The sequence below is a fragment of the Acinetobacter sp. 251-1 genome, assembly GCF_030329305.1.
Taxonomy (GTDB): Bacteria; Pseudomonadota; Gammaproteobacteria; order Pseudomonadales; family Moraxellaceae; genus Acinetobacter; species Acinetobacter piscicola_A.
This window is the reverse complement of sequence record NZ_JACANS010000005.1, coordinates 1-115,343: the sequence shown is the minus strand read 5'-3', so window position 1 is coordinate 115,343 and position 115,343 is coordinate 1. Positions and strand designations below refer to the sequence as shown.

Sequence of the window (115,343 nt, the reverse complement as noted above, 5' to 3'; positions counted from 1 at the left end):
ATGCTGAAAAGCAAAAGCAACTAAGCTATATAAAGTTAATTTAACAGATTGGCATAAGCTTGCTTCTAAACGTGTTCTAGACTCAAAACAGAAGTGCAAGACATGGTCTGTGTTAAAGATTTAATTGGCTTTTCATTTGGATGACTGCATCTTTCCATAAAGGTGTAAGTGGTTGAATTAAGTGTTGTAAATACAGGTAAATAACATAAGTTGTGGCCGCCGCAATGATGAGAATGAGCATCTTTAGTAGAGTGTTGTTTTGATGACGCTGTGTTAAATACCACAATAATGCCAAGATCGCGCCCATGATCATGCCGCCAATATGTGCCGCATTGTTGATGCCTGAGGTGAAAAAACCAAATGCAAGGTTAATTGCTAAAATCGTGAGTAAAGACTTTTTATCTAAAATATAGCGTTGTTGTGGTGTGGGTGGAAAGAGGGACAATAACGTCAGTGCGCCACCGAGTCCCATAACGGCACCTGATGCACCTGCAGATACACGGGGAATTAAGCTTTGATCGAAACTTTGTAACAGTTCATAGCTGTTATGAATATCAATATAACCACTGAGCAAGCTGCCCATTAAACCTGCCAATAGGTACAAGCCGAGATAATAAAATTTGCCAAAGCTTTCTTCTGCAACATTGCCAAATACATAGAGCGCCCACATATTAAAGCCCAAATGCATTAAGCCGAAGTGAAAAAACATACTGCTAAATAAACGAAAAGGTTCTTCTAAAAAGGTTAAAGGTGCATAATCTGCACCCCAAAGTAATGCATCTCGGATACTTGGGTCACTAATGTTGACACCTGAAACAATTTGCCAAGCAAATAAGCCCACATTGAGTACGATTAACATCAAGGTGATTTTACCAATGGCTTGTCGTGGTTGGACTTGGAAGGGTTGTTGCATTTCTGACATAACATTATATTCTGTGCTTTGTTATACACTTAAGCTTAGCATGGATTTTTGATCATTCAGGAGTAACAGACTGACGTGAAAGCCTTTATTGTTCGTACTTTGTTAATCATTGTCAGTATTCTTATTCTGATTCAATTGTGGATTTTTTCAAGTTTGGTGTACTGGCGTAGCCATCCTGTCGAAACCACAATGTTTATGCGTTGGACATACTTATCGGATTTTGAACCGATCAAGCACCAATGGCGTGATTATGATGACATTAGTGATAATTTCAAACATGCTATTGTGGCTGCAGAAGATGCGAAATTTGTTGATCATCATGGTTTTGACTGGGATGGCATTGAAAATGCGCTTGAACGCAATATGAAAAAAGAAAAAGTGGTGGCGGGTGGTTCAACCATTTCTCAGCAATTGGCAAAAAATTTATTTTTTTATAATCGTCGTTCTTATATTCGTAAGGGGCAAGAAACCATTGCGACCATTATGATGGAGCGTATGTGGTCGAAACAACGTATTTTAGAAGTCTATATGAACTCAGTTGAGTTTGGAGATCACATTTACGGTGTAGAAGCTGCAACACGACATTATTATGGTAAAAGTGCGCAAAGTTTAACCCGTGAACAAGCTGCATTTTTGGCTGCGATTTTGACCAATCCTAAGTATTATCAAGAACATCCTGATGATCGTAAAGTGCAGTACCGTAAAGGCTTAATTTTAAAATATATGCGTTCTACACGGATTCCAGCGGCTTGATAAAGTCTTGCAATTTAAATAAATTGCTCAAGAAAAAGTGCAGTCGATGCACTTTTTTTATGAAATTGTCACAAAATTGAAGCATACTAAGAGAAAGATTTTTAAATGCAGGCAATTTGCATGACTACCGCAGTAAATCATACAGCAACTGAATATACCTATAATGAACGCTATATTAATCGTGAATTGTCAATTTTAGACTTCCATCTACGTGTGTTAGAACAGGCGGTTGACCCTTTACATCCTATTTTAGATCGGATGAATTTCTTATTGATCTTTTCACGTAACATGGATGAGTTTTTTGAAATTCGTGTTGCTGGGGTGATGGAACAATTGGCTTTAGGTAATGAAAGTCGTAGTCCAGATGGTTTAACGCCAAAACAAGTTTTAGAATCGATTTCAAAAACTGCACATGCTGCAATTGAACGTCAATATCGTATTTTAAATGATGAAATTTTTCCAAAATTACGTGAAGAAGACATTTGTTTCCTACGTCGTGGTGAGTTAACACCTGCACAGTCTGCGTGGATTAAAAAATATTTCCAAGAACAAGTTGCTCCTGTTTTAACTCCAATTAGCCTTGATCCTGCACACCCATTTCCACGTTTAGTGAATAAAAGTTTAAACTTTATTGTGACTTTAGAAGGAAAAGACGCTTTTGGGCGTCAAATTGATCTTGCTGTTGTACCTGCGCCGCGCTCATTGCCACGTGTTGTACGCTTGCCTGATGAACTCACAGGGGGGAAAGAGCACTTTGTTATGCTGTCTGCGATTATTCATGAACATGTGTCTGATCTTTTCCCAGGTATGACAGCAACGGGATGTTATCAATTCCGTGTTACACGAAATGCTGACTTGGCATTGAACGAAGATGTTGAAGACCTCGCGAAAGCCTTAAAAGGTGAATTAAGTTCGCGCCGATTTGGTCGTGCTGTGCGCTTGGAAGTGACTGAAAATTGTCCACAGCATATTTATGAGTATTTACTCGATGAGTTCGATTTAGAAGAAGAGCAATTATATAAAGTAGATGGACCTGTGAATTTGGCACGTTTGGTGTCGAACTTTAAACGTCCGCACATGCGTTATGATGCACATATTCCTGCTATTCCGAAAGTGCTAAAAAAGACTGAAAATATTTTTGCAGCAATGCAAAAGCAAGATATTTTACTACATCATCCGTTTGAATCTTTTGCCCCGGTCATCAACCTATTGCGTGAAGCTGCACGTGATCCACAAGTCTTAGCGATCAAACAAACGTTATACCGTAGTGGTGCGGATTCTGAAATTGTGCAAGTACTTGCTGAAGCAGCACGTAATGGTAAGGAAGTCACTGCGGTGATTGAGTTACGTGCACGCTTTGATGAAGAATCAAATATTGCAGTCGCCAATGTTTTACAAGAAGCAGGCGCAGTGGTCGTATATGGGATTGTGGGCTATAAAACCCATGCCAAAATGATTTTGGTGGTACGCCGTGAAAACAATAAATTGGTGCGTTATGTGCATTTAGGAACGGGAAATTACCATGCGACTAATGCGCGTATTTATACAGACTATGGTTTAATGACCACAGACAAAGAGCTGTGTGAAGATGTGCATCGCATTTTTCAAGAACTGACAGGTATGGGGAAAATGGCGAAGTTGAAGAAGCTTCTTCATGCACCATTTACTTTGCATGCACAGTTGATCGCATTTATTGATGAAGAAATTGCCAATGCTAAAGCGGGTAAGCCTGCGCAGATTATTGTGAAAGTCAATGCACTCACTGAAGTACAATTGATTAATAAACTTTATGAAGCATCTCAAGCAGGTGTGCAAATTGATTTGATTATTCGTTCAATTTGCTGTTTGCGTCCGGGTTTACCAAATCTGTCGGAAAATATTCGTGTACGTTCAATTGTGGGACGTTTCTTAGAACATACGCGTGTTTATTATTTTAGCAACAATGGTGATGCGCGTATTTATTGTTCAAGTGCGGACTGGATGGATCGTAACTTATTTAATCGCGTTGAAGTTTGTTTTCCAATTGAAGATCCAGCATTGAAAAAACGTATTTATCAACAAGGTTTATTGAATTATTTACAGGATAATCAACAGGCTTGGTTGTTGCAAGGAAATGGTACTTGGGTGCGTGCAGAGCCTAAAGAAGGTGAAAAACTACATAATGCACAACGTGTTTTACTTGAAGCATTTAAATAGATAAAAAGTACGCAAAAAAAAATGGAGTCATTAGACTCCATTTTTTTAATCATATTTTCAAAATTGAAAACTTAAGCTTAGTGCAATTCTACAGCAATAATTTTTTGTAAAATTTGGATTAAGACATCAAACTCACTTTGTAGAGGGGTACTTTTACGTGTGACTAAAGCCAACGTGCGTGAGGGTGCATTTTCAATAGGTTTAACGACCAATTGCTCATTACTTTTCAGCATGTTTGTATGCACAGCAATTTCCGGCAGTAAGGTAAAACCTAAGTTAGAGTTAACCATTTCCACCAAAGTTGGCAAAGAGCTTGCTTTTAAACGATGATCATTTTTACGCTCACCGATTGGGCAGGCACTTAAAGTATGATCACGTAAGCAATGACCTTCTTCTAACAACATAAGATGTGATAAATCTAAGTCATCTAAAGAGCGTGCATTGACTGCATTTTGGTCGGCTTTATTACACACTAAAAATAAATTTTCTTTCGAAATTTCAGCAACTTTTAAACCACGTGTGTCAAAAGGTAGTGCTAACATGATCATGTCTAAATTGCCATGCTCAAGTTTTTCTACGATTTTTTCACTTTGTGCTTCATGCAAATGTAACTGAATTTTTGGAAGTTGTTTATGAACTTCACTCAACAGTTGCGACAAAATAAACGGAGCAATCGTTGGAATAATCCCAAGATGTAAATCGCCAGTCAAAGGCTCACTCATCTCACGACTCAAACGCATTAAGTCTTGAGCATCAGCGAGTAGAACACGGGCTCGGGCAACGACTTGCTCGCCAAGTGGGGTTAAACGTACATTTTGGCGGTCACGTTCAACGAGTACGCCACCCAATAAACGTTCTAACTCCATAATCCCGCCTGAAAGGGTGGACTGAGTGACAAACGAACGGCGCGCTGCTTCAGTAAAGTGCAACGTCTCGGACAGCGTTACGAGATATGACAGCTGTCTTAGGGATGGTAATGCAGCCATAGTGTCCTAATGTTTATAATTTAAAATGATGCGCAAATAAACCGCTCAGTTGGGGAATGAAGTGCGGTGGTATATCATGCCCCATTCCTTGAATTAATTCAAATTTAGCGCCTTGAATTGCTTTTGCTACTGCCTTGCCATGACTTGGCGGAAGTAAACGGTCACGAGAACCATGTACCACGAGCGTCGGCTTTTGGATTTGTTTATCCAGTTTCAATAATGAACCTGTACATAATATTGCTAAAAACTGTTGAAGTACACCCGCAGGATGGTAACTACGTTGATATAATTTACGTGCCATCTGCATGGCTTCGACTTGGTTGAGATAACCCGGTGAGCCAATGGTCTTAAAAACTTTCAAAGAATGGTTAATAATGCCATCTTCATCGTGAGATTCGGGTTTGCCGATAAGACTAAAGAGTTGCTTTGGAAATGGTGGCGGTAACAAGGGTTGATTATTACTGGTAAAGAGTAAACCCACTTTTTCTATTTTTTCAGGATATTTTGCTGCTAAGATTTGGGCAATCATTCCTCCCATCGACGCACCAATAATATTGATTTTGTCGAGACCCAAGCGTTCAATCAAGAGGGCAACATCATTTGCCATGTCAAAGAGATTATACGGAGCACCTTGATTTGGCATACCAAAGGCAAAACGTCCCATCATTTTCATCGTATTGAGGCGTGGTCCTTGATGGCGGACTTTAGAGGATAAGCCAATATCACGGTTATCAAAACGAATCACGTGATAGCCTTGATCAATTAAGGATTTACAAAAAAAATCAGGCCAAAATAACATTTGCGCACCCAAACCCATGACCAAAAGAATAGTGGGATGTTCAGGATTACCTCCAGACTCAACATGCAATTGGATGCCATTGCCTAAATCGACTTTGGTCTCTTGCATAAATGTTGTGTAGGGGGAAGCTTTAAATTGGAGTGCGCTATTCATTTTTATTTTCCTTATAGAATGTTCTATTGCTAGAACATTCTTGATTATATCACTTTAACTTATGTTGCAGGAATGAGGTCTGGCACCAGTTTAGTGAGTGCTAAACGTTGTTTACCTGCGGTTGCACCGAGCAGTACAAAGCCACGTAATGTACCGTCAGCATCGGTTGCTTTGGATAACATACCATCATCAAATTCTTCATTGTCCCAAGTGACATCGACACCGATTGGAGCGGGTAATACAGTCAATGGTGCAGCAGGGGTTTTGACGGCAACAGGCATCGCTGGATAATGTACATGGGTACTTTGACCACTGAGTGTTTTTGCCAAGGCACGTGCTTGTTGCATTAATGGCATAACATATGGAAGTAAGGTTCCATTCACTTCAGCACAGTCACCAATCGCATAAATATCGGGTTGGTTGGTTTCTAATAAAGTATTGGTAATGACACCACGACTGGTGGCAATTTCTGCGCTTTTTGCAAGGTTAATATTCGGTTGTAAACCAATTGCAGATAAAACCACATCAGCAGCAAGAGATTGACCATTTGCAAGCGAAATTACATAACCACGTTCAACTTTAGAGACTTTTTCAACCGTCGTGCCTAACGCAAATTTGATGCCTGATTCTTCCAGATTTTGTTGGAAAGCTTGTGCAACATGATTGGGTAATAGACGACCCAATGGTTGAGGTGCTAAATCGATGACAGTCACTTGATGGCCTGTATTCTGTAAATCATTGGCAAATTCACAACCAATTAAACCAGCACCTAAAATCACAACACGTTTGTCATCACATTCACCTGTTGCACAATTTTCAAGGGAATCACGGAATGCACGGTAGTCGATGAGCGAGTTCACCACATGAATGTCATCACTGCCATCACCTGCAATAGCAAGGCGAATTGGGTTTGCACCCACTGCTAAAACCAGTTTTGAATAGTCTTGTGTAGATACTTGCCCATCTTTTTCAATGGTTAACTGATGCTTTTCTGCATCAATTGATTTTACCCATGTTTCTTTTTCGATCCGCATGTTTAATTGTGCTGACATTTTTTCAGCATCACCTAAACCAATTTGATCAGGCACTTTTTTGCCCACAAGTGCATTGGAAAGCGTAGGTTTTGCATAATTCACCGCATCATCTGCGCAAATCATCACAAGCTCTTGTTCTGTGCTTAATTTACGAAATTCTCTTGCTAGGGTATAACCCGCCATGCCTGAACCTACGATGACGACTGGTTGCATATGATTCTCCATACTATTGCAATATTATATACGTGATAAAAAAGACCATGTGAACATGGTCTTTTCTGATGTACTGATTATACTTCTACCATCTCAAAATCAGCTTTAGATACACCACAATCTGGGCAAGTCCAATCATCAGGAATATCTTCCCATTTTGTTCCAGCTGCGATGCCATCTTGTGGCCAGCCTTCTGCTTCGTCATAAATCCAACCACAAACGATGCATTGATATTTTTTCATCTAATTCTCCAAAATCTGACAGATGGCTTATGTTTGCTGTCAGTCAAAAATCTTGCTACTACATTGACTCTAGTGATATGCATTGCAATGGGTACATATTCAAATAAATTTTTACGCAGTTCAACAACGAATGTAAAGTAAATATTGGAGTTTACCCAACTAATTGTAAAGCTGAATGGCAGAGTAGGACAAAAGCGTGGTTGTTTGGGCGAATTTCACAGTTTTTTTTGAGTTAATCTGGGTGGATGATATGTGATTTTTCATTTATTTTACGATGTATATAAAATAAATTTTTATGTAGAATTAGAATATTTACACTAAAATCAAACTATTTATCAAAATGTTTGAAATTTGAGTTCTATCTTGATTGCAATACATTAGATGAAAATTACGCTATTTAGACGATGGTCTAAAAGCTTTTTTCTTTAATTTTTAATATAATGGATTATATAAATCTATACCTAATATTTTTTAAATAAATGGTTATTGTTAAATCAATAACTTATAAAAATGAATTGTACTTTCATTGTCTTAGCGACTTTTAAAAATACATCAATCAAGTTAAAATTGCAGCATCCTTTCATTCATACAGTCTCCCCATTATGAACACGTCTACAGCTTTGTGGTCTCACATTCGTACGGTCCAAGATTTTCCTAAACCAGGTATTTGTTTTTATGATTTAACGCCACTTTTTATGAAAAATCTTGAGCCATTGACAGACGCATTGGTGGCAAGTATTCCTGTTGAGCAATTGGCAGAAGTGGAAAGTTTTGTGGCTGTAGAAGCACGTGGTTTTGTTTTGGCAAGTTTATTGGCACAACGTACAGGCAAAGGTTTATTGTTAGTGCGTAAAGCAGGTAAGCTTCCACCTCCTGTGATTGGTGTGGGTTATAGCCTTGAATATGGTCTAGATCGTTTGGAAATGTCTGCTGATATTCAACCGCAAAAAGTCATGATTGTGGATGATGTGTTGGCAACAGGTGGTACTTTAAAAGCCGTTAAACAGTTGATGAATAAATGTAATCATACTGTATTGGGTGCAAGTATCTTCCTTGATTTGCAAGACTTACATGGCGATTTAGGTTTAACTATTTGGTCAGTTTTGGATGAGCAATCTAAACCTGAAGCAGCAGTTGCTTAAATCTTACATAAAGAGATTTTAAAAAGCCTTGTAAACATGATTTACAAGGCTTTTTTTATAGCGCAAAGGTCTTTTGCATATATTCCAGCATGCGATTTAAATTATCTGGTGAGGCTAAGCGATGATGTCCACCTTGCATCATTTCAACATGCATATAAGACTCTAAAATATTTGAAGTTTCATACATATCAAGAATTTCATCACCTAATTCAATATACGCTGTTTGTGGAATATCATGTTCTAAATCATGCACGGTGATGGGAGCATAGTCTGTACGGAAATCAGGCTGCAAACTTGGATTGGCAATAATGGCAGGAATACGAAAAAGTTGTGACATTTTTAATGCCCAATATCCCCCTAGACTATGTCCAACGATGAGTTTGGGTTGAATTTTATGGATAATATTCTGATAAAGCTCTGCGACAGTGTCATAGTTTAAATTGCGATAATCAATATCTATACAATATTTTTGTGCAGCATCTAATGCATGAAATTTGGTTGAATCTTTTGATGAGTCGAGCCCGTGCATAAATAATATTTTTGACATATACATATTCATTTTTTTCACTTTTAAAACTGTCTTTATTCACAAAGATAGAGAAATTGATATGGTTTACTTTTCAACTATTTCTAAAATTATTGTACTCAGTCACTTTAAAAAGCCTAGTTAGATTTTGGTCTAAGATAAAGATTTTCAGTGATAGCGATTGATTGTTTGTAAAAAAATCTTTTTAAATTAAATAATATTTTTTTAAGTAAATTTATGTTTTTAAATATTATTTAATAGTTATTTGGTTGGAATATCTATGTGTTTTATAACGTAAAGGAATGTAGTCCTGTTGCATATTGAGTATTTTGCTCAGTTGAAGCCGACTAAAGTCCTATATGAAGATAGTCATTTTTAGATTTTTTAAGAATGTGGACAAACCAATTGTATCGGTTGTTCGGCTTCAAACTCTATAGGAATACCATTTTCATTGTAGGGTTGAAATTGGGAAGACTTAAGCTCTTCATATACTAAATTATTTAAGCTTACATTAGAGGAAGGATTGAGTAGCTTGACAGAATTCACGACACCGTCGTGGTTGATATGGAGTTTGGCTTTAAAAGTATAGTCACGATCTTTACGGATGATTGCTTGCTCATAAAAAGGATCATCGGCACGCAATTTACAAAATTTTGCTGAAATTTCAGCTAAGCGTTGAAAGCGAGGTTGCTTTTTCCAAGCAACACCTAAAGGGAATTTAACATGTAAAATATAACTTTTTGTGGGTTGTGCTGTGCGGTGTATTGTATTTTGTGTTTGCTCTTCAATAGCAGGGATATTGCTTAATTTTTCCAGCTCTTCAGCACTATAATTTTGTGCGAGTTCTAAAGCACGTCGATCTAACATTGGAAATTTTGCATTTGGGTTGAGTAATTTGTGGGAAATGCTTTTATTCTGTGTATCTATCATTAATTCAATTTGCCAAACATAATTTTCAGTCTTTAAATTGGTGTGTTCGACTTGATTTAAGCTGTAGATGTAGGGGGCGGAAGTGATTGTTTGAGTAGAATTATTTTGCTCAATTGCCCATGCAGCTGTGGTAAAAAGTAACTGACTTAGAAAAATAATAGAAAATTTAGACATAGCTTGAATATTTAATTGGGCTTTATTAGAAATTGCTGCAATTGTGTGCTGCTTATTATGATGTAAATCTGCTATGCTATGCAACTTCCGTTTTTTATTACAATCGAGGCAGAGATGACGCAACATAACGCTCAATCGACTTCTGAACAACACATTTCCGAAAACGATTTAATCGCACAGCGTCATGCCAAGCTCAAGCAAATCCAAGATCACGCCAAGGAAACAGGTGTTAGCCCGTGGCCAAATACATTTAAGCGTGAACATTATGCGCAAGATTTACAAGACCAATTCGCTGATAAATCTAAAGAAGAAATCGAAGCTGGCGAACATGTGCATGTAAAAGTTGCAGGTCGTGTGATGTTGAACCGTGGTTCATTCATCGTGATCCAAGACATGACAGGTCGTATTCAACTGTATGTTGCACGTAAAGAACTTGCTGCTGAAGTATTAGACACGATTAAAAGTTTAGACCTGGGTGATATTATCGCCGTAGAAGGTTATATCGGTCGTTCAGGCAAAGGTGATCTTTATGTTCATATTGAACATTTTGAATTACTCACGAAGTCATTACGCCCACTTCCGGACAAATTCCATGGTTTATCTGACACTGAAGCGAAGTATCGTAAACGTTATTTAGACTTAATTGTGAATGAAGAAACACGTAAAACTTTTGAAATTCGTGCAAAAGTGGTGTCAGGCATTCGCAACTACTTAACCAATGAACGTTTCATGGAAGTTGAAACACCAATGATGCATGTGATTCCAGGTGGTGCATCTGCACGTCCATTTGAAACACATCATAATGCATTAGATATGCCATTGTTCTTACGTATTGCACCTGAGCTTTACTTAAAACGTTTGGTTGTCGGTGGTTTCGAGCGTGTATTCGAAATTAACCGTAATTTCCGTAATGAAGGTGTGTCTACACGTCATAATCCAGAATTCACCATGATCGAATTCTATCAAGCTTATGCAGACTACAAAGACTTGATGGAATTAACTGAAAAGATGCTTGAAAAATTAGCCATCGACATCTTGGGTTCAACCGATGTGCCTTATGGCGAAGAAGTGTATAGCTTCAAAGGACCATTCAAGAAAATCTCAATGTTTGATGCAATTCTTGAACACAACCCACAGTTCACTCCTGAAAATGTAGCCGACCGTGAATTCCTAGCAGACTTCGTGAAAAATGAACTGAAAGAGCAAGTGAAACCAGGTTTTGGTTTAGGTAAATTACAAACCATCGTTTTTGAAGAAACGGTTGAGACTCAACTGCGTCAACCGACATTCATTACGGAATATCCTGCAGAAACTTCTCCATTGGCTCGTCGTAATGATGATAATCCACATATCACAGACCGTTTTGAATTCTTCATTGGTGGTCGTGAGTTGGCAAATGGTTTCTCAGAGTTAAATGATCCGATTGACCAAGCAGAGCGTTTCCAAGCACAGGTTGCTGAGAAAGATGCGGGCGATGATGAAGCAATGCATTATGATGCGGACTTCATTGAAGCGTTAGAATATGGTTTACCTCCTACAGCAGGTGAGGGTATTGGTATTGACCGTTTGGTGATGTTATTTGCCAATGCTGCAAGTATCCGTGATGTGATTTTATTCCCACATATGCGTATTAAATCAAATTAATTTTTAAGTTAAATAGAGAAAAGCCACTGAAATCAGTGGCTTTTTTTGTGTATTGCTTAGTGCGGTGTGGTTAAGTTTTTGAGTTTTTCAATGAACTGTGGCATAAATTTATCAATTTTGCCTTGTACAATGGCATTGCTTTTTTCAGTAGCGAGCGGCATTTTTTTTAGAATACTTTGTCCCATCGGTGTTTGATAGTATTGAATCATGCTATTGATTTCTTCTTGGGTATAAATGTCTTGCCAAATTTGAATGGTTTCAGGTTCAACCTGTGTCCATTGTGATTCTTGCATCATTAAATCAAGCATTTCTGCGCTAAATGTTTGAAACTTCTTTTGTTTGTCCTCATCTAAGTGTTTTGCTTGGCTATCAAGTACTTGTTGCATCATCTCTTGATAACTTTGTTTACTATATTCGAGTTCTTGTTCGTACTGGGTTTGAGCATCAAGCAGTTGCATCAGTTGCTGAATAGACGCTTTTGATGGTGTTTCAGCAAAAGCGCTTGCCGAGAACATAGAGCACAACATGATTGGATAAATATATTTTTTGAGCATAGTAAAAATTCTTTGTTATGAATAGAAGTTAAGCGTTTTGTATAGTCATTTATAGGGTGTTGAGATGAGATGAAGTATATCGATGTGATGAATTTAATCGTCATTGATAGATTATCGGTAGAATCATAATGATAATACAGTTTCACCATTGAAAAATAGTGTCAAAAAAACTATGGTGGTGCTCAGCAATGTTTAGAGAATAAATGCGCATGTTTTTAAAGAAATCATTATATGCTGCTGTATTGGCAAGCTTATCTTTGCCTATTTTTGCACAAGGGTTGGTGCTCAATAATGAAGATATTCGTACAGATTTAAACTGGTTAAATCAACAAGGCGTGATTCAAATCAGTACATCAACTTGGCCAATGAGCGGTGATGAGATTCAACGTGCGCTCTCCGCAGCTAAAGTGACCAATAACACCCAACAAAAAGTGATTGCTTCAATTCAAAATGCTTTGAAAGCAGACAATCAAATGGCGAAGTTGGGCTTATTTGCTGAAACAGATCAAAAAAATGTGCCGCAGGCATTTGGTGATAGTCAAAAAGCACAATATGTCGGTTCTTTAGAGTTTAATGCGGGCGGTGAAAATTGGGATGCAAAAATTCGGGTCAATGGTGAGAAAGACCCACAAATTGACAATGGTCAAGATGTCAATGTTGAAGGTTCTTATCTTGCAGGTAAACTTTTTAATCAATGGTTAATTGCGGGTCAAATTCCAACCTATTGGGGGCCTGGACATGATGGTAGTTTGATTCGTGGTGATGCAAGTCGTCCTGTTTATGGTTTCACTGCGCAGCGTGCACAGCAAAATGCCTTTGAGTCTAAATGGTTGTCTTGGATTGGTCCTTGGCAATATCAAGCATTTGCAGGTCGTTTGGATGATTACAAAGCAGTACTAGATGCGAATTTAGTGGGTTTACGTTTAACTGCGCAACCTTTGCCGTATTTAGAGCTAGGTGCCTCACGTACATTCCAAATTGATGGTGAAGGACAACCTGGTAGTGCAAAAGCGTATTGGAATGCATTTATTGGTAAAGATAATGAATGTAATGCACAAGGTTGTTCAGGAGAAGGAAATGCATCAAACCAATTGGCAGGTTTTGATGCTCGTTTAAATTTGCAACAATTAGCCAATGTTCCGATGAGCCTATATGGGCAATTTATTGGTGAAGATGAAGCGGGTTTATTACCTTCTAAAAAAATGTATCTAGCGGGTGCAGATTATTCTTCAGCATATAAAGATATGCCATTCCAAGTGTATGCCGAATGGGCGAATACTGAAACCAATGGTGATGCAAAAGGTATTTCTTATAACCATCACATTTATAAAGATGGGTATTATCAGCATGGTTTCTCATTGGGTCATGCGATGGGGGGCGATGGTGAAATGGTCTCAGTTGGTGGTGATATTCGTTTAGATCTTATGAATCGTTTAAGCGGTCGCGCGATTTTTGCGAAAGTTAATCAATCAAATCGTTTAACCAATGCTGCTTTCCCTGAAGATGATAAAATTAAAGCATTGGATTTAACATGGACGCATTATCTAAAACCGACTGTTCCGTTAAAAATTAATGGTTGGGTAAGTGACTCTGATCGCGAAGGTAATGATGCTGGAGCTTCTATTGGTGTGGAAATTCCATTAGATAAAGCTATATTTGGTTACTAAGTAGACAATTGTCTTTTAGAAATACCTGATTTCAGGGATAGATTGAAAGCAGGTACTGAAATAAAATGATTTTACTTCTTTAATGACCATAAAGAAGTAATTCCTACCATTAAAAATATGATGTTAACGTTATATTTTTAATCGTTTTATAGCTTATCCTATGGATAAGCTTTTTTTTGCTTCTTTATAAGATGGCTAATTGGATACGCACTTTCATTTCCAGTGCTTGTCTTAACATGAAATCTTTGATCCACGGGATATTGTGCCCATGTGTATCTGTTTTTAAAGCAGTATCTAAAAATTTTAATTCTGTTCGATGAAAGAGTTGCATCTCAAAAACAGCATTAAATTCAGTAGTGTCCGCTGTAAAAGGGATTTTAAGCAGATAAAACTTTTTTGGAAAATTATAAAATGCATAAATTAAGTTAAAAGCACGTTGTTCGCCTTTTAAATTACCTGGCGCAATTTCATAAAGTCGGTCTTGGTTGCTCAAGGTGATCCCAATTAAATAATCGATATGTTGTTCATTGATTTGAATTGCGAACTGTAAACCAATTTGCTCCCCCGAATGTTCATGTTGAGCGAAAACATTGAGTGCTGAACCATCATCTTGATAAGGGGCTTGTAGTACGAGAATGTTGTCTTGTCGATAAATATGACCTGCAAGTTGAGCACGTTCTAGTTGTTGTTGAATTTGAAGTAGATCGAACATAAGTACTTTTAGTTAAATGTTTTAGCGTAAAAAATATGGTACACAAAATTTGCAACTGTATTAAGATTTGATTTTAATAGAAATTAATTTTTTAAGTCTAAATCAACACTATTTGTTGGTGTAGATTAGGTGTAATTTTTATCATAAAGTTATGATTTTCATAAGTAAAAATAAATTTATTTTAAATTTTTTAATCTCTCTTTTGCCTCACGGAGTCCAAGATTTGCGGCATTTTGATACCATTGTCGAGCGAGTTGCAGATCTAAAGGGAAGTCATTTCGACCATAGTGATAGCTTTCTGCCATAAACATAAAGGCTTGAACAGATTTGGAGTCTATTTTTTCTTGGTACATGTCTTGCGCTAAAGCTTTATTTTCAGGTGTAGGTGTACCATAACCGAGCTGATAAAGATTGACGAGATGGAGTTGAGCGGGAGAGTAACCTAAATTGGCTGAATATTTGTACCAATAGATGGCTCGATCAAGGTCTTTTTGAATAATTTTACCCTCATGATAAATGACTCCTAAATCATAAGATGCTACTCGATTGTCATTGTGAGCAGATTTTGTGATCCACAAGATAGCTTTTTGAGGATCTTTTTGTTAAAAATGATCATTCAGATAGAGCTTGCCTAACAAAAATTGTGCTAAAGCATCGTTTTGTTCAGCGGCTTTTGAAAGCCATTTGAAGCTTTGATTTAAATCCCTTTTAACTATTTCACCTTCAGCATAGATCGTTGCGAGTTCTGTTTGTGCCTGAGTATGACCATTTTCAGCCGCTTGCTGATAGTATTTAAACGCCAGTCGATGATTAGTTATACCTTCGAGTCCAAGTCTGAATTGTTCTGCTTTTTCAAAAATTTGATCATTGTCATTTACGACTAGCTCAGGTGTTTGTGCTAAAAAATCTTCGATACATTGGTTAAATTCGTGCATTTTATTTTGATCATCATATGCTTGGCATATGTCTTTAAATTGCAGTTCTCCATTATTTCCAGCATGACTTAATAAGGGCAAAATCAAGCTAAACAGCAAAACTAACAAACGTGTATGAGGATGATGCTGAGGCATGACTGCTCCTTTTATTTTAAATTTTTTAATATGGAATAAAGTGGGTTTTGCTGCCTAAGTGCTTGTGAATCAATTTAAATGTGCAAATCCAACAATAGCGATTCTTACATCGCATAACAAAGCTTGAAAATATGTGTATTTAAGCATTCAAATCTTGTATTTATAAGCTTTTTTTGTATTGTATAAAGCCTGTTTTACTGGCAATACGATCATATAAATACTGTGCAGTTTGATTGGTTTCATGGGTGAGCCAATACACACGGTCAAAATCTTCTTTGCAATAGGTGTAGACATATTCAATGAGCTGACGTGCTAAACCTTGCTGACGATAGTTTTCATCGACATAAAGGTCTTGTAGGTAGCAATAAGGCAATGATGTCCATGTGCTTGGATGCGAGACTAAGTGTACAAAACCCACAAGTTGATCCTCTTTAAAAATACCAAAACCAAACAGATCTTGTTGTGCAGGATTTGTGATTTTGTTCCAAGAAGTTATGCTTTGTATTCTTGACATTTCTGTTTTATAAAATTTGAGGTAACTCTGCCACAGGGCGAGCCATTGATTAAAGTGAAGATGCTGTAAGGGCTGAATGCTGATCATGCTAAAAACCTTTTTTGTTTATGATGATTTTATATATGTATATAAAAAAACAAGCAAATCAAATCATCTGCAAATCACTATAATGAATATAAATTTTAATATGTGTAATAAGTACACCTTTTTGTGAGCTGGTGCTGTCAATGTCTATATCTGAGGAAAGACTTACTCATCTCAAACAGCTTGAGGCTGAGAGTATTCATATTATCCGTGAAGTTGCTGCTGAGTTTGAGAACCCAGTGATGCTTTACTCAATCGGGAAAGACTCAGCGGTTATGCTGCATCTTGCTTTAAAAGCATTCTATCCTGCAAAACTTCCATTTCCACTGTTGCATGTCGATACAGGTTGGAAGTTTAAAGACATGATTAAGTTCCGCGACAACATGGCGAAAGAACATGGTTTCGATCTGATCGTGCATCAAAATAAAGAAGGTAAAGATGCAGGTGTAAATCCATTTGATTACGGTAGCTCGAAATATACAGACATTATGAAAACTCAGGGCCTAAAACAAGCTCTAGATAAATATCAGTTTGATGCTGCTTTCGGTGGTGCACGCCGTGACGAAGAAAAGTCTCGTGCTAAAGAGCGTGTATATTCATTCCGTGACTCAAAACATCGTTGGGATCCAAAAAACCAACGTCCTGAACTTTGGAATCTTTACAATGGTAAAGTGAACAAAGGTGAAAGTATTCGCGTATTTCCATTGTCAAACTGGACTGAGTTAGACATTTGGCAATATATCTACCAAGAGAATATTCCTTTGGTGCCATTGTATTTGGCTGCTGAGCGTCCCGTGGTTGAACGTAGTGGTACGCTCATTATGGTGGATGATGAACGTATGCGCTTAAAAGAAGGCGAAGTTCCACAAATGAAATCGGTACGTTTCCGTACTTTAGGTTGTTATCCATTAACAGGTGCTGTTGAGTCAACTGCAAATACCTTACCTGAAATTATCCAAGAAATGCTTTTGGCTACAAGTTCAGAGCGTCAAGGTCGTATGATTGACCATGATGAAGCTGGCTCGATGGAAAAGAAAAAGCAGGAAGGTTATTTCTAAATTAATCTCTCCCCTTGCGCAGCAGTGCTGCTCATCTTTAAAAAAGAGAAGAGATTGTCCTTCCTTTATAAGAGGGGGAAACAGGGGGATTAAAAGAAACCGATTTCTAAAGAATATTGTGGAGCTTTGAGCAATGTCTCATCAATCAGAATTGATTAGCCAAGATATCTTGGCATATTTAAAACAGCATGAAAATAAAGACCTTTTGCGTTTTTTAACTTGCGGTAATGTCGATGATGGTAAATCGACTTTAATTGGCCGTTTACTTTACGATTCAAAATTGATTTATGAAGATCAATTACAAGCCGTGACGCGTGACTCTAAAAAAGTCGGTACAACGGGTGATGCACCTGACTTAGCGTTACTTGTCGATGGTCTACAAGCTGAACGTGAGCAAGGGATTACTATTGATGTGGCTTACCGTTATTTCTCAACTGAAAAACGTAAGTTCATCATTGCAGACACCCCAGGGCATGAGCAATATACTCGTAACATGGCGACTGGTGCGTCTACTGCGGATCTTGCGATTATCTTGATCGATGCACGTTATGGTGTACAAACTCAAACACGTCGTCATACTTTTATTGCGAGCCTTTTAGGGATTCGTAATATCGTGGTTGCGATCAATAAAATGGACTTGGTTGAATTCTCTGAAGCGCGCTTCAATGAAATTCAAGCAGAATACAATGCATTCGTGAACCAATTGGGTGACCGTAAACCTGCAAATATCATATTCTCGCCAATTTCTGCGTTGAATGGTGATAACGTTGTCAACAAATCACCAAATACGCCGTGGTATCAAGGTAAAACCTTGATGGAAACGTTGGAAACTGTTGAAATTACACGTGATACTAGTGCGCACGAATTCCGTTTCCCGGTGCAGTATGTCAACCGTCCAAATCTTGACTTCCGTGGTTTCTGCGGTACGATTGCTTTGGGTGAAGTGAAAGTTGGCGATGAAATCGTGGCTTTACCATCGGGTAAGAAATCAACTGTTAAAGAGATCGTGACTTTTGATGGTAATTTAGATCATGCGATTGCAGGTCAAGCGGTAACGTTGACGCTGAAGGATGAAATTGATGTTTCCCGTGGTAATGTCTTGGTGAAAGCGGGTGAGCAACCATCTTTGTCACGTTCTGTACGTGCGACCGTAGTGTGGATGGCAGACCAGCCTTTGGTGGTGGGTAAGTTATATAACATCAAAATTGGTACGCAAACTGTTCCTGCTAAAGTTGAGAAAATTAACTACCGTACCAATGTGAATACTTTGGAAAAAACTCAGGTCGATCAACTGGATTTAAATGCGATTGCAGATGTTGAAATCGAGTTTGATGCACCCGTATTGTTTGACCGTTATCAGGACAGCCGTTATACAGGTTCGTTCATCTTCATTGACCGTTTAAGTAACGTGACGGTGGGTGCGGGTATGGTTGAGGCAGCAGTGGAATGGACTGCGCACAATGAACCTGTGACTGCTGAAGCGCGTGCTGCACGTTTAGGTCAAAAACCTGCTGTCATCACTGTTTCTGCGAAAGTCCTTGAAAATGCACAAGCATTGGAAAGTTTATTGATTCAACAAGGTGTGGTTACTATTGCCAAGGCTGGGTTGTCTGCTGAGCAAGTTGCATTACTTCGTCAAACAGGTGTGGTTGTGATCACTGATGTTGAGCAAGGTTCAGATGTGACTTTTGCTCAAGAAACAGTTGAAGAATTGGCTGAGAAAATTGTAGAAACAGTTCGTCTGTAAAAGATTGGATTGATATAAATAAAACCCGCGAAAGCGGGTTTTTTTAAATGCACTATGATGAGAAGAATATACAATAATCAAACTAGCAGTGAAGTTATAAAAAATGGATCTCATGAAATATTGATGGGGTATGATTTAAAGTAGCAATAAAAAAGCCTCTTTCGAGGCACATGGTCAATGTGAACTGACCGAAGAAAGATATTTTTGAATATATTCTTCACGTAACTCATTTCGCTGTACAGCTGTTGTTGCTTTTTGCATTTTGTTGCGCATTTCATTGCGTTCAGAGCTACTCATTTGTTGCCAAACTTCACGCATTTTTTGCTTTTCTTCTTCGGGGAGTTGTGTAAACCAATCCATTCGCTGCTGCAAAGCCACACTTTGCGACTCAGGAATTTCTTTTAGATTTTGATAACGCTTAATTAAAGCACGTTGTTCATCGTCAGATAAGGTATCCCAAGTATCGTTTACTGGTGTATCTGCATCTTTAGAAAAAATCCAAAGACGCTCAAAGCCTGCAAAGCTTGTTTGCAAAAAACCAATCGCACAAAAAGCCAAAACGAATTTTTTAGCTGCCATGGGAATGACTATCCTCACCAAATACAGACAACATCTCTAAATCCTCCATCATTTGTGGTGAAAGTTTAGGGGTAACAACAACATGCTGTGTAGCAGGCGTTGTTTGTTCAGAATGAAAAGCATTCGGTAAAATGACAATGCCTGTTAATGCTGCTGCCAAAGCAAAGCCTGTCATTTTCCAATGAGCAAAACGAGAAGAGGGCTTGTCATGGATATGCTCAAGTACATTATTCATCACCACCGCTTTGTTGCGATGATTACGAGCAAGACCATCAAGTTTAGATGTAACTTGTTTCGTGAAATCATCATTATTCATCCGATGATCCTCCATAAGGATTTAAATGCGATAACATAGTTCTCAATCCTTGAATTGCCCTATGGTAATGGGTTTTAACGCTACCTTCTGTACAGTTCATAATTTCTGCTGTAGTTTGGGTATCAAAACCTTCCCATGCACGCAACATAAATGCTTGTTGTTGACGCACAGGCAAGCGACTGATCGCTTCCTGAATTTCTTCAACGGTCAAATCTTGATTTAAAAACTGTAAAGGATTAGGCGTGGACTCATCTACAATGTCCATTACTTCTTCATCGTCGCTGTTTATATCGACTTTTCGAAACAATGAAAAAGGTGAGGCACGACGAGCTTCTTTACGGCGCCAATCCTGTAACTTATTGTTTAAGATTGTATAAAATAGGGGATACCATTCATCGGTTGACTTTTCAGCATAGGATTTGTGTAAAGAAATAAAGGCTTCTTGTACTAAGTCCATGGCAATACCATTATGACCCTGAGTTGCACTTTCCATCATCACCAAGGCACGACCTGTCACGTCTTGCATAAAAAACTTCAGACGTTGCTCAGCCGTACTCTTTAGAGCAGCAGTTGTTTCAGACTGTGACTTCTTTGGTGCTAAATCCATAGAGATGGAAAATCCCGTCATTGGGCACCCACCATAATTTTATAAACCTACACATATAACGTTTAAAAACTCGGGTGGGTTGACAAACAATACAATTATTTTTATCAGTTTAAAGGATTTTTAAAGTTACAGTTCAAACAATAAAATAATTTAACGAATTAAAGGCGTTGACGTACCATTTCAAAGAAGCAGATTGAACCTGCAACAGCAACGTTGAGCGATTCTTGTCCACCAGGTTGAGGAATAGTCACAGCTTCAGCTTGTTGAAGTGCAAATTCAGATACTCCTTGACCTTCATTGCCTAAGATCCAAACGCACTGTGGGCGTAAGTTTTTGCTGTATAAACTTTCAGACTCGTGGGAACTGGTGACATAGACAGGAATTTTAAACTGTTTAAGAATGTCTTCTAAAACAATATTTTCATAAGTTTGTAGAGAAAAATGAGCGCCCATGCCTGCACGTAGTACGCGTGGTGACCATAAAGAGGCAGAACCTTTGGTGCAGACAATTTGTTCAATACCTGCCGCAGCTGCGGAGCGGAGCAGTGTACCGACATTGCCCGGATCTTGTACATTTTCCAAAATCAGTGTGTCTTCTTTAAAATTTAACGCTTGAGTTGATGTCGGTAAGTCGACAATTGCTAAGCAGGCTAAAGTTGTCCCTAATGTACTCAAGTCTTTGTATAAGGTTTCACTGAGTACAAAAATAACACCTTGATAATATTCTGCAATTTTTTCAAAATCGGCATGTTCAAGGGCATGTTCAGTGGTAAAAATTGATTTGATTTGGCGCTTTTTTTCTAACCACGATAGGCAAAGATGAGTGCCTTCGAGTACGGTTTGACCTTGTTTTTTTCGATAAGCATTTTGTTCAATCAAACCACGTAAATGTTTGATTTTCGGATTGTCGCGAGATTCTAGAAAAATAGTGGGCATGGGAGTGCATCCAAGAGATGTAAATCGGGGTTGTGCAATCGCAACAACCCCTGAATGGACTTACTCCCTGTAATAGAGAGTAAAATAAAAAAGATTACAATTTAGTTGTGATAGCTTGTAACGAGCTCAACTTCATTTTTAGAACCGATCACCACAGGTACACGTTGATGTAATTCAGTGGGTTGAATATCTAAAATACGTACTCGACCTGTAGTAGAAGCACCACCTGCTTGTTCCATCAGCATGCTCATTGGGTTTGCTTCGTACATCAAGCGTAAACGACCTGCTTTTTTTGGATCTTTGGTATCGTATGGATATAAGAAAATACCACTACGGCAAAGGATACGGTGAATGTCACCCACCATACACGCCACCCAGCGCATGTTAAAGTCTTTTTCACGGACAGATGTCTTACCTGCTTGTAATTCATCAATATAACGTTTTACAGGTGCTTCCCAATGACGTGCATTTGATGCATTAATTGCATATTCTTTCGTGTCAGCAGCGACTTGAATGTTTTCAGAGGTAAGTAAAAATTCTTTTGATTCAGGGTCAAACGTAAAGAATACAGTGCCTGCACCGACAGTTAACGCCATCATTGTAGATGGACCATAAAGTACATAACCTGCAGCTGCTTGATCTTTACCTGCTTGCATAAAGTCATCCGCTTGAGTCACGGCATTTTTGGCATTTAAAATAGAGAAAATGGTACCAACACACATGTTAATGTCGATATTACTTGAACCATCAAGTGGGTCAAATAATACGAGGTATTTACCATTTTCTTGTGCAGCAGTGAATTCATCTAATTCTTCAGAGGCTAAGCCACCGACATTTTTATTCACTTTTAATGCATCAATCAAATAATCATTTGAGATAACATCAAGTTTTTTCTGTTCTTCGCCTTGAACATTTTCATGTTGCGCACTTCCTAAAACACCAGCCAATGCACCTTTTTGTAGGAGTTGGTCAATAGATTTACATGTGTTGGCAATGGTTTCAATCACATCTGCAAGTTCAGGTGTTAAGTTCCCTTGTTGTAGTTGTAAATACTGGGATAAAGTGCGATTTGACATAGCAAAGCTGCTCCAATAAAAGCGATAATGTTCTAACAAATTAAACAATCGGGCTATTTTAGATGAGTTTGACACAAAATAAAAATCATCCTGTGTTATTTGTCGTGATTTTGCCCTTGAAAGTATTTTATAAAGTGCTATGTTGAAGGTACAAAAGGATAATATTAAAGGAGCACTGTTATGACCACGCAAAAGTTTGAAGCGACTCCAACACCAAATGATGGTATTGATTTAAATGAAATTAGTGCCGAAAATGTAAAAGATGCATGGAAAGATTACGAAGCAAAACCTGAGTATAAAAAATTCAATAAGCATGACCTTATTGAATCCATGCAAAGTCCCAAGCAAACGGAAACAGAGTCTTAAGTTATAAAAAAGCGCCCATTTAAAATGAGCGCTTTTTATTCTGATCTATTTTTATTCAATGATCATTATTTTAATAAGGGCGGAACTGCTTCATAGTTAAGTTCTACACGGCGGTTTTCTTTCCAAGCTGCTTCATCATGTCCAGCATTGATAGGCATTTCTTTACCATAGCTTACCGCTTCTAATTGACCTGGGTTAACACCGTTGGTGATTAGGTAGCTTTGTACAGCTTTAGCACGACGCTCACCCAAAGCCATATTGTATTCACGTGTACCACGTTCATCTGTATGACCTGTTAAGGCAATTTTAGAGTTCGCATTTGCCACTAAAAATTGTGCATGTGCTTGTAAGGTTTGATAATCTTCGTTTGAAAGATCGCTACTGTCATAGTCAAAATGTACAACACGTTTTGCTAAAAATGCTTTATTGGCTTCAGTCACACCTTTTGATGAAGCACCTGCAAGGTTTTGCGCATTTAATGCTGCATCTTCACTCAAACCTGTTGTATTTACGGTACTTGGGTTTGTTGTTGCATTGGCATCAGTGGTTGGTTTGCGGTTTGCACAACCTGTCATTACCAAAGTTGCGGTAAGTAAAGGTAGTGCTAAGTATTTCATCGTATTCATTATTAACTCCATAAAGTTTTTTAAGTTACAGCATATTTTTGATTAAAGCATTGAAAGTAAAAAATTATCACAATATTAAAAAGTGATATTTTGTTAAGCTATTTCGGAGCCCAAGCGGGTTCACGAACTTCACCTTGTTCACTTGGTAAATTCATACGGAAACGACCATCGGTAGACATAATCGATAACAGTCCTCGGTTGCCTTCACGTGTTGCATACACCACCATTTGTCCATTCGGTGAGAAGCTTGGGGATTCATCTAGGCTTGTCGGTGTCAGAATATTGGTAATGCCTGTTGAAATCTCTTGGATCGCGACTTTATAGTTGCTGCCTGAAGGACGATGTACCAATGCCACGTATTTACCATCGGCACTTAAAGAACCTCGTGCGTTAAATGCGCCACGGAAGGTGAGACGTTTGGTTGTACCATCTGCCAAGTTATAACGATAAATTTGTGCTGAACCACCACGGTCTGAAGTAAAGATAAATGATTTACCATCAGGTGCATAACGTGCTTCAGTATCAATAGCACTATCATGGGTCATACGTTTAACTTGACGTGTTTCTAGGTCCATTTGGTAAATTTCAGGATTGTCATGCATAGACGCTGTGAATAGCATGAATTTACCATCGGGTGAAAAACTTGGTGCGCCGTTCAGTCCACGGAAGCTCGCGTATTTTTCACGTTGACCTGTTGCGAGGTCTTGTACATAAATTGCGGGGCGTTTAGTTTCAAAAGATACATATGCAATTTTTTGTGCATCAGGTGTCCATGCAGGTGATAAAATTGGATCACGAGAAGTCAAAATCGTTTTTGGCTGTTCACCATCGGTATCCGCAATTTGTAAAGTATAACGCTGATCAGGTGTCGCTGGATTACGTAATACATAGGCAATGCGCCCACTGAAATCCCCTTTAATTCCTGTCAATGCTTGATAAATTGCATCAGAAATCATGTGCGCTGCAGAACGTACACGAGATGCTGGAACAGTCAGTAACTCATTCAATAAAAAGCTTTGTTTTTCGACATCATAGAGTTGGTAATGTACAGCCAATGAACCATCAGGATTGGTTTTAGTATCACCGACAACAACATAAGGTACACCACTGGCTTTCCAAGCTTCTGCATTAATATTGTTTAAACTCGCAGTTGCAGGTAAATTTTTTGATGAACTGCTGAAACGACCTGAACGATTTAAGTCATTTTCAACAATGGGATAAATCGTTTGATCATTGCCAAAAGGGAGAATCGCAATTTTAGGCGCTTCTTCAGGTGCTTTAGCAATTTCTAAATGCAATTGAGCATATACAGGAGTGATCAAGGCAGGGCTAAAAGAAGCCAATATGACTGCCAAACTGAGTAAGTGTTTAGGCGTGATCTTCATGGGTATTCATGTACTCAAATATTGATTTTTTAACTATAAATAGCTTTGTAGCATAAAGACATGATTTTAATCTATATAAAGCATGTAATTATGAATGTTCAGTGAAATGTTGAATGCAAATGTACATTCTTATGATTTTATGATGATTTCGATGGGTCATTCTCTAAATAGTTGTTGGCAACTTTGACATAATGATGCGCTGAATAGGGTAAGAATGCTTTTTCAGCATCGGTGAGCGGTCTCACTTGTTGTACAGGACTCCCCACATATAAGTATCCACTTTTAAGGACTTTACGAGGCGGAACTAGACTTCCAGCGCCAATCATCACGTCATCTTCAATAATCACATCATCCAAAACCACAGTATTAATGCCAATCAGAACACGATTACCAATGCGACAACCATGTAAAGTTACATGGTGTCCAACCGTAACATCTTCACCAATGATGAGTGGAGAACCTTCGGGCTTAGACTCTTTTTTGTGGCTGACATGTAACATACAATGATCTTGCACATTGCTATTTTGTCCGATTTTAATCGAATTCACATCACCACGAATCACGGCAAAAGGCCAAACAGATACATTTTTAGCGAGTGTAACTTCACCAATAATGATACTTAGATCATCAATATAGCAGGTAGAGTCGATTTTAGGATGTTGGTCTAAGTACGCACGAATATTCTTTTTCATAAGACCTCGTTATTTTTAACCGTAATTGAATTCTATTATAAAAGAAAAGCACTCATATCTTAGACATGAATGCTTTTATTATGCTTTTAGATGAACTTAAAATAAGTTGCTAAAGAACATTTTAATGTGGTCAATCATACGAGAGAAGAAACCTGCTTCTTCAACAGCAGTGATTGCGACCAACGGTTTTTCAGTAATGACTTTACCATTTAAAGTTGCAGTCAATTTACCAATGACTTGTCCTTTTTGCAGTGGTGCATTTAAGTTCGGTTGTACCGTAATTTGCGTTTTAATTGCATCTGCTTGACCTTTAGGCATTGTCACATTAAATGCTTCAGGTAAACCTACTTGTACTTCGTTTTCTTTACCAAAGTAAACTTTGGCTTTTGCCATCACTTGGTTTGCAGGTTGTACATTGACGGTTTCAAAGTTTGAGTAACCCCAAGAGAGTAATTCACGTGTTTGAGATGCACGTTCATTCATTGATGGTGCACCAAAAATTACCGAGATTAAACGCATTGGACCACGCTTCGCAGATGTTGTTAAGCAATAACCCGCTTCGTCCGTATGACCTGTTTTTAAACCATCGACACTTGGGTCAGTATAAAGAAGGGCATTACGGTTACCTTGTTTAATTCCATTAAAGGTAAATTCTTTTTCTGAATAAATCGGATAATATTTAGAACTGTCATGAATAATATGTTTAGCAAGGTTTGCCATATCTTTTGCAGTTGAGTAATGGCCTTCAGCAGGCATACCTGTCGCATTGATAAAGTTCGTATTGGTCATGCCGATACGTTTAGCTTCTTGATTCATTTCATGGGCGAAGGTGCCTTCATTGCCTGAAATATGCTCAGCCATTGCTTTTGATGCATCATTTCCTGATTGAATGATAATCCCGCGCAACATTTCTAGTACTGTTGCTGTGCCATTTAAAGGAACATACATACAAGATTCTGTGCTACTGCCACGACACCAAGCAGACTCATTCATACGAACTTTTTCGTCTTCGGTGAGGTCACCTTTTAGTAATTTTTGTTCAATAATATAACTCGTCATCATTTTCGTCATTGAAGCAGGTGCGAGTTTCTCATTTTCATTCTTAGATGCAAGGATTTGCCCTGTTTCATAATCCATCAAAACGTAAGATTTATTATTTAATTCTGGCGGATTCGATAAAACAGTTGCTGCATAGGAAAATGAAGGAAGGAGTAACAATGCAGCGAGGGCGCTTTTTCGGGTCATTCTAGGTAGTTCCAATCTTTGTACGAGCACTAAAAGAGCCTAGCATTTTAGGACAAAGCAAAGCCGACTTCTACGGGTTAAGTCGGCTTATTTGACAGGATTTGTAACTAATTGGTGTATTGGTGAATCGGTCAATTAATTTTGTGGTTGATAGTTGAGCACATCTTCACAAACACCTGTATTGGCTTCTTTTCCTGCTTTTTTCGCATCACTTTGTGCTTCTTTTAAAACACTTTTAAATGATTTCTCTTTTGCTAATTTTTTTATTTCAGCTGCAGGGTCGGCTGATTCTGGTAAAAAGTCTTTGAGTAAACGTGCATAACCTGCTTCAAAAGCATCATTATCTTTGACTAATTTGGGGCAAATATCAGAAAGTACATAAATTGCAGCCAATTCTTCATTGGTGACGCTATGTTGAGTAACTTCAATATTTTCATCTTGTGCATCTGCATTTTTATTGGCAGCAAATGCAGTTGGCATTGCCATAAAAGATGTTGATAAAATCCCCACAGCAAGAGTTTTTAAAAGCGTATGCATAATGAACCTTGTTAACTTAATGATTTGACTAGAATAAACCTATTCTATGAAAATAAAATAGAGAAAATGTATTGAAGATGTTGGATTTAAATAAAAAGGATCATGAGAGAAGGCTACATTGAAAATATGAAATACATCCGTACCACACGGTATTCAAACTTGATCCTATTTTATGTTCAATATTAAATCCATGAAAATCTATCGCTATTTCAAGCTGAAATGATGAGCCACTATTTTTGTTACTATAGCTTGTAATTGTTCAAATTTATTTTTAAAGAGACGTTTTGTGAATATCTTAATTGCCAATGATGATGGTGTATTTGCACCTGGAATACAAGCTTTAGCACAAGCACTGAAACCGTTAGGGCGTGTTGTTATTGTTGCACCTGAAAGTGAGCGCAGTGGTTTTTCGAGTGCTTTAACTTTAGATCGACCATTGCGTCCCGTTGCTATTGCTGAAGATGTTTGGGCGGTAAATGGTACACCTGCGGATTGTGTGTATTTGGCAATGAATGGTTTATTTGATTTTGAATTTGACCTCGTCGTGAGTGGTATTAATAGTGGTGCGAATTTAGGTGACGATGTTTTGTACTCAGGCACTGTGGGTGCAGCATTTGAAGGGCGATTAATGAAACAAGCGGCTATTGCTGTGTCTTTAGCAGGCAGTAATGTGCGCTCGTATCAAAGCCCTGATGATTATGCAGTTGCTGCAAAATGGGTATATGATTTTATTGCTAGAGGGATGCCTATTTTACCTGAACGCCATATTTTAAATATTAATATTCCAGATGTTGCACAACTCAAAGGTGCACAGGTGACTTATCAGGGACGTCGTATTCAATCTAAACCGATTACGAGTCAAGTAGACCCTCGTGGTCGTCAAGTGTATTGGATTGGCTTATCAGGTGAAGCAGTGACTGATCCGAAAAAGAGCGATTTGCACGTTCAGTCTGATTTTTTTGCCGTTGCCAATGGCTATGTCAGTATTACACCGATTCAAATGGATGCGACCAATTACGGTATTTTAAATCATTTGCAGCAGCAGTTATTTTAAAGCCTGCGTAAGCTTATGTTATAAGTTTGTGAAAAAGCTGGCTTAAACCATCAAAAGCTAAGCTTTTTTGCTAATCTTAGTCGAAATATTTTACAAACTATTTTCTGGAGAGGGAATCAATGCTTTCGTTAGGATCACAGCAACTTTATCTATCACCGCGAGGCTGGATAAATGCACTCGTTTTATCATCCGCTGTGATTACAACTTTAGTCATGACAGGATGTGCCTCAAAACCACAAATTAATAATTCTGTCCGTTATGCCAATGCTCCTGACTATTATACAGTTCGTGCAGGTGATACATTGAGTGGTATTGCAGCACGTTATGGATTAAGTTATATCAGTGTGGCAGAAATGAATGATATTGCACCTCCGTATCGAATTTATGTGAATCAATCCATTCGCTTGAAAAAGGGCAGTGGTTCGAATATTCGTCCAACGACACAAGCATTAAATAACAACAATAATGAAATTCAGCGTCAAACCATTAATTTACCGAACAATCAAACAGTAAATACAGTTCCTAAACCTGTGACACCTACACCTGTGCCAGTTGTACCGACGCAGCCGAGTGCGCCTGTTACTGCACCATCTACTTCTAGCAATTTACGTTGGGTGAAACCTTCAAATGGTGCTGTGATCGCTAATTATAATTTAGCACAAAATATTAAAGGTATCCGTTTTGGGGGGAATGTGGGTGATCCTGTACTTGCCGCAGCCAATGGCCAAGTGGTGTATGCCGCAGATGGTCTTAAAGAATATGGTAATTTAGTCTTAGTTAAACATGTGGATGGCTATATCACAGCATATGCACATAACAGTAAAATTCTTGTGAAAAGTGGCGATAACGTCACAGCAGGACAAAAAATTGCCGAAATGGGCTCATCTGGTACGACAAGAACGATGCTTGAGTTTCAGGTTCGTCTTGATGGAAAACCTCTTAACCCAGCAAATATTTTACCATTGTTTTAATTTATTTGGTGCAAATATAAATTTTCTTCGTATAATACAATGAGTTGCTTTTAATAAAAAGTGTGAAGCATCTCATAATTTCAGAGGGAAATTTATGTTAGATCAACTTCGAGCGATGGGTGTTTTTGCTTGTGTCGTTGAAAAAAGTTCTTTCAGTGGTGCCGCGCGTGAACTCGGCATTACGACGAGTGCCGTTAGCCAACAAGTTCGATCATTAGAACAAGAAATGGAAGTGACGCTTCTACACCGTTCTACACGAAAATTGAGTTTAACAGAAGCTGGTCAAGCTTTTTTTCATAGTTGCCAAGAAATGCTCGCTGCAGCAGAACGTGGAAAAATCCGCATTAATGAGTTGCGTGACGATTTGGTCGGAGAGTTACGTATTGCGACAACGCCTGAATTAGGTGCAACTCATGTCGTGCCAGCCTTGTCACATTGGATTTCTGCGCATCGTGGATTAATGGTACATTTTGAAGCAGATAATCAATTTATTGATTTGATTCAAGAGCGTATTGATATTGCGATTCGTATGTGTTCAAAAGACGATGAGTCAAATAATTTGTTATCTATACCTCTAGCACGTGTTGATCAAGTGCTGGTAGCATCACCGAGTTATTTAAACCAAACAGCGCCAATCGCACGTCCAGAAGATTTAAGTCATCACGATTTAATTCCGATTAACGTGATGAAAAATTATCAAAACTTTTCATTTCAACATGTGGCATCGGGTGAAAGTGTAAATGTAGAAATGCAGAATCGCTTGCAAACCAATAATGTCTTTATTGCGAAATCTTTATGCCAAAATGGTCATGGTATTGCACGTATTTTATATTTAGATGTGCAAAAAGAACTTATGAATGGGACATTGGTAGAAGTATTACCAGATTGGAAATTACCAACCTTTACCTTAAATGCAATGACCTTAAAACGTGAACAACAACCGATGAAGATTCATCGTTGTTTAGATGCTTTGAAACAATATTTTAGCCAGTTACCGGGCGGACGCATTTATCAAGAAGCGTCTTAAGTATTAAATTTTTATATAATTAATGCAGTATAACAATACGATTAATGAATTAGCCGAGTTATTTGAATAGCTCGGTTTTTTATGTTTTTATTTATAAAATATCGAGATGAAAAAATGAGTATCAGTGCGATACTCATTTTGATGTGATCAAAATTTCAAATGTTGATGCTTGAAACTTATGCAATAAAGTTTTTGATTGCAGGCACTAAACGTTGAAGTAAATCATCAGCTTGTTCTTTGTTCATGTTTAGTGCAGGGAGTAAACGCACGACATTACCTGAAGTCACATTGATAATCAGTTTATATTCATCACGTGCAATGTTGACTAAATCACCACAGTCTTTTGGTAGTTGAATTCCAATCATCATACCGAAACCACGTACCGTTACATTTTGATCTGCAAGTTGTAAACGGAATTGGTCGACGAGATATGTACCGATTTCAGCAGCATTTGCAACAATATTTTCTTTTTGAATCAAATCAATCACAGTATAGACGATACGAGAACCTAGGTGTGTACCACTATACGTAGAACCATGATTTCCAGCAGTCAACACACCTACACCACGACCTTGCGTCATTACTGCACCAATTGGAAAGCCATTTCCTAGACCTTTGGCAGTTGTTAAAACATCAGGAATGATATTGGTATGTTGATATGCAAAATATTTACCTGTACGACCATTACCTGTTTGCACTTCATCGAGCATCATTAACCAATTATGTTGGTTACAGATATGGCGAATTTCTTCTAAATAGCTAAAGCCCTGAGGTGCAGTATTAACACCGCCTTCACCTTGAATCGGCTCAACCAAGATCGCCACAATATCGGGATGATTGATTGCAGCTTCTTCAATCGCTTCAATATCCCCAAATGGAACACGGATAAAACCTTCAACCAAGGGTGCAAAACCTTCTTGAACTTTTTTGTTGCCTGTTGCAGACAATGTTGCAAGGGTACGACCATGGAAAGAGTGATCTGCGACAATGATTTTTGGATTTGCTACACCTTGCATATGCCCAAATTTACGTGCAATTTTAATTGCGCCTTCATTGGACTCTGCACCGCTGTTAGAGAAGAAAACTTCTTCCATGCCAGAAACTTCGGCAAGTTTTTGTGCAGCAGCAGTTTGCCAAGGGATTTCATAAATATTACTGGTATGAATCAAGGTTGCAGCTTGATCTGCAATAGCTTCTGCTAAAACTGGATGTGCATGACCTAGACCGCATACTGCAATACCTGTTAAAGCATCTAAATACTCAGTATCATCTTCAGTATAAAGATAAGAACCTCGTCCTCGTACAAAGCTGATCGGCTGACGGCTAAATACAGGCATCAAATGCGATGGTTGATCAGGTTGTACCGGAGCGAGGGTAATGTTGTTCATGACTAACTCTTATCTGAGGAGTGAAAAATTAAAAGATTATATAAGCAAAATATGACACAGATTTAAAGTCTAAATACAAATAAAAGTGGAAATAATTTTGAAGACATACTCTTTGCGTTGGATTTAGGTATAATGCACGCAGATGAGTTGAGGATTTAATCAATGACTGAACAAGCGCGTGATACAGAAGCGTTAATTCGCGATCAAATTGCTAAACATGCTGTACTTCTTTATATGAAAGGTACACCACAATTCCCACAATGTGGTTTCTCTGCACGTGCGGTAGAAGCTCTTAGCCAAATTGGTCGTCCATTTGCTTATGTAAATATCTTGGAAAATCCAGATATTCGTGCAACTTTGCCACTAATTGCAAATTGGCCTACATTTCCACAATTATGGATCAATGGTGAGTTGATCGGTGGTAGTGATATTATGCTTGAAATGTTCCAAAATGGTGAGTTAAAACCATTGGTTGAACAATATAGCCCAGCACCTGAAGCTTAATTGTATTGAGCCAAAGTTGTTAAAAAGCACCGATTTCGGTGCTTTTTTATTGCTTATTTCTCGAGTGATATCGATATTTTAATATTCTAATACCATTCAGTAAAAGTTAATTAATATAAATTTAAAGTTTGCATTGCCTTATCTTACAGTGAAAAGTTTAAATTCTTATGCGTAGGCGATGCCTTACTTTTCAGGGATGAAAAGTAACAAAAATCCTTTGTTAGACAAAGGGTACATCCATGTAACCCTTGTCTAACGGCGACATCCATGTCGCCTCACGATAGCATCATGTTGTTTAAGCAATTGGTGTAGAAAAGCAAAAGTGACTTAGTGATATGTAGTTAATTTAACAGATTAGTATAAAATCAAATCTTTATTTCAAATCACAAAGAGCAATATAGCGTGATGCAATTTCATTCACTGAAATTTTGCAAAATAGTCATTGAATTTATATCTATTTGACCACATCTTAATGGAAAAGCATTTTCTTATTTTAGAGACTAGAATTTATATGTTATTTCATTTACCTAAATTACCTGCTGAAATTCGTGTCAGTCATTTAAATACACGTATTAATGAACAAAGAAAAAAAATTGCGCAAACCACAGCATCGAAGCTTGAGCTTTTACAACTGAGCCAACAATTTGCTAAAGAAGCACGTGCACGTAAAAAAAATAATCAAAAGGTATATGTCTTAGACTTTAAAGGTGATGTACAAGCTTCAGCCGTTGAAAATTTACGTGAAGAAATCACTTTGATTTTAGCGACTGCAAAAGCAGGGCGTGATCGTGTAGTGTTACGCCTAGAAAGCCCAGGCGGAATGGTACATGGTTATGGTTTGGCAGCAGCGCAGTTGGTACGTTTGCGAGATGCAGGCTTCCATTTAACCATTTGTGTTGACAAAGTTGCGGCAAGTGGTGGTTATATGATGGCGTGTATTGCATCTGAAATCATTTCTGCACCATTTGCAGTGGTGGGCTCAATTGGTGTGGTTGCACAAGTTCCTAATTTTAATCGTTTATTAAAAGAACATAATATTGATTTTGAACTATATACGGCAGGGCAATATAAACGTACTGTGACCATGTTTGGGGAAAATACTGAAGAAGGTAAAGCGAAGTTTGAAGAAGAGTTACAGCAAACACATGCTTTATTTAAACACTTTGTTGAAAAATACCGTCCGCAACTCAATGTAGAAAAAGTTGCGACAGGTGAGCATTGGTATGGTGAGGATGCTTTAAATCTGAATTTGGTAGATCAGCTACAAACCTCTGATGAATATCTACTTGGTTTGTTGCCACAACACGATGTTTATGTGATTCAAACTCGCCGTAAGCCGACTTTGGGGGAAAAGTTAGGTTTACAAGCGGCGCAAGTGGTAGAGAGTTTGATTCCATCTGTAGTGAATAAATTGGTGGATACTTTGAGTAAAGCCAATGCAAGCTTAGTGCAAATGCGTGATCCAAAGCTTTAATCATCATTTATTTGATATGTTATTTATCAAAAAAGCCAATCTTTAAAAGATTGGCTTTTTCATTAGGTAGAAGTTAAAGGTGATCGGGTGGATTTGCAATAGATAATGAGACTGGTAAATATTGCTCCCACTGTTGCTAAGCACATATCTTTATGTGCATCCCAAATATCCCCTTGTTGCCCATTATAATTTTCAGCTTGTTCTGGAGATAAGCCAATCGCAATCCACCATTCAATCCATTCATACAACAGGCTACTTGCCATAATAAATTGGATCGTGATGAAAAGCAGAGCTTTAGGGCCTAAGTTAGGTAAGAAAACTTGAAATAAGCGGTAAAAAAAAGGATATAAAAAGAGTCCATAAACTAAATGAACCAAGCGATCATACATATTACGTTGCCAGCCCATGGTTTGATTTAAATCAAAATGAAAAATAGATTTAATCCAATCATTATAAGGTACGTATGAGTAGAGGTAATGTGCTGCTGAAACATGAATCAGTAAAAATAAGATATATAATAAAAATGAAGAATAATTGAGTCCAATTTTTTTTAAACAAATCAACAGCATAATAAGCATTAATGCAGTACCGACCTGATGTAAAAGGTAGGATTCCAACTCTAAAGGTTGAATGCTCGCGATGATGATTGCAATTGCAAGTACCGCCAAAGTGAGCCAATGTTTTGTAGTTAATTTATAATAAATCATGTATATTTTTTCTTGGTTTGGTGCTCAATAGTGTAATAAAAATTTAATTTAAATCTAGATTTAAATTGAACTTAAATTAGATTTATTTGTTAAATATTCATGTGTTATTGATTGTACTTTGTAAGTGCTTTTGATAGCGTAAGCATTTATTTAAATTGCTGTTTTCAACGAGGATATAATGACTGGTATAGTCGTTTTAGATAAATCAACTTTAGTCACATTGCAAAATTCAGAAAATAAACATATTCCTTTAAATCAGCCATCTATTATTCGTTTAGGGTATACCAAAGAACAAATTGCATCCGTTGAGCATATTGGTGATAAAGCTATAATTATTCTAAAAAATGGTGAAAAAATTATACTAGACAATTTTGTTCATCAAGGAAATGAAACACCTCACCAGATTTTACTCAGTAATACGCAAGGAATTTTTGAAGAGCTAGTCATCACTGCTCAAGGTTATCAGATAAATTATGATCCTAAACGAGTGATACAAGAACTTGAAGCAAGTCAAACTTATTTAGCACCTGAAAATATGAAAACATCACAAGTTGCTGAAGAAACCGTTGCTTGGTATGAAAAAGACTTAGTGAAACCTGCTTTAATTTTATTGGGTTTAGAGGGGATTTATCTAGCTGCATTTCATGACAATGATGATGACGGTCATGCAGCAAATACTGATCTAGTTGCACCTTCAGTCCCTACAGCAACTTTAGATTCTGATGGAAAAGTGGTTACAGGTAAAGCAGAAGCAGGGGCAATAGTTTATGTAAAAGATGCGTCAGGTAAGACACTTGGACAAGCAGTCGCTGATGCAGAGGGCAATTTTAAGCTCACTTTAGATCGCGACGTGATCAATAATGAAAAAGTTTTAATCTATGCAAAAGATGCAGCGGGCAATGAATCTCAAGTCACTGTGATTACAGGGACAAAAGACACCATTGCCCCTGATGCAGCACAGGTGCAAATCAATGAGACAGGCAGTATTGTATCTGGTCAGGCTGAAGCAGGCGCAAAAGTGTATGTCTATGATGCAGCAGGTAAAACAGTCTTGGCAGGGCCTGTCACTGTGGCTTCAGATGGAACATTTTCAATCTCTATAACACCTGCTTTAGCTACAGGTGCTGAAGCTAAAGTAGTTGTAAAAGATGCTGCTGGGAATGAGTCAGATGCAAGTACAGTGATTGTCGGGAAAGATACTTTAGCACCAAAGCAGCCAAGTATTGAAGTCAATGCCCAAGGTGACCAAGTGACGGGTTATGCTGAGGCTAACAGTAAAATTACAATAAAAAATAGCCAAGGTGAAGTAATCGCATTTGCAACTGCTGATGATCAAGGCTATTTTACGGCTCAAATTAAACCTGCTTTAGCCAAAGATGAAACAGCAAATCTGACTGTAACAGATGCGGCGGGCAATGCTTCGAAAGATTTGGTGATAAAAGCAGGAATGGACACGATAGCTCCTGATGCTGTGACTGCAAAGCTTAATGCCGAAGGTAATGAAGTTACAGGACAAACGGGTGCCAATCAAAAAGTAGAAATTTATAATAAAGAAGGGACTTTAATTGGTTCGACTGTCAGTGATGCAGCAGGGAAATTTAGCATAACTTTAAAGAGCAGTTTGACAGATCAAGCGATTGCTCATATTTATACCTTTGATGCTGCAGGTAATAAGTCCGAAAGTACCCAAGTGATAGGTACAAAAGATACCATTGCACCCAATAAAGTGGTTTTAAAAACGGTCACAGATGATGTTAATGGGGATGGTGATCAAGGTAAAACCATTGCAAATCATGGAGAAACAGATGATGCACGCCCTGAGTTTGCAGGGACAGGTGAGTCTGGCGCCATAGTGACGATTTATGATAATGGTCAGGCAATAGCAACTGTCAAAGTGGAAAGTGGAAAATGGACATTTACCCCAAGTCATGATTTGGCTTTAGGTGAGCATAGTTTTACATTTACACAAATGGATGCAGCAAATAACAGTAGTGCGATGAGTGAAGCCTTTAGTTTTACAGTCATCGCAGCAGAAGCAACAGCGAAAATAGCATCTGAAGCATATGTGGATGAACATGCGATTGCTGCAGTGTTAAACAATGTCGCAGTCTTAGATATTGCACCTGAAAATCAATATTCTGAAAATGCAGCAGTGAATATTTCAAGCTTAATGCAACAAGAATCTGTATCTGAAAATCAAGACATTGAATCAATATTGCAAGATGTGCAGGCGGCGAAAATGGACGTGAATACAGTACAAAGTGCGATCTCAAATCCAAAGAGCGATGTTTTAGCACATATTCGATTCAATGCATTGAGTGATGAGTTATTTATACCTGTACTTGGTTTGGGTTAAAGTTTAAATATGAGTAAGCGATGATTGACATTGTTTTTTCTACTTTTTAAACAGTATGTATGGCATTTCGTAGAATTAGGGATTATGTATGGCGGTTATTGAAGCCTTTATTGCGACGCAAAATTGTTATTTTAATTATGATTTTGAAGAGCTTGATCAACTCGATGGAGATTTTCCTGAAGAGCTTTTAGTGTCTTTACGTGGCATGCTCTATCGACATAAAATCCAATATCCAGATACGACTTATTATATTTACTATAGTGATATATTGACGGGTGATGAATTAGAAAAAATGCAAGCAGATTGGATGCGTTATTGCCCATTACCATAGTGTATACAATATGATTGATAAAAAAAGCGAAGCCTAGGCTTCGCTTTTTATTTTTCTTAATCGATTAGATTTTAGAAATCAAATCTTTGATTTGTTTTGCTTGTTCAGCAGCATTTCCTGTATACGTTGCAGGAGTCATTTGTGCTAAACGTGCACGATCTGCAGCAGGAACGGCTTCAAGTTCATTACCATTGACAAAATCAACCATCATGTCACGTGTCATCGCTTGACCACGTGTTAATGCTTTTAATTTTTCGTATGGTTTTTCAACGTTATAACGACGCATAACGGTTTGAATTGGTTCAGCTAAAACTTCTTGAGCATGGTCTAAGTCTTCAAGAATACGTGCAGCATTTAATTCAAGTTTACCAATGCCTTTTAAGCAAGCTTCAAACGCGATTAAGCTTTGTGCCAAACCAACACCCATGTTACGAAGAACTGTAGAGTCAGTTAAGTCACGTTGCCAACGAGAAATTGGAAGTTTTTCACCAAGGTGAGCCAATACCGCATTTGCAATACCCAAATTACCTTCTGAGTTTTCAAAGTCAATTGGGTTAACTTTATGTGGCATAGTCGAAGAACCAACTTCGCCTTCTTTCAAACGTTGTTTGAAGAAACCTAAAGAGATATAACCCCAAACATCACGGTTAAAGTCAATTAATACGGTATTGAAACGACGTAAAGCATCGAACATTTCTGCGATATAGTCGTGTGGCTCAATTTGAGTTGTATATGGGTTAAATGTTAAACCTAGTGATTCAACAAATGCTTGCGAGTGAGCAGGCCAGTTGATTTCTGGGTAAGCAGAGTAGTGCGCATTGTAGTTACCTACAGCACCGTTGATTTTACCTAGAAGTTCAACATTGTTGAATTGTTTGATTTGGCGTGCAAGGCGGTAAGCCACGTTCGCCATTTCTTTACCCAAAGTTGTTGGGCTTGCTGTTTGACCATGTGTACGTGACAACATTGGTTGTTCAGCATGAGTTTCAGCCAAAGCAGCAATCGCATCGACAATTTGTTGCATAGATTCAACAAGAACAGCACGACCATTTTTGAGCATTAAAGCATGTGAAAGGTTATTAATGTCTTCTGAAGTACAAGCAAAGTGAATAAATTCACCTGCATTTTTAAGTTCATCAATATTGGCAATCTGTTCTTTTAAGAAATACTCAACGGCTTTCACGTCATGGTTCGTGGTACGTTCAATTTCTTTAATGCGGTTCGCATTGTCTTCAGAGAAGTTCGCAACAATTGCATCTAAAGCAGCATTTGTTGCAGCTGAGAATGGTGGAACTTCAGTAATTTCAGGACGGTTAGCAAGCGCTTGTAACCAACGCACTTCAACAGTCACACGAGCGTGGATTAAACCAAACTCAGAGAGGAAAGGACGGAGAGCATCACATTTGCTCGCATAGCGTCCATCTAATGGCGAAAGTGCAGTTAAAGCGTTCATAGAGATTCCTTAGACTTTGGAATTAAACGAAAAGCGAAAAAGATGCTGCTTCATTCAAGTTAGGTAACCTGATATTGAAGGCGAGCAAGGTCTTGAAGATCCTGTAGCAATTTACGTTTGCTAAAAATCATTGCCCAAGAACTACCACCGAGCTGACGCCAAAGGTGCGCCATTTGCAAACCTGTAAATAGACAAGCGCGAATACGATTGGTATGTGTAGGGTCTTTAAATGCTTCGGCATTACCACGCACTAAAATACGTGGATTGATTTGTCCTGCGGTATCGACATAGGTCTGTGCAAGATTGGCAATAATACTTGGATGAGTATAATCATTATCAAAAAAAGACAGCTGTTTTAAGATTTTTTGCTGAGATTTTTCAATGATTTCGACAAATTCGGGATTGCTATAAACTTTTTTTTCCAAGCTTAATAATGCCATGGCATAGGACATAGGCAGTTTAGCATTGGATAATTTTGGAATTCTTGACTTTGGTGCAGAATTAAAGGGTTGGGTAATGCTGCCTTCTAAGGTCTTTAAACCCAAAGAAATATCAGATAATTGATGAAAAAAATCTAAAGTTTTTGAGGATTGATTGTCTTGAGGGCGGATATTTAGGCTAGCTTTGATGAGTTGTTCAAAATAGAAATTACCACTTTCACCAATACTTTGACGTCCTGACATTGCAGTCATATGGGTGAGCTGTGTGGCTTGAAACACAGCTGCTAACGCCAAAGTTTTATTTTGGCGTGGATTCAAAGTTTGAGGCTGTTGAAAGGGTAGATCAACCATGCCTAAATTCCTTGCAGTTTGTTGAATGACTTAATCAATAAAATCAGGTTTTGGTGCATTGGTATGATGAATCACACCACCACCTAAGCAGACGTCATCTACATAGAACACGACGCTTTGACCTGGTGTGACTGCACGTTGTGGTTCATCAAACTCTACGCGTACACCATTGGGTGTAGTTGGGTCTTTAAACAAAGTACAGGTCTGATCAGGCTGACGATAACGTGTTTTTGCCGTACATTTAAAACCAGCTTCAGGAATGTCTTGTTCACCAGCGACCCAGTCAATCGCTTCAGACCATAAAATGGTGCTTTGCATGAGTGGATGTTCATGACCTTGACCAATCACTAAACGGTTATTTTCAATGTCTTTATATAAAACGAACCATGCACCTTCTTCAGCACCTTTGAGACCGCCTAAACCAATCCCACCACGCTGACCGAGCGTATAGTACATTAAGCCATGATGTTCACCAACCTCTTTTCCTGTATCAAGGACAATTTTTCCAGGTTGAGCAGGTAAATATTGCTTTAAAAAGTCATTAAAACGACGTTCGCCAATAAAACAGATCCCTGTAGAATCTTTTTTCTTGGCTGTGGCTAAACCGAGTTCTTCAGCAATTTTACGTACTTGCGGTTTTTCAATTTCACCGACAGGGAACAAGGTTTTATTGATTTCACGACCATGAACCGCATGGAGGAAGTAGGTTTGATCTTTATTTTGATCTACACCACGCAGTAAGGGTGCATATTGTTCACCACGAGCGTTGGTTAATGTTTCACCACGACGACAATAATGTCCAGTCGCAATAAAGTCTGCACCTAAGTTTACGGCATGGTCTAAAAATGCACGAAACTTAATTTCTTTATTACATAAAATATCTGGGTTGGGTGTACGACCTGCGGCATATTCTTGTAGAAAATGCTCAAATACGCGATCCCAGTATTCCATAGCAAAGTTGGCTGTATGTAATTTGATACCGATTTTGTCACACACAGCTTGTGCATCGGCAAGGTCTTCCATTGCAGTACAATATTCCGTGCCATCATCTTCTTCCCAGTTTTTCATGAAAAGCCCTTCAACCTGATAACCCTGTTGAAGTAAAAGTGCAGCAGAAACAGAAGAATCTACACCACCCGACATACCGACGATGACACGTTGTTGCATAGGACTAAGCATCCAAATTTGAAATGAGAGGAGAGTTTTGATGCTCATAGATGAGCGAAAGTGGGTATTTTTGCCCAGAAAGTGCATCTTGTACAGCTTTAATCACCAATGGACTACGGGCGCGGGCTGACTCGATGAGTTCGTCAAGTGTCATCCACTTTGGTCCAACAATGCCTGTATCAAGCTCGGCTTCTGGGAAATAATCTAAAACATGGGCTAAAAAGCAAAATCTAAAATAGGTGCGGTCAGGAAACATCGGAGGTGTATACGTATACATACCGAGTAAAGCGTCTACTTCGACTGCATGACCTGTTTCTTCCATGGTTTCACGAATTGCTGCTTGTACAATGGATTCACCGCACTCGACATGTCCTGCGGGTTGGTTAAATACCGTATGTGTTACACCTTCCGTATGTTCTTCAACAAAAAGGAATTTTCCATCTTTTTCTACAACTGTAGCGACAGTAACATGAGGAGTCCAAGAGGTCATAACCAAAACCATGGGAAATAAAGCGCTATTCTACAAAATTTAGCCCTTGATGGCTATGTTTGCATTCATTTGAAATGGTATTTAAAAATTACCAATTGCTTGGTAGATAAAAAAGAGCAGAGGGTTAGTCTGCTCTAAAAGATTTAGCTAGGAAATAAATGTGCAAGAACATTATTATTCTGAGTCTTTATACAAATATGCATAACTTGCATAACAACAAGCGATAAAAATTAAACAGCAAATAAAACCCACCATCATGTCAGGGTCGAATACCATACTGATACAAGTAATGAAACAGAACACAAAACCTAAAATCGGTACGATGGGAAATAACGGCGCAGCAAAACCTAATTCTTCTTTACGACGACCTGATTTATACCATTCACGGCGGAAATTAAACTGACTCCAACAAATACTCATCCACACGACGACCATCGTAAATGCCGCAACACCAAGTAAGTTTTTGAAAATGGTTTCAGGTGCAAAATGTTCAGACAATAAACCCGGTAATGCACCCAGCATAGTGACCATAACTGCAATATAAGGAATACCACGTGCATTCAGTTTAGAAAAAACAGTCGGCAGTTGTTTTTTTGCAGATAATGACCACATCATGCGAGAGGCTGCGAATAAACCTGAATTGGCAGCAGATAACAAGGCGGTAATGATGACGAAACGAATAATGTCTTCTGCATATGGGATACCAATATGATTAAAGACGGTGACAAAAGGACTACTGCTGACACCTTCTGCATTTAAACCTGCCATTTCATGCGGTAAGAGCGCACTAATCACAATGATTGTTCCGACAAAGAAAATCAATAAACGCCAGATAGCAGTATTGATGGCTTTGGGAACATTTTTTGCAGGATCTTTAGTTTCACCTGCTGCAACACCAATTAACTCTGTGCCTGAAAATGCAAAATTAACAATCAGCATGGTGGTAAAAATAGGAATTAGCCCATTAGGAAACCAATCATTACCCGTTAAGTTGCTAAATAATGGCGCGGAACTATAACCTTCATAATTGACCAGACCAAAGATTGCTAACAAGCCTAATACAATAAAGGCAATAACCGTGATGACTTTGACCAAAGATAGCCAAAATTCAGACTCAGCAAACCAACGTGTTGAACTCATATTGAGACCAAACACTACGCCTGCAAAAATAATCGTCCATAGCCACATAGACACTTGTGGAAACCATTCCTGCATCAATAATGCTGCAGCGGTAAATTCAGTGCCTAGGGTTGCTGACCATGTGAGCCAATATAGCCATGTCACCGTATAACCTGTTGCAGGGCCAATATATTTTTGTGCATATGTTCCAAATGAACCTGATTCTGGCATATGCACTGCAAGTTCACCTAAACATAGCATCACCATATAGGCGATGATCCCACCCAAAATATAGGAAATAATGGCACCAATCGGTCCTGTTTGTGCAATAACTTCACCTGAACCTAAGAATAAGCCCGTACCAATGGCACCACCCAGTGAGATCATCACCAAGTGTCGCGTGCTCATAGCACGTTTTAATGGTGCAGAATGTCCTTGATTTGGAGCATCATGCTGTGTGTGAGGTGACTGCATAAAAGTAATTTAGCTAAATAACGAAGCGCAACATTGTAGGTGTTATTGATGCAGAGTTCAAAGAAGAATTGATAAAGTAAAGACAATTGTCATTATTGACAAAGAGGAGTTAGCACGATTATGAGTGAATAATCATTTGGAAATGCGAGAACATACACAAAGAATGAATGATTAAATTCATTGCGAGAGATTTAAAAATAAAAAAGCATGAATACTAGAATGCTTATGTATTAAGCACAGTATATTAGATATATGGCGACCCTACGGGGATTCGAACCCCGGTTACCGCCGTGAAAGGGCGATGTCCTAGGCCTCTAGACGATAGGGTCAATAAGATGAGGCGTACCTTTGAATTTAGAAACTAAACCATGAATTAATGGCGACCCTACGGGGATTCGAACCCCGGTTACCGCCGTGAAAGGGCGATGTCCTAGGCCTCTAGACGATAGGGTCGTTTCAGAGGTGGGCGTATATTAGGGTGGATATTTAAAAGTGTCAAATATTTTTCTGCATTTAAAATCAAAAAAATAAATAACTGTTTAAAAATAAAACAATATTCACAGCTTTAAAGCATTTGAGTTTAAAAAATACCTATTTTAGGGTGTCGTCTAAGTTGTGAGTGATACATCCATTGCTTATATATTGCATCAGTGACAACACTACACTTAAAGAATATGCTGTTGTTCTCAAGGTTTTATTCAGATATTAGTATTTTGTGGAACGACACGACTGCGTGAAAAATCTGAGCGCTTGATTGTTATTAGGCAATTTTTTTGATTGTATGTGACCGATGATACCAAGCTTATCGGCATGTTTGCTTTTTAAGCAGATTCCTGTAACAAATGGATAAATTTTTATCGGTTTTAAAGGCAGATCAAAGTGGTTAAGTTAACGAGTTAGATAAAACCACTCGATCACGTCCCCTTTGCTTAGCAAGATACATTGCCTCATCAGCAACTGCAACCAATGATTCCCACGTACTATTTTGTGTTGGGATGCAGCAGTGTACACCCACGCTAATGGTGATATTTAATTGTCGTGTTCCATCTAAGTCCACCATGATCGAACGAACATGATGACATAGACGTTCTGCTAAAATATGTGCTTCATCTAATGTGGTATGAGGTAAAAGTAGAATAAACTCTTCACCTCCGTAACGGGCAGCTAAATCCATTTCTCGGCATTGTTGTCTTAATATTTGTGCAACGACTTGAATGACACGGTCACCTGCTAAGTGTCCATATTCATCATTAAATTTTTTAAAGTGGTCAATATCAATTACCATTAAAGACAAGGGGGTTAGCTGCTTGGATGCTTGTAAGGTCGCTTCTCGTATTGCTTCAACTAGCGTAGCGCGATTAGGGAGTTGGGTTAAATAATCAAGCCTTGCTTTATCTTCTTCAAGTGCGGCTTGACGGTCTCGAAGCATAATTAAAAAACCAAATGACATCACCACCATTTTTAAAAATAAAATTAGACAAATTGCCCACATCGCTAAAATATCTTGTGTAGAGGCTTGTATTGTAAATTCAGGATTTGGGCGAGCTGCTATAAACATAAGGGGGAGTATTGTGGCAAGATGAATTAAGGCACCACCGCTGACCAACAGCCAACCTGTACCAGGGGTCCGTGAGCGCATGCGAAATAAAACCAAAATGGTATATATGGTTTGTAATACGGTGATTACACTTTGCAGCATGTTAAACCATGCAATATTTTGGGGTAGACAGCTTATGGCTAAAGTAAGCGTGGCGAATATCGGAATTAAAATAACAGCACAATCACGATTCCATTGAGTACTTTGGCAAAAGCGTTCTAAAGCGACTGTAAAGGTTGCAATCGCAAAACTGATGAATAATTTGGAAATGACAGGAATGACGAACCATTCCAATATATTTTGTAAAAGGAAACTGATGTAAGCAAAAGCATATAATAAAGTGCTTATCACAGCCCAAGACATGCCTTGTTTCCAATAGTGCTTGCCCAATGCCCACATCACCCATGACACTGTAAAAGCTGTCAATGCTGCCATACTAAATGCAGTTAAAAAATCAGGGGATGGTAGGTTCATTGTGCGACCTAAAGACACGAGTTTATAGAGCATATAATTTTACTTCATGTAATTTTTTTTTATAAGATAATGATTTTTTTAATTTTTATAATTTGATGCTGTTATATTTTATTGAAATTAATGTGATTTTCGTTGCAATAATTGATCAATTTTTTGCACTGCTGTTATATTCAATATGCATGTTTAGTCTTTCGCTGTGCGTATGGTATTTTGTGTCATAAATTGAAGTATTCAATCATTTTATTGTCAATAGCTTGATTAAATAATGTTGTGGATGTCAAAAAAGCCCATCTTTTTAGATGGGCTTTTTATTTTAAGCTATATATTTTTAATTAAGCTTCAATAGTTTGCACTGCAATTTTCTTCGCAGGATCAGTCTTGCGACGTACTTGTGGAACAGGCTCACCATAATATTGACGGTCTGCAAAATAACTTGAACGCACCATTGGCGCTGCCCAAATGTTTCTAAAACCAAGCTTTTGACCATGTGCTGTATAACGCTCAAACTCTTCAGGCGTGACAAAACGGTCTATCGGTGCATGTTCTTTCGAAGGTTGTAAATACTGACCAATGGTCACATAGTCCACGCCATGTGCGTGAAGATCATCAAGCAAAGCAATGACTTCTTCTTCAGTTTCACCAATTCCCACCATCAAACCACATTTGGTTGGAATTTCAGGGCAGTATTCTTTAAACATTTTTAATAAGTTTAGAGAATGCTGATAGTCAGAACCTGGACGCATGGCTTTGTACAAGCGGGGTACAGTTTCAATGTTGTGATTAAATACATCAGGTGGACATTCAGTCATGATGCGTAAAGCCACATCCATACGACCACGGAAGTCAGGCACTAAAATTTCCAATAAAGTTTTAGGACTTAAAGCACGAGCTTCTTTAATACAATCGACAAAATGTTGCGCACCTCCATCGAGGAGATCATCACGGTCTACAGAGGTAATCACGGCATATTTTAAACCAAGATTGGCAATGGTTTCCGCCATGTGACGTGGCTCATCAGGGTCAAGTGCATTTGGGCGACCATGTGCGACATCACAGAATGGACAGCGACGGGTACAAATATCACCCATGATCATAAAGGTTGCAGTACCACCACCAAAACATTCAGGGAGGTTGGGACAAGCTGCTTCTTCACACACGGTATGTAATTTTTGAGCGCGAAGTGTTGTTTTGATACGCTGAACTTCATCAGGCGCAGCCATTTTCACCCGAATCCAATCTGGCTTTCGAGGTGCTTCAACCGTTGGTACAACTTTTACAGGAATACGAGCAACTTTTTCTGCACCACGTAATTTTACACCCTGTTCAGGTTTACGGTTTTCTGACATATTCAACTTTTCCACTGTTTTTGACGGTAGGTATTTCGCTATATTATAGCGGAATTGGAAAATGAAAGGGTAAAAACACTATTCATTTTCTAAATGTAGTTATCACAGAATATATGCATGGGAAATACAGAAAATTATGTGAGTTTAGTTCATAATATACATTGCATATAGACAGAATTCGGAAGGAGCTTTGAATGCCACGTAAAAAAGAAGTCGTTAGTGGGAATTATGTGAAATACGATGCAGTCGTACTTGGCTCAGGTCCTGCTGGTGAAGGCGCGGCAATGAAGCTTGCTAAATCCGGTAAGCGTGTTGCAATTGTGGATGTGCGTGAGCAGTTGGGTGGTAACTGTACTCATGTCGGCACAATTCCAAGTAAAGCACTGCGTCAAACGGTATCGAGTATTATTCGTTACCAGCGTGATCCGATGTTTAAAAAGGTTGGGGATTGGAAACAATTCACCATGAAACAAGTATTGCGTAATGCACATAAAGTGATTCAACAACAAGTCGATACGCATTCACGTTTTTATGACCGTAATAATATTGATGTATTTCATGGTCAAGCCTATATTCAGGATAAAAATACAGTCATCATTTTTGGTGAAGATGGCATTAAAGAAACATTAGGTTATGGTCAATTGGTTGTAGCAACAGGTAGCCGTCCATATCATCCACAAGGTTTAGACTTTAATCATCCTCGTGTATTTGATTCAGACAAAATTTTAGACCTTGATTTTACGATTCATAAAATCATTATTTATGGTGCGGGTGTGATTGGTTGCGAATATGCATCGATTTTCATTGGTCTAGATCATAAAGTTGACTTGATTAATACCCAACATCAACTTTTAAGCTATTTGGATGATGAAATTGCTGATGCCTTGTCTTATCATTTGCGTGAACAAGGTGTATTGATTCGCCACAATGAGCAAATTGACCATTTAGAAACCTTTGATGACCATGTTGTACTGCATTTACAAAGTGGTAAAAAAATCAAAGCAGATGCGATTTTGTGGTGTAATGGTCGTTCAGGGAATACCGATGGCTTAGGTTTGGAAAATGTAGGGATCACACCAAACAGTCGTGGTCAGCTTGCTGTGAATGATCAGTACCAAACTGAAGTCGAAAATATTTATGCGGCGGGTGACGTCATTGGTTGGCCATCTCTTGCATCGGCTGCCTATGACCAAGGTCGCTGTGCTGGTTCAAATATGTCTGGTGAAAAAGACATTAAACCCGTGAAAGACATTCCAACAGGAATTTATACTATTCCTGAGATTTCATTCTTTGGTAAAACTGAAAGTCAGCTGACTGAAGAAAAAATTCCATATGAAGTGGGGCAAGCATCATTCCGTCATTTAGCGCGTGCACAAATTACGGGCGATACCGTGGGAGAGCTTAAAATCTTATTCCACCGCGATACTTTGGAATTATTGGGTGTGCATTGTTTTGGTAATAATGCAGCTGAAATTATTCACATCGGTCAAGCCGTGATGCAAAGTGGAAACAACACCATTAAGTATTTTGTTGAAACGACATTTAACTATCCAACGATGGCTGAAGCGTATCGTGTAGCAACACTCAATGGTATGAATCGTTTATTCTAAAACGATTTTAAAATTTTTATATCGTATTTCACCCGTAAGTTTAGGCTTGCGGGTTTTTTATGAATTGAGTAAAACCATTAGCGTCTCACAAAAAATAGAAGATGTGCACAATACTATGACCATTCAATCTGTCATGATTCAAGGCTTTCGTTCAGTTCGCAAGCTTAACTTGCCCTTAAAACAATTAAATATCATCAGTGGTGCAAATGGTTGTGGCAAATCTAATCTTTATAAAGCGATGCGTTTGTTGCATGAAGCAGCCAATGGACGCTTATCACAAGCGATTGCTGAAGAAGGCGGGATTCAAAAAGTAATGTGGGCAGGTGGTCATCGAGCAGGAGATCGGGCGAAAGATCCAAAACGAATGATTTTAGCTGTAGACATGCAATATTATGAATATCAGATAGAAATCGGTTTTCCTGAGCCATTAATTAGTTTATTTGCTTTAGATCCATTGGTGAAAAAAGAAAACATTTGGTTGAGTGGCTATCAACATCGCGGTATGAGTGAGTTGATGCAACGGGTTAATCAAGCTGCATTTTTAAAAAATGTTGAGGGTGAAAAAATGAGTTACCCGATGACGTTAACGCAGGAAGATTCTATCTTTGGACAACTGTCTGATCCACATTTATATCCTGAAGTGTCACAAGTACGAGAAAGCATGAAAAATTGGCGTTTTTATCATGAGTTTTCGGTGAGTACTCATTCTCCGATGCGGATCCCTCAGGTGGGTATTCGATCACCTGTTTTGGCGCATGATGGTGCAAATTTGGCGGCGGCTTTTGAGACTTTACGAGAGCGTGGGCAAACAGAAACTTTATATGCGATATTAGAAAAAGCATTTCCTAATACTCAGTTTTATGTGGAAGAATTGGGTGGACGTTTTCAAATGATGATGAAGCGCGAGGGGGTTTTGAGACCTTTGGAAAGTGCTGAATTTTCAGATGGGACATTACGCTTTTTGTGTTTAGCAGTGGCATTGCTTAGTCCACGACCCCCCAACTTTATGGCATTGAATGAACCTGAAAATAGCTTACACCCTGAGTTGTTACCTGCGCTGACGATGTTGATTGCTGAAGCGAGTCAGTTTACTCAATTATGGGTGACAAGCCATTCATCTGATTTGGCTAAAATGATTAGGCAATATCGTGAATTTCAACATATTGAGTTGGGTCAGAAAAATGGGGAAACGGTTGTTACAGCTGTATCAGGATGATAATCAACCTGCCAAGACAGGTTGATTATTTTATTACATTTGATCTAATTTTAAGCGAGTAAACCACGTTTAAAATCTAAAAATGCCTGTTGAATTTCAGCTTCAGAATTCATCACAAATGGCCCATGAGCAACAATGGGTTCATGAATGGGCTCACCACTGGTGATTAAAATTTTTGCATCTTCGAGACACTCGATTGCAATTGAATCGGCATCATGGGTTAAATATACAGTTTGCATGCCTGAAAACTCTTGTTCATCAATTTTTACTTTGCCACTTAAAACAAAAATAATATTGTTCCAAAGGGGATTAAACTCAAAGTGTTCAACAGCATGTTGATTTAAACGCACATCTAACAGATTGATTGGGGTGAAAGTGTGAGCTGCCCCTTTGACGAAGCGTTGTCCATTCACATATTGACCTGCAATAACACGCACAATGCCATGGTCATTCGCAAGTTGAACTTCGGGAATATTTTGCTCAGTTAGCTCTTGATAACGTGGTTCAGTCATTTTTGCATGACTTGGTAAATTTACCCAAAGTTGTACCATATCTAAATCACCGCCTTTTTTGGCAAAATCTTTGGAATGATGTTCTTCGTGCATAATGCCTCGACCCGCAGTCATCCATTGCACTTCATTTTTGCCAATTTTACCTTGATTGCCTTTTGAATCATGATGTTCAAGTTCACCATCATAGACAATAGTCACTGTTTCAAAGCCACGATGCGGATGCATACCTACACCTCGCTGATGTGTAGTAGGTGTAAAAGCATATTTACCTGTATAGCCCATCAAAATAATAGGACTAGTGGCAGTGCTGATTTCGTGCATAGGTAACATTGAGTGGGTTGGGAAACCATCACCGACCCAGTTGCTACGATGACTGGTATATACTTTTTCAATAGTTTTCATTGTAATATCCTCAAATCTATATTTCGCTTAATATTTATTATCGAGGTATAAAGACAGGATTAAAGAGCGAAAATAACAACAGATTTTTCTATTTATAGGATGATGAATGCAAAATCTCAATGACTATTACTATTTTGTTCAAGTTGTTAAATATCAAGGTTTTACAAAAGCAAGTGAAACGTTGGGGATAACCAAGTCGAAACTATCTAGACGTATTTCAGATTTGGAAGCTCGTTTAAAAATTCGTTTGATTCAACGCAATACTCGACAATTTACAGTCACTGAGGTTGGGCAACAATTTTATCAATATTGTCTAAAAATCTTAGATAATGTCGATAACGCTGAAAATTTTATTCAAAGTACCTTGTCAGATGAGCCGACAGGTTTGGTGCGTATCTCTTGCCCAATTGCATTGGTTGAAATGCCTGTGGGTGAGATGATTGCTGATTTTATGCAGACCAATACGCATGTACGTGTGGATTTGGTGGCAACGAATCGACGGGTAGATTTGATTGCCGAGGGAATTGATCTTGCGATCCGTGTCCGTAATACACCTTTAGATGATAGTGATTTGATTGTACGAGAATTAGATGCATGGGAACATGCTCTCGTGGCAAAGCCTCATTTGTTTCAACACCTGGCGATTCCACAAAGTCCAGAAGATTTAGCACAATTGCCAAGTATTGGTTTTCATGCAGCAAAAGCCATGTGGACATTACATAAATGTGGTGAGGCTAATATTTTTCATGATATTGAATTTCAACCCCGATTGAAAACTGATAATTTTAGTGCAATGAAAGCCGCCGTATTAAAAGGGGTGGGTATTGCATCTTTGCCACGCGTATTTGTGCATGAGGAGTTAAAACAAGGGACTTTAATTGAATTATTACCTGAATGGCATTTACCAAAAGGTGTGATTTATATTGTTTATACTTCTCGTTTGGGCATGTTACCTGCGATAAGAGTGTTGTTGGAACATTTACTTACGGCGTTTAAGGACTTGAAGCTTGAGTCGTGAAGAGATTTAAAATTTATCAAAAAAGCCTGAATGACAGACACTATTTGATGTGTTTGCCATTCACATGATCATCTTAATGCGCACAGAATGCCATATTAAAATATTCAAAAAGTTCAGGCGTATTTAGCCAAAGCACTGCGGAAAGAGTGAATAAAAAAATTAGCCCAAGTGTGATGCTCAGTTTTAACCATGAAAATGCGTTAGTCATCGACCACAGACTCCTCATTGACAAAGAAATGAACCATTACCCCGAAAACACTCAAGACAATTGAACAAGCCCACATCATATTATAATTACCTGTTAAATCATGATTCAAGCCACCTAGCCAACCACCAAAAAATGAGCCAACTTGATGGGTGAAAAACACGATGCCACTGAGCATGGTTAAATATTTAACCCCAAACATATTGGCCACAATGCCGTTTGTGAGGGGAACCGTCGATAACCATAAGATGCCCATGATGATGCCAAAGCTATAAATCGTCCATATACTCAGAGGTAACATCAAAAACGCGACAATCGCGATACCACGCAAGCCATATAACCACATCAGTAAATGTGGTTTAGAAAATTTATCGCCTAAATAACCTGCACCATAAGTTCCCACGATATTAAATAACCCAACCAAAGCGAGGAAAACAGTACCATTAGAGGCATCAAAACCATGATCGACCAAATATCCAGGCAAATGAATGCCTAAAAATACCACCTGAAAACCGCATACGAAAAAGCCTAAAGCCAAAAATAAAAAGGGTTTATGGGAAAATGCAATTTTCAGAATTTGTTTAAATGTCAAAGCAGGTTGAGTGATTTTTGAAACTGTAGCAGGGGCATTATACGTAGGTGCTTTGAGCATCCATGCTAAAGGAACGATGAATGCAACTAAAATAGCACTGATCACCAAGGCAGATGACCAACCCACATTCTTAATCAATAATAATGTGGTCGGGAGCATGATGAATTGCCCAAAAGAACCTGCAGCACTGGCGATTCCCATTGCCATGCCACGTTTACTTGGGTGTGCAGCACGTCCCACCGCAGACAATAAAACCGAAAATGAGGTGGCAGAAAGTGCAAGTCCAATAATCAATCCAGCACTTAGATCAAGCAGCCATGCTTCGGAGCTGACAGACATCAGGAGTAGACCGATGGTATATAAAACACCACCCACAGCGACCACGATTTTACTGCCATATTTGTCGGCTAATGCACCTGTGAAAGGTTGCACAGCACCCCATAGGAGGTTTTGCATGGCGATAGCAAGGCTAAATACTTGGTGATTCCACTGAAACTCATGACTCATTGGAACAAGATATAGCCCAAAACCGTGTCTCACACCTAATGACAAAGCGAGTATGAAAGCACTGCCAATCAGCATATAAATTAAAGGCTTAGAAAATTTAGTTTCATCAATAGTGTGTGCAGTCATACAACATCCATGGCATAAGGCTGAACAAATTGTATCGGATTCATCACTTTAAAACGACAAAATAAAAATTTAACAATCAATAAAATAAAGTTATCTAGAATATTATGTGGATGAGGCAAGGGATTTAATTTTTACCTGCATGTATGTTTATCATTTAAGCGACGTTGTCGTGATTTGATTCTTTTAATTTTTCGATTAGATGGGCGTAGTGTAATCTTCTTTAGAAATAATCAGCCTAAGATGAGGTGAATTTTGCAATCAAAACGCTTCATCTATTCCTCTTATTTTGGTTAGATCATCTATTTATTCATAACCTTAGAAGCGATAACCTATTCCTGCATAACCTAAAATGGGGTTAATTTCGATATCGGTTTTAGCATTGATCAGTTCACCTAGTTTTTCATCTTTAACCGCAATGTTTGCTTCAGCGGTCAGTTGTGCATAACTCACAGAGCCCACTGCAAACCAACGATCATTAAAATCATAGGTAAAACCTACAGTGGCTACAGGTGCAATGACATCATTTGCATCCAAACTAACTTCAGGTTTTGCCTGACTTACTTTGCCATCAAGAGCTGCACCTGCTTGTCCTTGTTTAATATTTGCGATCATATGTCCTGCATCAATCAAATCTTTTTCTAGACTTGGATTCATTTCCAGTTCATTAAAATAGGCATACATCACACCTACACCAATATAAGGGCGGAATTTATTGACCCCTGTTTTGCCAAAATGATATTGCAACTCTGCAGCAGGTGTCCACGCTCGGGCTTCGGCAACTGCACCCCCATGATTTTCTAAATCAGTGATGAGCAAATTATTTTTCATATCAATTTGGGGCAGTGGAATGCCAATAACCTCAGGTGTCGCTGATGCTTCAAAAGGGGCATAAATTTTTCCTTTACCTCGAATGTCAACTTTTGGGGGAATACCTGCTTTCACTTCTAAGGAAATATGGTCAGTAAAAAAATAATTACTCATTAAGCCTAAAGTGGTGACATCATCTGCCTCCAAACCTGTTCCAGCACTTTCCCATTGACTTAAGCCATGGATTTCAGCCGTACCACTCAAAGCACCCGGCAAAGTATCCATGCCTAAGCCATCTAGAAAATTGACAAAGATTGAAGATAAATTGGGGTCCATATCTGGATCCATATTGTTTTTGACGGAATCAATGGAGATGTCCCCAACTTTGGATTTTTCACCTTCTTTGACAGCAGTATTGATTTGAATAGGCTGTGCTTTGCCTTGAGGCATGACGTGTAAAGCGCCCACCGATACGGAAAAACGCTTAAAGCCATCGCCATCTTTTAAGCTGAAATAAGGAGAATCGGCATAAGACCATGTTGAGAATAGAGGAATGCTACTCATAAAGCATAAAAGTACTTTTTTCATAAAATGGACTCCATGTCCGCTGTTACTCATTGTTATCAGCTTCATTATTTGATTGTTTTGCGGCAGAAGAATGTTGCATTTAACAAGGACTTTATTTAATAAATGTTCTCGTTTTAGGGCTTTTGTTGATGAATTCCTTAATTTTTATAAGGCTTTGTAATGATGTTACAGTTAAATTACATTGTAAAATTCACATGATTATTTTTTCAATATTTTGAAAAATAGATCATTTAACCAATATACACACGCTAAGCAATAAAAAAGGTCACTTAAAAGTGACCTTTTCGACCTAGTGACGAGCAAAACTAGTCAATGACAATCGAATTGTTCAATTTATTGGCCAAAACGAGATAAATCTTCTTCAGGACGAGCAGTCAGCACTTCAATGCCTGTTTTAGTCACTAAAAGGGTATGTTCATATTGTGCAGATAAACTATGGTCTTTGGTAACGACTGTCCATTTATCACCAAGTAGTTTAGTTTTCCAGTCGCCGCCATTGATCATTGGTTCAATAGTAAAGGTCATCCCTTCTTCTAAAATCATCCCAGAGTTTGGCTGACCATAGTGCAGCACTTGTGGTTCATCATGGAAAACTGTACCGATTCCATGACCGCAATATTCACGTACCACTCCAAAACGCTCTGACTCAACATATTTTTGAATCGCAGCGCCAATATCACCAATCGTTGAACCAGGTTTAACTGTTTCCATGCCTTTATACATGGCTTCTTGTGCCACTTTACATAAACGTTCAGCAAGAATAGATGTTTCACCACCCACGATATACATCATGTTGGTATCGCCGTGATAACCATCTTTAATGACAGTGACATCAATATTTAAAATGTCACCTTTTTTCAAAATTTTTGATTCTGACGGAATACCATGACAGACCACATGATTCACTGAAGTACAAATCACATGTTGGAATGCAGGACGACCAGGTGCTGCACCATAGCCTAAACATGCAGGAATGGCATTTTGTTTATTGACAATCCAGTCATGACAAATCGTATCCAATTCAAGTGTCGATACACCTGGTTTGATATGCGGTTTGATCATATCCAGAATTTCGGCTGCAAGTCGTCCCGCCACACGCATTTTTTCAATTTCATCTGCGGTTTTGATTAAACGACGGGGAGCTTCGTAAGTACTGTTCATGATCTTTAAAAACTTTTGGAAATTTGTATGTGACTATGGTATAAATAGCCGCCCAAATTATCAAATGCTTTTCGTTACTTTCTCAATGAAAGTCAGACGGGAAAATTGATTAGGGTAATTTAAAAATCCGCACATATGTCGACACATTGCTCTGGGTGCCTTTGTTTTTTTAAACCTAGGTGGAGAATGCGGACATATGGAGGCCTAACCCAAACTTTTAAGGTAAAGAAAATGGCAGATTACAACGTAAGTATGCGTGACCTTCTTCAAGCAGGCGCGCACTTTGGTCACCAAACTCGCTTCTGGAACCCAAAAATGCGTCAATACATTTTTGGTGCGCGTAACAAAATTCATATCATTAACCTTGAGCACACTGTTCCTGCGTTAAACGATGCTTTGAACTTTGTTAACAACCTAGCTAGCAAAAAGAACAAAGTATTATTCGTTGGTACTAAACGCGCTGCTTCAAACATCATCCGTGAACAAGCTCAACGCGCTGGTCAACCCTATGTAGATCACCGTTGGTTAGGTGGTATGTTGACGAACTGGAAAACACTTCGTCAGTCAATCAACCGTCTAAAAGACCTTCAAACTCAATCTACTGACGGTACTTTTGCTAAGCTGACTAAACGTGAAGCTTTAGAACGTACTCGTGAAATGGAAAAACTTGAACGTGGTCTTGGTGGTGTTAAGAACATGGGTGGTTTACCTGACGCATTGTTCATCATTGACGTTGACCACGAAGCGATTGCAATTAAAGAAGCTAAGAATCTTGGTATTCCTGTAATCGGTATCGTTGATACAAACTCTAATCCAGATAACGTAGATTTCGTTATTCCTGGTAACGATGATGCGATCCGTGCTGTAACGCTTTATGCGTCTGCTATGGCTGATGCGATTATTGCTGGTAAAGAATACGCTCAAACTCAAGCAAATGCACAAGCTAAAGGCGAAGAAGCTGCTAAAGAAGCGCCTGAGGCTTAATGCGTTTTTGACGCAGGCTTGTCATTTTTGCGACATGTAATGGTGGCAAATTAAGCGTCGAAACAGCAAAACGGCCCAGATTTCATGTTTGGGCCGTTTTTGTTAACAGAATTCAATTTTCTACCGTATTTAGGAGAACAACATGACTGCAGTTACTGCGAGCATGGTAAAAGAATTACGTGACCGTACTGGTCTTGCAATGATGGAATGCAAAAAAGCATTAACAGAAGCAGACGGTGACATCGAGTTAGCGATTGATAACCTTCGTAAATCAGGTCAAGCAAAAGCAGCTAAAAAAGCGGGCAACATTGCTGCTGATGGCGCAATCACAATTGCTCAAGAAGGCAACAAAGCACTTCTTTTAGAAGTAAACTGCCAAACTGACTTCGTTGCAAAAGACGAAAACTTTGCTGGTTTCTCTGCAAAAGTTGCTGCTGCTGCTTTAGCTGCAAATGAAACTGATGCAGCTAAAATTGCTGAATTGAAACTTGAAGATGGCCACACTGTAGAAGAAGCGCGTATTGCACTTGTTCAAAAAATCGGTGAAAACATCCAAGTTCGTCGTGCAACAATTGTTGAAGGTGAAAACCTTGCAGTTTATAAACACGGTTTACGAATCGGTGTTGTTGTGTCTTACACAGGTGATGCTGAAACTGGTAAAGGTATTGCAATGCACGTTGCTGCGTTCAACCCAGTTGCTGTAAATGCTGAAGGTGTATCTGCTGATCTTATCGCAAAAGAGAAAGAAATTGCAGAAGCGAAAGCGATTGAATCTGGTAAGCCAGCAAATATCGTTGAAAAAATGGTGACTGGTTCAGTTGAAAAATACTTGAACGAAGTTGTTCTTGAGCGTCAAATGTACGTGATTGACAATGAGAAAAAAGTTGCTGATGTATTGAAAGCAACAGGTACTACAGTTGCTCAATTCGTTCGCTTCCAAGTAGGTGAAGGTATTGAGAAAAAAGCAGAAATGAGCTTCGCTGACGAAGTTGCTGCTGCTCAAGCTGCTGCTGCACAATAATTTTACTATTTCAGTAAAATGAAGGAACCCCTCAACATATGAGGGGTTTTTTATGCATTCATGTTTGGTTTTTTAATAAAGATTCAAAGGAATAATCTTGCTGATGTGTATGATAGTAAAGTGTGACATCGCTATTGTCATAGATCATTTTGAGTATTTTTTCTAATTTAGATAAAGTTTCAAAAGTCGCCTGACTTAAAATAAAATCAATATTTTCCCCATGCTCAATCACAAGAACGCTTAAATCATGCTGAAGAATATCTGATGTAATATTATCGATTGCAATCGCATATTGTTCTTCAAAACTCAGCTCATCATCGTCAAAAAATGAAGCATCATATTCTAATTCATTCAAGTCAATTAACGCATGATCAGTATGATCTTTAAACTGTTCAATATAGGAAAATATGTCTTTTAAAATATTTGAAACATTATATCCTGATGATTTTACTATTGTTAACTTTTTAAAATTTTGTTCTAAAAGCCAACTGAAATTTGAAAATTCACAGCTCGCAATGATTTTCTCAGAACATTCATAATTAGTTTTCCAATCCATCAACCATGTGCTGCTACTGTCTTTAGGGTTTATTTCAGGAAAATCTTTAATTCTTAGTTCTGGGAAAATTTCGATGAGTATTGTTCTTAATTGTTCTTGTTCAGACATTTGGCTTTCTCATTGTTAGGGAAGTTTATATAATTCGGGTAATATTTTTTAGCATAGAATGATTGTAGATGGCAAATAAGACCAATCTAAGTATCGGCGCGGCGATCGCAGTTCTTGTTGCAGCATATTTTGGGATTGATTTAAAACAAGATCAGCAAAATCCTGCTGCTACAAGTGCTGAAAATGCGCATTTAGAAGCACAAAATTTGCAAAAACCACAGCAACAAGCAGTAAATCATCAAAATTCTAGTCAAATAAATGCGACACAAAGTAGTCAAAATCGACATGGCTTAGCGGTGATTCAAAAATCTTTTGAACGCAAACTCAGCAATGTTCAAGTTCAGTCTGAGGGTAAAGTCAAAGCAATATTGCGTGATGATCACGAGGGTTCACGGCATCAAAAATTTATTTTGACTTTAGATAACGGCTTAACCTTACTTGTTGCACATAATATTGATTTAGCACCACGATTGGAAAATTTGAAGAAAGGTGATCTTGTTGAATTTTTTGGTGAATATGAATATAGCCCGCAGGGTGGGGTGATGCATTGGACTCATCATGATCCACAAGGTCGTCATGAAGATGATTGGCTAAAACATAATGGTCAAATTTCTCGTTAATTTACAAATGCAGTAACAATTTTTTGCTGTGATACGAGATGCTGTAAAAATAAAATGTCGTACTCAATATCTAATTTTTTTATATTATTTTGCACTTAGATGAAGACAATTGAGTCAGTATATTCTAGAACATGGAAAATCAAAAATAAGCCTGAGATTATTGCATTTTTGATCGCTTATTCGTAGTTTTTTATAAAAAACAAAGGGTAAATTCACTGGTGAAATTTCCCCCTTGTTTATTTGCGCTAAAAAGCCAGTTTTTGGCGACTTTTCCATTTTGGTAGTACTTTACTTAGATAGGCGTCCATGCACCATACAGGGCCAATGAGAAGAAACTGGAGGTCTTTAAAAAATGATGGCTTTTTACCTTCTACTTTATGACCATAAAACTGACCAACCCAAGCCAAAATAAAGACACCGATATAAAATCCTGCACCAACAGGAAGTAAGTAAATGACCCAAGCCATGACTGCCACAAGAGCAACCATTGCGACGGCTAAAACTAAATCTAAGCGAGCATAAAAAACTAATGTGAGAACAATAATTAAAGCAGTCAGTAAGGCGCTAAAATGTGCAAGGATGCCAAGAATAGAAAAGAGGATCGCAGGGACACAAACCCAATGGATCATTTTATTGGTTTTATTTTGATGACTTTCACTGTATTCATCAAACCATTCGGTAATTGATTTCATATTGCACTCCGTGCGCTATACTTCTTTCATTTATTTTTTAGTCACAATGAAAATATAGATGAGAAAAGACAAATGGTCAAAGGTCAAATGTGCAAAGTTTTGAGTCTTTTAAGCCAATGCAATTTATACACATAAAATAAGGCACTTTAAATATGAGAATAGGTGCTAAATCATGGCGAAGTATTTTGTTTTAGAGAGCAGGAAAGAATTGAAATGCGGAATGAAATAAAAAATGCCATTTAATTAAAAAAGCCACAGGAGATGTGGCTTTTTCCGTTAAATGGGGAGAGCAAACTTAAGAGTTTGGACCATCCACACGTTCGATACTTACACGACCAGTACCAGAGTTGGTAATACCCAGACGTTTAGCAGCACCGTAAGACAAATCAAGTACACGGTTACCATGGAAAGGACCACGGTCATTTACTTTTACGACTACACTTTTACCATTGTCTTTGTTTGTGACACGAATGTAACAGTTTAACGGTAAGCTACGATGTGCTGCTGTGAGTTGATTCATATCAAATGTATCGCCACTTGCAGTCTTACGACCATGGAATTGACGACCATACCAAGATGCAACACCTGTTTGTGAGAATTTACGAACAGTATTTGATGCAACAGCATTTAATTTATCAATGACTGAAGGCTCGTCTTCTTGCACTTGAACTTTGGCTGCGAGTGTATCACGGCGGATTTTATCGCTAGAACGTTCAGTAATTGACAAACTGTTTAAGTTTGAAAAGTGTGAATTAAAGTTCGTTGAATCTTTGTTCACAACACGTGACGCAAGGCTTGAACTATCTGAATCGTTGTTTAAGTATGATGACTGGACCATTTCTGAGTTGACTTGCGTCATACCTAAACCCATGGTCAGGGCGATCATATATTTTAGTGAAGCATGCATTGTTTAACTCCTGGGAACCTTAAAATCTATTTTTTAACACTCAAAAATAAAAACTAAAGTCTGTAAATTTACTTTTGCAACCACATTTAACGGTAGGGGATAATATTCATGCAGTAACGAATGTGTCTACTAATATTTGATGAATAGTTACAAAAAGGACAAAAACTTACGAATTTTGATTAATAAATATACGTAATTGTAACTAATTATTTAAAATGGTTGTAAAACAACCATTTTAATGGAAAAAAATCTTGACTTATTTAAGCGGGAAGAAAATTAAGCCTCAGCGATTGACAATTTCTGTGCCTAAAAGCCATAAAGCAGTCGCATACATTCTGCTTTTGTTATAGGTCGTGATGACCTGAAAATTCGGGTAAGTAATGTAATATGCAGGCCCATAACTTTCTTGTAATTGGATGACATTGACCAGATCTAAATCATCAATTTTTACAATGGGGTTCATGGGTGCGATGCCTTGATTTTTCAGGACACCATAGGGTGTTGGCTGGGTTAAATCTTTCGCAATAATGGCATCAGGATTGTTTCCTGTGTAACGTGCTTGGAATGCAATGGGTTGATTTCGTTGCCAACCTTTTTGGGCAAGATAATTTGCGATTGAACCAATAGCATCTACAGCCGAATTTCGTAGGTCAACATGACCATTGCCGTCATAATCTACGCCATAAAGAGGAATGTTGCTGGGCATAAATTGCGGATAACCTACTGCACCTGCATAAGAACCCACAATCGAATTGGTGGGTACGCCATCTTTATAGGACCAAGCAATTAACGCAGAAAGTTCATCTTGGAAATATTGCGCACGACGTTCATAACCAAAACCTAAAGTTGCAAGAGCATCACGCGTGATAAAAGAGCCTTTATTTGCGCCATACCCTGTTTCAACACCTAAAATTCCCAAAATAATGGCTTGTGGAACGCCATATTGCTGTTCTGCACGATTTAGGGTGTCGGCGTATTGGTTTTTAAAGCGCACACCACGTTGAATTGTACCTTCTGCTAAAAAATTGGTTTTATATTGATACCACGGTTTACTTTCACCTGGTCTATTCATAATGTTGATAATATTGGGTAAATTTCTTGAACCATTCATTGCCCAATCGACTTGTTCACTGCTCAGACCATAGGTTTGCATTGTTTTTAATTTAAAATTGTTATAGTTCGGATCATTGGCAAAGTCATTTGCTTGACAAAAACTGGTAATAGATAATGCAGCCGCACAGAAGCCAATATTTCTTACTTTCTGAAAAAGCCCAAAATTTAACATGAAAGATAATTTCCTAATTTTCTATGGGTATAAATACGTGTAAATGTGAATGGACATCACCATACCAAAAGTCGCTGATAATGTAATGCTTTGTATGATCAAGATCATGCTAAAAACAGCATAATGAAACGACTTTTGCTAACATATCATTGCCGCAGTGCTCATTTACAAATACATAAACAAAACATGACAAAGTCCATGCATCTATCAGCATATTTTTGTGAATTATGAATATACGATGATTTAAATGCTAAATTTATGAAAATTATATGAAAAATAGAGAATATTGTTTAAAATAACGACATTGATTCATGATATTTGTCAAGATTCTTATTTATTGAGCGATAAAGTATGTATAAGCTCTGATTTAAAAATGTAATAGTTGAATATTTGGTAAAATATTGTATTTGTATTATGCAACAGCATAAAATTTCATACTTTCATTGAAGTTAAATCTTTTCATTGATGTGTATTGGATATGGATATTTTATTGATCGTTTAATAGAATTTATTTTGCTAATAAGTCGTCTGATCAAATGTGCATGTTATAAAAGTCAAAAAATTAAATACCAACTCAAAATTGTACTTCAATCAAAAGTTGCGCCTTGCAAAAATAGATTGAAATAAAAAAAATCAAGAGTTTAGATCTTAAATTTTAATTGGGGTAGAGTAATTGACGTCCCATATCTAATAGATGTTGTTGGTCAAGTTGTTGGGGATGAAAGTCCTGATCATAAAATGCGATATATTCAGGAAATAATCGTATCATCATCAAGCATAACTCACTCAAAGCTTTGATATTTTTCATGAGCTCCACGGGTCGATACAAGCTATGTTTACGATCTTGCCACAGTAGGTCTGCAGTCATCATGGCTGTGCCACTGATAAAGCCAATACTAATGGTACGCATACTTCTACGACGCTGTGCCAAATGATTAAAAATTGTTTGATAGACATCAAAAGCCACATGTTTATGCTCAATTTCTTCAATAGCATGCCACAACCATAGCTGTTGCATATTTGCAGATAAACCTTTAAACATAACTTCAGGGTGTTTGAGCATATAACCTGCCATCAGCGCAGTGAAATGTTCTAAAGCCACGGTTGCAGCCAATTGACGGCGTTGACTGAGCGTTCTTAAACGTTGCATTTCTTTGTTTAAAGCGGCCTCATACTTTTTTAGATGATAATGTTTAGACTGCACCGCAGCATTAAATTGTTCGTGTGCTTGGGCATGATGTGCTTCTTGACCAATAAAAGCTGAAATATCGGCTTGTAGCTGTGTATCTTCAATTTGATCACGTACATTTCGTACAGTTTCAACAAAAAAGCGTTCGCCTTGTGGAAAGGTGATCGAAAGTGCAGTGAGAAAGTGTGAGATTAAGGTGGTATCAGTATAGTGATGTTGTATCGATTGGGCATTAAAGCGCGTTTTACGGATTTGAATTGCAGAACTTAAACGCTGTTGGTATTTTTGCGAGTTTTGAGCCATATTTTTAAGCATCAGTTCACCTATAACATTTTTGTTTTACTGTATATGTATGGATCGAATTCTTGATCTGTTTTAATTTGCCATGATTGTTCCATTAAGCATTGGCTATAACTTTTTATTTGTAGCAGTATTGGGTAAATTTGCTGAGCTTCTCTATATGACTGAGTTTACCTATATATAGTATAGATAAATTGGAGGCATAAAAAATGCCCTGATAAAAAGAGCATTTTTTGAGAATAGCTTAACTTTGTAAAGCAAGACTTATTGCTAAAAAGACTTAGTTAAAGAACAAAGTATCGTGATATTCCGCAACAGCTTTTAATTCATCTCGGCTGAGATTCGGGATGAGTTTATTGATAGCAATATGCACCGCTTTAGTGACAGCAGCAGCACCGATGTCAGAGGCTTTACGCTTAATCATGCCAAGGTCTAAGGTTTTATTGAAATCAATCATAAAATGACGAATTGCAGCATCAGCAAACTGTTTATACAGTTCAGCTAAAGCTTCTTTATCGACTTTATTTCCTGCTTTAATTTCAGCAAAAGTATGTTTTAAGCTCGTGACTAAACTTGCATCGAGTGTCGTACCAATATGATATGCACCTGTTGGCGCTTTGAATAAACTACGTTCAGAAAACTCAATAGACTGACGAACTACATTATTGTCGGCTTTACTTAAAAGTTGTTTAAGTAAAACAGAAACTGTAGATTTGACATAACCTGCTAATTTTTCCGCCGTATCACGCTTTTCACTAGCAGGAAAGTGCTGCACCAGCTTTACGAGCAATGCATCTATAATTTCATCGTTAATTAATAGCGCAGTTTGGTCACGTAATGGGTACAGTGGTTCATTAGAATTTTTTTTCTCAATACCAGTCTGAATGTTCTTTAAAAGTTCATCAGAAGGTACAAAACCAAAAAAGGGCATGTTAAAACCTCAATGTTTTATCTTATTGTCTCGCCAATCGGATTGGGCTTGGCATCCATGATTCATCGGACACACGGCATGGATTAATATCTAAACCACCACGGCGCGTATAAGTTGCATAGACCATCAACTTTTCAGGTTGTAAATTTTGCCAAATATCGGCAAAGATTTGCTCCACGCATTGTTCGTGAAAACCGTTGTGCTGACGATAAGAGATAATATAAGCTAAAATGCTACGATAACAAGGTTTTTTACCGCGATAACGGATAAAAATCGTTCCCCAATCAGGCTGTCCTGTCACAGGGCAATTACTTCTTAAAAGATGTGAAAATAACTGTTCTTCAACAACTTTTTCTGAATCGTCCAGTTGCAATAATGAGGCATCAGGATGATTGACTAAGCAGTCAGGTTGTTGTTCATCTAGACAAATGCCTTGTGGTTGAGCAATGTCTAATTGATCGACTTGAAACAAGGTTAAAGTGACAGGCGCTTGCGCAGCATGTGATAAGTCTTTTTCTACAGTGTCAATAAAGGCTTGTTGAGAAGCAAACTGAGTAAAGTTCATACTGTTAAAATATAACTTTAAAGACTTTGATTCGATCAAAAATTCAGAACAAGCAGGCAAGGTCATCCGACCAATTGCAACTTGAGGGATGCCATGATCATTTAACCAAGAAATTTCAAAAATATGCCACCAATCTTTGCCTTTATAGATGCCTTCTACATGTTTGTAGTTTTCACGTGCTTGGGCACGTGAAATAGGAAATAAAATATCAGGCTGATAGCTGGTTGGATAATTGGTTTCTTTACCTAAAAGAGAATGTTCAACAGTCATTATTCACGCATTCCTGAACCACGAGAAAGTAAATAGTACGCAATACCATACAGTACAGCACAGAATAATGTCACAACGATGAGTGATAAAGATACATTGACATCACTATGACCTAAAATGCCGTAACGGAACGCATTTACCATATAGACAATCGGGTTGATTAAAGAGAGATTTTGCCAAAATGGGCTTAAAGCACTAATCGAGTAGAATACACCACCTAAGTAGGTAAGGGGGGTAAGTACAAAGGTTGGAATAATTGAAATATCATCAAATGATTTGGCATATACCGCATTAATGAAACCACCTAAAGAAAATAGGAGGGACGTAATGATGACGGTATAGATTGTCACAAAAATATTATGAATGGCTAAGTCGGTAAAAAATAGGCTCATCATGGTGACAATCAAACCCACCAAGACCCCACGACAAACGCCACCAATCACATAGCCACACAGTACCATATGCAGCGGAACAGGACTCATAATGAGTTCTTCAATACTTTTTTGAAATTTTGCACTGAAAAAACTTGATGATACGTTGGCATAACTATTAGTAATCACAGCCATCATGATCAAGCCTGGTACGATAAATTGCATATAGCTGAAACCGCCCATTTGTCCAATACGAGAACCGACTAAGTTCCCGAAAATGACAAAGTACAGACTCATGGTAATCGCAGGTGGTAGTAAAGTCTGTGGCCAGATTCGCATAAAACGGCGAACTTCTTTATGTACAAGGGTAAAGAGCGCAACTTTTAATTGATTAAAATTCATTGCGCAGCTCCTTCAAGGTTTTTCTCTACCATTTTCACAAACAATTCTTCTAAACGGTTAGATTTGTTACGCATACTGCGCACACGAATGCCTTGAGCTTCTAACAGTTGGAATAAATCATTCATTGAATGTGCTTTGTCCATGGTCACTTCAAGTGTGACAGGATCAATCAAGTTAAATTTGACGCCAATAATGTCAATCTTGATCGGTTCAATGGCACTTTCTAAGTCAAAGATAAAAGATTCTTCATTGAGCTGATTTAAAAAGGCCTTCATTGAGGTGTCTTCTTTAATTACCCCTCGGTCGATGATGGCAATTTGACGGCACAACATTTCAGCTTCTTCTAGATAATGTGTAGTTAAAATAATCGCTGTGCCTTTTTCATTCATTTCAGTGAGAAAATCCCACATTGAACGGCGCAATTCGATGTCTACACCTGCTGTTGGTTCATCTAAAATCAATAATTTAGGTTCGTGCATCATGGCACGTGCAATCATTAGGCGGCGTTTCATACCGCCTGAAAGCATGCGTCCTTGGGTGTGTCTTTTTTCCCAAAGTCCCAATTTTTCTAAATATTCTTCAGCACGTTGTTGCGCAATTTTCTTTGGAATACCGTAATAACCTGCTTGTGTTACTAAAATATCAAAGGTTTTTTCGAATTGTCCAAAGTTAAATTCTTGTGGAACGACACCTAAACATTGTTTGGCTTTGGATGGGGTGGTATCTAAATCATGCCCGAAAATTTCAACTGTCCCTGAAGTTTTACGTGTAAGAGAGCTGATAATCCCAATCGTTGTTGATTTTCCTGCACCATTTGGTCCTAAGAGTGCATAAAATTCACCTTCGGGCACTGTTAAATTAATGCCTTTGAGTGCTTGAAAGCCGTTGCGATAAGTTTTAGATAAATCCCTTAACGTCAATGCATCAGTCATGAAATTCTCACATGAATTGGGGAGGGTATATTGTGAGCGAACTTGGCAAATAAACCAAGGGCATTACATGGAATTGTGCATTGCAGAAATAGAACATTGTATAAAGCTTAGACAGCAAGTCATGAGAATGGTAGATATATACTTTACCTCTGTTATTTTTTTGATATGATGTGCGCACTTCTCTTATGCGCTCTTAGCTTAACTGGATAGAGTACGGGTTTCCGAAGCCTGTGGAGTGGGTTCGAGTCCCGCAGAGCGCACCATTATAAAAAATTGCTTATTCAACTAACAATGACATGTAAATTTTATCCATAATTAAAATCACGCTAGGTCAAAATTTGATGAAGAAATTATGTTTTCTACTGTCTGCACTCACATTCTCAACACTTTCATTTGCTCAAGATTTAAGGTGTACACAGGATTATTCGAAGCTTGAACAACAAATTCAAGATGAAGTTAAAATCATCCAAACAGGCACGATTGAAGACTTGATCAAACATTATCAAGCTACAGATTATGCTCAGGTTTTTCGGGCACAGCATGGTGGACAAGTATTTGATGGTGAAGATTGGATAGATGAAAAAGCATATTTAGAAAATACAGAAGAAAGTTTTCATCTGCTCAAAGATGCTTATACTTCACAACATCTTCAGTTTCATGCCGAAAAAGCCAATTTTTTTGCAGCGTATGGTGAAGTCTGTGTGATTCCTATTTCTGCGATAGATCAGATTTACCAAGAAAAAATTTATTCGCAGTATGATGCAATTTTTGTACGAGATTTAAAAACCAATCAGTGGCGAAATTTAGTCTACAGTGGTGTGGAATTAAAAGCGGATATGGACGAGTTTTTTCCTCAATTATCGCAAAAAGTTAAACTGGCGGCTTTTACCACGGATGATGGTCAAAACTATGCGGATCTATCTGAAAAACTAGCCTATTTAATTTTTCCTAAAATCGGCATTGCCATGACCAAAGACATTGTACAAGGGGTGAAACAGGAAACAGATCCCTTAAGACAGCGTTTAAAAGAAAATGGTTTTAATTTAAAAGGTTATTTTTAAATTTGCTGTCTAAATTAAATTATATTTTATCAACTTTAAATGCAATGATTTAAAGCTTGCAAAATTATAATACTCTATAAAATGTGATTCAATGAGATTTTGATAGAGTGTTCGTGCTGAAATGTTAAGCAATCTTGCGCACTTTGCGTGGTAGATTTATATTAAAACTACAGTAGATCATTAGGATGCTACGAAGAAGTTGGACAGATCAATGATAGCTTATTGAGTTTGCAACGTTTAGTTCAGATAAGAAATAGGCACTAGCTTTCCAACATACAAAGCTCGCAGCGATGCGAGCTTTTTTATTGCTCAGTTTTTACGATCAACGTCTTTTATGCATAATGCACTTCAACATCATAGCGGGCAAAATCATCAATGAGTTGCTGAATAAAATTTTCGGTTAAAGTTGAATTTAGATCTGCTTCGTTCATTTGATCATGTGTACTATCAAAATATTCAACTTTGAGTAATTGCCAAGTGAGTTCTTGTGGTGTTTGTTGAATATGTAATGTACGTAGTTGTAAATCATTAGATATTTGACGCGGGATGACATGGGTAATGGCAAGTTGAATTGGGGCTTTCTCTGCTGTATCTAAAAAAGTAATCACCCAATTTCCAACTTTACTCAACTGTGTTGGATTATCAAATGCTGAAAAGTGTAAGCAGTGTGTCGAATTCATAGCAATCATCCTTCTTTATCAAGCTTATAAAAGTTTCTGACTAGATTGTGGATCATGCTTAAGTGGTATAAATAGAATGATCTGTATATCTAAATGCATATAAATGATTTAAATACATGTTTTAAAAATAATTTTTAAATATTACTGAGATGTAAAAGCTCTAGGCTAAGCGAAATCAACAATAATTTGCTAGTACACATCAGACTAAAAATGACGCATTGAATAATTGATGGTTTGCAGATTTTTATTTAATTCCATTGGTGAAATACGCGTTTCTTGTAAAGCCGTTAACCACTGCATTTGGCAAAGTTTTAAGGCTTGAGAATGTTCAGCATTTTCTATTTTTTGAATGAGTATTTGTGCCATTAAACCACAATTTTGATGGAGGAGTTGAATCATCAATTTTTTGGTTTCATGGAAATTTAATTTTGGCAAAATGATTTCATTTTCAAGGGCAAGGTTGACTTGGGTTGCTGAAGCAATAGGCGCTTGTGAACTTAAAGGCCTGTCTTTTGTTTTTGTTGCTGCATGTTTTTCTTGAGGACGAACGATTTCTTTTATTTTGCGACTTTCTTGTATCTGTGTTTGGTTTTGGGTTTGAATATTTTGGATTAAGCCAAGTTGCTCTAAGTGTTGCAGCATCTCTGGTGTCGCAATATTTTGTTGTAATTGTATTGTTAATTTTTGGAAATCAGGTGTGCCAATTAAAAGTAAGAGTCGTCTGAGTTTTGGGCTTAAACCGAATAAGCGTTGTTGTAAAGCCTGTATACCAAGTTCAGTTTTTATATAATGTTTCATGTTGCTCTATCCCCCGAAAAGCAAACGTTAGGATAGAGCATCAAAATGACATTCAGGTGTCATTTTGATGACAAATACTATAATTTATAACGTAATAATTGCGTTATTTTCGAGTGCTTTACGCAGATATGGATCAAGGTCATCTTGTTTTAATAACCATTTTGTATAATCCGCAGGAAGTTCAGCAATCGCTGTACCACGATGTTTACCAAAATTAATGGTACGTGGAATACGTGCATCTTCAGATGCTGCAAATAGTTGTTCAATATTTTGAATATTTAGTTGATGGATAATATGCATCAAAATATTTGCAGTCAAAATAATATCTGCATCTGCACGATGTGCACCTTTGAGCATACTACGGGCTTTGTCACTGCCTTTGCTGATCTGATAAATTAATGCAGAAATATTATGTGCTTCAGCATTTGGCCAAACTAAACGTGCCAAGGCAAGCGTGCAAATCGCTTTGATCTTTGAGGTATCTACACCGCATTTTTCAATGGCGTGAATATCGTAATCAATATTATGACCGATGATATAGGTTGTTTCGGCAGGCAGGCTAAATGTTGAAAAATCAGGTTGACCCAGTAAATCAGACTCTAAAATATGATGTACAGCCATTGAAGCATAAGAAATTTTCTCATCGCCAATACTATAAAGCTGATCAAAAATTTGCTTACGGTCTAAACTGAGTTTACCTTGTTCTATTTGAATAGGTGCATAAGCAATCTCAATGGGTAAACCATTTAATGTATGGGTTTCTGTATCAAGAATAATGGCTTGCATAACCTATTCCACATCTATAAAAGTCAATTGGCTTACTTTAACATTCAGTTTTTCTTTATGCACAGTTTATTACGGCTTGCTTGCATCATTGAGTGAAATAATACCCAAAATACGAGTGAAATATAAATCAAAATAGCCTAAGTATTTCTAGTGAAAAGTGTGAAGAAACTTTTGGGTTAAGAGCAGATAAATCTATAGAAATTTTAGCCAAACCCTGTAAAAGTTAAAAAGTGGTTAACCAATTTTTTAGAATGCTGGGTGGATCTAATTTAGACAGAAAAATTAGACTAGACTAAAGTCTAATGTGTTGCGGTTTTTAATATTCAATATAAGAAAAATCAATAATTTATTACATGATTTGCAAGATAAGACATTTAAAAAGTAAGCATATATTGGTATGACCAATTTTTATATTTAATTTTATTATTGATCTTTTATTCTGCGATAAATTAATATTGGTCGATTCTATGGGTGTATATTAATTGTTTATTGAAAAATTGGTATGACCAGTTTTAAGATTTTGTATATACATTTAGATCAATTTTAATGTTTTAGCAAGCATTTCAAGGAGATGACAATGCTTCAACAATGGCAACAGATTTATGATCCTATGGGCAACATCTGGATTTCCAGTTTGATTGCTTTGATCCCGATTATTTTCTTCTTTCTCGCACTCGCTGTGTTCCGTATGAAAGGAAGTGTTGCGGGCACAATTACAGTGGTATTGGCACTTTTAGTGTCGTTATTTGCTTATCAAATGCCCGTTGCAATGGCATTTGCATCAATGGTCTATGGCTTTTTATACGGTTTATGGCCGATTGCATGGATCATTATTGGGGCAGTATTTCTTTATAAAATTTCGGTGAAAACGGGGCAGTTCGATATTATTCGTTCTTCGATTCTGTCTATTACTGAAGATCAGCGTTTACAAATGCTGTTTGTGGGTTTTGCCTTTGGTACTTTCCTTGAAGGTGCGGCAGGTTTTGGTGCACCAGTAGCCATTACCGCAGCTTTGTTGGTTGGCTTGGGTTTTAAACCATTGTATGCCGCAGGTTTGTGCTTGATTGTCAATACAGCACCTGTGGCATTTGGTGCAATGGGGATTCCAATTATTGTGGCAGGGCAAGTTTCAGGTGTTGAAACTATGGAAATTAGCCAGATGGTGGGTCGTCAGTTGCCATTTATGGTGATTATCGTGTTGTTCTGGATCATGGCAATCATGGATGGTTGGCGTGGTGTGAGAGAAACATGGCCTGCGGTGATTGTCGGTGGTGGTTCTTTTGCTTTGGCACAATACTTGACTTCGAACTTTGTTGGTCCTGAACTGCCTGATATTACCGCAGCGATTGCAGCATTGGTTTCACTGACTATTTTATTGAAATTTTGGCAGCCAAAACATATTTTCCGTTTTGCCAATGAAGACAGCTCGATTGATGAAAATCTTGCTGGACAAAAACAGCAAAAATACAGCATTGCTCAGATTGCTAAAGCATGGTCACCATTTGCAATTTTAACTGCAATGGTGACAATCTGGAGCGTAAAACCGTTTAAGGATTTATTCACCAAAGATGGCGCACTGCATGACATGGTGATTTCGATCAAAGTGCCATTCTTGCATCAAATGATTCAAAAAATGCCGCCTGTGGTGCCTGAGATCAAAGACTACGATGCCATTTATAAATTTGATTGGTTGTCTGCAACAGGCACCGCGATTTTTATTGCTGCAATCATTACTATCATTTATTTAAAAATGAAGCCGAAAGATGCAGTCGTCACTTTTGCAGAAACAGTGAATGAATTGAAAATTCCAATTTATTCGATTGGGATGGTGTTGGCTTTTGCCTTTATTGCCAACTATTCAGGTATGTCTGCAACGCTTGCACTTGCACTTGCACATACAGGTCAGGCATTTACCTTCTTCTCACCATTTTTGGGATGGCTGGGCGTGTTCCTGACAGGTTCAGATACATCGGCAAATGCCTTGTTTTCTGCATTGCAAGCAACGACAGCTCAACAAATTGGTGTACCTGAGGTTTTACTTGTTGCCGCCAATACCAGTGGTGGTGTGACAGGTAAAATGATTTCACCACAATCTATCGCCATTGCTTGTGCAGCAGTCGGTTTGGTGGGTAAAGAATCTGATTTGTTCCGTTTTACCGTCAAGCACAGTATTACCTTTACGGTGATGATTGGTATTATTATCACATTACAAGCCTATGTGTTCCCATGGATGATTCCATAACACGACGTTGAATGTGAGCTGAGGAAAGCAGATGAAAGTCTCTGACAAGATTGTACAAAATTTAAAGTTGTTGATTGAAGACAACAATATGCAAGTCGGAGACCGTTTACCTGCGGAACGTAAGCTATGTGAACAGCTCGAGGTATCCCGTTCCTCTTTGCGTGAGGCCATTCAACAACTGACCAGTACGGGCATGCTGGTCAGCAAAGTTGGAGCGGGAACATTTTTGCAACAGCTCCCAAGTCATTGGTCACAACATCAAATTGTTGAACCTTTGAGTGGTTTGATTGATGAAGATCCAGCTTATCGTTTTGATGTACAGGAAGCTCGAATGGTTTTGGAAGGTGGCACAGCATGGTATGCCGCACAGCGTGCCACCCCACAGGATTTGGAAAATATCCGTCAGTGCTATGACCAAATTACTTATTTTCAAGCATTGGGGGATGACCATCAGGCAGCCATTGCCGATGCCAAATTTCATTTAGCCATTGCTGAAGCCTCGCATAATCTGGTGCTGATTCAGATGATGCGCAGTCTCTTTGATTTGTTGCAATACAACGTGGTTTTGGGCAGACGTAAAGTCTATACCGAAGCCAAACGTTATGATCAGTTGCGTGATCAACACTTTCAAGTGATGGATGCAATTGAACGACAGGATGCCGATGCTGCACGAGTTGCAGTCTGTGGACATATAGAATTTGTAGTACAGCAGGTACGTATGATTGATGAAGAAGAAGCTCGTCGTCAGCGTGCTAGCCGATTGAACAGGATATAAAATATGATTATTTCTTCTGCGAATGACTATCGTGAAGCCGCACGACGTCGTTTACCGCCATTCTTATTTCATTACATCGATGGTGGTGCCTATGCTGAATATACTTTAAAGCGTAATGTGGAAGATTTATCAAAGATTGCACTTAGACAGCGTGTACTCAATGACATGTCACAGCTCAGTTTAGAAACGAAGCTGTTTGATGAAACTTTGTCGATGCCTGTTGCACTCTCACCTGTGGGTTTAACAGGAATGTATGCACGTCGTGGCGAAGTCCAAGCTGCAGTGGCTGCAGATAAAAAGGGTATTCCTTTTACCTTGTCCACAGTGTCAGTTTGTCCGATTGAAGAAGTAACGCCTGCCATTAATCGTCCAATGTGGTTTCAATTGTACGTGTTACGTGATCGTGGCTTTATGAAAAATGCCTTGGAACGTGCCAAAGCGGCAGGTTGTTCCACATTGGTCTTTACCGTGGATATGCCTGTACCGGGCGCGCGATATCGTGATGCACACTCAGGTATGAGTGGTCCTAACGCTGCAATGCGTCGTTATATGCAGTCTTGTTTCCATCCACATTGGGCATGGAATGTTGGATTACTAGGTCGTCCGCATGACTTGGGTAATATTTCAAAATATTTGGGCAAACCAACAGGTTTAGAAGATTATATTGGCTGGTTGGGTAACAACTTTGATCCATCCATTTCATGGAAAGACCTTGAGTGGATTCGTGAATTCTGGGATGGTCCAATGGTGATCAAAGGGATTCTTGACCCTGAAGATGCCAAAGATGCAGTACGTTTTGGTGCAGATGGTATCGTGGTGTCGAATCATGGTGGTCGTCAGCTCGATGGTGTTTTATCTTCTGCTCGTGCGCTTCCGCCTATTGCCGATGCTGTGAAAGGTGATATTAAAATCTTAGCGGATTCTGGTATTCGCAATGGTTTGGATGTGGTGCGTATGCTGGCTTTAGGTGCAGATACCTGTATGCTTGGTCGTGCCTTTGTTTATGCGCTAGGTGCAGCAGGCGGTGAAGGTGTTTCTAATCTACTTGATTTGATTGATAAAGAAATGCGTGTGGCAATGACTTTAACAGGTGCCAACACCATTGCAGATATTACCTCTGATTGTTTGGTCAAGTTAGAGAAAGAGTTAGTAGGATAAATTTTTTTGATTTTTCAAATATATACTACATCTTTGTATTTGATACGCGTTAAGGTCATCCGTAACTGTTCGAGGCAGGATTATTTTAAAAGAAAATGTTTCTGCGAGTTATTGGATGAAAAAGTGGTATTTAACGAGTTTTGCGGATGACAATGGTTTTGCCTACTTTTCCCGAAAGAAAAGTAGGTCGAACCGAAGGTTTATCCCTACATATAATTAATATTGAAAAGACTCCGCTGTAATGAATATTCGCCTCATTTTATTGAATGAGTATTGATGAATAGGATAGGGAAAATGCAAGCCAATTTTGATTCACAACACACCATCCAAAACCTCATTAACATCGTGGGTCAACAACACGTTCTGACGAGTGATCACGACACACGCCTATACCGCCAAGGTCGTCGCTATGGTTCGGGTCAAGTGTTGGCTGTGGTGGTGCCGGGGACTTTGCTGGAACAATGGCAAGTGTTGCAGGCTGCGGTGAATGCAGATTGTATTGTGATTATGCAGGCGGCAAATACGGGTTTGACGGGCGGTTCAACGCCATTTGGTGATGATTATGACCGTCCTGTGATTTTAATGAGTACCCGTCGTTTGACAGGTATCCAAGTGATTAATGAAGGTCAGCAAGTGATTTGCTTACCGGGTGCAACGCTGGATAAACTTGAAAAAGATTTGGCGCAGTACAACCGTGAACCACACTCGGTGATTGGTTCATCGTGTATAGGTGCATCGGTTTTAGGTGGTGTGTGTAATAACTCAGGTGGTGCATTGGTACGCCGTGGTCCTGCCTATACTGAGCTTGCACTTTATGCACGAGTGAATGAGTCGGGCGAATTGGAGTTAGTGAATCATTTGGGGGTGAATTTGGGGCAAACACCTGAAGAAATTCTTTCTAATCTTGAAAATAAAAATTATCAAATCAAAGATATTATTAATAATTCAAATTGCTGTGCATCGGATCAGCGTTATTCACATGATGTGAAACAGGTCGATGAAAATACCCCTGCACGTTTCAATGCAGATCCGACACGTTTATTTGAAGCATCGGGTTCAGCAGGTAAAGTCTGTGTTTTTGCAGTACGTTTGGATACCTTTGAAAAAATTCCAAGCCAGGTGTTTTATGTCGGGACAAATTCACATGATGATTTGACTGAAATTCGCCGTTTCTTGCTGAAAGATTTGTTACGTCTGCCGATTGCAGGCGAATACATTCACCGTGTCGCTTATGATATTGGTGCAGAATATGGCAAAGACACGTTCATGTTCATTGAAAAATTCGGCACAGCAAAAGTGCCTGCTGCATTTGCCATGAAAGACAAAGTCGATGGTTATCTGGAAAAGCTGCATTTACGTGGTTTATCCGATAAATTTTTGCAACTGGTCACGAAATTTATGCCAAATCATTTACCAAAACGGATGAATGAATTTCGTGATTTGTATGAACATCATTTGGTGATTCGTATTGAAAATCAAGATGTAGATCAGGTCGACAATTTCCTGAAAGATTATTTCAATAATAAAGCATCGGGCAATTATTTCCGTTGTACCGATGAAGAAGGGCGTAAGGCATTTTTGCATCGTTTTGCGGTGGCAGGTGCAGCCATTCGCTACCGTGATACCCATCGTTCAGAGGTTGAAGATATTGTTGCATTGGATATTGCACTACGTCGAAATGACCGTGAATGGGTGGAAACGCTGCCAAAAGAGATGGATGAGCAAATCATTCATAAACTCTATTATGGGCATTTTTTATGTCATGTGTTCCATCAGGATTATATTGTTAAAAAAGGCGTAGATCCTTTGGCAATGGAGCATGCAATGTGGCATTTACTTGATGACCGTGGCGCGGAATATCCTGCTGAACATAATGTCGGGCATTTATATGTGGCAAAACCCGCATTGAAAAACCACTATCAAAAACTTGATCCAACCAATAGTTTTAATGTGGGGATTGGGCAGACAAGTAAGTTAAAGCATTGGAAGTAAAAGATAATGAAAAGAATAAGAGATTTTAAAATCTCTTATTCTTGAGGGGGAGATTAAAATTTAACTGTAGAAGCAATAGTTTGAGCTGCTTTAGCATTATACAAATGACATATGTTTTGTGTTGCAGCTATAACATAGTTGGCATATGCTTTTTCTTCAGCAGTTCCAGTTTTCAAATCATCTTGATAGCTTTTTAACCACTCATTCATATTGAATTCAAGACCTTTTGGTGTTAAGAACGCAGAATAATAGTTATTTTTATATAAAGCATAACCATATGGGGAATCTGAGTTTGTATTTTCTTTTAAGTAAGCAGTCGTATCCTTGAAGTTTCGTAAGGTTGTTGTCGTATCATTTTTAAATTCAAGCCAACCTTGAGCCAATTGATTTTGCTGTTCTTTATTTTTTAAATCAGCATCTAAATCTAAATATTCTTGAGTATTTGAAAATTCTTGTAGCTGTAGGCAACTTGAACCTTCAGGAAATTTTACTTTAGAAATATTGGCATATAAATCCAATAAGTAGTGTTTAACTGGGTATTTATCAGTTAAATTCCGAGTGATTGCATAGTAATCCGCAGGTGATAACACTTCTAAAAGATTTTTACCACTTAAATTTAAAGTTGTGTATTTTTGTGTATATTGTAGTCCTTTAGAACCAATACTTGAGTATGGGCTTAAAGTCCATTGTGTATTTGAAGCTTGAATGGTACCTGAGTAATGTCCTAATTGAGCATCTACAGGGGCATTAACTTCATCATAGAGACCATCACTTGTTACAGTTATACCTTTATACGAATGATAAGAAGGATCTGTACTGGTTTCTTTTGAGTAAGCTTTACCATCTTTAACTGTTAAAACTTCTTTATCAATGAAATAGCCATCTTTCTGATCGGTATAAAAATCATAAGAAGTCCATTGCTGATTACTCGTATTTCCAGAGGTTTGGCCATTGCCAGATGATGATTGTGATGAATTATTTGAGCTAGATCCTCCTCCACAAGCAGTTAACATAATTGATGATAAGATTGTAAAAGATAATAGTTTTATTTTCATATATTTCTCAATTTTTTGATTTTAGTTGGTGAGTAAAAATCACTCAGGTTTATCTTATTCAAAATGTAAAAAAATACAATTACTCTTAAAATTATTTTTTTTGAATTTTGGACGAAATAAATCCTAAAACAAATGCACTGACAAAAAATACAATCGCTGAATACAGTAGAGAGTGACTGCTAAAATAAACGGCTAAAGTTGCTAAAACGACAATGGCAGTACATAGCCAAATTGCTAAACTTGAAGATCGCGTATCTTGTGTTGTCATGGAAGTAAAACTTTCTGAATTTTCAAAGGGATCGATCTGATTTTTAAGGTCTGATTCTAATACGATTGTTGGAGTTTCACCATAAAAAAAGTAAGACTGATCTTCAAAACGGGCAAAATCTTCACGCTGAAATTCTGCGAAATCTGAGTTTTGTGCTGTATTTGATTGATAATTTTCAAGTTGTTGTAAGGGATGCAGTAAAAATTCAGCATCATCAGGATCTAAAGGCAAGCCACTGGTTCTAAGCAAAATATACTGAGGAAAATGCTGTTCGATCATTGCTTGAAAATCTGCAAAATAGCCTAAATGCTCTGCACCAAAAATTTCAAGAAAAACCGATTTTTGCTGTGCTAAATTAACTAAAGCCTGCTGCTGATCAATGACTAAATAGGCATAGTGTTCATCAGCATATTCCTGTTGATATTCTTCGAAATCATTTTGGTGATGAATATCGTTAAAATCTAAATCTTCAATATATTTTGCCCAATGAAGATTGTCCTGTTTAAACAGCATGAACCATAAAATTGGAATAAAAGCATTTGCTTCAAGTTCAAAAGAAGCAGTCTGAAAAAAATCTTGCCATTGATTTTGGCTGCCTAAAGGCATATGACTAAAGCTTGAACTGGTTAAAAATACAGGATGGCTCATGATCTTGGATGCTCTATTTTTAAGTTTTATGATGATGTGATTTAGCCTAGCCTAACTTTATGATAACAATTGTTGTAAAGCTGTAGGGTTCCGTATGCAAGAATCAGTTTTATTTTTATATATTGATGAAATTGACATTATCAACATGGAAAAAAATAGAAGTAGTCATCCTAAAATTTCTAAATTTCGATACAGTAGTATGCAACAAGTTGCAAAGCCAAATATTAAAAAAGGATGTGCCATGACAACTCGCTATGCCAATATTTTAAAACCGTTGCATTTAGGCTTTACCACCATTAAAAACCGTGTGGTTATGGGGTCAATGCATACAGGTTTAGAAGACCGTTTTTATAATTATCCAAAACTCGCTGCTTATTTTGGTGAGCGTGCCAAAGGTGGTGTGGGGCTAATTATTACGGGGGGGATTTCACCCAACCGTCAGGGGTGGTTGTTGCCTGCTGGCGGTACTATGAATACCTTGGGTGATATTGCGCCACACCGCTTGGTCACCCATGCAGTACATAAGCATGGTGCCAAAATTCTCATGCAAATCCTGCATGCAGGTCGTTATGGTTATCAACCTTTTGTGGTTTCATCAAGTCCAATCAAGTCCCCCATTTCGCCTTTTAAACCACGTCAAATGAGTGATCGTCTGATTTTAGACACCATTCAGGATTATGCCAAAACTGCAAGTTTGGCAAAAAAAGCGGGTTATGATGGTGTGGAAATTATGGGTTCAGAAGGCTATCTGCTGAATCAGTTTTTAAGCCGTCATGTCAATCAGCGTGAAGACCGTTGGGGTGGTCCAATTGAAAACCGTATGCGTTTTGCTGTGGAAATTGTCAAAGCCATTCGTGAACAAGTCGGTGAAAAATTTATTATTTGTTTCCGTTTGTCTTTGCTGGATTTGGTTCATGATGGCAACACCATGGATGAAGTCATTACTGTAGCACAAGCATTGGAAAAGGCAGGAATTACACTGCTAAATACAGGCATCGGCTGGCATGAAGCTCGTGTTCCAACGATTGTGACTTCGGTACCACGTGCAGCTTTTGTCGATTATACCGCTGAAGTGAAAAAACATGTTTCTGTACCTGTTATTGCATCCAACCGAATCAATATGCCTGATACAGCAGAAGAAATTCTGGCAGCAGGCAAAGCGGATATGGTGCAGATGGCACGTCCATTACTTGCCGATGCATTTTGGGTGAATAAAACGGCAACTAATCGTGTTGATGAAATTAATACTTGTATTGCGTGTAACCAAGCATGTTTAGACCACAGTTTCCAAAATAAACGGGCGAGCTGTTTAGTGAACCCACGTGCTGCACATGAAACAGAACTGGTCTATCTAAAAGCCAAAAAACCGAAAAAAATTGCGGTTGTGGGTGGTGGTGTAGCAGGCATGTCTGCAGCAACAATTGCGGCTGAGCGTGGACATCAAGTGACTTTATTTGAAGCAGCGAATGAAGTTGGCGGACAATTTAACTTGGCAAAAGTGGTTCCGGGTAAAGAAGAGTTCCATGAAACTATTCGTTATTTCAAAGTTCAGATTGAAAAAACAGGGGTAGATTTACGTTTAAATACCAAAGTCAACCGTGAGCAACTTGAACGTGAAGGCTTTGATGAAGTCGTGATTGCGACGGGTGTGGTGCCTCGTGCATTAAAAATTGAAGGCAGTGATGCACCGCAAGTGTTGTCTTATGCGGAAGTATTACGTGGTGCACCTGTGGGGCATAGTGTTGCGGTCATTGGTGCAGGTGGGATTGGTTTTGACGTATCTGAGTTTTTATTGAAACCAGAACATCAACCTCAGCCACAACCTTTGGCAGACTGGCAACGTGAATGGGGTGTCGACTCAAATCCAAACTATATGACTGAAGGTGGGGCTGTTCCTGCTGAGGTTGAAGCGCCGATTCGCCAGATTTACCTCATGCAACGTAAAACAACCCCGTTGGGCATAGGCTTGGGTAAAACGTCTGGTTGGGTTCATCGTGCACAATTGAAAAAACATGCTGTGAAAATGATGCGTGGTGTGCAATATAAAGCTGTGACCAATGAAGGTCTATGGGTTGAGCTTGATGGTCATGACCAATTATTGCGTGTGGATACGATTGTTGTGTGTGCAGGTCAGGAATCAGTGAAAGATTTAGTGCCAACTGAAGGTGAAAATACCTTAGCAAATTATCATGTGATTGGTGGTGCTAAGTTAGCTGGTGAGTTAGATGCTAAGCGTGCAATCCGTGAGGGTGCTGAAATTGCAGCCAAACTTTAAGCAAAATCTTTGATTTTGATGAAACATTATGCATTTGAATGCTTTGGATGTAATTTTTACTTGTCAGAATTGAAAAAGCTCCGTATTATGGCGCACATGGAAGCGTGGCAGAGCGGTTTAATGCACCGGTCTTGAAAACCGACGAGGGTGCGAGTCCTCCGTGAGTTCGAATCTCACCGCTTCCGCCAAATATCTAAAAAAGCCCTTGTTTTTACAAGGGCTTTTTTATTGTCTATATATTTACCCCACAACCTACCCCAACTCCGTAAATTTATTTAATACGTGCCACACGTGCATGCATATCATTGACTTGGCTTTGGAAATTTCTTGCACTGAGTTTATCGCCTGAGAAACACTGTTTCGTAAGATTTGATGCAATGCATTTTGGTTTCGATCAAACTTCGGCGACGATAGCCTGACCATTTTTTCCATAGTGTTCTCCCTAAACGTTTAACTGTTCGAAGTAATTCATTTCGCTCTAGCGAGCTGGTCTTTGTATCTTTCCAAAGTTTCGTATTTTTTCTTGGTGGAATCACCGCATGCGCTTGTCGCTCTGCGATGACCTGACGGCATTGCTTGGTGTCATAAGCCCCATCAGTATAGACCGAGTCAATCTGTTCTTCTTGTGGAATCTGATCCAGTAAATCACCAAGCACCTGTGAATCACTCATATTGTTGGTTGTGAGCTGAATAGCGCGTATTTGAAGGGTTTCAGCATCAATACCAATATGTAACGCCATTGGCGACGATATTCAGGCTGATGTTTTGTACGTTTCTATTAGCCTTCACCTAAAAACTTTAAGCCAGTAGAATCAACAAGTAGATGGAGACCATTACTGCTTTTTTGATAGTTAATCGCAATATCAATATGCTTTTGTCTTCTACAAATAGTGGAATACGAATATCGCTGATATTCGGGGCTGTCCAATCTAATCCACAAAGTTTAATCAGACCTTGAACAAAGCCTGTGACCATACGTAAAGACAGACGGAATAGAGATTTAATCATCAGACAGCATTGGATAGCAACATCAGAATAGGTTTGATTTCGACCATGTTTGCCTTTTGGTTAAGCATACCATTGAGTTTTGGGATCAAACCAAATAGAAATATTTCCTCGATTTATTAATGCTCTGTTACATGTTGAATATTTATGTTTTGTGCTATTTACACAAGGTTATAAGTTTGCAACAATTTAATGTGATATAAATCATGCTGTTATGCAAAATCTAACACAAAATAAAGTCGCTTTAGCTATTTTTGTCGCAATCTTGGGCAATGTAACACACGCTGCCGATCCACAAAACATTGATGCAGACCAACAGATTAGACAACAGCAGCGCGATCAAGCCTTAGAAAAACAAATACAACCTGCACCCACCGTTCAAACAGGCTTAGATCAAAGCTTACAAAGTAAGCCACAACTTCAATACTTAAAGTCACATAGCGAAAGTGTCTGTTTTGACATTAAAAAGTTTGTGTTGATGGGAGAAGATGCACGTCAATTTACCTTTGCGATGCGTTCAGTCACACAAGGTGAAAACAATATTATTGGGCGTTGTATTGGGGTACAAGGTTTAAATCAAGCCTTGGATTTGATTCAAAACAGTATCATCAGTCATGGTTATGTGACCACACGGATGTTGTTGCCACCACAAAATATCGCGTCTGGTGAAGTTAAACTGCAAGTTATTGCAGGAAAAGTAGATCAAATTCAATTTGCTCAAGGGACTTCAAAACGCGCCCATAAATGGAATGCATTGCCAGTGACGTCAGGTGATATTTTAAATATTCGTGATGTTGAACAAGGTCTAGAAAATTTTAAACGTGTTCCGACAGTAGAAGCAGATTTTAAAATAAAACCTTCAGAACAACGCAATGAACCTGGCTATAGTGATCTTGAATTGGCATGGCAACAATCCAAACCTTATCGTATTCACTTAGGGATTGATGATGCAGGTTCAGACTCAACAGGTAAATATCAAGGAACGGCGACACTCTCACTCGATAACTTGCTCACGGCCAATGACTTATTTTACGGTAGTTATAACCATGACTTAGGTGGTGGAGATGATGGCAAGCGTGGAACGGATGGTTACTATCTCAGTTATAGCATTCCTTTTGGATATTGGTTATTCACAAGTAGTTATAGTCAATCGGACTATAACCAAACTGTGGCAGGCGCGAGTGAAAGCTATGAGTATAGTGGTAAGAGTAAGCTGATCGGTGCAGATCTTTCACGTGTGCTTTATCGAGATGCAAAACGTAAGACGACGGCAACAGTGGGTGGGTGGTACCGTGAATCGCAAAATTATATTAATGATACAGAAGTAGAAGTACAACGCAGAAAAACAGCAGGTTGGAAAGCCAGCCTTGACCATACTGAATATTTATCCAATGCAACTTTAACAGGTAATTTGACCTACAAACGGGGCACAGGGGCTTTTAATGCCATGTATGCGCCAGAAGAAGAATTTGGTGAAGCATTTACCCATGTCGGTATTTTACAGGCCAATGCCAGTTTACAAGTTCCTTTCAGAGTCGGTCAGCAATCTTTGCAATACCTTGCGGAATGGCGCACTCAATACAGTAAAAAACCACTGACCCCGCAAGATCGCTTTTCAATTGGTAACCGTTATACCGTGCGTGGTTTTGATGGTGAACAAACCTTAATAGCAGATAACGGGTTCCTCATCCGAAATGAATTAAGTGGCTCGATTGCCAGGTTACCTATGCAATGGTACGTAGGTGTGGACTATGGTGAAGTGGGTGGAAAAACTGCACATGAACCAAATCCGCTTTTGGGTACAAGCTTGATGGGGGCTGTTGCAGGACTACGAGGTCAAGTCTTGAAGTCTGTGAGCTATGATGTATTTGTCGGTACACCGCTGAAAAAACCAGATCATTATAAAACAGACAATGTGACCACAGGATTTAGTCTGAATTGGATGTACTAATTCCAAATTTTTATCACATTACCCCGTATTTAAAATATTTAAAAAATTTAGGTCGAGCATCATGAATAAGAACCGATATCGCGTTATCTATAGCCAAGCCCGTGGTATATTTATCGCAGTTGCTGAGATTGTAAAAAGCCGTACAAAGAATGCGGGTCAATCAGAAGGCAGTACGACGATTGAAGAAGAAAATACAATAAGTTCTGTGAGCTATAAAAAAATCAATCCGCTCAATTTTGCGGTGATTAGTTTACTCGGTGCTGTGATTTATACCGTACCCTTATCGAGTATTGCAAGCAGTCAAATTGTTGCAGACAAGTCAGCACCAAATTCACAACAAGCGACAGTTCTTAATACCAGTAATGGTGTCACTCAAGTCAATATTCAAACCCCAAGTGCAGGTGGCGTTTCTCGTAACACCTACACTCAATTTGACGTTGGGCAAGAGGGGGCGTTATTAAATAACTCGCGCAATAATGTACAAACCCAAATTGGTGGATGGGTACAAGGTAACCCATGGTTAGCCAAAGGTGAAGCCAAAGTCATTCTCAATGAAGTGAACAGCAGTAACCCAAGTCAACTCAAAGGTTATCTAGAAGTTGCAGGTCAAAAGGCGCAAGTGGTGATTGCCAATCCATCAGGCTTAGTTTGTGATGGTTGTGGTGTCATCAATGCAGACCGCTTTACGCTAACCACGGGTCAAGCTGTGATGAACCAAGGCTATCTTGAATCATTCCGTGTACGTGAAGGGCAAGTGACCATCGAAGGTAAGGGCTTAAACGGTAGCCTAACGCCTTATACAGATATTTATGCGCGTGCCTTGCAAGTTAATGCAGGCTTATATTCCAATGAACTGAATACAGTGCTTGGGCAAAATGATATTTTGGTCAAAGACCAAGTTCAACCACAAGTCTCAGCTGTTACAGGTACAAACAATACCAATCCTCCTGCCTCTGGTTTTGCCCTTGATGTAGGGCAATTGGGCGGGATGTATGCGGGTAAGATCTATTTAGTCGGTACTGAAAATGGACTCGGTGTACGCAATGCAGGTTCAATCAATGCCAGCACAGGTACTTTGACCTTAAATGCCAATGGTGATCTGACCAATACAGGCAATATCATTACCAATAAAGATCAAATTGGTATCCAAGCACAGAATGTGGCCAACAGCGGTAACATCAGTAGTACCCAAAATCAAATTCAAATCCAAGCCAATAGTATTCAAAACAAGGGTTTAGTCTCAACCAATGATCAGGTTAAATTCATTGCACAAGATAAAATCAATAATAATGACGGTGTGATCAATGCGGGACGAATTGATTTTACTGCACAAAACCTGAGCAATGACAAAGGTCAAATCCAGCAAACAGGTCAGCAAAAACTCAATATCACGGCAAAAACTTTAGATAATAGCCAAGGTGTGATTGGACAAGCCACGCAAGACAATACCACTGGAACTCAAACAGGTACAACGACACCACCTGTTACAGACCCTGAACAAAATTCATCTGCACAAGATAGCAGCTCGATCACGGTTGCTGAACCTACTGATATAACGCTAAAAACATTTGATGCAGGTCAAATTCAAATTGCGCAAGACATTCACAATGTGTCAGGACAAATTTTAAATAATGCAGATATCACACTAAAAGTTCAGGACAGTATTAAGAATAATGGCGGTGAAATTCAACTGCCTGAATTGCAATTTAATGGTCAAAATTTTGAAAATCAGGAAGGTAAATTCACAGCCAAAGTGGTGAATATCACTGCGCAAAATGCCAACAACCAAAAAGGTGAAATCAATGCAACAGAAAGCTTTGATCTCACAGCACAACAACTCAATAACAACCAAGGGCGCATACAAAGTGCCAAAGCACTGAATTTAACAGCCAAACAAATCGACAATAGCAAAGGTCAAATCCTCGCAACGGATGCTTTGGTCTTAAATTCTGATAATACCAATAATACTGAAGGTGTTATTGCATCAGTCAATGGCGATGCAACATTAAACATCATCACTTTAAATAACAATAAAGGTGAGATTTCAGCACAAAATGTGCAACTCACTGGGCAAGCATTAAATAACCAGCAAGGTTCACTTCAAGCCAAAACGGGCGATTTGACCCTAAAAGTAGGCCAAATTAACAATGGTCTTGCGCAAGATACTGCCGGTAATTTAATTGCAACTAAAAATGTGAATATCACGGCACAACAGCTGAACAGTACTGGACAAATTTACGCTGGCGATACCGCAGATTTAGCAATTCAACAATTGCGGCAAGATGGACAATTGGCGGCACTGAATAAAATCAAGGTACAGTCTGACAATATTACGAGCAACAAAGATGCAATTTGGGCAGCAGGACTGGATCAAGACGGTAAACTGAGCAATAGCACTGCAACCCTGAATATCGATGCACAACAAGTGCAACTTGCAGGCACGGTTTTGTCGGGTGAGTCGATTGCAATCAATGCAGCACAAAATGCAAACTTGAGTCAAAGTGCTACACAAGCCAAAAATATTCAGGTCAATACCCAAACGCTTGATACATCGAATGCAAAAATCATTGCTGATCAACAACTTGATTTAACAGCGGAACAAAGTATCAATAATAAACAAGGTCAATACAGTGCTTCGCAAATCAATATTGATACGGCACAACTGAACAACGACCAAGGTTTGATTCAGCATACAGGATTAAATGATTTTATTTTAAATGTCGCAGATCATATTGATAATAATGCGGGCAAGATCATCAGCAATGCCAACACAACTGAGATCAAAACTGCGAACTTAAATTCTGTTGGGGGTGAAATCCTGCATGCAGGTGATCAACAACTTAAAATCACTGCACAGAACCTACAAGGGCAACAAGGTAAAATCCAGAGTAACAGCAATTTACAACTTGAATTGGGTACAGCCAATTTAGACAATGCTACGACTGCTGCACAGAATATTAACCTTAATGCAACGACACTGAGCCATCAACAAGGACAATTGATTCAAAGTGATGCCAATGGACAGTTGAATATCAATGTTGCGCAGAACCTCAATAATACTTCAGGTGTGATCAGCGGTGCGGGGAACGCTACCCTCAATACGGCTGATTTAAACAACCAACAAGGTGTGATTCAAACACTGACTGGCAAAGACTTGAAGATTAGGAGTCAAAAACTTGACAATCAGTCAGGCAAGATCATTGCAGGACGTGATGCCAATTTACAAGTGAGTGAACTGAACAACGATACGGGGACAGTTTATGCCGATGGCAAATTGGATATTGCTGCAACACAAAACATCAGCAACCAACAAGGCTTAATTGCATCACAACAAGCATTGACTTTAACTGGACAAAATCTCAATAACCAAAAGGGACAAATCCAATCTGAACAAAGCGATGTTACTTTAAAGCTCGCTCAAAGTATTAATAATCAGTCAGGCAGTATTCAATCTGCACAAGTCTTGAATATACAAAGCTCATATTTAGACAACCAGTCTGGGCAATTGATCTCGGGTGCAAATAGCCAACTGAACGTGGCAGAACTAAATAACCAAGCAGGTACGATTTATTCTAAAAAACTATTAGATGTGACTGCATCAGGTACAGTAGATAACAGTGCTGGAACGATTGCTGCAGAGCAAAACCTCAATTTAAATGCACAACAACTGTTGAATGATGCAGGACAAATCCGTTCAGAAAATGCCAATACCACGCTGAATGTGGCGAAAGGCATTACAAACAATACAGGTTTGATTGCAGCAGCAAAAGATTTAAATCTGACAGCACAAGACGTTTATTCACAAAAAGGTCAGGTGCAATCAGGTGCTAATGCCAAGGTCCAAGTGAATCATTTAGACAATACAGAAGGTGTCGTTTACGCAGCGGAACAATTACAACTCAATGCTACAGGTCAGTTGAACAATAGCAAAGGTGTGGTAGCAGCAGAACAACTGGCTCAAATAAAAGCGAGTTCAGTGATCAATGATGCAGGACAAATCCGTTCACAGCAAGACCAGTTAAAACTGAATGTACAAAATGATTTAAGCAACCAAACAGGCGAAATTTCAGCAGCAAAAGCCATTGTATTAACAGTAAATAAGCTGGATAACCAAGCAGGTAAAGTGATTGCGGGGACATCGCTCAATGCCACAGCACAACAGATTGACAATACGTCAGGGACAATTTACGCCCAAGATCAACTCAATCTGAATGTTGCAGATCAACTGAATAACCAATCAGGCATCATTGCTGCGAATCAGCAAGTACAAGTTCAAGCGAAGAATTTAAACAACAATGCAGGCAAAATCCGTTCAGAGCAAAATCAACTGGATTTAAATGTACAGCAAACCCTAGATAACCAGTCAGGTGAAATCTTTGCAGGCAGCAACGCCAATCTGAATGCAACCACGCTGAATAACCAGCAAGGGACAATTTACGCTAAAAATCAGCTTGATTTAACGACAGGTCAACTGAATAACCAACAAGGGCAAGTCTATGCAGCGGGTGCTGCAAATGTCACGGTACAAGGTGATGTTCAAAACCAAAAAGGCATATTGGTTGCAGGACAAAACCTGAATGTGCATAGCCAAAACTTGGATAACACAGAAGGAACCTTACGTTCTGAACAAGCAAATTTAACGGTCAATGCACAAGGGCAATTGATCAACCAACAAGGTGATATTTATGCAGCGCAGAATCTCGGCATAAATAGCAATGGCTTAGTGAATACTGCTGGACAAATTGCTTCACAAAATCAATTGAATATTGACACCAATCAACAACAACTGAGTAACCAAAGCGGTAAAATCATTGCCAAAACTGTAGATTTGAAAACAGGAATATTGGACAATCAAACAGGTTTAGTTCAAGGCGAACAATCGGTCAAAATCGATACACAAAATCATACATTGTTAAACAACAATTCAGGAACTCAGGCGGGTATTTTAAGTCAAGGAAGCCTTGATATTGCTAATGTTTCACAACTGGATAATGTCAGCGGTTACATAGCCGCAATGGATACAACGAATATTACCGCACAAAAACTGAATAACAATAAAGGTCAAATCAACAGTCAAACAGATTTAAACATCCAACAGCAAAGCTCAGGTGGTCGTATTGATAACGTGGCTGGACAAATTCAGGCACAGCAAAATGTCAACTTGAATGCAAACACGATCAATAATACGGGGATGGGTAGCCATATTATTGCAGGTGAAAAACTCACTGCAACGGCCAATCAAGTTCTCAACTCACAAACTAAAGATGCAACTGTGCTGGGTGGATTAGACGCTAAAAATATTGAGATCAATGCATCTGTACTCGACAACCAATCAGGGGTGGTTCGTGCAACAGATCAAGCCAATTTAAACCTCAGCACACAACTGAGTAACCAAGCAGGGTCGATCAGCAGTTTAAATAGCTTAAACGTGGGTACCGCAAATAAAACCCTGAATGTGAACAACACGGGTGGTGAATTACTCGCAAAAAATCAATTAACGCTAAAAGCAAATGAGTTGATTAATAAAGGGAAAATCATCAGTGAAGGCAATGTCGATATTGATCTAAAACAAAGTTATACCCACACCAAAGATGATCAGATTTCTGCCAATGGTACACTGAAGTTAAATACTGACAATGATTTAGTGAATCAGTCTGAACTCACAGCGGGTCAAAAATTAGAACTCAGTGCTAAAAATATTAACAATGAAGCAGGAGCAACGATTTCATCCAATGAAACCCATTTAACAGCGCAAGACACTGTACATAACCAAGGTTTAATTAATGGTGAGTTGACGCATATTCAAGCCAATCGAGTTTGGAATGATGGTGCGCGTATTTATGGTACACAAGTCTCCATTCAAGCCAATACCTTAGACAATAAATCTAATACTGCAGGTACAGGCGCAGTGATCGCATCGCGTGGTGATTTGGATTTAGGCATCCAAACTTTAAATAACCAATCAGGTGGTGTGGTTAAGGAAAGCGCACGTGATAATGCTTTGATCTTTAGTGCAGGGGATTTAAATGTTGGTGGAAGTTTAGATGCAAATTTAAAAGCACAAGGTAGTGCTGAGAAGCTTTACAACGGCAGTGCGGTGATTGAGTCATTGGGGGATATGACTTTAGTGAGTAAAGCCATTGTGAATAATAATGAACTTTTTAAGACCTCAATGCATGAAGTCGGCCGTCAGGAAATCCATACTTATGAGATAGATGGTAAAGTTTATGATGCTAAAGATATTATTATTCATAAAGGTAGTAGAAATCTATTGGATTTTGAAACGCCAAATGATGGGACATTCACAGAAGCGATAGAAACGAAATACACAGAAATCACGAAATTAAAACAAATAGATGAAAGTGTTGCTGGGCAGATTTTATCGGGGAAAAATTTGAGTCTTGTTAGCCAAGATATCCGTAATGAACAAAGTCAAATGCTTGCGGCTCAAGTTTTTGATAGTCATGGTGTAGATATTAATCATAATGAAGTTGAAGGCTATCAACTCGTAACAGCTATGGATCAGGAAAAAACTCAACATTATCGCGTTAAGAAAAGTACTAATGTTTTGGGCACTAACCATAAAATGTTTGGTGAAAAAAAAGATTTGCCTATTTCAATTCCTGATGTACTAACTCATCCAGACCTAGATCCTTCAGAACATGGCGGAAACAAGACGGTAGCCCAAAAATCAACATCAATAGAGGATACGGTTACTGATCATAATGTTTTAACTTTAGATCAAGTTGCTGATACCAAAATTGATCATCGTGATCAACAAGTTGTGAATGATGAAGAGGTAAACGCAAATGCTGGCGCTGTAATCAATGTTCAATCTAGTGATTTAGAGCCAGCAAATTCAGTAGATGAATTAAGTGTAAATAATCAGAATCTAGATAAAATCGAAACAGAAGAAAACGATAAAAATCCAGTAGATTCAGCACAAAATCTCGACCAAATCCAATCTGATCTACAGGCGACGAATTCTTCTTCGGATACAGAAATTAGGGCGATCAATCAAGACGTCCTTACGCTGCCGAGCAATGCATTATTTTTATCTGTAAAGGATAGTCAGGCGAATTACTTGGTTGAAACTGACCCTGCATTTGCCAATTATAAAAACTGGTTGTCATCGGACTATATGTTGAATGCTTTGGGATTAGATCCAGCAATGCAACAAAAACGAATGGGGGATGGCTACTATGAACAACGTTTGGTACAAGACCAGGTTGCTCAACTGACGGGTTTTCGTTTCTTAGAAGGTTATGGTTCTGATGAAGAACAATATAAAGCATTAATGAATAATGGATTAATATTTGCAAAGCTTTATAGTTTGAGACCTGGTGTAGCATTAACGGATGCACAAATTGCACAGTTGACAACGGATATCGTTTGGTTAGAGGAAAAAAATGTCAAACTGAGTGATGGGACAATCACAAAAGCATTAGTACCGCAAGTCTATGTTCGTGCACGTGCTGGCGACCTTCGTGGAGATGGCAGCTTAATCAGTGCGAATCAAATCAACATTAAAATGAGTGGGGATGTTTTAAATAGTGCGACGATTGCTGGGCGTGAAGCTGTGCAGATTAGTGGAAATAATATTAACAATTTTAATGGCCGTATAGAAGGGAATCAGTTAGCACTTCAAACAAAGGATAATTTAAATAACATTGGTGGAACGATTGCTGCAAAAGAGTCAGCACGATTGGATGTCGGTGGAAATTTTAATCACCTGAGTACTAACTTTGATGCACAAAACATAGATGATAACGATGCTTTTATTCGTCAAGGCGTAGATCGTAAAGCGGCTTTATATGTAGGTCATCCATTAAATGCAAAAAATGAAGAAAATTTAACAACGACTTTAACAATTAGAGTCGGTGGAGATACACGTTTAGATGCGGCAGAGATCAAAAACCAAAATGGTCATACCGCATTACAGACGGTAGGTAATTTATCACTCAATTCAACGCATGATCGTCAACTCGATCAGAGTGTGAGTAATGCAGATAATTACCATAAACGAGAAACTGCTAGAGATATTGGAAGTTCGATATCAGGTGTAGGTGATGTTCATTTAAATGCAAATCAAATTACAGGTAAAGCTGTTCAGATAGACAGTAAGACAGGTGATGTGGTTCTATCAGCACAAAATGGCATAAAGCTTGAAAATGGTGAGAGCAAAACAACAGTAGATCAAGCATTATCCACCAAGGTAAAAGCCTTGATTGGAAGTAAAACAGAAAAAACCAAAGAACAATGGAGTACAAGCGAATCTATAGAGAATCAACTCAATGCAGCTGGAAATATTGTACTCAATACTGAGCAAGGTGATATTACCGCAACACACTTGAAAGCAGATGCTGGTGAATCCATTCAGATACAGTCAACACAAGGTAATGTAACTTTAAATTCAGCACTTGATGAAAACAGTCATAGCTTCACCTCACAGAAAAAGTCTTTTGCCACTTATAACAATAAACAGGTAGGAAGTATCGACCAAGAAGTTGCACAGACTCAACTTACAGCTGGAAAAAATGTAGATATCAATGCAGGAAAAAATATTGAACTACAAGCCAATGATGTAAATGCTGGGCAAAGTATCTATGTGGGTAATACATTGATGCAACGTCAAGCCGATGGCACACTTAAATCGGCAGATGGCTCATTGATGCCAGAAAATGTCAAACTCAGTACCTTAGAAACCCATGATCAACAATGGAGTGAACAGCAAAAAGGCTATCGGGGTATCGCGAAAGAGCTAGTCAAAGTAGCTGCTGTAGGATTGCCTGGCTTGGAAGCTTTGGCACCTGGTCTAAAACTTGATAAAAAACTAACTGTTGGTGAATCAAGCAGTCAGCGTGAAGAACAAATTAAGCAAACGGGTACACGTTTAGCCGCAGAAAATGCCTATGTGGGCTCAGCAGGAAATACAACCTTAACCAGTGCTGATATTACGACAAAAAATGCTGTAGTTTCGGGGCAGAAAGTAACACTGGATGCAGCTGAAGAACAAAATATCTCAGCACAGTCACATAGTCAAGAAACCATTGAGGGGCTTGGTGTGAAGCTGAATAAAGATAATATTCGCTTAGGTGGGTTTATCTCTGAAGATACCACTCAAAGTACGAAGACGACCGAGACTACACATAAAGCTGGTTCCATCACGACTGAAAACTTAAACGTCCAAGGTGCGGATGGTATTGATATTTTAGGACAAAATATCAAAGCCTCAGGTGATACTGTGCTTGATCATGGACGTGGTGATCTCAATATTGGTGGTTATGAAAATAAAACCACGGTTGAAGATAAAACACATACTGAAACAATCAGCACGGAAGTTGGAGTACGAAATGCATACCTGGATGCAGCACTTGCTGTTGTAGCGGTCAAAGATGCAACGGAAGCTGTTAAGGAAGCTAAAGATCAATATAGTCAGGCACAAAGGGACTATGCATCGGGTAGAATAACTAAAGAAGCATTGGACGATAGTAAAGCGAATGTTGCAATGGCAACAGCAAATCTTGCCACTGCGCAAATTGCTGTAGGAGCAGCAGCTGCTGCGGCGGCGGCAAGCACAGCAACGTATGGTTTTACTATTGGTGCTAATGGTGAGCGTATAGAAACAACGTCAACGACAAATACTGAGCAAGGCAAATGGCAAGGTAGTCAGTTAGATTTAAATAATTTAACCCTTAAATCAGAAGGACAAGATGTCAATATACAAGGTAGTCGCTTAACGGCAACAGGTACAACGACCTTTGATGGCACTAAAGACGTTAATGTGACTGCTGGGACTGAGCATGGACAACAAGATACGAGCAGTAAGACCAATAGCCAAAGCGTAAGTTATACCTATGGTGGCGGTGGTAGTGCTTCGGTTGGAAAGCAAACATCAAAAGCCCATGATGAAAGTTTAACGCATGTCAACAGTGAAGTTGATTTGAACAAAGTTTCAGGTTCAATCAATAAACTAAATATTCAAGGTGGTGAGGTCAATATTGCTGATCGAGGAGACCTCAAAGTCAATGAAATTCATGTAGAAAGTTTACAGGATACAGCCTCTGGAACGAGTAGCAGTAAAGGCGGTTCAGTGGGTGCTGGCTTTGGTTCGAGTGGTTTGAGTAATGTCACGGCGAGTTACAACCAAGCTAAAGGTGAAAATGATAAAGCTTGGGTAAATGAAACTAGTAAGCTGTTGATTGGCAATGCACAAAATGATGCAGACCTAGATGCAATGGGTGTGAAAAATGTCACCAATATCGGCGGTGTAATTGCCAATGCATCAAAGAATGCTGATGGCTCACTGACTGAACATGGCAAACTGAATTATTCAGGTGCATTAGAACTTAAAGATATTCAAGATCATAGTTCTGAAAGCAACCGTGGTTTTAATGCTTCAACCAGTGTTGGAACATCTATAAAAGGTGAAAGTAAAGAAAGTTCACTACATCCAAGTGGAAGTACAACGGTTGGATTGCAAAGCACTGGTAGTGAAAAAGAACAGTTAACCAAAGCGACAATGGGTCAAGGCACAATTAGCAATGCAACAGTCGATACCAACCGAGATATTAACAATACGCAAGAAATCACCCGTGACCAAGTTACAGGATTACTAAATGGTTCAGTGACTGTAGATAATCGTTTACTCACTGAAAATGGTCGTGAACAGATTATTAAAGAGCAGAAGGATTTACCGCAGAATGTTGAAATTATAAGAAAAATGACAGCGGCAGGTGCAACAAGTTTAGGTGTGGCGACAGCAGCATTGGCAAGTGGAGATCAAAATCTCAAACAAGCATATGATACCGTAATGAATCCTGCGAGAACTTTTGACTTTGTACAAAAACATCCTGAAGCGGCAACAGTGTTAGAGCAATTTAAAAATGGTAATTATGATGGCATATTAGCAACAAAAGGTAGCATTCAATTGCTTGCGCAAGCCCTTGGACAAGATGTCGATGTGCTGACAACTTCAATTACCACGTTCCTTGGTATAAAAGGTGCTTATGATCATCAAACAGATACAATTATTTTAGATGTAAATAATGAAAATCGTAAAACAATTATAGAAACAGCAGGACATGAAATCGCGCATGGGCAGGGAGTCAAAAATGAGACTTCTGCTGATTTAGTTGGAAAATCTGTAGATTGGGCTTTTGAGTCAGGGGTTAAAAGTAGCCAAGAGACCATTGACCAGTATAAGGCTCAACTGGGTGATGGGAAAGATGCTTCAACTCAATTAAAAAATAATGAAATTTTAACAAATGACAATCATAAAGTTATTGATAGTATTACTGACCATTCAGATAAAATTGATGAAAAAACAACGATTACTCAAGATAAAGATTTGATAGTCGCCTTAGCTGGGTGTGTTAAAAATTTCTCATTAGATTGTGCAAATTCAAAATATAAAGACTATAAAACATTAGACGTTGTCCAAAGTTTAGCTTATCAGCGAGGTTACGATAAAGCAGTTGATCAAATGCTTACGGACTTTAAAAACTTACCTAAAAACGTACGTGATGCACTTATTTTGATAAAAGATGATCCAAAAGCATTTGGAGCAGCTATGCTTCAAGCATTGAAGGATATGCCAGCGGAATATCGAGATAAAGCTGAAAAAGTATTAGCGGCAAAATATAATGCGACAACACCTGCCCAATTTGAGGCTGCTGGTAAAGCAGAACTAGAATTAAGAGTTGAAATTGGCAGTTATATGCTTGGTGGGGCAGGAGCTATTAAAACAGGTGCGAAAATTGTTGATAAGACACTAGATGCTTCGAAAGTTTTAAAAGAAAAATATATTATTTATAAGACACAACAAGGTCTTCAAATAAAAATGAGACCTACACATTTATCAGAAGTTGATGGCTTTTCTCAAAAGAAAGGCGTATCTGGTGGGCATAACTCAGTTGAGTTTTATGATGCAGTTAAGCAATATGATATAAAGATTGAAAGTGTGACTTCTACAGGTGTTAAAGGAATAACAAAGATAGAATACCGAATACCAGCGAAGCATCCACAAACTGGCGAGGTTACGCATTACAAAGGTGATGGCAAGGATCCATTCACCAAAACAGTTTATGATCCTAAAATTTATACAGATGCTAAAATGCTAGATTTAGGTAAACAGGCAGCAGCAAAAGGATACAAAGATGCGATGTCTAGTAAAAATGGACAAGTTACTTCTGTTGTTAACGGTGTAAGTTTTAGAGTTTATGTTGACAAAGCTACAGGTGAAGTAAAAAGTTATCACCCTAATTGAGATTGCAAAAATGGAAAATGAATTATTTAATCAATCAGATATTAATGCAGGTTTAAATATAATAATTGTTTCATATTTTGACCGTATGTATGAGGATGGCGATTTTATAAGAGCGATTGAACTTTTAAGTGAAAAAGTTGCTTTAAATAAAGATGGTGCCTATTGTTGTTTTGGTGACTTGGATAGCTATTACGAAGAATTCCATTTTAATGGAGTGGAATTTGCTATGGGGTATCCTCCATCAGAAGCAGAAGAGATTATAGTGAGTGAAGAAACTTGTTATGCATATGTCAGATTGGCCTGTGAAAGGTTTTTAAAGATTCATCCAGAAAATAAAATTCAAGTTAATGAAATATTGTCAAGAATGCCTTATTAAAATTATTGCATCATTCCACTTTTGTACAGTGGAATGATGCTTGGTATTGGATTGCAAAACACTGGTAGTGAAAAAGAACAGTTAACCAAAGCCACGATGGGTCAAGGTACTGTTAGCAATGCAACAGTCGATACCAACCGAGATATTAACAATACGCAAGAAATCACCCGTGACCAAGTTACAGGATTACTAAATGGTTCAGTGACTGTGGATAATCGTCTATTCACTGAAAGTGGTCGTGCGGAGATTATTAAAGAACAGAAAGATTTACCACAGAATGCTGAAATTATAGGAAAAATGACAGCGGCTGGTGTAACAAGTTTAGGTGTAGCGACAGCAGCATTGGCAAGTGGAGATCAAAATGTAGGACAAGCCTTCCAAACATTAATGAATCCTGCAAATACATTTGATTTTATTCAAAAGAATCCAGAAGCCGCCGCAATTTTGAATAAATTTAAGAATGGTGAATTTAATGATATTGAGTCAGCGAAAAATGCGATGAATCAACTTGCTTCCGCATTGGGTGTAGATGTTAATGTTTTGACCACAACCATTACAGATGTATATGGATTAAAGGGAACGACGGACAAAAACATTATTGCGATTGACGTCAATGAGGATAATCGTAAAACGAATGTCGAAGTGCTTGAACATGAAATTAGTCATAATCAAGGATTGTCGAATGAGTTGTTAAGTAACCTATCAGGAAAAGCTGGAGAAATAGGCTTTACATCTGGAATTGCTTATAACAAAGACGCTGTTGAATATTACCAAAAACAAATCGGTGATGGTAATGATGTAGCGACACAATTGAATAATGTGGCCATATTAAACAAAGACAATCAAAGTTTCTTCGATAAAATTAATAATGATCCAAATTCATTTGAAAATTATACGACAACTAATATGGCTGTTGCATTTTCTGAAAAGATTAATTCTGCATTAAAAGCCAAAAATCAAAATGAAGCAAAACGGTTACTTGGTCTTTTTTCTAACTATATGACTTTGCAATATAATCAATATCAAAAAGAAGATGAAAAAATACTTGCTGTACCAAATGTGAAAATTGATGCCATGGCACAAAAAGCAAAATTACCAAATTTCTTGAATGGAGATCAATTAAGTCAATTATTTAGTATGTTTCCAAAAGGGTCAAAAGAATATAATGAAGTGCAAAAATTAGCAGCAATGCAGCAAGAGATTTATAAGAAAGTTAAGAATGATTTGGGTAAGGGCTATTATAATGGCAATGATAAGGATAAGTGGTTATATCCTGGAGATAAAAATTATGGTTTGTTACCCGATTATTATAAAAAATTAGGATTGGATGCATCAGCAGTTGCAAAAATTAAGGCTGATGAAAGCCGAGGAGCTAATGCAATTATTGGTTCTGCAATTAGCCCATTGGGTGCTTTAGGTTCATCGACTCGTCTAATCGGTGTGGACGATAAAACAGCAGATAACTTGGCAATAGGTGGAGCTTTGATTGGTACAGTTGTTGGTTCAGGTGTAGCAATAAAAACAGGTGGATTGAATGATACGCCTTTAGGGAAGAATGAAATAGTTGTGCCAATTAGAGATATTAACCCGACTATTTCAAATGGAAAATATGATGCTAATACAGTAAATATGTTTAAAAATCTAACAACTTCATTAAGATCTGAATTAAATTCAAAAATGAAAAATTCTGGAAATTTTGGTGTAGCTGTAATAGATATAGATGGCGTCCAACCGTTGATGGCATCATCGTCAAAATTGGGGTCTCCGAAACCACAACTAGTTGATAAAGGATTTGTTGGTAATGTAGAAAAACCTATATTTGAAAGTATGACCATTAATAACTCAAAAGGAATTCCTATTAACCGTAGTACTGATACTGAGGCAAAAATTTTAAATAATATTGCGAATCAACTTGGTAATAATATTAATGCGAAAGGTACAATTACCTTATTTACTGAACGTGAACCATGTGCTAGTTGTACAATAAATATTGATCAATTTAGAAAGAAATATCCAAATATTAATTTGAATATTGTAGATAGTAATGGTTATTTGTATACACCTAAAAAAGGAAAGAATTGATGAATAAGATAAGTTATGAAGACCTGAAATTAGGCGTTTTAGATGATTTTTATCAAGAAATGCTCAATCATGGGCATCAATGTAATGTTCAATATGAAACAGTTTTAGGTCATCTGATTTATGAATATGAAGAGGGGTTTTCCAATGTTGAAATTATTATTATTGAATTTGTGATTTATGTAATAGCTGGAAAATTTATTTCTGAAAAATTATCCGAAAAACTCAGGAGTGATTTAGTTGATAAATTAAATAAAGTGGAATTTAAATTGCTTTTACAATTATTAGATTTTGATGATAAAACAAATTTTTTACATGATTTATTTTTGATGAAATTTATTAATGAAGAAACTAGAGATAAATTGGCTTTAATATAGGAATATAGAAACTCAAGATGTATAGTCAAGTACAACGTAATTATACTTCTAGCAAGATCATCAAATAATTACGGATTTAAATTATTATTGTTCACAATAACAATAAAATGATTAAATCTGCTAAAAATGAGGGCTAAAAAATGATTGATGAAAACAGAGAGAATTATGCAACGATTAAATCTTGGCTATTAGAGACTTATTTTGATGCTTGTAGGGATTTATCTATACAAAAAAAATGGAGTCATTTAGAGATTTTAGGATATACATTTTATCAATTTGAAAATTCATTTGAGTTACCAATTGAAAAATTTATGTTATTCATTGCAGAACTTATTTTGACAGCTAATTGGGATGAAGCTTTAAGAAAAAATATTATGTATCAAGTTGAGGTTTTAATTCAGGAAAACAATTTTAAAAGTATCTTAGAGTATTTTTCAGAAGATGAACGTGAAGAGTTTCTAAGGGACTTATCCGTATTAAACATATCTATTTAATCACTTATCAATCGCTTGAGTTTCAAGACTTGTTGAATACTATTAATAGTGATAAGCAAGATAAAGAGATTAAGGTAGTAAAATGAAATATGAAATAGCAATATTAAGCATAAATGATTTTATCGAAAATGTTTTAAAAATAAAGTTAGGTAATATAACTTTAGAAGTTTTAACCTTAAATTTACCTACTGTTATAGACAAAGACGCACGATATTTGGTTGATTTAGAACCTAAAGTATTTGATGAGTATGAAGTTTTTGAAACTGATGATGATGTGGGTTTGAAAAAAATAGGTAAATCACTGAGTTATGATGTTGTTGGAACGCTAATTGATGGGGCTATACATATAGGTGAAATATCAATATTTGATGAATTTTTACTAAGTGATTATGGGTATTTAGAAAATAAGAAAGTAAAATGGAAGGTAGATAGATTTGATATAGATTTTGAATGACATATGCCTCGTTCCACCCTGTTCCATCCTTGTAGGGTGGAATGCCAAATAGTTTGGCGTATGATTTATAAAATTCATTTTATATTAAAGAGGTAAATAAAGGTGTTGTTAAACATGATTGATAAGAGAGTATTAATAGATTTTTTTGCATCTAAATGTTCAGAAGTTAAAAGCATAAATATGGATGAGGTAGATGATTTCTTACAACTAAATAATATTAAAATACGTTCTGATCATCGTGATTTTCTTGTTAATTTTGGTAATAGTTCAAATTTAATAACTGGATACTTTGGTGATTGTACATTTAATCGATTTAAAAAATATAATTCGGAACCGCTAGAATATTTAGATGGTGATTTACCAAGTGATACAGTTTATTTTGGTCAAGATTTTTCAGATGAACCTATTTGTATATTGAATAGTGATGGTGGGATATATAGCTATGATGGTGAAGAAATTTCAATGTTGTATTATTTAAATGTGGATAGTTTTATATTTTCTTGTTTGATTAACAATTTGTTTTCAAATAATTTTTTTGAAAAAAGTACTAGTGATATGAAGATTGGAGATACTCGAGAGTTTGAAATTGAAAATAGTAAGTATAAATTAAAAGATTTAGAAACTTATGAATATAGATATTATTTAAAAAACAATGAGCTTATAGTTTTGGATTATAGACAGGGGTATGTGAATAAATATTTTAATCGTTTATTAGATAGCTTGTAATGGAGTAAATGTTTCCTTCCATCGCTTTGATAGCAATGATCAGTTTGATGAACATTTGACAAATAAGCGCTAAGGTAAAATGTGCAATGGAAAAATGCTAATTTAAAAATATATTCTCTAAATGAAAAATATAATTTTATAATTGATTCTTGAAATAGTTTTTAGGTGTTTCATTGAATTTTTTCTTGAAAACTTTATAGAAGTTTGAAAGATCATTAAATCCACTTTTATAAGCAAAGTCAGTGATATTTCCATGATCACCTTTCATATATTCAAAAAATATTTTTAATCGAATATCCGATATGGTTTTACTTAAACTTAGCTCTTCTCTTTCAAAGAGTTTATATATATTTCTTTCTGAAGTATTAAATGCTTTTGCAATATCATTGCAACGTAAATTATGATTTTTAGCATTGATTTCAATGAATTTTAAAATATTGTTTAGTAAGTGGTTTTCTTTAATATGTATGTTTTCAAAGTTAGATAGAATTAAATCAATGGTTGTTTTAGTGATGATAGTATTGGTTTTTTCGGATAAATCTTTTCCTATAATTTTCTCTAGCGTTAAAATGTTTTCATATAAAATAAAGCCATCAGCCGAATTAATATTATCAATGATTTTAGATAATGGAATCATACAATTTAACGCATGATCTAGGGGTATTCTTAAAGATAAACTTTCCCAATTATTTTCAAATTGTTCAATTTCATAAGGATAACGAGTATCAAGTATATAAAGGTCACCAGCTTGTATATGCGTTACCATATTATTTTGTTGGATGCAGGCAAGCCCTTTTTTTTGTAAATTGAAAAATAAATAATGATCTTTAGTATGTGATATTTCAGATTCTGTACGGTGAATTTTCTGTTTTTGGGAAGACAATGAAGAAATAATCAACCCTTCAGATAAACTTTGAGATTGAATTTCACACTTAAAATCCTTTTTATCTAATGTTGTTTCAGGTCTTAAGTCTGTAAAAGCATCACACAGCATTTCTCGCCAAAATAAAAACTGTTTATTTGGGACGAGGTCAAGATTACTCCACGTTTTAAACATTTTATTATCCATAAATTTTAACCCAATCCTTTTGGGAAGCAAATTTGATGCCATTATTAAAATAAATTTGTTCAGAATTTACCAAAAAATAATGCGGAATTTGCCAAGCAAAAAAAACCTATATTCTTAATGATTACATTACAACATTGATCAAATTAAGGACAATAGTCGTGTTAAAAAATCTATCAAGTCAGCAATTAGAACTAAGAAATCGATCAAGACAATTCGCCAATGATGTATTAAGTCAGGTGAATCCTGCTATCAAATCATTACACACATCGAGAGAGCGCTTTTTGGCAACAGCCCCTTTTTACGAATCTTTAGTGAAAGAAGGTTTTTTATTTAACATGATTCCACAACCTTTCGGTGGTGGTGCAACCAGTTGTTTAGACATGGCTGTCATGGCAGAAGAGTTTTATGCGGTCGATTCCAATGTTTCATTGACTGCTTTTGCAAGTATTTTGGGGCTTTCTCCTATTTTTATTGCAGGTAATCCTCAACAAGCTGAAAAGCATTTGAGCATATTCTTGAAAAAAGAGGGTAAGCCAATTGCAGCTTTTGCTTCCTCTGAACCAGGTGGTAGTGCCAATGTAAATGCACCTCGACCTGCAGTAGGTTTGAGTACGCGTATTGACGCTGCAAAAGATGGTTGGGTGCTGAATGGCTCAAAACAATGGGTGTCAAGCAGCTGTGGCTGGGACAATAAAGGTGCTGATTTACTGTGTGTTTCAGGCCGCTCTGAATTGAGTGAAACTGATGATCCAGAAGTTTCAATTGTGATTTTACCCAAAGAAAATATCAACATTGAAGTGGAGGACATCTTTGAAACGGTTGGACATACTGCACACATCACACCGCGTATTTCACTTCATGACTGTCATATTCCAAAGGATTATTTACTAGGAAATTTAGGGCAAGGAAAGCAAATTATTGAGCAAGCCTTTACAGCAACAGCGGCATTAGTCGGTGTTTTTGCCGTAGGTTTAATGCGTGCAGCCTTTGACTTTACTTTGAACTATGCCAAGTCCGAAAACAAAGGCGGTTTACATCGAATTTTAGATTATCAAGCAGTGGGTTATGCGCTGAGCGATGCAAAAATGCAAATTGAGGCAGTGCGTGGTTTGGCTTATCGCGCATGTATTGCACAAGATAACAATGAAAAAGGTGCGCATGAATTGGCATTGTGTTCAAAAGTGTATGGTTCGGAAACCGCTGTAAAAATGATTACAGATTTGATGCGTGTGGTTGGTGTAGATAGTTATAACAAGGACTTACCTCTGTCACGTTACCTGATGGATGCATTGGCGTTGCCATTATTCGATGGAGGCAATATGGGCGTACGTCGTAATCAATATCATCAAATTTTAATGTCAGACTCATACAACAGTTTGGATACCTTGTTGGAGTGATCAATCGCGTGTAAGTACATAGGATTAAACAAGTTTAGGAGGCTTAAAGGAAGCCTCCTAAGCAACAAATGAAATAAAACAACAATGATATTCACATCAAGGGAAAAGATTATGAATAGACAAATGCTACATAAAGGACTGCTAACAGCTCTGTTTTTATTGCCGCTACAAGGACATGCTTTGGATATTGATGCGCAGGATTATCGCCGTGCGCCTAATGGAACCAATATTTTTTTGCTGTATGGGCAATATGCAAATCGAGATGCTTATTACGCAGGCAGTGATAAAGTTAATAATGGGGAACTGGAATCACAAATCGGAATTGGTCGTTTTGTGCATTATTCCGAAATTGGTGGTATCAAAATGGCTCAACAGTTTCTTGTGCCTTTTGGTAAATTAAAAGCATCTGGTGATAGTGCGGCTTTAGGAGAATCATCGGGTGTTTTAGGCGATATCATTTTGGCCAATACTTTTTGGTTGATTGATAAACCACAGGATAAATACCTTGGTTTTACGCCTTTTTTTAGCTTTCCTACAGGCAGTTATAAAGACGAAAATGCTTTAAATATTGGCGAAAATCGTTTTAAAACCATACTCCAAGCCAGTTATTTACAGTATTGGAATGAAAAATTTGGTACCGATTTAACTGCAGATGTGACCTTTTATGGTGATAACAAAGATGATGTCAAAGGAAGAATTGAACAGGATATGGGATATCAGTTACAAGCTGATGTTTTCTATAATTTAAATCCTAAATTTACTTTGAGTGCAGGCGTGTCTTATATGGATGCAGGGGATACGACTGTTCAGGGTATTGATCATGCTGCGAGCACGCAGTCTAAGCTATGGGCAGGTACGACTTATAATATCAATCAACGGTCAAATGTGTTGATGACTGTGGGTCGTGATATTGATGTTGAGAATACCTTTAAAGAAAATTTTCGTTTTAATTTCAGATATGTCTACATCTTTTAAAGGTTTATTTTAAATGATTTTGGTCTGAAAATTAAATCACTGGGAACAAGTTATTCTTAGGGCAGAATTAATTTTAACATACCAACTCACAATATATAACTAAAAAATACTGTAATAATATGCATTTAGTTAATATGTTAAGTAGATAGGAAGGCTTTTTCTAAATAATAGAAGAGTTGGGAAATATTATTTTATATAAGGATTGGAAAAACAATGAATACTGATCTCCTCATTCATGGTGAACGAATTCAAGGTGCAGGTGAAGCTGTGGCTGTGCTTAATCCAGCAACTGAAGATATCATTACTCGCGTAAATTCAGCGACAGCAGAGCAGGTACAGCAGGCAGTGAATGCCGCAAAAACAGCATTCCAAAGTTGGAAACATACTGATGATGAAGAACTTAAAGCAAATTTACTGAAAATTGCTGCAGGTATTGAAGCAGAACGGGACAGTCTTGCGGCCTTAATTACACAGGAGCAAGGTAAGCCTTTATTTTTAGCCAACGCAGAGGTGCATTTAGGTCTGCAATGGATTCAATATATTGCTCAGCTTGATATTCCCGTAGAACATTATACAGAAGCCTCTGGCAAACAAATTCAGGTCTTTAATCGTCCATTGGGGGTAGTGGCTTCAGTGACGCCTTGGAACTGGCCATTTATGATTGCAATTTGGCATTTGTTGCCTGCATTGCGTACCAAAAATACAGTGGTCATTAAGCCGTCAGAATATACGCCGTTAAGTACCATTCGTTTGGTGGAAATTATGAATTCAGTATTGCCAAAAGGTGTGTGTAATATTGTCTTAGGTAAAGGTGATGTAGGTAAATTGTTGACAGAACATCCTGATGTGAACAAAGTTGTTTTCACAGGTTCAACCAAAACAGGAAAATTCATTTTAGGCAGTTCAGTAGACACTTTAAAAAGTGTTGTATTAGAACTCGGTGGAAACGATGTCGGTATTGTTTTGAATGATGTGAATGTGGATCAGGTTGCAGAGAAACTTTTCCAATCATCCTTCTTAAATGCAGGGCAAACTTGCGCATGCCTAAAACGCCTTTATGTACATGCGGATATTTATGACGCATTGACCCAAAAAATTGCTGCGATTGCAGACCAACAAGTGGTGGGAAATGGTTTAGAACAACAAACCAGTTTTGGGCCTGTACAAAACAAGATGCAATATCAGAAAGTCAAAGACTTGCTTGCAGACGCGTTAGACAAAGGTGCAAAAGTTTTAAATGTAGGTGCAAAGCATCCTGAAAAAGGCTATTTCATTTCACCGACAGTGGTTGTCGATATTCAAGATGGTGTGGCTTTGGTGGATGATGAGCAGTTTGGTCCAGTGCTGCCAATCGTAAAATATACAGATATTGAAGAAGTATTACGTGTAACCAATCAAAGTGAGTTTGGTTTAGGTGGCTCTGTTTGGAGCAATGACTTAGACAAAGCGCAAAGCATTGCAGCACGTATGCAAACGGGTTCTGTCTGGGTGAATAGTCACGGCGATTTATCACCTGAAGCTGCGTTCGGTGGTTGGAAACAGTCAGGTTTAGGTTATAGCTTTGGCTTGGGAGGTCTGTTGCAGTTTACCCATAAGCAATCGATTCATGTGAGTAAATTGGGATAAGCAATCGTTCCAGATGAACTTTTCATAATCACTACATGAGTGAATCTAGCTAATACAAGTATGAGGGCTAAAAAGAGAGTGGGGAAACCACTCTCTTTTTAGTATGATTTAGAATGCAGTTTAAAACTGATCAATCTTGCTTGGATTGCAAAATTTCACTCATCATTTTTCCGCCGACACCCCAGTTATTGGTATTAACTTCATCAATGATGACATCGACTGTTTCACGTGGCTTATTTAAGACTTGAACCAATAAATCTGTCGCACCTTCAATCAGTGCTTTCTTTTGTTCTATACTCATGCCTTGATCAGTGACTTTGATATTAACGATTGGCATTGAATATTCTCCTTATTGAACTTACCAAACACCTGAAGTTGAACCGCCATCGACAGGTAAAATCGTGCCAGTGACAAAGCTAGAATCTGTAAGATATATAACCGCATTGGCAATATCAGCAGGTTGTCCAACTTGATGCATCGGAGACATGCCTTTTAAAGCATTTCTCACCTCTTCATTTGCACCATGCATCGGTGTTTCAATCAGACCAGGAGCAACAGCATTCACTTGAATATTCAGTGGAGCAAGCTCTAAAGCCAATCCTTTGACTGCGCCATTTAAGCCACTTTTGGTTAAAATTGGGAGTAATGCAGGTTGCTTCGCATTGGGTTGAATTGCTAAGGCTGCTGTAATCACAACAAGTTTTCCACCAATTGTTGCCATATTTTTAGCAACAGCTTGAGAGATATAGATAAAACTGCGTAAATTGATATCAATCATACTGTTGATATCAGTTTCACTATATTCCGTTACAGGCTTACCGATAAAAATACCTGCATTATGGACAACAACATCGACGCGTGAAAATTTTGCTTGAGCAAACTGGAAAAGCTCTTCTACCGTTTTTTGTTGAGAAATATCTCCTGCAAGATAGTGAAAGTTTTCAGCATTGCCTAAGGCTTTATGTGCATTGACTAATTTATCAAGATTTAAACCTGTACCAATCACGTTGTCACCACGATTTATATATGTTTTGGCAATTTCAAAACCAATACCACCTGAAGCACCTGTGACAATCACTGTTTTTTGACGATTCATTTTCAACTCTTTACTGATTTATTTAATACAAATGTACGCTGAAGAGACAGCTTGAAAAATTGTCAATTTTGCATTTAACTTATTACATGGTGTAATGAATAAAATAAAATGAACCGACATTTCGATGATTTACAAATTGGTAGTTTAGAAATTTTTTGTTTAACTGTAGAGCTAGGAAGTTTTACAGCGGCAGCAGTGTCGTTAGGGGTGACGCCTGCGGCTGTCAGTCGGTCGATTTCACGTATTGAGGAACGTCTCGGGGCAAAATTATTTGTTCGAACAACAAGGCAATTGCGGGTCACAGAGGAGGGTAAGAATTATTATTATCATTGTAGAAAAGCACTTGAATATTTAATTGATGCAGAAAGTTTGATTTCTGGTAAGCAGCAAGAACTATCAGGAACGTTGCGTATCAGTGTCCCGACAGCCTATGCCCACTATAAATTACTACCTAATTTGTATCATTTTTCTGAGCAATATCCAAAGCTTAAGTTTGAAATTCATGTCAGCAATCAAAATGTTGATTTGATTGCACAAGATTATGATCTCGCGATTCGAGGAAATTATTTACCTGACTCTGGTCTTATTGCTCGCAAGTTGGAAGATGCCGCACTCTGTATTGTTGCGACACCAAACTATTTAAAAAAACATCCTGCACCTTTACACCCAGGGGAATTAAAAGATCATGAATGTATTCAATTTGAAATTCCGAGCACAGGTAAATCAGCAATGTGGACATTTTATGAATCAGGTGCTGAAATTTCTGTTGCAGTTCAAGGACGGATGTTATGTCAAGATGATTATTTATCGACTTTAACTTTGGTCAAAACAGGGGTTGGTTTAATGCAAGTCTATCGGTTTACCGTTGAAAAGGAGTTAAAACAAGGGAGTTTGGTCGAGGTCTTGCAGGAGTATAATCAGACCTCAAGACCATTTTATTTGCTCTATGCACAAGCAAAGTATCAACCTTTAAAAGTAAGAGTATTTATGGATTACCTCTTGAGTTCAGTGTATTGAGCATCTAATGAATGCTCTTTATAGCCTCGACAAAATAAATATAGACTGATCGAGCAGAGTAATCCAGCAATACAAATCACTAAATTCATTGCAGTGGGATCATTATTGCGAAATAAAAGACTGACGATATAGCTTAACAATGCGCCCATGAGAAATTGCAGCGACACTGCTAGACCCGATGCTGTACCTGCTTGTTGTGGCAAAAGTTTAAGCAGATTGGCAATAGAATTGGCACCAATCGCACCTGTAACGCCAACGAAAATCATTAAACCAGGAATTAAAAACTGTACGGATGTCAGTTTAAACAGAGTAATGGTTGCTAAATAAAGACCTGCGATCGCTGAAATTATTGACATGATTTTTAATAATTGAAATGCGGTATATCGACGTAAAGCTCGACTATTGATGCTGGTAAAAATAATGATTGAAAAGATATTCAGCGCAAATAAGCCTGAATACTGTTGTGGACTAAACCCGTAATAATGAATAAATACAAAAGAAGACGCTGTAATGTAGGCAAACATGCCACCAAATGAGAAGCTATTACATAATATAAAGCCCCATGCATAACGATTTTTTAAAACGCTCAAATAGTTGTCTATCAAACTCATCTGAATGCGCCTTGGTGGCGGTGCATCAATTTGAAAATTCACCCAAACCATACACAGTAAAGAATAAATGAATAGAAAAATAAAAATACCCGTCCAATTAAAATATTGAATAATGATTGCGCCTGCAAGTGGAGCAACGAGAGTCGCAATCATAGTAATAATATGCATGAGCGAGAGTATTTTAGGAATTTCTTGATTGTTAAATAAATCTCGAACAAGGGCACGTGCTAATACAGATGCGCTCGCGCCTCCCATTGCTTGCAAAAATCGAAATAAAAGTAGCTGTTCAATATGCTGTGAAAAAATACAGCCTAAAGTTGCGAATACGTACAGTACCATCCCAATTAACAACAGCTTTTTTCGACCGAAACGGTCTGAGAGTGGACCATAAATCAGCATGCCGATACTAAAACCCAATAAAAAAATGGTGATGGTTTTCTGTGTTGATGCGACAGTTGAATTTAAGTCATATGCAATTGATGGTAGTGCTGGAAGGTACATGTCAATTGATAAAGGTCCAAATGCGACTAAGGCACTGAGTAGTATAATCAGGAGCTTAGATTGTTTCTTTATAAATTCATTCATATGATTCATCAGATGTATTTAGATGGTGTTGACGATAGTCTGAAGGGGGCATCCCTGCATGCCGAATGAAAAAGCGACTGAAATAGGCTGGATCTTTAAAACCCAATTCATAACAAATTGAATTAATGGATGAGTCTGAAAAAATTAACAATCGTTTTGCCTCTTGCATCAGCCGATAGAAAATTAATTTTTTAGACGAAATATTGGCGATTCGACGACATATGTCATTCAACCGAGTTTCTGTAATTGCTAATTTTTCAGCATATTGCTGTAATGACCAATGTTCATTAAAGTGATTTTCAACCAACTGGTTAAATTGACGGAAAAATTTAAGATCTCCATTGTTATTATTGAGCTGCGGCGTAGTGACATCGTTAAAGCGCATAATCTGAATAAAAATCAAACTCACTAAACTTTTTAAAGCAGCTAATCGATTAGATTTATTGTGCTTAAATTCAATTTCAATATCATCAAAATAGCTTTGAAGTTGTTGTAAATCGGCATGATAGGATGGGTCTAAAGATTGTGTTGAAATGCATAAAGGTACGACATGCTGAACTTTAAGTTCATTGTGTAATAAAGGCCAAATGATATTCTGCTGAACAGTTAAAACATGTCCTTCACAAATGGGGTCAGTGATAAAAGCATGTACGACCGAGGGCGGGGTCATAAAGCAAACGGGAGCATCATAGACATATTTCACATCATCTAAAAACACTCGTACAGAACCTTTTGTCACGAAGTGAATTTGAAAATAGCCATCGTGACGATGAGCCAATACATTCAGCCCAAAAAATTCTTGTAGCTTCACCAGCTCTTCATAATACACATCCGAGTTAATGTACTTTTGATCGTACACTTCACCCAATTTAATATTGGGAATATATGACTGACTCATACCTTTTGTTCCATAAATAGTATGATGAATATGATTTATTCAATGAGCATACCATGCTCGTTGATAAGTTAATATATTCATTATTACCCTAATTTCTAATCATAAGTACAAATCAAGAAAAGTTATTCAGCATTTAATTTGATCTGTATAAATTAATTTATGCATATTTTTATTTTTTCTATATGTAAAACAATAAATTATGAACTGATTTTTTTAATTTAAAAGTTTTTAAGTGGAAAAAAAGCACTTATATTTCACTTAGAGATTTTTTATAAAACCATGGAAAGTACAAATTTAAGTTGGGAAAATACATTAAGTTTGCAGAAATAATCCTGAATAATAGGTTTAAATCATCAACATATTGGATGTTGATCAGCAATAAAGGATAGAGCATGTTCTAAATGATAAAGAGCATGCGTATAAGGAAAATAAGTTATGGAAAATACAATGGATTTTAATACCAGTATGGTGAGCACTGAGCCGAGTGACTCGACTCAAAGTGAGATTAAGATGTTTTATACAGAAGCAAAATCTGTGTCATCTGAAACGCCTATGTTGGAAAAAATAAAACAAATTTTGCCACAAATTGCAGCGAATGCTGAAAAAGCAGAGCAACTGCGTCAAGTCCCTGACGAAAATATTGCGCTGCTCAAAAGTATTGGATTACATCGTGCATTTCAACCCAAAGTATATGGTGGTTTGGAAATGAGCCTGCCTGAATTTGCAAATTGTATTGTGACGCTTGCAGGTGCATGTGCGGGGACGGCTTGGGCATTTAGTTTGTTATGTACACACAGCCATCAAATTGCAATGTTTCCAAAGCAATTACAAGATGAAATTTGGTTAGCAAATCCTGATGCAACAGCAAGTAGTTCCATTGCGCCTTTTGGTAAAGTTGAGGAAGTCGAAGGTGGAGTGAAACTGTCTGGCGACTATGGCTGGAGCAGTGGATGTGACCATGCTGAATATGCCATTGTCGGTTTTAATCGTTTTGATGCCGAAGGTCAAAAAATCTATTCATTTGGTGTGATTCCTCGTAAAGATTATGTCATTCATGACAATTGGTTTGCAGGTGCGATAAAAGGAAGTGGCTCAAAACAATTACAGATCCGAGATTTATTTATTCCTGAATATCGAATTCAAAAAGCCAAAGACATGATGGAAGGAAAGTCGGCAGGATTTGGTTTATATCCAGACAGTAAAATATTTTATTCTCCATATCGTCCATACTTTGCCAGTGGTTTTTCTGCAGTCAGTTTGGGTGTTGCAGAACGTATGTTGGAAGCATTTAAAGAAAAACAAAAGACCCGAATCCGAGCGTATACAGGTGCAAATTTAGGTGCATCTACGCCTGCGCTCATGCGTTTGGCTGAATCTACGCATCAGGTGGCTGCGGCACGTGCTTTCTTGGAAAAAACATGGGAAGACCATCGTGTACATGGGGAAAATAAAATTTATCCAAACGCAGAAACATTGGCATTTTGGCGTACCAACCAAGCCTATGCTGTGAAAATGTGTATTGAAGCAGTCGATCGTTTATTTGCTGCAGCAGGTGCAACCAGTTGGTTAGATGGACAAGAATTACAGCGTTTATTCCGTGATTCACATATGACAGGGGCACATGCTTATACTGATTATGATGTATGTGCACAAATTTTGGGTCGTGAGTTGATGGGTCTTGAACCAGATTCAACGATGGTTTAAGTGGAGTAATGTCAATGAACTCAATGAATATTCAAATCGAGACCGGCTTCGACTCAAAAGCTTTTCGCCGTGCACTGGGTAATTTTGCGACGGGTGTAACCATCATGACCGCACAAAATGGACAAGGTGAGAAAGTCGGTGTTACAGCCAATAGTTTTAACTCTGTTTCACTCGATCCACCGCTTATTTTGTGGAGTATAGATAAACGATCTTCAAGTTTTGCCGTTTTTGCTGAAGCGACACACTTTGCTGTAAATATTTTATCTGCTGATCATATTGAGCTATCAAATCAATTTGCTCGTTCAAAGGACGATAAATACGCTAACGTAGACTTTGATTTAGGCGCAGGCAATGCACCTTTATTAAAAGAATGTTCAGCAGTATTTGAATGCGAGCGTTATGATATTTTAGAAGGTGGAGACCATTGGATTATTCTTGGGCGAGTGGTGAATTTTCAAGACAATGGTCGTTCACCGTTGCTGTATCATCAAGGTGCATATTCTTCAGTATTGCCACATCCGAGTTTAAATGCGAAAGCTGAAAATGACGCGGAGATTTTCCCAGGTCGTTTATATAACAATCTGTATTATTTATTAACTCAAGCGGTTCGTGCCTATAGTAACGATTATCAACCCAAACAATTAGCATCAGGTTTTAGAACTAGCGAAGCGCGTATGTTGCTAGTTTTAGAAAGTAAAACAGCAACCTGTAAAGATGATTTGATTCGTGAGGTGGCTATGCCGCTGCGTGAAATTGAACAGGCAGCTGAAATCTTAGTACGTAAGGGGTTACTTGTAGATACAGGTCATGCTTATGAATTGACTGAAAAAGGCATAAAAACTGCTCAAATGCTTTATCATATTGGTGAAAGTCATCAAGAAGATGTATTTGGTCATTATTCTGAACAAGACAAAGCGCTATTCAAAAATATGTTGAAAGATCTGATTGGGATTTAGCTGCAATGGGCATTGGATTATTTCAGAATAGCGCATTAATCCATTGCCTAAAGGATATATCATTTATTGTTCTCTTCAACGTTGATATAAAACTACACACTGAGTTAAAAATATATTGTGTAAGTTAAAAGAGTCTAGAGAGTAATAGGATATGACAAGCTAAAGTAGAGTGAGAAGAGGTAATTGTGCTTTAGCTTGTATATTTATTGGATTACCCTTGTGGGGAAAATCTATATTTAAAGTATCAATAAACCCTAATATTTTACTTTAAATAAATGAGTTGAGTCATTGATTTAAAATAGAATAAATACTGTGTTGATACTCAATTAAGATAAAAATGTTTCTTGTAGGTAACGCCAAAGCATTTTGCCATTAATCTCTTCAATGAGAGCACAAGAACGACGAATGAGTATGCCTGATTCTTTCGTATGTTTTTCAGTATAGGTTAATACGATAGTGTGTTCGGATTGTGAAATAATTTCCTCATCATAGATTTCGATTTTAATATCGGGCATTTTACTTTGATTGTTTGCAAATAATTGTTTAACTTCATCAAACTTAAATTTTTTTCCTGCTGCACCAACCATTTCAAATTGTTCAGAAAAATATTGATTCAATTGTGCTAGATCTTGTTCGGCATGGCGTCCACTAAAAATTTTTTCGATAAGTACATGCATTGTATGAATACTTTCGATTGCCTGAGTTGCTGAAAGAGCCATATATATTTCCTTATGAGAACAGTTAAAAAGAATTGTTTTAGATAATAAATCAAAATTCCATGTAAATTTCAATAATAATTTTATCGATTTATATTTTACTCATTGAGATAGGATATATTAACCTTTTAAGTTTTTGATTTTATTTATTAATAAAGGACAAAGTTATCCAATTAACTCGACTCCTAACAAACATTTTAAATGTTAAAAACATGACTTTGATTTTGGAGGGGGAATCACTCAGATGTTTAGGTGAATTAAAAATCAGATGGAAGGTATGAAATTATACTTAAAAAGATATTGAAAATTACATATAAAAATGAATATATTTTTATTACTAGTTTTCAAACTAAAGCATTAGTGATGGTTTATTTGAGTTTGATCATTAATCTGATGATGAAAAAGAGTGTGAGTAAGAATTTTTTATGCAAATAAAATATCAACTTATAAGGAATATAAGTTGCCATATAAGGATAAAGCGATATGAATAATTCGACTTATAATCAAGATCAAGATAAACCCATATCCAAGATATCGAGTACTTATGCATGGTACGTTGTTTTACTTTGTATGTTGGCGTATATCTTTTCTTTTATAGATCGTCAAATTTTAGCGTTGATGATTGAACCCATTAAAGCAGATCTGAATCTAACAGATACACAATTTAGCTTATTGCATGGTCTGGCATTTTCGCTTTTTTATGCATTTATGGGAATACCTTTAGCATATTTGGCGGATCGATTTTCACGCCCCAAAATTATTGCGGTTGGTATTATTTTCTGGAGTTTTGCAACAGCATTATGTGGCTTGAGTAAAAGCTTTATTCAATTATTTTTTAGCCGAATGGGAGTAGGTGTGGGTGAAGCTGCTTTATCTCCATCTGCATACTCAATGTTTAGTGATCTATTTTCCAAGGAGAAGTTGGGTAGAGCAGTCGCTGTTTATTCGATCGGCTCTTTTGTCGGAGGTGGTGTTGCATTTCTTGTTGGAGGGTATGTCATTGGTTTATTAAAAGATATGACATTAATCCAAATTCCTGTTTTGGGGGCAGTGAAGGCTTGGCAAATGGCTTTCATTTTGGTTGGACTGCCTGGTGTTTTTATTGGTTTATTATTTCTTCTTACTGTTCGTGATCCTAAACGCAAGGGGCAGCGTTTGGATGCTCAAGGTCAAGTTGAAAAAACATCTATACGGGAAACATTCAAATTTATTAAAAAGCATGGAAAAACATTCACTTGTCATTATTTGGGTTTCACTTTTTATGCTATGGCGTTGTATTGTTTGATTAGTTGGTCACCTGCATTCTTTATGCGTAAGTTTGGCTTAACTCCAACAGAAGCAGGGTATATGTTGGGGACAGTTTTATTGATTGCGAATACATTAGGTGTTTTTTGTGCAGGCTGGCTCAATGACTTTTTTATTCAAAAAGGGCGTCAAGATGCACCAATGATTACAGGAGTAATTGGTATTGTGGGTTTAATTTTACCATTAATCGCCTTTACTCAAGTTTCTCAACAATGGTTAGCGGTGACTTTACTTGCGCCTGCGATGTTTTTTGCATCTTTCCCAATGCCAATTTCAACGACTGCTATGCAGATGTTGGCACCCAACCAATTACGCGCTCAAATTTCTGCTGTATTTCTTTTAATTAGTAATTTAGTTGCAGTCGGGATCGGGACAACTTTGGTTGCCTTAATTACAGACAAGATATTTGAAAATCCATTAATGGTGGGTTCTTCTTTATCCATCGTTGGAGCTTGTTCATGTGTTTTAGCTTATATTTTATTAAAGAAAGGTTGTGTTGCATTTAGTAATAGTATGCAAGAAGAACATTCTACTTAAAATATTTTTATTGACATGATGCATTGGAAAACACTCCTCTAGTGTTGAGTGTTTGTCCAAGGTATTTGCGTGGTTGGATGTAGAAGCCTGCTCAGTAAAATAATGAATGTTATTCAGTTATTTGCAAGTATGGAGTATTGTGATGAAAAATGCTTTAAATTTAAACCACTTGCATTATTTGGATGAATGTTTATTGTTTAGTTCAGATGACTATCAAACCATTAAAGATCAAATCAGTCATTATCTATGCCCGCATGAGTTTGATGTAGATGGAGCGCGTGATTTAAATACGAGGTTGAATGGTTTCTGTTTTGGTCATTCAGCTTTATATGATCTGAAATATAGTACATCTGTTGTGATTACGATTGATCAAACATCACAGAATTATTTATTTCGAATAACTTTGGAGGGGCAGTGTCAGGTGGGTAGTCAGCATCATCCTGTGTTGCAATCGGTAGGGATCATGACGGTCACTCATCCTAATCAAGCCCATCGGATTGTCACAGATCAGTGTTGTCGAAATATTATTTTAAAGTTAGCAAGAGAGGATGTTGAAACTCAATTATTTAAAATGTTAGGTGCAAGTCGACAGGAAATGGTGATTTTTGATCAGGCATTGTCCTGTACCAACGAGGGGATGAGTTCGATTGTTGAAACATTAAATTATTTATGTCATGCCTATTATCATATTGAAAATTGGAGTTTTATTTCAGAGAGTTTTACACAATATCTGATTGAACTCATTTTATTGAAAGTCCCTAATAATTATAGTGAGCAGTTAAATGCACAACGTTTAAATGTATTGCCGCATTATTTAAAAAAAGCACAACACTATATTGATGAAAATATTAAAAATAGCATCACTCTTGCAACCTTAAGTGAATATTGCCATGTATCGATCCGTACTTTACAAAAAGGTTTTAGTCAATATTTGCAGCAAACACCAATAGAATACATACGTGATCAGCGGCTCGCTGTCGTGCATCATGCCTTACAAGAAGCAGCTTCATCTCTCACTGTAACAGATATCCTTTTGCAATATGGTATTCAAAGTATGGGGTATTTTTCCACATTGTATAAAAAGCGTTATGGATGCCTGCCATCACAAACTTTAAAACAACAACTTTATGAGAAAGAAGCAACATCTGCGTAAATGGAATGCTTTGTGCGCATTTGGATGAGCGTGCGGCCTTTATATCTTCTATGCTGATTTTATTCATATGGTAATACCCCCATTATTAACTGAGGTCAAAATTAGAAAACTCCAAGCCCTTGTTATCGTTTAAAGTTAGGTGGTCT

The 115,343-nt window shown here is 37.8% G+C and carries 99 protein-coding genes, 4 tRNA genes and 2 pseudogenes; 46 read left to right on the top strand and 59 right to left on the bottom strand.

The genetic code is table 11. From position 1 onward, the window contains the following. Window positions 1-112: 112 nt before the first annotated feature. On the bottom strand, window positions 113-922 hold the full coding sequence (locus HX129_RS05290) for a rhomboid family intramembrane serine protease (RefSeq protein ID WP_286433975.1): 810 nt from the start codon (window positions 920-922) through the stop codon (window positions 113-115). A 75-nt stretch (window positions 923-997) separates the two neighbouring features. Here HX129_RS05290 and mtgA point away from each other — a divergent pair, with 75 nt between their 5' ends. Both mtgA and ppk1 read left to right on the top strand, forming a co-directional pair. Then, window positions 998-1,675: a monofunctional biosynthetic peptidoglycan transglycosylase gene (mtgA, locus tag HX129_RS05285; protein ID WP_130074714.1), complete on the top strand. Its 678-nt coding sequence runs from the start codon at window positions 998-1,000 to the stop codon at window positions 1,673-1,675. 120 nt (window positions 1,676-1,795) lie between these two features. Continuing rightward, a complete protein-coding gene (gene ppk1 / locus HX129_RS05280; RefSeq protein WP_174492268.1) occupies window positions 1,796-3,871 on the top strand; it encodes a polyphosphate kinase 1 in 2,076 nt (691 codons plus the stop codon). Window positions 3,872-3,948: 77 nt separating this feature from the next. On the opposite strand, the gene oxyR is transcribed toward ppk1, so the two are convergent. From oxyR to rubA, 4 genes are all read right to left on the bottom strand, one after another. Next, a complete protein-coding gene (oxyR, locus tag HX129_RS05275) occupies window positions 3,949-4,857 on the bottom strand; it encodes a LysR family transcriptional regulator OxyR (RefSeq protein ID WP_130074716.1) in 909 nt (302 codons plus the stop codon). A 13-nt stretch (window positions 4,858-4,870) separates the two neighbouring features. Next, complete coding sequence (estB, locus tag HX129_RS05270; protein ID WP_286433974.1) at window positions 4,871-5,809, bottom strand: esterase EstB; 939 nt, start codon at window positions 5,807-5,809, stop codon at window positions 4,871-4,873. Between the two features lie 59 nt (window positions 5,810-5,868). Next, complete coding sequence (locus HX129_RS05265; RefSeq protein ID WP_286433973.1) at window positions 5,869-7,056, bottom strand: NAD(P)/FAD-dependent oxidoreductase; 1,188 nt, start codon at window positions 7,054-7,056, stop codon at window positions 5,869-5,871. A gap of 77 nt (window positions 7,057-7,133) precedes the next feature. Beyond that, window positions 7,134-7,298, bottom strand: a complete 165-nt coding sequence (gene rubA / locus HX129_RS05260) for a rubredoxin RubA (RefSeq protein WP_065994895.1) — start codon at window positions 7,296-7,298, stop codon at window positions 7,134-7,136. 599 nt (window positions 7,299-7,897) lie between these two features. Here rubA and HX129_RS05255 point away from each other — a divergent pair. After that, entirely contained in the window at window positions 7,898-8,440 is a 543-nt protein-coding gene (locus HX129_RS05255) for an adenine phosphoribosyltransferase (protein WP_130074719.1), read from the top strand. Between the two features lie 55 nt (window positions 8,441-8,495). On the opposite strand, the gene HX129_RS05250 is transcribed toward HX129_RS05255, so the two are convergent. Both HX129_RS05250 and HX129_RS05245 read right to left on the bottom strand, forming a co-directional pair. Next, window positions 8,496-8,987 (bottom strand): YqiA/YcfP family alpha/beta fold hydrolase, encoded by a 492-nt coding sequence (locus HX129_RS05250; protein WP_174492270.1) that lies wholly within the window; start codon window positions 8,985-8,987, stop codon window positions 8,496-8,498. A gap of 363 nt (window positions 8,988-9,350) precedes the next feature. Continuing rightward, window positions 9,351-10,070 (bottom strand): energy transducer TonB, encoded by a 720-nt coding sequence (locus HX129_RS05245; protein ID WP_286433972.1) that lies wholly within the window; start codon window positions 10,068-10,070, stop codon window positions 9,351-9,353. Window positions 10,071-10,184: 114 nt separating this feature from the next. Between HX129_RS05245 and lysS the strand changes: the two genes are divergently transcribed. Then, on the top strand, window positions 10,185-11,714 hold the full coding sequence (gene lysS, locus HX129_RS05240) for a lysine--tRNA ligase (protein WP_130074722.1): 1,530 nt from the start codon (window positions 10,185-10,187) through the stop codon (window positions 11,712-11,714). Between the two features lie 56 nt (window positions 11,715-11,770). Here the strand turns inward: lysS and HX129_RS05235 are convergent, their stop codons facing one another. Further along, on the bottom strand, window positions 11,771-12,268 hold the full coding sequence (locus tag HX129_RS05235) for a DUF2059 domain-containing protein (RefSeq protein WP_286433970.1): 498 nt from the start codon (window positions 12,266-12,268) through the stop codon (window positions 11,771-11,773). Between the two features lie 209 nt (window positions 12,269-12,477). Here HX129_RS05235 and HX129_RS05230 point away from each other — a divergent pair, with 209 nt between their 5' ends. After that, window positions 12,478-13,935, top strand: coding sequence for a capsule assembly Wzi family protein (locus HX129_RS05230; protein WP_286434059.1), 1,458 nt, complete (start codon window positions 12,478-12,480; stop codon window positions 13,933-13,935). Between the two features lie 184 nt (window positions 13,936-14,119). Here HX129_RS05230 and HX129_RS05225 read toward each other — a convergent pair whose 3' ends face one another. The 4 genes from HX129_RS05225 to HX129_RS05210 all read right to left on the bottom strand — a co-directional run bounded on the left by HX129_RS05225 (window position 14,120) and on the right by HX129_RS05210 (window position 16,318). After that, on the bottom strand, window positions 14,120-14,647 hold the full coding sequence (locus HX129_RS05225; RefSeq protein WP_286433969.1) for a hypothetical protein: 528 nt from the start codon (window positions 14,645-14,647) through the stop codon (window positions 14,120-14,122). A 176-nt stretch (window positions 14,648-14,823) separates the two neighbouring features. Next, window positions 14,824-15,225 (bottom strand): tetratricopeptide repeat protein, encoded by a 402-nt coding sequence (locus tag HX129_RS05220; protein WP_286433968.1) that lies wholly within the window; start codon window positions 15,223-15,225, stop codon window positions 14,824-14,826. 24 nt (window positions 15,226-15,249) lie between these two features. After that, entirely contained in the window at window positions 15,250-15,717 is a 468-nt protein-coding gene (locus HX129_RS05215; RefSeq protein WP_286433966.1) for a tetratricopeptide repeat protein, read from the bottom strand. 160 nt (window positions 15,718-15,877) lie between these two features. Continuing rightward, on the bottom strand, window positions 15,878-16,318 hold the full coding sequence (locus HX129_RS05210; RefSeq protein ID WP_286433965.1) for a GNAT family N-acetyltransferase: 441 nt from the start codon (window positions 16,316-16,318) through the stop codon (window positions 15,878-15,880). A gap of 146 nt (window positions 16,319-16,464) precedes the next feature. Here HX129_RS05210 and cysD point away from each other — a divergent pair, with 146 nt between their 5' ends. Both cysD and cysN read left to right on the top strand, forming a co-directional pair. After that, window positions 16,465-17,373: a sulfate adenylyltransferase subunit CysD gene (cysD, locus tag HX129_RS05205; RefSeq protein WP_171457503.1), complete on the top strand. Its 909-nt coding sequence runs from the start codon at window positions 16,465-16,467 to the stop codon at window positions 17,371-17,373. Window positions 17,374-17,506: 133 nt separating this feature from the next. Beyond that, on the top strand, window positions 17,507-19,120 hold the full coding sequence (gene cysN, locus HX129_RS05200; protein ID WP_286433963.1) for a sulfate adenylyltransferase subunit CysN: 1,614 nt from the start codon (window positions 17,507-17,509) through the stop codon (window positions 19,118-19,120). 174 nt (window positions 19,121-19,294) lie between these two features. Here cysN and HX129_RS05195 read toward each other — a convergent pair whose 3' ends face one another. From HX129_RS05195 to HX129_RS05175, 5 genes are all read right to left on the bottom strand, one after another. Beyond that, entirely contained in the window at window positions 19,295-19,699 is a 405-nt protein-coding gene (locus HX129_RS05195) for a DUF3106 domain-containing protein (protein ID WP_174492278.1), read from the bottom strand. Then, window positions 19,689-20,015: a hypothetical protein gene (locus HX129_RS05190; RefSeq protein ID WP_130074730.1), complete on the bottom strand. Its 327-nt coding sequence runs from the start codon at window positions 20,013-20,015 to the stop codon at window positions 19,689-19,691. Before HX129_RS05190 ends, HX129_RS05195 begins: the two co-directional genes overlap by 11 nt. Continuing rightward, the gene (locus HX129_RS05185; RefSeq protein WP_165353096.1) at window positions 20,008-20,622 is read right to left on the bottom strand and encodes an RNA polymerase sigma factor; all 615 of its coding nucleotides are present in this window, start codon (window positions 20,620-20,622) and stop codon (window positions 20,008-20,010) included. Before HX129_RS05185 ends, HX129_RS05190 begins: the two co-directional genes overlap by 8 nt. A gap of 158 nt (window positions 20,623-20,780) precedes the next feature. Next, entirely contained in the window at window positions 20,781-21,557 is a 777-nt protein-coding gene (locus HX129_RS05180; protein WP_130074732.1) for a TrmH family RNA methyltransferase, read from the bottom strand. A gap of 101 nt (window positions 21,558-21,658) precedes the next feature. Beyond that, window positions 21,659-22,633 (bottom strand): class 1 fructose-bisphosphatase, encoded by a 975-nt coding sequence (locus HX129_RS05175; protein WP_130074733.1) that lies wholly within the window; start codon window positions 22,631-22,633, stop codon window positions 21,659-21,661. 180 nt (window positions 22,634-22,813) lie between these two features. Here HX129_RS05175 and HX129_RS05170 point away from each other — a divergent pair, with 180 nt between their 5' ends. After that, window positions 22,814-22,999, top strand: a complete 186-nt coding sequence (locus HX129_RS05170; protein WP_130074734.1) for an NF038105 family protein — start codon at window positions 22,814-22,816, stop codon at window positions 22,997-22,999. 65 nt (window positions 23,000-23,064) lie between these two features. On the opposite strand, the gene pal is transcribed toward HX129_RS05170, so the two are convergent. The 5 genes from pal to HX129_RS05145 all read right to left on the bottom strand — a co-directional run bounded on the left by pal (window position 23,065) and on the right by HX129_RS05145 (window position 27,484). Beyond that, on the bottom strand, window positions 23,065-23,625 hold the full coding sequence (gene pal / locus HX129_RS05165; protein WP_174492280.1) for a peptidoglycan-associated lipoprotein Pal: 561 nt from the start codon (window positions 23,623-23,625) through the stop codon (window positions 23,065-23,067). Window positions 23,626-23,723: 98 nt separating this feature from the next. Then, complete coding sequence (gene tolB, locus HX129_RS05160; protein WP_286433961.1) at window positions 23,724-25,010, bottom strand: Tol-Pal system beta propeller repeat protein TolB; 1,287 nt, start codon at window positions 25,008-25,010, stop codon at window positions 23,724-23,726. A gap of 137 nt (window positions 25,011-25,147) precedes the next feature. Beyond that, window positions 25,148-25,702: a gamma carbonic anhydrase family protein gene (locus tag HX129_RS05155; RefSeq protein ID WP_286433960.1), complete on the bottom strand. Its 555-nt coding sequence runs from the start codon at window positions 25,700-25,702 to the stop codon at window positions 25,148-25,150. 96 nt (window positions 25,703-25,798) lie between these two features. Next, the gene (dacC, locus tag HX129_RS05150; RefSeq protein ID WP_130074738.1) at window positions 25,799-26,947 is read right to left on the bottom strand and encodes a D-alanyl-D-alanine carboxypeptidase PBP5/6; all 1,149 of its coding nucleotides are present in this window, start codon (window positions 26,945-26,947) and stop codon (window positions 25,799-25,801) included. 135 nt (window positions 26,948-27,082) lie between these two features. Further along, on the bottom strand, window positions 27,083-27,484 hold the full coding sequence (locus HX129_RS05145; RefSeq protein WP_130074739.1) for an MCR_0457 family protein: 402 nt from the start codon (window positions 27,482-27,484) through the stop codon (window positions 27,083-27,085). A 286-nt stretch (window positions 27,485-27,770) separates the two neighbouring features. Here HX129_RS05145 and surE point away from each other — a divergent pair, with 286 nt between their 5' ends. The 3 genes from surE to HX129_RS05130 all read left to right on the top strand — a co-directional run bounded on the left by surE (window position 27,771) and on the right by HX129_RS05130 (window position 30,536). Next, a complete protein-coding gene (gene surE, locus HX129_RS05140; protein ID WP_130074740.1) occupies window positions 27,771-28,538 on the top strand; it encodes a 5'/3'-nucleotidase SurE in 768 nt (255 codons plus the stop codon). A 119-nt stretch (window positions 28,539-28,657) separates the two neighbouring features. After that, window positions 28,658-29,509: a peptidoglycan DD-metalloendopeptidase family protein gene (locus HX129_RS05135; RefSeq protein WP_174492284.1), complete on the top strand. Its 852-nt coding sequence runs from the start codon at window positions 28,658-28,660 to the stop codon at window positions 29,507-29,509. Window positions 29,510-29,603: 94 nt separating this feature from the next. Then, window positions 29,604-30,536, top strand: a complete 933-nt coding sequence (locus HX129_RS05130) for a LysR family transcriptional regulator (RefSeq protein WP_174492285.1) — start codon at window positions 29,604-29,606, stop codon at window positions 30,534-30,536. 176 nt (window positions 30,537-30,712) lie between these two features. Here HX129_RS05130 and HX129_RS05125 read toward each other — a convergent pair whose 3' ends face one another. Next, the gene (locus HX129_RS05125) at window positions 30,713-31,924 is read right to left on the bottom strand and encodes an aspartate aminotransferase family protein (RefSeq protein WP_286436039.1); all 1,212 of its coding nucleotides are present in this window, start codon (window positions 31,922-31,924) and stop codon (window positions 30,713-30,715) included. A gap of 162 nt (window positions 31,925-32,086) precedes the next feature. Here HX129_RS05125 and grxD point away from each other — a divergent pair, with 162 nt between their 5' ends. Together grxD and sohB are read left to right on the top strand one after the other, a co-directional pair. Continuing rightward, complete coding sequence (gene grxD / locus HX129_RS05120; RefSeq protein ID WP_130074744.1) at window positions 32,087-32,428, top strand: Grx4 family monothiol glutaredoxin; 342 nt, start codon at window positions 32,087-32,089, stop codon at window positions 32,426-32,428. 511 nt (window positions 32,429-32,939) lie between these two features. After that, complete coding sequence (gene sohB, locus HX129_RS05115; RefSeq protein WP_174493568.1) at window positions 32,940-33,902, top strand: protease SohB; 963 nt, start codon at window positions 32,940-32,942, stop codon at window positions 33,900-33,902. A gap of 62 nt (window positions 33,903-33,964) precedes the next feature. On the opposite strand, the gene HX129_RS05110 is transcribed toward sohB, so the two are convergent. Further along, on the bottom strand, window positions 33,965-34,609 hold the full coding sequence (locus tag HX129_RS05110) for a DUF2238 domain-containing protein (protein ID WP_286433957.1): 645 nt from the start codon (window positions 34,607-34,609) through the stop codon (window positions 33,965-33,967). Window positions 34,610-34,787: 178 nt separating this feature from the next. Here HX129_RS05110 and HX129_RS05105 point away from each other — a divergent pair, with 178 nt between their 5' ends. Together HX129_RS05105 and HX129_RS05100 are read left to right on the top strand one after the other, a co-directional pair. Beyond that, complete coding sequence (locus HX129_RS05105; protein ID WP_286433955.1) at window positions 34,788-36,965, top strand: Ig-like domain-containing protein; 2,178 nt, start codon at window positions 34,788-34,790, stop codon at window positions 36,963-36,965. 88 nt (window positions 36,966-37,053) lie between these two features. Continuing rightward, window positions 37,054-37,296, top strand: a complete 243-nt coding sequence (locus HX129_RS05100; RefSeq protein WP_286433953.1) for a hypothetical protein — start codon at window positions 37,054-37,056, stop codon at window positions 37,294-37,296. Between the two features lie 64 nt (window positions 37,297-37,360). On the opposite strand, the gene purB is transcribed toward HX129_RS05100, so the two are convergent. From purB to lipA, 9 genes are all read right to left on the bottom strand, one after another. Further along, window positions 37,361-38,749: an adenylosuccinate lyase gene (gene purB, locus HX129_RS05095; RefSeq protein WP_130074748.1), complete on the bottom strand. Its 1,389-nt coding sequence runs from the start codon at window positions 38,747-38,749 to the stop codon at window positions 37,361-37,363. Between the two features lie 59 nt (window positions 38,750-38,808). Continuing rightward, window positions 38,809-39,540, bottom strand: a complete 732-nt coding sequence (gene hflD, locus HX129_RS05090) for a high frequency lysogenization protein HflD (RefSeq protein WP_130074749.1) — start codon at window positions 39,538-39,540, stop codon at window positions 38,809-38,811. Window positions 39,541-39,570: 30 nt separating this feature from the next. Continuing rightward, on the bottom strand, window positions 39,571-40,707 hold the full coding sequence (gene mnmA / locus HX129_RS05085; protein ID WP_286433950.1) for a tRNA 2-thiouridine(34) synthase MnmA: 1,137 nt from the start codon (window positions 40,705-40,707) through the stop codon (window positions 39,571-39,573). A 4-nt stretch (window positions 40,708-40,711) separates the two neighbouring features. Then, window positions 40,712-41,197, bottom strand: a complete 486-nt coding sequence (locus HX129_RS05080) for an NUDIX hydrolase (protein ID WP_286433948.1) — start codon at window positions 41,195-41,197, stop codon at window positions 40,712-40,714. Between the two features lie 174 nt (window positions 41,198-41,371). After that, the gene (locus tag HX129_RS05075) at window positions 41,372-42,790 is read right to left on the bottom strand and encodes an amino acid permease (RefSeq protein ID WP_286433947.1); all 1,419 of its coding nucleotides are present in this window, start codon (window positions 42,788-42,790) and stop codon (window positions 41,372-41,374) included. Between the two features lie 253 nt (window positions 42,791-43,043). Continuing rightward, a tRNA-Glu gene (locus HX129_RS05070) sits at window positions 43,044-43,119 on the bottom strand. A 48-nt stretch (window positions 43,120-43,167) separates the two neighbouring features. Beyond that, window positions 43,168-43,243: transfer RNA gene (locus HX129_RS05065), tRNA-Glu, on the bottom strand. Between the two features lie 430 nt (window positions 43,244-43,673). Further along, on the bottom strand, window positions 43,674-44,894 hold the full coding sequence (locus HX129_RS05060) for a GGDEF domain-containing protein (RefSeq protein WP_286433946.1): 1,221 nt from the start codon (window positions 44,892-44,894) through the stop codon (window positions 43,674-43,676). A gap of 299 nt (window positions 44,895-45,193) precedes the next feature. Then, on the bottom strand, window positions 45,194-46,207 hold the full coding sequence (lipA, locus tag HX129_RS05055) for a lipoyl synthase (RefSeq protein WP_130074754.1): 1,014 nt from the start codon (window positions 46,205-46,207) through the stop codon (window positions 45,194-45,196). Window positions 46,208-46,401: 194 nt separating this feature from the next. Here lipA and sthA point away from each other — a divergent pair, with 194 nt between their 5' ends. Further along, on the top strand, window positions 46,402-47,817 hold the full coding sequence (sthA, locus tag HX129_RS05050) for a Si-specific NAD(P)(+) transhydrogenase (RefSeq protein WP_130074755.1): 1,416 nt from the start codon (window positions 46,402-46,404) through the stop codon (window positions 47,815-47,817). Between the two features lie 115 nt (window positions 47,818-47,932). Beyond that, window positions 47,933-49,033, top strand: a complete 1,101-nt coding sequence (locus tag HX129_RS05045; protein WP_286433944.1) for an AAA family ATPase — start codon at window positions 47,933-47,935, stop codon at window positions 49,031-49,033. A 50-nt stretch (window positions 49,034-49,083) separates the two neighbouring features. Here HX129_RS05045 and HX129_RS05040 read toward each other — a convergent pair whose 3' ends face one another. Beyond that, a complete protein-coding gene (locus HX129_RS05040) occupies window positions 49,084-49,947 on the bottom strand; it encodes a pirin family protein (RefSeq protein WP_286433943.1) in 864 nt (287 codons plus the stop codon). A gap of 106 nt (window positions 49,948-50,053) precedes the next feature. Here HX129_RS05040 and HX129_RS05035 point away from each other — a divergent pair, with 106 nt between their 5' ends. Further along, on the top strand, window positions 50,054-50,965 hold the full coding sequence (locus tag HX129_RS05035) for a LysR substrate-binding domain-containing protein (RefSeq protein WP_286436038.1): 912 nt from the start codon (window positions 50,054-50,056) through the stop codon (window positions 50,963-50,965). Window positions 50,966-51,038: 73 nt separating this feature from the next. Here HX129_RS05035 and HX129_RS05030 read toward each other — a convergent pair whose 3' ends face one another. The 4 genes from HX129_RS05030 to map form a co-directional block, all read right to left on the bottom strand. Beyond that, on the bottom strand, window positions 51,039-51,173 hold the full coding sequence (locus tag HX129_RS05030; RefSeq protein WP_257222214.1) for a hypothetical protein: 135 nt from the start codon (window positions 51,171-51,173) through the stop codon (window positions 51,039-51,041). After that, window positions 51,166-52,395, bottom strand: a complete 1,230-nt coding sequence (locus HX129_RS05025; RefSeq protein ID WP_180045603.1) for an MFS transporter — start codon at window positions 52,393-52,395, stop codon at window positions 51,166-51,168. The genes HX129_RS05030 and HX129_RS05025 overlap by 8 nt, the downstream gene beginning before the upstream one ends. 315 nt (window positions 52,396-52,710) lie before the next feature. Beyond that, window positions 52,711-53,790 (bottom strand): OmpW/AlkL family protein, encoded by a 1,080-nt coding sequence (locus HX129_RS05020; RefSeq protein ID WP_286433939.1) that lies wholly within the window; start codon window positions 53,788-53,790, stop codon window positions 52,711-52,713. Between the two features lie 333 nt (window positions 53,791-54,123). Further along, window positions 54,124-54,951: a type I methionyl aminopeptidase gene (map, locus tag HX129_RS05015; RefSeq protein WP_130074761.1), complete on the bottom strand. Its 828-nt coding sequence runs from the start codon at window positions 54,949-54,951 to the stop codon at window positions 54,124-54,126. Window positions 54,952-55,182: 231 nt separating this feature from the next. On the opposite strand from map, the gene rpsB reads away from it, so the two are divergent. Both rpsB and tsf read left to right on the top strand, forming a co-directional pair. After that, complete coding sequence (gene rpsB, locus HX129_RS05010; protein ID WP_130074762.1) at window positions 55,183-55,935, top strand: 30S ribosomal protein S2; 753 nt, start codon at window positions 55,183-55,185, stop codon at window positions 55,933-55,935. A 142-nt stretch (window positions 55,936-56,077) separates the two neighbouring features. Next, complete coding sequence (tsf, locus tag HX129_RS05005) at window positions 56,078-56,956, top strand: translation elongation factor Ts (RefSeq protein ID WP_130074763.1); 879 nt, start codon at window positions 56,078-56,080, stop codon at window positions 56,954-56,956. Between the two features lie 58 nt (window positions 56,957-57,014). Here tsf and HX129_RS05000 read toward each other — a convergent pair whose 3' ends face one another. Next, complete coding sequence (locus HX129_RS05000) at window positions 57,015-57,620, bottom strand: hypothetical protein (protein ID WP_180045606.1); 606 nt, start codon at window positions 57,618-57,620, stop codon at window positions 57,015-57,017. Window positions 57,621-57,688: 68 nt separating this feature from the next. Here HX129_RS05000 and HX129_RS04995 point away from each other — a divergent pair, with 68 nt between their 5' ends. Further along, window positions 57,689-58,240: a DUF3465 domain-containing protein gene (locus HX129_RS04995; RefSeq protein WP_286433935.1), complete on the top strand. Its 552-nt coding sequence runs from the start codon at window positions 57,689-57,691 to the stop codon at window positions 58,238-58,240. A 245-nt stretch (window positions 58,241-58,485) separates the two neighbouring features. Here the strand turns inward: HX129_RS04995 and HX129_RS04990 are convergent, their stop codons facing one another. The 8 genes from HX129_RS04990 to HX129_RS04955 all read right to left on the bottom strand — a co-directional run bounded on the left by HX129_RS04990 (window position 58,486) and on the right by HX129_RS04955 (window position 66,084). After that, window positions 58,486-58,932 carry an Mpo1 family 2-hydroxy fatty acid dioxygenase gene (locus tag HX129_RS04990; RefSeq protein WP_130074766.1) on the bottom strand — a complete coding sequence of 149 codons (447 nt, stop codon included), beginning with the start codon at window positions 58,930-58,932 and terminating at the stop codon, window positions 58,486-58,488. Between the two features lie 295 nt (window positions 58,933-59,227). Continuing rightward, window positions 59,228-59,839, bottom strand: coding sequence for a septal ring lytic transglycosylase RlpA family protein (locus tag HX129_RS04985; protein WP_130074767.1), 612 nt, complete (start codon window positions 59,837-59,839; stop codon window positions 59,228-59,230). A 283-nt stretch (window positions 59,840-60,122) separates the two neighbouring features. Next, window positions 60,123-61,124, bottom strand: a complete 1,002-nt coding sequence (mltB, locus tag HX129_RS04980; protein WP_286433933.1) for a lytic murein transglycosylase B — start codon at window positions 61,122-61,124, stop codon at window positions 60,123-60,125. 655 nt (window positions 61,125-61,779) lie between these two features. Next, on the bottom strand, window positions 61,780-62,628 hold the full coding sequence (locus tag HX129_RS04975; RefSeq protein ID WP_502872629.1) for a metal-dependent hydrolase: 849 nt from the start codon (window positions 62,626-62,628) through the stop codon (window positions 61,780-61,782). A 265-nt stretch (window positions 62,629-62,893) separates the two neighbouring features. Beyond that, the gene (locus HX129_RS04970; protein WP_130074769.1) at window positions 62,894-63,544 is read right to left on the bottom strand and encodes a hypothetical protein; all 651 of its coding nucleotides are present in this window, start codon (window positions 63,542-63,544) and stop codon (window positions 62,894-62,896) included. A 22-nt stretch (window positions 63,545-63,566) separates the two neighbouring features. Next, window positions 63,567-64,379, bottom strand: coding sequence for an NADPH-dependent 7-cyano-7-deazaguanine reductase QueF (gene queF, locus HX129_RS04965; protein WP_130074770.1), 813 nt, complete (start codon window positions 64,377-64,379; stop codon window positions 63,567-63,569). Further along, window positions 64,379-65,152, bottom strand: a complete 774-nt coding sequence (locus tag HX129_RS04960; protein WP_130074771.1) for an ABC transporter permease — start codon at window positions 65,150-65,152, stop codon at window positions 64,379-64,381. The genes queF and HX129_RS04960 overlap by 1 nt, the downstream gene beginning before the upstream one ends. Further along, the gene (locus tag HX129_RS04955) at window positions 65,149-66,084 is read right to left on the bottom strand and encodes an ABC transporter ATP-binding protein (RefSeq protein ID WP_286433932.1); all 936 of its coding nucleotides are present in this window, start codon (window positions 66,082-66,084) and stop codon (window positions 65,149-65,151) included. The genes HX129_RS04960 and HX129_RS04955 overlap by 4 nt, the downstream gene beginning before the upstream one ends. Before the next feature lie 187 nt (window positions 66,085-66,271). On the opposite strand from HX129_RS04955, the gene HX129_RS04950 reads away from it, so the two are divergent. Together HX129_RS04950 and HX129_RS04945 are read left to right on the top strand one after the other, a co-directional pair. Continuing rightward, window positions 66,272-66,347 (top strand) — tRNA-Arg (locus HX129_RS04950). 78 nt (window positions 66,348-66,425) lie between these two features. Further along, window positions 66,426-67,145 (top strand): hypothetical protein, encoded by a 720-nt coding sequence (locus tag HX129_RS04945; protein WP_286433931.1) that lies wholly within the window; start codon window positions 66,426-66,428, stop codon window positions 67,143-67,145. Window positions 67,146-67,477: 332 nt separating this feature from the next. Here HX129_RS04945 and HX129_RS04940 read toward each other — a convergent pair whose 3' ends face one another. The 3 genes from HX129_RS04940 to HX129_RS04930 form a co-directional block, all read right to left on the bottom strand. Next, on the bottom strand, window positions 67,478-67,825 hold the full coding sequence (locus tag HX129_RS04940) for a hypothetical protein (protein WP_130074774.1): 348 nt from the start codon (window positions 67,823-67,825) through the stop codon (window positions 67,478-67,480). A 204-nt stretch (window positions 67,826-68,029) separates the two neighbouring features. Next, entirely contained in the window at window positions 68,030-68,623 is a 594-nt protein-coding gene (locus HX129_RS04935; RefSeq protein WP_286436037.1) for a hypothetical protein, read from the bottom strand. Window positions 68,624-68,707: 84 nt separating this feature from the next. Next, complete coding sequence (locus HX129_RS04930) at window positions 68,708-69,409, bottom strand: 3'-5' exonuclease (protein WP_174492304.1); 702 nt, start codon at window positions 69,407-69,409, stop codon at window positions 68,708-68,710. Window positions 69,410-69,980: 571 nt separating this feature from the next. Here HX129_RS04930 and lldP point away from each other — a divergent pair. The 4 genes from lldP to dld all read left to right on the top strand — a co-directional run bounded on the left by lldP (window position 69,981) and on the right by dld (window position 75,576). Beyond that, window positions 69,981-71,651, top strand: coding sequence for an L-lactate permease (gene lldP, locus HX129_RS04925; protein ID WP_286433927.1), 1,671 nt, complete (start codon window positions 69,981-69,983; stop codon window positions 71,649-71,651). A 31-nt stretch (window positions 71,652-71,682) separates the two neighbouring features. Beyond that, window positions 71,683-72,426, top strand: a complete 744-nt coding sequence (gene lldR / locus HX129_RS04920; RefSeq protein WP_130074778.1) for a transcriptional regulator LldR — start codon at window positions 71,683-71,685, stop codon at window positions 72,424-72,426. A gap of 3 nt (window positions 72,427-72,429) precedes the next feature. Then, complete coding sequence (lldD, locus tag HX129_RS04915) at window positions 72,430-73,584, top strand: FMN-dependent L-lactate dehydrogenase LldD (protein WP_130074779.1); 1,155 nt, start codon at window positions 72,430-72,432, stop codon at window positions 73,582-73,584. Between the two features lie 294 nt (window positions 73,585-73,878). Beyond that, window positions 73,879-75,576: a D-lactate dehydrogenase gene (dld, locus tag HX129_RS04910; protein ID WP_286433926.1), complete on the top strand. Its 1,698-nt coding sequence runs from the start codon at window positions 73,879-73,881 to the stop codon at window positions 75,574-75,576. Between the two features lie 53 nt (window positions 75,577-75,629). Here dld and HX129_RS04905 read toward each other — a convergent pair whose 3' ends face one another. Together HX129_RS04905 and HX129_RS04900 are read right to left on the bottom strand one after the other, a co-directional pair. Further along, window positions 75,630-76,631, bottom strand: a complete 1,002-nt coding sequence (locus HX129_RS04905; RefSeq protein ID WP_174492308.1) for a hypothetical protein — start codon at window positions 76,629-76,631, stop codon at window positions 75,630-75,632. Window positions 76,632-76,722: 91 nt separating this feature from the next. Next, window positions 76,723-77,547, bottom strand: a complete 825-nt coding sequence (locus HX129_RS04900) for a hypothetical protein (RefSeq protein WP_180045614.1) — start codon at window positions 77,545-77,547, stop codon at window positions 76,723-76,725. A gap of 241 nt (window positions 77,548-77,788) precedes the next feature. Between HX129_RS04900 and HX129_RS04895 the strand changes: the two genes are divergently transcribed. Further along, window positions 77,789-79,822 (top strand): NADPH-dependent 2,4-dienoyl-CoA reductase, encoded by a 2,034-nt coding sequence (locus HX129_RS04895; protein WP_286434054.1) that lies wholly within the window; start codon window positions 77,789-77,791, stop codon window positions 79,820-79,822. Window positions 79,823-79,920: 98 nt separating this feature from the next. After that, window positions 79,921-80,010, top strand: a tRNA-Ser gene (locus tag HX129_RS04890). Window positions 80,011-80,074: 64 nt separating this feature from the next. On the opposite strand, the pseudogene HX129_RS04885 reads toward HX129_RS04890, so the two are convergent. Continuing rightward, window positions 80,075-80,971: pseudogene (locus HX129_RS04885) on the bottom strand (IS5 family transposase); the annotation flags it as partial. A gap of 70 nt (window positions 80,972-81,041) precedes the next feature. Between HX129_RS04885 and HX129_RS04880 the strand changes: the two are divergent. From HX129_RS04880 to HX129_RS04845, 9 genes and pseudogenes are all read left to right on the top strand, one after another. Continuing rightward, the gene (locus HX129_RS04880; RefSeq protein WP_286433925.1) at window positions 81,042-82,778 is read left to right on the top strand and encodes a ShlB/FhaC/HecB family hemolysin secretion/activation protein; all 1,737 of its coding nucleotides are present in this window, start codon (window positions 81,042-81,044) and stop codon (window positions 82,776-82,778) included. A 61-nt stretch (window positions 82,779-82,839) separates the two neighbouring features. Beyond that, the gene (locus tag HX129_RS04875) at window positions 82,840-95,046 is read left to right on the top strand and encodes a two-partner secretion domain-containing protein (protein ID WP_286436036.1); all 12,207 of its coding nucleotides are present in this window, start codon (window positions 82,840-82,842) and stop codon (window positions 95,044-95,046) included. 10 nt (window positions 95,047-95,056) lie between these two features. Further along, window positions 95,057-95,422 carry a ribonuclease toxin immunity protein CdiI gene (cdiI, locus tag HX129_RS04870; protein WP_286433921.1) on the top strand — a complete coding sequence of 122 codons (366 nt, stop codon included), beginning with the start codon at window positions 95,057-95,059 and terminating at the stop codon, window positions 95,420-95,422. 45 nt (window positions 95,423-95,467) lie between these two features. Then, a pseudogene (locus HX129_RS17770) lies at window positions 95,468-95,701 on the top strand (hypothetical protein); the annotation flags it as partial. Between the two features lie 18 nt (window positions 95,702-95,719). Continuing rightward, on the top strand, window positions 95,720-97,504 hold the full coding sequence (locus HX129_RS04865; RefSeq protein ID WP_502872669.1) for a deaminase domain-containing protein: 1,785 nt from the start codon (window positions 95,720-95,722) through the stop codon (window positions 97,502-97,504). Next, window positions 97,504-97,878 carry a hypothetical protein gene (locus HX129_RS04860; protein WP_286436034.1) on the top strand — a complete coding sequence of 125 codons (375 nt, stop codon included), beginning with the start codon at window positions 97,504-97,506 and terminating at the stop codon, window positions 97,876-97,878. Before HX129_RS04865 ends, HX129_RS04860 begins: the two co-directional genes overlap by 1 nt. 140 nt (window positions 97,879-98,018) lie before the next feature. Continuing rightward, window positions 98,019-98,372: a hypothetical protein gene (locus HX129_RS04855; protein WP_286436033.1), complete on the top strand. Its 354-nt coding sequence runs from the start codon at window positions 98,019-98,021 to the stop codon at window positions 98,370-98,372. An 82-nt stretch (window positions 98,373-98,454) separates the two neighbouring features. After that, window positions 98,455-98,826 (top strand): UCP019853 family protein, encoded by a 372-nt coding sequence (locus HX129_RS04850; protein WP_286436032.1) that lies wholly within the window; start codon window positions 98,455-98,457, stop codon window positions 98,824-98,826. Between the two features lie 114 nt (window positions 98,827-98,940). Continuing rightward, window positions 98,941-99,552 carry a hypothetical protein gene (locus HX129_RS04845; RefSeq protein ID WP_286436031.1) on the top strand — a complete coding sequence of 204 codons (612 nt, stop codon included), beginning with the start codon at window positions 98,941-98,943 and terminating at the stop codon, window positions 99,550-99,552. A 136-nt stretch (window positions 99,553-99,688) separates the two neighbouring features. Here HX129_RS04845 and HX129_RS04840 read toward each other — a convergent pair whose 3' ends face one another. Then, the gene (locus HX129_RS04840; protein ID WP_165353039.1) at window positions 99,689-100,621 is read right to left on the bottom strand and encodes a helix-turn-helix domain-containing protein; all 933 of its coding nucleotides are present in this window, start codon (window positions 100,619-100,621) and stop codon (window positions 99,689-99,691) included. Window positions 100,622-100,779: 158 nt separating this feature from the next. Between HX129_RS04840 and HX129_RS04835 the strand changes: the two genes are divergently transcribed. The 3 genes from HX129_RS04835 to HX129_RS04825 all read left to right on the top strand — a co-directional run bounded on the left by HX129_RS04835 (window position 100,780) and on the right by HX129_RS04825 (window position 104,619). After that, window positions 100,780-102,018 (top strand): acyl-CoA dehydrogenase family protein, encoded by a 1,239-nt coding sequence (locus HX129_RS04835; protein ID WP_286435371.1) that lies wholly within the window; start codon window positions 100,780-100,782, stop codon window positions 102,016-102,018. A gap of 111 nt (window positions 102,019-102,129) precedes the next feature. Beyond that, complete coding sequence (locus HX129_RS04830) at window positions 102,130-102,993, top strand: transporter (protein WP_174492324.1); 864 nt, start codon at window positions 102,130-102,132, stop codon at window positions 102,991-102,993. A gap of 213 nt (window positions 102,994-103,206) precedes the next feature. Next, entirely contained in the window at window positions 103,207-104,619 is a 1,413-nt protein-coding gene (locus tag HX129_RS04825; RefSeq protein WP_286436030.1) for an aldehyde dehydrogenase family protein, read from the top strand. 130 nt (window positions 104,620-104,749) lie between these two features. Here the strand turns inward: HX129_RS04825 and HX129_RS04820 are convergent, their stop codons facing one another. Both HX129_RS04820 and HX129_RS04815 read right to left on the bottom strand, forming a co-directional pair. Beyond that, complete coding sequence (locus HX129_RS04820) at window positions 104,750-104,956, bottom strand: tautomerase family protein (RefSeq protein ID WP_286435281.1); 207 nt, start codon at window positions 104,954-104,956, stop codon at window positions 104,750-104,752. A 21-nt stretch (window positions 104,957-104,977) separates the two neighbouring features. Continuing rightward, window positions 104,978-105,715, bottom strand: coding sequence for an SDR family NAD(P)-dependent oxidoreductase (locus HX129_RS04815; RefSeq protein ID WP_286435282.1), 738 nt, complete (start codon window positions 105,713-105,715; stop codon window positions 104,978-104,980). A gap of 108 nt (window positions 105,716-105,823) precedes the next feature. On the opposite strand from HX129_RS04815, the gene HX129_RS04810 reads away from it, so the two are divergent. Continuing rightward, entirely contained in the window at window positions 105,824-106,732 is a 909-nt protein-coding gene (locus HX129_RS04810) for a LysR family transcriptional regulator (RefSeq protein ID WP_286435283.1), read from the top strand. Here HX129_RS04810 and HX129_RS04805 read toward each other — a convergent pair. Further along, a complete protein-coding gene (locus HX129_RS04805) occupies window positions 106,708-107,928 on the bottom strand; it encodes a Bcr/CflA family multidrug efflux MFS transporter (protein ID WP_286435284.1) in 1,221 nt (406 codons plus the stop codon). The genes HX129_RS04810 and HX129_RS04805 overlap by 25 nt on opposite strands. Then, complete coding sequence (hpaA, locus tag HX129_RS04800) at window positions 107,921-108,826, bottom strand: 4-hydroxyphenylacetate catabolism regulatory protein HpaA (RefSeq protein ID WP_286435285.1); 906 nt, start codon at window positions 108,824-108,826, stop codon at window positions 107,921-107,923. The genes HX129_RS04805 and hpaA overlap by 8 nt, the downstream gene beginning before the upstream one ends. 435 nt (window positions 108,827-109,261) lie before the next feature. Between hpaA and HX129_RS04795 the strand changes: the two genes are divergently transcribed. Next, on the top strand, window positions 109,262-110,530 hold the full coding sequence (locus tag HX129_RS04795) for a p-hydroxyphenylacetate 3-hydroxylase oxygenase component (protein WP_286435286.1): 1,269 nt from the start codon (window positions 109,262-109,264) through the stop codon (window positions 110,528-110,530). Window positions 110,531-110,544: 14 nt separating this feature from the next. Further along, the gene (locus HX129_RS04790; protein WP_171457454.1) at window positions 110,545-111,486 is read left to right on the top strand and encodes a p-hydroxyphenylacetate 3-hydroxylase reductase component; all 942 of its coding nucleotides are present in this window, start codon (window positions 110,545-110,547) and stop codon (window positions 111,484-111,486) included. Window positions 111,487-111,812: 326 nt separating this feature from the next. On the opposite strand, the gene HX129_RS04785 is transcribed toward HX129_RS04790, so the two are convergent. Continuing rightward, on the bottom strand, window positions 111,813-112,205 hold the full coding sequence (locus HX129_RS04785) for a DUF4440 domain-containing protein (protein WP_130073068.1): 393 nt from the start codon (window positions 112,203-112,205) through the stop codon (window positions 111,813-111,815). A 480-nt stretch (window positions 112,206-112,685) separates the two neighbouring features. On the opposite strand from HX129_RS04785, the gene HX129_RS04780 reads away from it, so the two are divergent. Continuing rightward, window positions 112,686-114,044, top strand: coding sequence for a spinster family MFS transporter (locus HX129_RS04780; protein ID WP_286435287.1), 1,359 nt, complete (start codon window positions 112,686-112,688; stop codon window positions 114,042-114,044). 142 nt (window positions 114,045-114,186) lie between these two features. Further along, window positions 114,187-115,197 (top strand): AraC family transcriptional regulator, encoded by a 1,011-nt coding sequence (locus HX129_RS04775; protein WP_286435288.1) that lies wholly within the window; start codon window positions 114,187-114,189, stop codon window positions 115,195-115,197. The last annotated feature ends 146 nt before the right edge of the window (window positions 115,198-115,343 follow it).

What these genes read in the sequence shown, in the direction of transcription:
- HX129_RS05290 (WP_286433975.1), bottom strand. Translation starts at nt 922, where the DNA reads ATGTCAGAAATGCAACAACCCTTCCAAGTCCAACCACGACAAGCCATT.
- ppk1 (WP_174492268.1), top strand. Translation starts at nt 1,796, where the DNA reads ATGACTACCGCAGTAAATCATACAGCAACTGAATATACCTATAATGAA.
- oxyR (WP_130074716.1), bottom strand. Translation starts at nt 4,857, where the DNA reads ATGGCTGCATTACCATCCCTAAGACAGCTGTCATATCTCGTAACGCTG.
- estB (WP_286433974.1), bottom strand. Translation starts at nt 5,809, where the DNA reads ATGAATAGCGCACTCCAATTTAAAGCTTCCCCCTACACAACATTTATG.
- HX129_RS05265 (WP_286433973.1), bottom strand. Translation starts at nt 7,056, where the DNA reads ATGCAACCAGTCGTCATCGTAGGTTCAGGCATGGCGGGTTATACCCTA.
- rubA (WP_065994895.1), bottom strand. Translation starts at nt 7,298, where the DNA reads ATGAAAAAATATCAATGCATCGTTTGTGGTTGGATTTATGACGAAGCA.
- HX129_RS05250 (WP_174492270.1), bottom strand. Translation starts at nt 8,987, where the DNA reads ATGTCAAAAATATTATTTATGCACGGGCTCGACTCATCAAAAGATTCA.
- HX129_RS05245 (WP_286433972.1), bottom strand. Translation starts at nt 10,070, where the DNA reads ATGTCTAAATTTTCTATTATTTTTCTAAGTCAGTTACTTTTTACCACA.
- lysS (WP_130074722.1), top strand. Translation starts at nt 10,185, where the DNA reads ATGACGCAACATAACGCTCAATCGACTTCTGAACAACACATTTCCGAA.
- HX129_RS05235 (WP_286433970.1), bottom strand. Translation starts at nt 12,268, where the DNA reads ATGCTCAAAAAATATATTTATCCAATCATGTTGTGCTCTATGTTCTCG.
- HX129_RS05230 (WP_286434059.1), top strand. Translation starts at nt 12,478, where the DNA reads ATGTTTTTAAAGAAATCATTATATGCTGCTGTATTGGCAAGCTTATCT.
- HX129_RS05225 (WP_286433969.1), bottom strand. Translation starts at nt 14,647, where the DNA reads ATGTTCGATCTACTTCAAATTCAACAACAACTAGAACGTGCTCAACTT.
- HX129_RS05215 (WP_286433966.1), bottom strand. Translation starts at nt 15,717, where the DNA reads ATGCCTCAGCATCATCCTCATACACGTTTGTTAGTTTTGCTGTTTAGC.
- HX129_RS05210 (WP_286433965.1), bottom strand. Translation starts at nt 16,318, where the DNA reads ATGATCAGCATTCAGCCCTTACAGCATCTTCACTTTAATCAATGGCTC.
- cysN (WP_286433963.1), top strand. Translation starts at nt 17,507, where the DNA reads ATGTCTCATCAATCAGAATTGATTAGCCAAGATATCTTGGCATATTTA.
- HX129_RS05195 (WP_174492278.1), bottom strand. Translation starts at nt 19,699, where the DNA reads ATGGCAGCTAAAAAATTCGTTTTGGCTTTTTGTGCGATTGGTTTTTTG.
- HX129_RS05190 (WP_130074730.1), bottom strand. Translation starts at nt 20,015, where the DNA reads ATGAATAATGATGATTTCACGAAACAAGTTACATCTAAACTTGATGGT.
- HX129_RS05185 (WP_165353096.1), bottom strand. Translation starts at nt 20,622, where the DNA reads ATGGATTTAGCACCAAAGAAGTCACAGTCTGAAACAACTGCTGCTCTA.
- HX129_RS05180 (WP_130074732.1), bottom strand. Translation starts at nt 21,557, where the DNA reads ATGCCCACTATTTTTCTAGAATCTCGCGACAATCCGAAAATCAAACAT.
- HX129_RS05175 (WP_130074733.1), bottom strand. Translation starts at nt 22,633, where the DNA reads ATGTCAAATCGCACTTTATCCCAGTATTTACAACTACAACAAGGGAAC.
- HX129_RS05170 (WP_130074734.1), top strand. Translation starts at nt 22,814, where the DNA reads ATGACCACGCAAAAGTTTGAAGCGACTCCAACACCAAATGATGGTATT.
- pal (WP_174492280.1), bottom strand. Translation starts at nt 23,625, where the DNA reads ATGAATACGATGAAATACTTAGCACTACCTTTACTTACCGCAACTTTG.
- tolB (WP_286433961.1), bottom strand. Translation starts at nt 25,010, where the DNA reads ATGAAGATCACGCCTAAACACTTACTCAGTTTGGCAGTCATATTGGCT.
- HX129_RS05155 (WP_286433960.1), bottom strand. Translation starts at nt 25,702, where the DNA reads ATGAAAAAGAATATTCGTGCGTACTTAGACCAACATCCTAAAATCGAC.
- dacC (WP_130074738.1), bottom strand. Translation starts at nt 26,947, where the DNA reads ATGACCCGAAAAAGCGCCCTCGCTGCATTGTTACTCCTTCCTTCATTT.
- HX129_RS05145 (WP_130074739.1), bottom strand. Translation starts at nt 27,484, where the DNA reads ATGCATACGCTTTTAAAAACTCTTGCTGTGGGGATTTTATCAACATCT.
- HX129_RS05135 (WP_174492284.1), top strand. Translation starts at nt 28,658, where the DNA reads ATGCTTTCGTTAGGATCACAGCAACTTTATCTATCACCGCGAGGCTGG.
- HX129_RS05130 (WP_174492285.1), top strand. Translation starts at nt 29,604, where the DNA reads ATGTTAGATCAACTTCGAGCGATGGGTGTTTTTGCTTGTGTCGTTGAA.
- HX129_RS05125 (WP_286436039.1), bottom strand. Translation starts at nt 31,924, where the DNA reads ATGAACAACATTACCCTCGCTCCGGTACAACCTGATCAACCATCGCAT.
- grxD (WP_130074744.1), top strand. Translation starts at nt 32,087, where the DNA reads ATGACTGAACAAGCGCGTGATACAGAAGCGTTAATTCGCGATCAAATT.
- sohB (WP_174493568.1), top strand. Translation starts at nt 32,940, where the DNA reads ATGTTATTTCATTTACCTAAATTACCTGCTGAAATTCGTGTCAGTCAT.
- HX129_RS05110 (WP_286433957.1), bottom strand. Translation starts at nt 34,609, where the DNA reads ATGATTTATTATAAATTAACTACAAAACATTGGCTCACTTTGGCGGTA.
- HX129_RS05105 (WP_286433955.1), top strand. Translation starts at nt 34,788, where the DNA reads ATGACTGGTATAGTCGTTTTAGATAAATCAACTTTAGTCACATTGCAA.
- HX129_RS05100 (WP_286433953.1), top strand. Translation starts at nt 37,054, where the DNA reads ATGGCGGTTATTGAAGCCTTTATTGCGACGCAAAATTGTTATTTTAAT.
- purB (WP_130074748.1), bottom strand. Translation starts at nt 38,749, where the DNA reads ATGAACGCTTTAACTGCACTTTCGCCATTAGATGGACGCTATGCGAGC.
- hflD (WP_130074749.1), bottom strand. Translation starts at nt 39,540, where the DNA reads ATGGTTGATCTACCCTTTCAACAGCCTCAAACTTTGAATCCACGCCAA.
- mnmA (WP_286433950.1), bottom strand. Translation starts at nt 40,707, where the DNA reads ATGCAACAACGTGTCATCGTCGGTATGTCGGGTGGTGTAGATTCTTCT.
- HX129_RS05080 (WP_286433948.1), bottom strand. Translation starts at nt 41,197, where the DNA reads ATGACCTCTTGGACTCCTCATGTTACTGTCGCTACAGTTGTAGAAAAA.
- HX129_RS05075 (WP_286433947.1), bottom strand. Translation starts at nt 42,790, where the DNA reads ATGCAGTCACCTCACACACAGCATGATGCTCCAAATCAAGGACATTCT.
- HX129_RS05060 (WP_286433946.1), bottom strand. Translation starts at nt 44,894, where the DNA reads ATGCTCTATAAACTCGTGTCTTTAGGTCGCACAATGAACCTACCATCC.
- lipA (WP_130074754.1), bottom strand. Translation starts at nt 46,207, where the DNA reads ATGTCAGAAAACCGTAAACCTGAACAGGGTGTAAAATTACGTGGTGCA.
- sthA (WP_130074755.1), top strand. Translation starts at nt 46,402, where the DNA reads ATGCCACGTAAAAAAGAAGTCGTTAGTGGGAATTATGTGAAATACGAT.
- HX129_RS05045 (WP_286433944.1), top strand. Translation starts at nt 47,933, where the DNA reads ATGACCATTCAATCTGTCATGATTCAAGGCTTTCGTTCAGTTCGCAAG.
- HX129_RS05040 (WP_286433943.1), bottom strand. Translation starts at nt 49,947, where the DNA reads ATGAAAACTATTGAAAAAGTATATACCAGTCATCGTAGCAACTGGGTC.
- HX129_RS05035 (WP_286436038.1), top strand. Translation starts at nt 50,054, where the DNA reads ATGCAAAATCTCAATGACTATTACTATTTTGTTCAAGTTGTTAAATAT.
- HX129_RS05030 (WP_257222214.1), bottom strand. Translation starts at nt 51,173, where the DNA reads ATGACTAACGCATTTTCATGGTTAAAACTGAGCATCACACTTGGGCTA.
- HX129_RS05025 (WP_180045603.1), bottom strand. Translation starts at nt 52,395, where the DNA reads ATGACTGCACACACTATTGATGAAACTAAATTTTCTAAGCCTTTAATT.
- HX129_RS05020 (WP_286433939.1), bottom strand. Translation starts at nt 53,790, where the DNA reads ATGAAAAAAGTACTTTTATGCTTTATGAGTAGCATTCCTCTATTCTCA.
- map (WP_130074761.1), bottom strand. Translation starts at nt 54,951, where the DNA reads ATGAACAGTACTTACGAAGCTCCCCGTCGTTTAATCAAAACCGCAGAT.
- rpsB (WP_130074762.1), top strand. Translation starts at nt 55,183, where the DNA reads ATGGCAGATTACAACGTAAGTATGCGTGACCTTCTTCAAGCAGGCGCG.
- tsf (WP_130074763.1), top strand. Translation starts at nt 56,078, where the DNA reads ATGACTGCAGTTACTGCGAGCATGGTAAAAGAATTACGTGACCGTACT.
- HX129_RS05000 (WP_180045606.1), bottom strand. Translation starts at nt 57,620, where the DNA reads ATGTCTGAACAAGAACAATTAAGAACAATACTCATCGAAATTTTCCCA.
- HX129_RS04995 (WP_286433935.1), top strand. Translation starts at nt 57,689, where the DNA reads ATGGCAAATAAGACCAATCTAAGTATCGGCGCGGCGATCGCAGTTCTT.
- HX129_RS04990 (WP_130074766.1), bottom strand. Translation starts at nt 58,932, where the DNA reads ATGAAATCAATTACCGAATGGTTTGATGAATACAGTGAAAGTCATCAA.
- HX129_RS04985 (WP_130074767.1), bottom strand. Translation starts at nt 59,839, where the DNA reads ATGCATGCTTCACTAAAATATATGATCGCCCTGACCATGGGTTTAGGT.
- mltB (WP_286433933.1), bottom strand. Translation starts at nt 61,124, where the DNA reads ATGTTAAATTTTGGGCTTTTTCAGAAAGTAAGAAATATTGGCTTCTGT.
- HX129_RS04975 (WP_502872629.1), bottom strand. Translation starts at nt 62,628, where the DNA reads ATGCTTAAAAATATGGCTCAAAACTCGCAAAAATACCAACAGCGTTTA.
- HX129_RS04970 (WP_130074769.1), bottom strand. Translation starts at nt 63,544, where the DNA reads ATGCCCTTTTTTGGTTTTGTACCTTCTGATGAACTTTTAAAGAACATT.
- queF (WP_130074770.1), bottom strand. Translation starts at nt 64,379, where the DNA reads ATGACTGTTGAACATTCTCTTTTAGGTAAAGAAACCAATTATCCAACC.
- HX129_RS04960 (WP_130074771.1), bottom strand. Translation starts at nt 65,152, where the DNA reads ATGAATTTTAATCAATTAAAAGTTGCGCTCTTTACCCTTGTACATAAA.
- HX129_RS04955 (WP_286433932.1), bottom strand. Translation starts at nt 66,084, where the DNA reads ATGACTGATGCATTGACGTTAAGGGATTTATCTAAAACTTATCGCAAC.
- HX129_RS04945 (WP_286433931.1), top strand. Translation starts at nt 66,426, where the DNA reads ATGAAGAAATTATGTTTTCTACTGTCTGCACTCACATTCTCAACACTT.
- HX129_RS04940 (WP_130074774.1), bottom strand. Translation starts at nt 67,825, where the DNA reads ATGAATTCGACACACTGCTTACACTTTTCAGCATTTGATAATCCAACA.
- HX129_RS04935 (WP_286436037.1), bottom strand. Translation starts at nt 68,623, where the DNA reads ATGAAACATTATATAAAAACTGAACTTGGTATACAGGCTTTACAACAA.
- HX129_RS04930 (WP_174492304.1), bottom strand. Translation starts at nt 69,409, where the DNA reads ATGCAAGCCATTATTCTTGATACAGAAACCCATACATTAAATGGTTTA.
- lldP (WP_286433927.1), top strand. Translation starts at nt 69,981, where the DNA reads ATGACAATGCTTCAACAATGGCAACAGATTTATGATCCTATGGGCAAC.
- lldR (WP_130074778.1), top strand. Translation starts at nt 71,683, where the DNA reads ATGAAAGTCTCTGACAAGATTGTACAAAATTTAAAGTTGTTGATTGAA.
- lldD (WP_130074779.1), top strand. Translation starts at nt 72,430, where the DNA reads ATGATTATTTCTTCTGCGAATGACTATCGTGAAGCCGCACGACGTCGT.
- dld (WP_286433926.1), top strand. Translation starts at nt 73,879, where the DNA reads ATGCAAGCCAATTTTGATTCACAACACACCATCCAAAACCTCATTAAC.
- HX129_RS04905 (WP_174492308.1), bottom strand. Translation starts at nt 76,631, where the DNA reads ATGAAAATAAAACTATTATCTTTTACAATCTTATCATCAATTATGTTA.
- HX129_RS04900 (WP_180045614.1), bottom strand. Translation starts at nt 77,547, where the DNA reads ATGAGCCATCCTGTATTTTTAACCAGTTCAAGCTTTAGTCATATGCCT.
- HX129_RS04895 (WP_286434054.1), top strand. Translation starts at nt 77,789, where the DNA reads ATGACAACTCGCTATGCCAATATTTTAAAACCGTTGCATTTAGGCTTT.
- HX129_RS04880 (WP_286433925.1), top strand. Translation starts at nt 81,042, where the DNA reads ATGCAAAATCTAACACAAAATAAAGTCGCTTTAGCTATTTTTGTCGCA.
- HX129_RS04875 (WP_286436036.1), top strand. Translation starts at nt 82,840, where the DNA reads ATGAATAAGAACCGATATCGCGTTATCTATAGCCAAGCCCGTGGTATA.
- cdiI (WP_286433921.1), top strand. Translation starts at nt 95,057, where the DNA reads ATGGAAAATGAATTATTTAATCAATCAGATATTAATGCAGGTTTAAAT.
- HX129_RS04865 (WP_502872669.1), top strand. Translation starts at nt 95,720, where the DNA reads ATGACAGCGGCTGGTGTAACAAGTTTAGGTGTAGCGACAGCAGCATTG.
- HX129_RS04860 (WP_286436034.1), top strand. Translation starts at nt 97,504, where the DNA reads ATGAATAAGATAAGTTATGAAGACCTGAAATTAGGCGTTTTAGATGAT.
- HX129_RS04855 (WP_286436033.1), top strand. Translation starts at nt 98,019, where the DNA reads ATGATTGATGAAAACAGAGAGAATTATGCAACGATTAAATCTTGGCTA.
- HX129_RS04850 (WP_286436032.1), top strand. Translation starts at nt 98,455, where the DNA reads ATGAAATATGAAATAGCAATATTAAGCATAAATGATTTTATCGAAAAT.
- HX129_RS04845 (WP_286436031.1), top strand. Translation starts at nt 98,941, where the DNA reads ATGATTGATAAGAGAGTATTAATAGATTTTTTTGCATCTAAATGTTCA.
- HX129_RS04840 (WP_165353039.1), bottom strand. Translation starts at nt 100,621, where the DNA reads ATGGATAATAAAATGTTTAAAACGTGGAGTAATCTTGACCTCGTCCCA.
- HX129_RS04830 (WP_174492324.1), top strand. Translation starts at nt 102,130, where the DNA reads ATGAATAGACAAATGCTACATAAAGGACTGCTAACAGCTCTGTTTTTA.
- HX129_RS04825 (WP_286436030.1), top strand. Translation starts at nt 103,207, where the DNA reads ATGAATACTGATCTCCTCATTCATGGTGAACGAATTCAAGGTGCAGGT.
- HX129_RS04820 (WP_286435281.1), bottom strand. Translation starts at nt 104,956, where the DNA reads ATGCCAATCGTTAATATCAAAGTCACTGATCAAGGCATGAGTATAGAA.
- HX129_RS04815 (WP_286435282.1), bottom strand. Translation starts at nt 105,715, where the DNA reads ATGAATCGTCAAAAAACAGTGATTGTCACAGGTGCTTCAGGTGGTATT.
- HX129_RS04810 (WP_286435283.1), top strand. Translation starts at nt 105,824, where the DNA reads ATGAACCGACATTTCGATGATTTACAAATTGGTAGTTTAGAAATTTTT.
- HX129_RS04805 (WP_286435284.1), bottom strand. Translation starts at nt 107,928, where the DNA reads ATGAATGAATTTATAAAGAAACAATCTAAGCTCCTGATTATACTACTC.
- hpaA (WP_286435285.1), bottom strand. Translation starts at nt 108,826, where the DNA reads ATGAGTCAGTCATATATTCCCAATATTAAATTGGGTGAAGTGTACGAT.
- HX129_RS04795 (WP_286435286.1), top strand. Translation starts at nt 109,262, where the DNA reads ATGGAAAATACAATGGATTTTAATACCAGTATGGTGAGCACTGAGCCG.
- HX129_RS04790 (WP_171457454.1), top strand. Translation starts at nt 110,545, where the DNA reads ATGAACTCAATGAATATTCAAATCGAGACCGGCTTCGACTCAAAAGCT.
- HX129_RS04785 (WP_130073068.1), bottom strand. Translation starts at nt 112,205, where the DNA reads ATGGCTCTTTCAGCAACTCAGGCAATCGAAAGTATTCATACAATGCAT.
- HX129_RS04780 (WP_286435287.1), top strand. Translation starts at nt 112,686, where the DNA reads ATGAATAATTCGACTTATAATCAAGATCAAGATAAACCCATATCCAAG.
- HX129_RS04775 (WP_286435288.1), top strand. Translation starts at nt 114,187, where the DNA reads ATGAAAAATGCTTTAAATTTAAACCACTTGCATTATTTGGATGAATGT.